Origin of the sequence: Mycobacterium sp. Root135 (assembly GCF_001426545.1) — a bacterium.
GTDB lineage: Bacteria > Actinomycetota > Actinomycetes > Mycobacteriales > Mycobacteriaceae > Mycobacterium.
The window spans coordinates 687,892-800,328 of the sequence record NZ_LMEZ01000005.1; the positions used below are offsets into that span (position 1 = coordinate 687,892).

120 protein-coding genes (2 of these 120 cut by a window edge) are annotated in these 112,437 nt (G+C 67.7%); 53 read left to right on the forward strand and 67 right to left on the reverse strand.

Going from position 1 to position 112,437, the window contains the following annotated elements:
- Nucleotides 1-782, reverse strand: the 5' portion of a protein-coding gene (locus tag ASD37_RS14370; protein ID WP_056551860.1) for a cellulase family glycosylhydrolase. The gene continues 295 nt to the left of window position 1, outside the view; the window shows 782 of its 1,077 coding nt (coding positions 1-782); its start codon is at nt 780-782; its stop codon lies off the left edge, out of view.
- 164 nt (nt 783-946) lie between these two features.
- On the opposite strand from ASD37_RS14370, the gene ASD37_RS14375 reads away from it, so the two are divergent.
- Nucleotides 947-2,878, forward strand: coding sequence for a glycosyltransferase family 39 protein (locus ASD37_RS14375; protein WP_082570142.1), 1,932 nt, complete (start codon nt 947-949; stop codon nt 2,876-2,878).
- Here the strand turns inward: ASD37_RS14375 and ASD37_RS14380 are convergent.
- Genes ASD37_RS14380 through ASD37_RS14390 form a run of 3 tightly spaced genes read right to left on the reverse strand, consistent with a single transcriptional unit; the run spans nt 2,849 to nt 4,915 of the window.
- The gene (locus ASD37_RS14380; protein ID WP_056553326.1) at nt 2,849-3,589 is read right to left on the reverse strand and encodes an ABC transporter permease; all 741 of its coding nucleotides are present in this window, start codon (nt 3,587-3,589) and stop codon (nt 2,849-2,851) included. The two genes, ASD37_RS14375 and ASD37_RS14380, sit on opposite strands and share 30 nt — an antisense overlap.
- Nucleotides 3,590-3,641: 52 nt before the next feature.
- On the reverse strand, nt 3,642-4,466 hold the full coding sequence (locus ASD37_RS14385; RefSeq protein WP_056551863.1) for an ATP-binding cassette domain-containing protein: 825 nt from the start codon (nt 4,464-4,466) through the stop codon (nt 3,642-3,644).
- The gene (locus tag ASD37_RS14390; protein ID WP_056551868.1) at nt 4,463-4,915 is read right to left on the reverse strand and encodes a MarR family winged helix-turn-helix transcriptional regulator; all 453 of its coding nucleotides are present in this window, start codon (nt 4,913-4,915) and stop codon (nt 4,463-4,465) included. The genes ASD37_RS14385 and ASD37_RS14390 overlap by 4 nt, the downstream gene beginning before the upstream one ends.
- 78 nt (nt 4,916-4,993) lie before the next feature.
- Between ASD37_RS14390 and ASD37_RS14395 the strand changes: the two genes are divergently transcribed.
- Entirely contained in the window at nt 4,994-5,353 is a 360-nt protein-coding gene (locus ASD37_RS14395; RefSeq protein ID WP_056551871.1) for a hypothetical protein, read from the forward strand.
- A 69-nt stretch (nt 5,354-5,422) separates the two neighbouring features.
- On the opposite strand, the gene glgX is transcribed toward ASD37_RS14395, so the two are convergent.
- Together glgX and ASD37_RS14405 are read right to left on the reverse strand one after the other, a co-directional pair.
- Nucleotides 5,423-7,561 (reverse strand): glycogen debranching protein GlgX, encoded by a 2,139-nt coding sequence (gene glgX / locus ASD37_RS14400; protein WP_056553329.1) that lies wholly within the window; start codon nt 7,559-7,561, stop codon nt 5,423-5,425.
- 302 nt (nt 7,562-7,863) lie between these two features.
- A complete protein-coding gene (locus tag ASD37_RS14405) occupies nt 7,864-8,430 on the reverse strand; it encodes an RNA polymerase sigma factor (protein WP_056551874.1) in 567 nt (188 codons plus the stop codon).
- A 400-nt stretch (nt 8,431-8,830) separates the two neighbouring features.
- On the opposite strand from ASD37_RS14405, the gene ASD37_RS31485 reads away from it, so the two are divergent.
- The gene (locus ASD37_RS31485) at nt 8,831-8,974 is read left to right on the forward strand and encodes a hypothetical protein (RefSeq protein WP_156720876.1); all 144 of its coding nucleotides are present in this window, start codon (nt 8,831-8,833) and stop codon (nt 8,972-8,974) included.
- Nucleotides 8,975-9,028: 54 nt separating this feature from the next.
- Here the strand turns inward: ASD37_RS31485 and ASD37_RS14415 are convergent, their stop codons facing one another.
- From ASD37_RS14415 to ASD37_RS14440, 6 genes are all read right to left on the reverse strand, one after another.
- Entirely contained in the window at nt 9,029-9,589 is a 561-nt protein-coding gene (locus ASD37_RS14415) for an isochorismatase family protein (RefSeq protein WP_056551880.1), read from the reverse strand.
- A gap of 9 nt (nt 9,590-9,598) precedes the next feature.
- Entirely contained in the window at nt 9,599-10,885 is a 1,287-nt protein-coding gene (locus ASD37_RS14420; protein ID WP_056551883.1) for a hypothetical protein, read from the reverse strand.
- Nucleotides 10,882-11,316 (reverse strand): hypothetical protein, encoded by a 435-nt coding sequence (locus ASD37_RS14425; RefSeq protein WP_056551887.1) that lies wholly within the window; start codon nt 11,314-11,316, stop codon nt 10,882-10,884. The genes ASD37_RS14420 and ASD37_RS14425 overlap by 4 nt, the downstream gene beginning before the upstream one ends.
- Complete coding sequence (locus ASD37_RS14430; RefSeq protein ID WP_056551890.1) at nt 11,313-11,510, reverse strand: hypothetical protein; 198 nt, start codon at nt 11,508-11,510, stop codon at nt 11,313-11,315. Before ASD37_RS14430 ends, ASD37_RS14425 begins: the two co-directional genes overlap by 4 nt.
- Nucleotides 11,507-13,351, reverse strand: a complete 1,845-nt coding sequence (locus ASD37_RS14435; RefSeq protein ID WP_056551892.1) for a hypothetical protein — start codon at nt 13,349-13,351, stop codon at nt 11,507-11,509. Before ASD37_RS14435 ends, ASD37_RS14430 begins: the two co-directional genes overlap by 4 nt.
- Nucleotides 13,352-13,460: 109 nt before the next feature.
- Nucleotides 13,461-14,858, reverse strand: coding sequence for an acyl-CoA dehydrogenase family protein (locus ASD37_RS14440; protein WP_056553332.1), 1,398 nt, complete (start codon nt 14,856-14,858; stop codon nt 13,461-13,463).
- An 84-nt stretch (nt 14,859-14,942) separates the two neighbouring features.
- On the opposite strand from ASD37_RS14440, the gene ASD37_RS14445 reads away from it, so the two are divergent.
- The 7 genes from ASD37_RS14445 to ASD37_RS14475 all read left to right on the forward strand — a co-directional run bounded on the left by ASD37_RS14445 (nt 14,943) and on the right by ASD37_RS14475 (nt 19,618).
- Nucleotides 14,943-15,470: a hypothetical protein gene (locus tag ASD37_RS14445; RefSeq protein WP_056551894.1), complete on the forward strand. Its 528-nt coding sequence runs from the start codon at nt 14,943-14,945 to the stop codon at nt 15,468-15,470.
- Nucleotides 15,467-15,649 (forward strand): hypothetical protein, encoded by a 183-nt coding sequence (locus ASD37_RS14450; protein ID WP_056551898.1) that lies wholly within the window; start codon nt 15,467-15,469, stop codon nt 15,647-15,649. The genes ASD37_RS14445 and ASD37_RS14450 overlap by 4 nt, the downstream gene beginning before the upstream one ends.
- Before the next feature lie 34 nt (nt 15,650-15,683).
- The gene (locus tag ASD37_RS14455) at nt 15,684-16,001 is read left to right on the forward strand and encodes a hypothetical protein (RefSeq protein WP_056551901.1); all 318 of its coding nucleotides are present in this window, start codon (nt 15,684-15,686) and stop codon (nt 15,999-16,001) included.
- Nucleotides 16,002-16,010: 9 nt separating this feature from the next.
- The gene (locus ASD37_RS14460; RefSeq protein WP_056551904.1) at nt 16,011-16,466 is read left to right on the forward strand and encodes a PPOX class F420-dependent oxidoreductase; all 456 of its coding nucleotides are present in this window, start codon (nt 16,011-16,013) and stop codon (nt 16,464-16,466) included.
- Between the two features lie 114 nt (nt 16,467-16,580).
- A complete protein-coding gene (locus ASD37_RS14465; protein WP_056551907.1) occupies nt 16,581-17,816 on the forward strand; it encodes a glycosyltransferase family 4 protein in 1,236 nt (411 codons plus the stop codon).
- A complete protein-coding gene (locus ASD37_RS14470) occupies nt 17,810-18,544 on the forward strand; it encodes a class I SAM-dependent methyltransferase (protein WP_056551910.1) in 735 nt (244 codons plus the stop codon). The genes ASD37_RS14465 and ASD37_RS14470 overlap by 7 nt, the downstream gene beginning before the upstream one ends.
- Nucleotides 18,545-18,547: 3 nt before the next feature.
- Nucleotides 18,548-19,618, forward strand: coding sequence for a hypothetical protein (locus ASD37_RS14475; protein ID WP_056551913.1), 1,071 nt, complete (start codon nt 18,548-18,550; stop codon nt 19,616-19,618).
- A gap of 10 nt (nt 19,619-19,628) precedes the next feature.
- Here ASD37_RS14475 and ASD37_RS14480 read toward each other — a convergent pair whose 3' ends face one another.
- Entirely contained in the window at nt 19,629-20,705 is a 1,077-nt protein-coding gene (locus ASD37_RS14480; RefSeq protein ID WP_056553334.1) for a GGDEF domain-containing protein, read from the reverse strand.
- 186 nt (nt 20,706-20,891) lie between these two features.
- Between ASD37_RS14480 and ASD37_RS14485 the strand changes: the two genes are divergently transcribed.
- Entirely contained in the window at nt 20,892-21,659 is a 768-nt protein-coding gene (locus tag ASD37_RS14485) for a DUF2127 domain-containing protein (RefSeq protein ID WP_056553337.1), read from the forward strand.
- A gap of 95 nt (nt 21,660-21,754) precedes the next feature.
- On the opposite strand, the gene ASD37_RS14490 is transcribed toward ASD37_RS14485, so the two are convergent.
- Entirely contained in the window at nt 21,755-22,429 is a 675-nt protein-coding gene (locus ASD37_RS14490; RefSeq protein WP_056551916.1) for a class I SAM-dependent methyltransferase, read from the reverse strand.
- 53 nt (nt 22,430-22,482) lie between these two features.
- On the opposite strand from ASD37_RS14490, the gene ASD37_RS14495 reads away from it, so the two are divergent.
- Nucleotides 22,483-23,052, forward strand: a complete 570-nt coding sequence (locus ASD37_RS14495) for a TetR/AcrR family transcriptional regulator (protein WP_056551919.1) — start codon at nt 22,483-22,485, stop codon at nt 23,050-23,052.
- Here ASD37_RS14495 and ASD37_RS14500 read toward each other — a convergent pair.
- Nucleotides 23,039-23,653 carry a TetR/AcrR family transcriptional regulator gene (locus tag ASD37_RS14500; RefSeq protein ID WP_056553341.1) on the reverse strand — a complete coding sequence of 205 codons (615 nt, stop codon included), beginning with the start codon at nt 23,651-23,653 and terminating at the stop codon, nt 23,039-23,041. The genes ASD37_RS14495 and ASD37_RS14500 overlap by 14 nt on opposite strands.
- 111 nt (nt 23,654-23,764) lie before the next feature.
- On the opposite strand from ASD37_RS14500, the gene ASD37_RS14505 reads away from it, so the two are divergent.
- Nucleotides 23,765-25,117: a cytochrome P450 gene (locus ASD37_RS14505; protein ID WP_056551922.1), complete on the forward strand. Its 1,353-nt coding sequence runs from the start codon at nt 23,765-23,767 to the stop codon at nt 25,115-25,117.
- An 82-nt stretch (nt 25,118-25,199) separates the two neighbouring features.
- On the opposite strand, the gene msrA is transcribed toward ASD37_RS14505, so the two are convergent.
- From msrA to ASD37_RS14520, 3 genes are read right to left on the reverse strand one after another with little or no spacing between them, the layout of a single operon-like run.
- Nucleotides 25,200-25,712 carry a peptide-methionine (S)-S-oxide reductase MsrA gene (gene msrA / locus ASD37_RS14510; protein ID WP_056551925.1) on the reverse strand — a complete coding sequence of 171 codons (513 nt, stop codon included), beginning with the start codon at nt 25,710-25,712 and terminating at the stop codon, nt 25,200-25,202.
- A complete protein-coding gene (gene msrB, locus ASD37_RS14515; protein ID WP_056551927.1) occupies nt 25,709-26,179 on the reverse strand; it encodes a peptide-methionine (R)-S-oxide reductase MsrB in 471 nt (156 codons plus the stop codon). The genes msrA and msrB overlap by 4 nt, the downstream gene beginning before the upstream one ends.
- Nucleotides 26,180-26,224: 45 nt before the next feature.
- Entirely contained in the window at nt 26,225-27,133 is a 909-nt protein-coding gene (locus ASD37_RS14520) for an alpha/beta fold hydrolase (RefSeq protein WP_370072925.1), read from the reverse strand.
- Between the two features lie 57 nt (nt 27,134-27,190).
- Here ASD37_RS14520 and ASD37_RS14525 point away from each other — a divergent pair, with 57 nt between their 5' ends.
- Together ASD37_RS14525 and ASD37_RS14530 are read left to right on the forward strand one after the other, a co-directional pair.
- A complete protein-coding gene (locus tag ASD37_RS14525) occupies nt 27,191-27,697 on the forward strand; it encodes a nuclear transport factor 2 family protein (RefSeq protein ID WP_056551934.1) in 507 nt (168 codons plus the stop codon).
- Complete coding sequence (locus ASD37_RS14530; protein WP_056551937.1) at nt 27,694-28,713, forward strand: NAD-dependent epimerase/dehydratase family protein; 1,020 nt, start codon at nt 27,694-27,696, stop codon at nt 28,711-28,713. Before ASD37_RS14525 ends, ASD37_RS14530 begins: the two co-directional genes overlap by 4 nt.
- 9 nt (nt 28,714-28,722) lie before the next feature.
- Here the strand turns inward: ASD37_RS14530 and ASD37_RS14535 are convergent, their stop codons facing one another.
- The 4 genes from ASD37_RS14535 to ASD37_RS14550 form a co-directional block, all read right to left on the reverse strand.
- The gene (locus ASD37_RS14535; protein ID WP_056551941.1) at nt 28,723-29,067 is read right to left on the reverse strand and encodes a hypothetical protein; all 345 of its coding nucleotides are present in this window, start codon (nt 29,065-29,067) and stop codon (nt 28,723-28,725) included.
- A 2-nt stretch (nt 29,068-29,069) separates the two neighbouring features.
- Entirely contained in the window at nt 29,070-29,771 is a 702-nt protein-coding gene (gene scnC / locus ASD37_RS14540; protein ID WP_056551944.1) for a thiocyanate hydrolase subunit gamma, read from the reverse strand.
- Between the two features lie 10 nt (nt 29,772-29,781).
- Entirely contained in the window at nt 29,782-30,621 is an 840-nt protein-coding gene (locus tag ASD37_RS14545; protein ID WP_056551947.1) for an SH3-like domain-containing protein, read from the reverse strand.
- 116 nt (nt 30,622-30,737) lie between these two features.
- On the reverse strand, nt 30,738-32,114 hold the full coding sequence (locus ASD37_RS14550) for a DoxX family protein (RefSeq protein ID WP_235568308.1): 1,377 nt from the start codon (nt 32,112-32,114) through the stop codon (nt 30,738-30,740).
- Between the two features lie 103 nt (nt 32,115-32,217).
- On the opposite strand from ASD37_RS14550, the gene ASD37_RS14555 reads away from it, so the two are divergent.
- On the forward strand, nt 32,218-32,916 hold the full coding sequence (locus ASD37_RS14555; RefSeq protein WP_056551950.1) for an SDR family NAD(P)-dependent oxidoreductase: 699 nt from the start codon (nt 32,218-32,220) through the stop codon (nt 32,914-32,916).
- Here ASD37_RS14555 and ASD37_RS14560 read toward each other — a convergent pair whose 3' ends face one another.
- Together ASD37_RS14560 and ASD37_RS14565 are read right to left on the reverse strand one after the other, a co-directional pair.
- On the reverse strand, nt 32,917-33,384 hold the full coding sequence (locus ASD37_RS14560) for a DUF4262 domain-containing protein (RefSeq protein WP_056551952.1): 468 nt from the start codon (nt 33,382-33,384) through the stop codon (nt 32,917-32,919). It abuts the gene before it with no gap.
- A 132-nt stretch (nt 33,385-33,516) separates the two neighbouring features.
- Nucleotides 33,517-36,057: an RNA helicase gene (locus tag ASD37_RS14565; RefSeq protein WP_056551955.1), complete on the reverse strand. Its 2,541-nt coding sequence runs from the start codon at nt 36,055-36,057 to the stop codon at nt 33,517-33,519.
- A 284-nt stretch (nt 36,058-36,341) separates the two neighbouring features.
- Between ASD37_RS14565 and ASD37_RS14570 the strand changes: the two genes are divergently transcribed.
- A complete protein-coding gene (locus ASD37_RS14570; RefSeq protein WP_056553346.1) occupies nt 36,342-37,712 on the forward strand; it encodes an FAD-binding oxidoreductase in 1,371 nt (456 codons plus the stop codon).
- On the opposite strand, the gene ASD37_RS14575 is transcribed toward ASD37_RS14570, so the two are convergent.
- Nucleotides 37,709-38,167, reverse strand: coding sequence for an SRPBCC family protein (locus ASD37_RS14575; RefSeq protein WP_056551959.1), 459 nt, complete (start codon nt 38,165-38,167; stop codon nt 37,709-37,711). The two genes, ASD37_RS14570 and ASD37_RS14575, sit on opposite strands and share 4 nt — an antisense overlap.
- 60 nt (nt 38,168-38,227) lie before the next feature.
- Here ASD37_RS14575 and ASD37_RS14580 point away from each other — a divergent pair, with 60 nt between their 5' ends.
- Together ASD37_RS14580 and ASD37_RS14585 are read left to right on the forward strand one after the other, a co-directional pair.
- Nucleotides 38,228-38,599, forward strand: a complete 372-nt coding sequence (locus tag ASD37_RS14580; RefSeq protein ID WP_056551962.1) for a DUF427 domain-containing protein — start codon at nt 38,228-38,230, stop codon at nt 38,597-38,599.
- A gap of 69 nt (nt 38,600-38,668) precedes the next feature.
- Nucleotides 38,669-39,529 (forward strand): DNA-3-methyladenine glycosylase, encoded by an 861-nt coding sequence (locus ASD37_RS14585; protein ID WP_056553349.1) that lies wholly within the window; start codon nt 38,669-38,671, stop codon nt 39,527-39,529.
- Here ASD37_RS14585 and ASD37_RS14590 read toward each other — a convergent pair.
- Nucleotides 39,526-40,173, reverse strand: coding sequence for a DUF2461 domain-containing protein (locus tag ASD37_RS14590; protein WP_056551965.1), 648 nt, complete (start codon nt 40,171-40,173; stop codon nt 39,526-39,528). The two genes, ASD37_RS14585 and ASD37_RS14590, sit on opposite strands and share 4 nt — an antisense overlap.
- A gap of 101 nt (nt 40,174-40,274) precedes the next feature.
- On the opposite strand from ASD37_RS14590, the gene ASD37_RS14595 reads away from it, so the two are divergent.
- Nucleotides 40,275-40,820 carry a Dps family protein gene (locus tag ASD37_RS14595; RefSeq protein ID WP_056551968.1) on the forward strand — a complete coding sequence of 182 codons (546 nt, stop codon included), beginning with the start codon at nt 40,275-40,277 and terminating at the stop codon, nt 40,818-40,820.
- 72 nt (nt 40,821-40,892) lie between these two features.
- Here ASD37_RS14595 and aqpZ read toward each other — a convergent pair whose 3' ends face one another.
- The gene (gene aqpZ, locus ASD37_RS14600; protein WP_156720877.1) at nt 40,893-41,660 is read right to left on the reverse strand and encodes an aquaporin Z; all 768 of its coding nucleotides are present in this window, start codon (nt 41,658-41,660) and stop codon (nt 40,893-40,895) included.
- Between the two features lie 830 nt (nt 41,661-42,490).
- On the opposite strand from aqpZ, the gene gltB reads away from it, so the two are divergent.
- The 3 genes from gltB to ASD37_RS31980 all read left to right on the forward strand — a co-directional run bounded on the left by gltB (nt 42,491) and on the right by ASD37_RS31980 (nt 49,053).
- A complete protein-coding gene (gene gltB / locus ASD37_RS14605) occupies nt 42,491-47,110 on the forward strand; it encodes a glutamate synthase large subunit (protein WP_056551973.1) in 4,620 nt (1,539 codons plus the stop codon).
- Nucleotides 47,103-48,569: a glutamate synthase subunit beta gene (locus tag ASD37_RS14610; protein WP_056551976.1), complete on the forward strand. Its 1,467-nt coding sequence runs from the start codon at nt 47,103-47,105 to the stop codon at nt 48,567-48,569. The genes gltB and ASD37_RS14610 overlap by 8 nt, the downstream gene beginning before the upstream one ends.
- A 343-nt stretch (nt 48,570-48,912) precedes the next feature.
- Nucleotides 48,913-49,053 carry a hypothetical protein gene (locus tag ASD37_RS31980; protein ID WP_173007931.1) on the forward strand — a complete coding sequence of 47 codons (141 nt, stop codon included), beginning with the start codon at nt 48,913-48,915 and terminating at the stop codon, nt 49,051-49,053.
- A gap of 71 nt (nt 49,054-49,124) precedes the next feature.
- Here the strand turns inward: ASD37_RS31980 and ASD37_RS14615 are convergent, their stop codons facing one another.
- Genes ASD37_RS14615 through ASD37_RS14660 form a run of 10 tightly spaced genes read right to left on the reverse strand, consistent with a single transcriptional unit; the run spans nt 49,125 to nt 59,909 of the window.
- Complete coding sequence (locus ASD37_RS14615; RefSeq protein ID WP_056551979.1) at nt 49,125-50,216, reverse strand: ABC transporter ATP-binding protein; 1,092 nt, start codon at nt 50,214-50,216, stop codon at nt 49,125-49,127.
- A gap of 10 nt (nt 50,217-50,226) precedes the next feature.
- Nucleotides 50,227-51,135, reverse strand: a complete 909-nt coding sequence (locus tag ASD37_RS14620) for a carbohydrate ABC transporter permease (RefSeq protein WP_056551981.1) — start codon at nt 51,133-51,135, stop codon at nt 50,227-50,229.
- Complete coding sequence (locus ASD37_RS14625) at nt 51,135-52,025, reverse strand: carbohydrate ABC transporter permease (RefSeq protein WP_056551984.1); 891 nt, start codon at nt 52,023-52,025, stop codon at nt 51,135-51,137. Before ASD37_RS14625 ends, ASD37_RS14620 begins: the two co-directional genes overlap by 1 nt.
- Nucleotides 52,026-52,038: 13 nt before the next feature.
- A complete protein-coding gene (locus ASD37_RS14630; RefSeq protein ID WP_056553352.1) occupies nt 52,039-53,319 on the reverse strand; it encodes an ABC transporter substrate-binding protein in 1,281 nt (426 codons plus the stop codon).
- A 23-nt stretch (nt 53,320-53,342) separates the two neighbouring features.
- Complete coding sequence (gene melA / locus ASD37_RS14635; protein WP_056551987.1) at nt 53,343-54,653, reverse strand: alpha-galactosidase; 1,311 nt, start codon at nt 54,651-54,653, stop codon at nt 53,343-53,345.
- Complete coding sequence (locus ASD37_RS14640) at nt 54,650-55,609, reverse strand: DMT family transporter (protein WP_056551990.1); 960 nt, start codon at nt 55,607-55,609, stop codon at nt 54,650-54,652. The genes melA and ASD37_RS14640 overlap by 4 nt, the downstream gene beginning before the upstream one ends.
- Nucleotides 55,606-56,601 carry an N-acetylglucosamine kinase gene (locus tag ASD37_RS14645; protein ID WP_056551993.1) on the reverse strand — a complete coding sequence of 332 codons (996 nt, stop codon included), beginning with the start codon at nt 56,599-56,601 and terminating at the stop codon, nt 55,606-55,608. Before ASD37_RS14645 ends, ASD37_RS14640 begins: the two co-directional genes overlap by 4 nt.
- The gene (locus ASD37_RS14650) at nt 56,594-57,730 is read right to left on the reverse strand and encodes an SIS domain-containing protein (protein WP_056551996.1); all 1,137 of its coding nucleotides are present in this window, start codon (nt 57,728-57,730) and stop codon (nt 56,594-56,596) included. The genes ASD37_RS14645 and ASD37_RS14650 overlap by 8 nt, the downstream gene beginning before the upstream one ends.
- The gene (locus ASD37_RS14655; protein ID WP_056553355.1) at nt 57,727-59,037 is read right to left on the reverse strand and encodes a D-tagatose-bisphosphate aldolase, class II, non-catalytic subunit; all 1,311 of its coding nucleotides are present in this window, start codon (nt 59,035-59,037) and stop codon (nt 57,727-57,729) included. The genes ASD37_RS14650 and ASD37_RS14655 overlap by 4 nt, the downstream gene beginning before the upstream one ends.
- Complete coding sequence (locus tag ASD37_RS14660; RefSeq protein ID WP_056551999.1) at nt 59,034-59,909, reverse strand: class II fructose-bisphosphate aldolase; 876 nt, start codon at nt 59,907-59,909, stop codon at nt 59,034-59,036. The genes ASD37_RS14655 and ASD37_RS14660 overlap by 4 nt, the downstream gene beginning before the upstream one ends.
- A gap of 137 nt (nt 59,910-60,046) precedes the next feature.
- Between ASD37_RS14660 and ASD37_RS14665 the strand changes: the two genes are divergently transcribed.
- Entirely contained in the window at nt 60,047-60,835 is a 789-nt protein-coding gene (locus ASD37_RS14665) for a DeoR/GlpR family DNA-binding transcription regulator (RefSeq protein WP_056552002.1), read from the forward strand.
- 3 nt (nt 60,836-60,838) lie between these two features.
- Here ASD37_RS14665 and ASD37_RS14670 read toward each other — a convergent pair whose 3' ends face one another.
- Entirely contained in the window at nt 60,839-61,693 is an 855-nt protein-coding gene (locus tag ASD37_RS14670; RefSeq protein ID WP_056552006.1) for an LLM class F420-dependent oxidoreductase, read from the reverse strand.
- A 70-nt stretch (nt 61,694-61,763) separates the two neighbouring features.
- Here ASD37_RS14670 and ASD37_RS14675 point away from each other — a divergent pair, with 70 nt between their 5' ends.
- Together ASD37_RS14675 and ASD37_RS14680 are read left to right on the forward strand one after the other, a co-directional pair.
- Nucleotides 61,764-62,348 (forward strand): TIGR03086 family metal-binding protein, encoded by a 585-nt coding sequence (locus ASD37_RS14675; RefSeq protein WP_056553358.1) that lies wholly within the window; start codon nt 61,764-61,766, stop codon nt 62,346-62,348.
- Nucleotides 62,349-62,358: 10 nt separating this feature from the next.
- Nucleotides 62,359-63,066, forward strand: coding sequence for a hypothetical protein (locus ASD37_RS14680; protein ID WP_056552009.1), 708 nt, complete (start codon nt 62,359-62,361; stop codon nt 63,064-63,066).
- A 93-nt stretch (nt 63,067-63,159) separates the two neighbouring features.
- On the opposite strand, the gene ASD37_RS14685 is transcribed toward ASD37_RS14680, so the two are convergent.
- The 4 genes from ASD37_RS14685 to ASD37_RS14700 all read right to left on the reverse strand — a co-directional run bounded on the left by ASD37_RS14685 (nt 63,160) and on the right by ASD37_RS14700 (nt 66,328).
- Entirely contained in the window at nt 63,160-64,182 is a 1,023-nt protein-coding gene (locus ASD37_RS14685; RefSeq protein WP_156720879.1) for a hypothetical protein, read from the reverse strand.
- A 492-nt stretch (nt 64,183-64,674) separates the two neighbouring features.
- Nucleotides 64,675-65,121, reverse strand: a complete 447-nt coding sequence (locus ASD37_RS14690; RefSeq protein WP_156720880.1) for a YbaB/EbfC family DNA-binding protein — start codon at nt 65,119-65,121, stop codon at nt 64,675-64,677.
- Between the two features lie 27 nt (nt 65,122-65,148).
- Entirely contained in the window at nt 65,149-65,460 is a 312-nt protein-coding gene (locus tag ASD37_RS14695; RefSeq protein ID WP_056552020.1) for an ESX-1 secretion-associated protein, read from the reverse strand.
- A gap of 37 nt (nt 65,461-65,497) precedes the next feature.
- A complete protein-coding gene (locus tag ASD37_RS14700) occupies nt 65,498-66,328 on the reverse strand; it encodes an EspA/EspE family type VII secretion system effector (RefSeq protein WP_056552024.1) in 831 nt (276 codons plus the stop codon).
- Nucleotides 66,329-66,446: 118 nt separating this feature from the next.
- Between ASD37_RS14700 and ASD37_RS14705 the strand changes: the two genes are divergently transcribed.
- Complete coding sequence (locus tag ASD37_RS14705) at nt 66,447-67,454, forward strand: PHP domain-containing protein (protein ID WP_056552027.1); 1,008 nt, start codon at nt 66,447-66,449, stop codon at nt 67,452-67,454.
- Here ASD37_RS14705 and dinB read toward each other — a convergent pair.
- Both dinB and ASD37_RS14715 read right to left on the reverse strand, forming a co-directional pair.
- A complete protein-coding gene (dinB, locus tag ASD37_RS14710) occupies nt 67,451-68,710 on the reverse strand; it encodes a DNA polymerase IV (RefSeq protein WP_056552029.1) in 1,260 nt (419 codons plus the stop codon). The two genes, ASD37_RS14705 and dinB, sit on opposite strands and share 4 nt — an antisense overlap.
- Before the next feature lie 26 nt (nt 68,711-68,736).
- The gene (locus ASD37_RS14715) at nt 68,737-69,378 is read right to left on the reverse strand and encodes a TetR/AcrR family transcriptional regulator (RefSeq protein WP_056552034.1); all 642 of its coding nucleotides are present in this window, start codon (nt 69,376-69,378) and stop codon (nt 68,737-68,739) included.
- 76 nt (nt 69,379-69,454) lie between these two features.
- Between ASD37_RS14715 and ASD37_RS14720 the strand changes: the two genes are divergently transcribed.
- Nucleotides 69,455-70,924, forward strand: coding sequence for an NAD(P)/FAD-dependent oxidoreductase (locus ASD37_RS14720; RefSeq protein ID WP_056552037.1), 1,470 nt, complete (start codon nt 69,455-69,457; stop codon nt 70,922-70,924).
- A 93-nt stretch (nt 70,925-71,017) separates the two neighbouring features.
- Here ASD37_RS14720 and rraA read toward each other — a convergent pair whose 3' ends face one another.
- From rraA to ASD37_RS14755, 7 genes are all read right to left on the reverse strand, one after another.
- Entirely contained in the window at nt 71,018-71,503 is a 486-nt protein-coding gene (gene rraA / locus ASD37_RS14725) for a ribonuclease E activity regulator RraA (protein ID WP_056552039.1), read from the reverse strand.
- Nucleotides 71,504-71,517: 14 nt separating this feature from the next.
- Entirely contained in the window at nt 71,518-72,012 is a 495-nt protein-coding gene (locus ASD37_RS14730; RefSeq protein WP_056552042.1) for a hypothetical protein, read from the reverse strand.
- Nucleotides 72,013-72,081: 69 nt separating this feature from the next.
- On the reverse strand, nt 72,082-73,005 hold the full coding sequence (locus tag ASD37_RS14735) for a CopD family protein (RefSeq protein ID WP_056552045.1): 924 nt from the start codon (nt 73,003-73,005) through the stop codon (nt 72,082-72,084).
- Nucleotides 73,002-73,508 carry a copper resistance CopC family protein gene (locus tag ASD37_RS14740; protein WP_056553361.1) on the reverse strand — a complete coding sequence of 169 codons (507 nt, stop codon included), beginning with the start codon at nt 73,506-73,508 and terminating at the stop codon, nt 73,002-73,004. Before ASD37_RS14740 ends, ASD37_RS14735 begins: the two co-directional genes overlap by 4 nt.
- Nucleotides 73,508-74,200 (reverse strand): YcnI family protein, encoded by a 693-nt coding sequence (locus ASD37_RS14745; protein ID WP_056552048.1) that lies wholly within the window; start codon nt 74,198-74,200, stop codon nt 73,508-73,510. The genes ASD37_RS14740 and ASD37_RS14745 overlap by 1 nt, the downstream gene beginning before the upstream one ends.
- Nucleotides 74,201-74,246: 46 nt before the next feature.
- Entirely contained in the window at nt 74,247-74,723 is a 477-nt protein-coding gene (locus ASD37_RS14750) for a hypothetical protein (RefSeq protein WP_235568310.1), read from the reverse strand.
- A 68-nt stretch (nt 74,724-74,791) separates the two neighbouring features.
- Nucleotides 74,792-75,448: a DUF6474 family protein gene (locus ASD37_RS14755; RefSeq protein WP_056552053.1), complete on the reverse strand. Its 657-nt coding sequence runs from the start codon at nt 75,446-75,448 to the stop codon at nt 74,792-74,794.
- A gap of 241 nt (nt 75,449-75,689) precedes the next feature.
- On the opposite strand from ASD37_RS14755, the gene ASD37_RS31985 reads away from it, so the two are divergent.
- The 3 genes from ASD37_RS31985 (at nt 75,690) to ASD37_RS14770 (ending at nt 78,391) form a co-directional block, all read left to right on the forward strand.
- Nucleotides 75,690-76,715 (forward strand): hypothetical protein, encoded by a 1,026-nt coding sequence (locus ASD37_RS31985; RefSeq protein WP_200959900.1) that lies wholly within the window; start codon nt 75,690-75,692, stop codon nt 76,713-76,715.
- A 63-nt stretch (nt 76,716-76,778) separates the two neighbouring features.
- On the forward strand, nt 76,779-77,270 hold the full coding sequence (locus ASD37_RS14765) for a hypothetical protein (protein ID WP_056552059.1): 492 nt from the start codon (nt 76,779-76,781) through the stop codon (nt 77,268-77,270).
- Nucleotides 77,267-78,391, forward strand: coding sequence for a hypothetical protein (locus tag ASD37_RS14770; RefSeq protein ID WP_056552062.1), 1,125 nt, complete (start codon nt 77,267-77,269; stop codon nt 78,389-78,391). Before ASD37_RS14765 ends, ASD37_RS14770 begins: the two co-directional genes overlap by 4 nt.
- Here ASD37_RS14770 and ASD37_RS14775 read toward each other — a convergent pair.
- The 3 genes from ASD37_RS14775 to ASD37_RS14785 form a co-directional block, all read right to left on the reverse strand.
- The gene (locus ASD37_RS14775; RefSeq protein WP_056552065.1) at nt 78,388-78,786 is read right to left on the reverse strand and encodes a helix-turn-helix transcriptional regulator; all 399 of its coding nucleotides are present in this window, start codon (nt 78,784-78,786) and stop codon (nt 78,388-78,390) included. The two genes, ASD37_RS14770 and ASD37_RS14775, sit on opposite strands and share 4 nt — an antisense overlap.
- A gap of 514 nt (nt 78,787-79,300) precedes the next feature.
- Nucleotides 79,301-79,837: a hypothetical protein gene (locus ASD37_RS14780; RefSeq protein ID WP_056552071.1), complete on the reverse strand. Its 537-nt coding sequence runs from the start codon at nt 79,835-79,837 to the stop codon at nt 79,301-79,303.
- 129 nt (nt 79,838-79,966) lie between these two features.
- Nucleotides 79,967-80,311, reverse strand: a complete 345-nt coding sequence (locus ASD37_RS14785; protein ID WP_056552074.1) for a S26 family signal peptidase — start codon at nt 80,309-80,311, stop codon at nt 79,967-79,969.
- A gap of 22 nt (nt 80,312-80,333) precedes the next feature.
- Between ASD37_RS14785 and sodN the strand changes: the two genes are divergently transcribed.
- Nucleotides 80,334-80,756: a superoxide dismutase, Ni gene (gene sodN, locus ASD37_RS14790; RefSeq protein WP_056552077.1), complete on the forward strand. Its 423-nt coding sequence runs from the start codon at nt 80,334-80,336 to the stop codon at nt 80,754-80,756.
- A gap of 71 nt (nt 80,757-80,827) precedes the next feature.
- On the opposite strand, the gene ASD37_RS31990 is transcribed toward sodN, so the two are convergent.
- Entirely contained in the window at nt 80,828-80,983 is a 156-nt protein-coding gene (locus ASD37_RS31990) for a hypothetical protein (protein ID WP_185934890.1), read from the reverse strand.
- Nucleotides 80,984-81,356: 373 nt separating this feature from the next.
- Between ASD37_RS31990 and ASD37_RS14795 the strand changes: the two genes are divergently transcribed.
- The 3 genes from ASD37_RS14795 to ASD37_RS14805 are packed head-to-tail and all read left to right on the forward strand — an operon-like array spanning nt 81,357 to nt 83,621.
- Entirely contained in the window at nt 81,357-81,698 is a 342-nt protein-coding gene (locus tag ASD37_RS14795; RefSeq protein ID WP_056552080.1) for a rhodanese-like domain-containing protein, read from the forward strand.
- Nucleotides 81,699-81,717: 19 nt separating this feature from the next.
- Nucleotides 81,718-82,794 carry a DUF4328 domain-containing protein gene (locus ASD37_RS14800; RefSeq protein ID WP_056552083.1) on the forward strand — a complete coding sequence of 359 codons (1,077 nt, stop codon included), beginning with the start codon at nt 81,718-81,720 and terminating at the stop codon, nt 82,792-82,794.
- A complete protein-coding gene (locus ASD37_RS14805) occupies nt 82,791-83,621 on the forward strand; it encodes a glycerophosphodiester phosphodiesterase (RefSeq protein ID WP_056552087.1) in 831 nt (276 codons plus the stop codon). The genes ASD37_RS14800 and ASD37_RS14805 overlap by 4 nt, the downstream gene beginning before the upstream one ends.
- On the opposite strand, the gene ASD37_RS14810 is transcribed toward ASD37_RS14805, so the two are convergent.
- The 4 genes from ASD37_RS14810 to ASD37_RS14830 all read right to left on the reverse strand — a co-directional run bounded on the left by ASD37_RS14810 (nt 83,618) and on the right by ASD37_RS14830 (nt 87,212).
- Nucleotides 83,618-84,163 carry a ferritin gene (locus ASD37_RS14810; RefSeq protein ID WP_056552090.1) on the reverse strand — a complete coding sequence of 182 codons (546 nt, stop codon included), beginning with the start codon at nt 84,161-84,163 and terminating at the stop codon, nt 83,618-83,620. The two genes, ASD37_RS14805 and ASD37_RS14810, sit on opposite strands and share 4 nt — an antisense overlap.
- Nucleotides 84,164-84,300: 137 nt before the next feature.
- Nucleotides 84,301-85,563, reverse strand: coding sequence for an LCP family protein (locus tag ASD37_RS14815; RefSeq protein ID WP_200959901.1), 1,263 nt, complete (start codon nt 85,561-85,563; stop codon nt 84,301-84,303).
- Nucleotides 85,564-85,596: 33 nt separating this feature from the next.
- Nucleotides 85,597-86,376, reverse strand: a complete 780-nt coding sequence (locus ASD37_RS14825; protein ID WP_056552099.1) for a CPBP family intramembrane glutamic endopeptidase — start codon at nt 86,374-86,376, stop codon at nt 85,597-85,599.
- A gap of 20 nt (nt 86,377-86,396) precedes the next feature.
- Complete coding sequence (locus tag ASD37_RS14830) at nt 86,397-87,212, reverse strand: DUF2470 domain-containing protein (RefSeq protein WP_056552102.1); 816 nt, start codon at nt 87,210-87,212, stop codon at nt 86,397-86,399.
- Nucleotides 87,213-87,337: 125 nt separating this feature from the next.
- Between ASD37_RS14830 and pheA the strand changes: the two genes are divergently transcribed.
- Nucleotides 87,338-88,258: a prephenate dehydratase gene (pheA, locus tag ASD37_RS14835; RefSeq protein WP_056552105.1), complete on the forward strand. Its 921-nt coding sequence runs from the start codon at nt 87,338-87,340 to the stop codon at nt 88,256-88,258.
- Nucleotides 88,255-88,935, forward strand: coding sequence for a histidine phosphatase family protein (locus ASD37_RS14840; RefSeq protein ID WP_056552108.1), 681 nt, complete (start codon nt 88,255-88,257; stop codon nt 88,933-88,935). Before pheA ends, ASD37_RS14840 begins: the two co-directional genes overlap by 4 nt.
- Before the next feature lie 6 nt (nt 88,936-88,941).
- Here ASD37_RS14840 and ASD37_RS14845 read toward each other — a convergent pair whose 3' ends face one another.
- The 3 genes from ASD37_RS14845 to ASD37_RS14855 form a co-directional block, all read right to left on the reverse strand.
- A complete protein-coding gene (locus tag ASD37_RS14845; protein ID WP_056552111.1) occupies nt 88,942-89,133 on the reverse strand; it encodes a hypothetical protein in 192 nt (63 codons plus the stop codon).
- Between the two features lie 113 nt (nt 89,134-89,246).
- The gene (locus ASD37_RS14850) at nt 89,247-89,597 is read right to left on the reverse strand and encodes a metallopeptidase family protein (RefSeq protein WP_056552114.1); all 351 of its coding nucleotides are present in this window, start codon (nt 89,595-89,597) and stop codon (nt 89,247-89,249) included.
- Nucleotides 89,598-89,601: 4 nt separating this feature from the next.
- Nucleotides 89,602-91,074: a septum formation family protein gene (locus ASD37_RS14855; RefSeq protein ID WP_056552115.1), complete on the reverse strand. Its 1,473-nt coding sequence runs from the start codon at nt 91,072-91,074 to the stop codon at nt 89,602-89,604.
- A gap of 103 nt (nt 91,075-91,177) precedes the next feature.
- On the opposite strand from ASD37_RS14855, the gene serS reads away from it, so the two are divergent.
- Genes serS through ASD37_RS14875 form a run of 4 tightly spaced genes read left to right on the forward strand, consistent with a single transcriptional unit; the run spans nt 91,178 to nt 95,098 of the window.
- The gene (gene serS, locus ASD37_RS14860) at nt 91,178-92,431 is read left to right on the forward strand and encodes a serine--tRNA ligase (RefSeq protein WP_056552118.1); all 1,254 of its coding nucleotides are present in this window, start codon (nt 91,178-91,180) and stop codon (nt 92,429-92,431) included.
- On the forward strand, nt 92,428-93,261 hold the full coding sequence (locus tag ASD37_RS14865) for a DUF5718 family protein (protein WP_200959902.1): 834 nt from the start codon (nt 92,428-92,430) through the stop codon (nt 93,259-93,261). The genes serS and ASD37_RS14865 overlap by 4 nt, the downstream gene beginning before the upstream one ends.
- An 8-nt stretch (nt 93,262-93,269) precedes the next feature.
- Nucleotides 93,270-94,262 (forward strand): MOSC domain-containing protein, encoded by a 993-nt coding sequence (locus ASD37_RS14870; RefSeq protein ID WP_056552121.1) that lies wholly within the window; start codon nt 93,270-93,272, stop codon nt 94,260-94,262.
- Nucleotides 94,259-95,098, forward strand: a complete 840-nt coding sequence (locus tag ASD37_RS14875; RefSeq protein ID WP_156720882.1) for an SDR family oxidoreductase — start codon at nt 94,259-94,261, stop codon at nt 95,096-95,098. The genes ASD37_RS14870 and ASD37_RS14875 overlap by 4 nt, the downstream gene beginning before the upstream one ends.
- Here the strand turns inward: ASD37_RS14875 and ASD37_RS14880 are convergent.
- Genes ASD37_RS14880 through ASD37_RS14890 form a run of 3 tightly spaced genes read right to left on the reverse strand, consistent with a single transcriptional unit; the run spans nt 95,095 to nt 97,689 of the window.
- Nucleotides 95,095-95,427: a hypothetical protein gene (locus tag ASD37_RS14880; RefSeq protein WP_370072946.1), complete on the reverse strand. Its 333-nt coding sequence runs from the start codon at nt 95,425-95,427 to the stop codon at nt 95,095-95,097. The two genes, ASD37_RS14875 and ASD37_RS14880, sit on opposite strands and share 4 nt — an antisense overlap.
- Nucleotides 95,424-96,968: a Rieske 2Fe-2S domain-containing protein gene (locus ASD37_RS14885; protein ID WP_056552127.1), complete on the reverse strand. Its 1,545-nt coding sequence runs from the start codon at nt 96,966-96,968 to the stop codon at nt 95,424-95,426. Before ASD37_RS14885 ends, ASD37_RS14880 begins: the two co-directional genes overlap by 4 nt.
- A gap of 37 nt (nt 96,969-97,005) precedes the next feature.
- The gene (locus ASD37_RS14890) at nt 97,006-97,689 is read right to left on the reverse strand and encodes a phosphotransferase (protein WP_056553371.1); all 684 of its coding nucleotides are present in this window, start codon (nt 97,687-97,689) and stop codon (nt 97,006-97,008) included.
- 67 nt (nt 97,690-97,756) lie between these two features.
- Between ASD37_RS14890 and ASD37_RS14895 the strand changes: the two genes are divergently transcribed.
- From ASD37_RS14895 to ASD37_RS14905, 3 genes are read left to right on the forward strand one after another with little or no spacing between them, the layout of a single operon-like run.
- A complete protein-coding gene (locus tag ASD37_RS14895) occupies nt 97,757-98,524 on the forward strand; it encodes a 1-acyl-sn-glycerol-3-phosphate acyltransferase (RefSeq protein WP_056552130.1) in 768 nt (255 codons plus the stop codon).
- 4 nt (nt 98,525-98,528) lie between these two features.
- Entirely contained in the window at nt 98,529-99,275 is a 747-nt protein-coding gene (locus tag ASD37_RS14900) for a 1-acyl-sn-glycerol-3-phosphate acyltransferase (RefSeq protein WP_056552133.1), read from the forward strand.
- A complete protein-coding gene (locus ASD37_RS14905; protein ID WP_056552136.1) occupies nt 99,275-100,087 on the forward strand; it encodes a Cof-type HAD-IIB family hydrolase in 813 nt (270 codons plus the stop codon). Before ASD37_RS14900 ends, ASD37_RS14905 begins: the two co-directional genes overlap by 1 nt.
- A gap of 3 nt (nt 100,088-100,090) precedes the next feature.
- Here ASD37_RS14905 and ASD37_RS14910 read toward each other — a convergent pair whose 3' ends face one another.
- Both ASD37_RS14910 and ASD37_RS14915 read right to left on the reverse strand, forming a co-directional pair.
- Entirely contained in the window at nt 100,091-101,701 is a 1,611-nt protein-coding gene (locus ASD37_RS14910) for an N-acetylmuramoyl-L-alanine amidase (protein WP_156720883.1), read from the reverse strand.
- Between the two features lie 137 nt (nt 101,702-101,838).
- A complete protein-coding gene (locus tag ASD37_RS14915) occupies nt 101,839-102,714 on the reverse strand; it encodes a hypothetical protein (RefSeq protein WP_056552139.1) in 876 nt (291 codons plus the stop codon).
- A 181-nt stretch (nt 102,715-102,895) separates the two neighbouring features.
- On the opposite strand from ASD37_RS14915, the gene glf reads away from it, so the two are divergent.
- From glf to ASD37_RS14960, 9 genes are all read left to right on the forward strand, one after another.
- Entirely contained in the window at nt 102,896-104,134 is a 1,239-nt protein-coding gene (gene glf, locus ASD37_RS14920) for a UDP-galactopyranose mutase (protein ID WP_056552143.1), read from the forward strand.
- A 2-nt stretch (nt 104,135-104,136) separates the two neighbouring features.
- Nucleotides 104,137-106,089 carry a glycosyltransferase gene (locus ASD37_RS14925; RefSeq protein ID WP_056552146.1) on the forward strand — a complete coding sequence of 651 codons (1,953 nt, stop codon included), beginning with the start codon at nt 104,137-104,139 and terminating at the stop codon, nt 106,087-106,089.
- On the forward strand, nt 106,086-106,616 hold the full coding sequence (locus tag ASD37_RS14930) for a phosphatase PAP2 family protein (protein ID WP_056552149.1): 531 nt from the start codon (nt 106,086-106,088) through the stop codon (nt 106,614-106,616). Before ASD37_RS14925 ends, ASD37_RS14930 begins: the two co-directional genes overlap by 4 nt.
- Nucleotides 106,613-107,527 carry a decaprenyl-phosphate phosphoribosyltransferase gene (locus ASD37_RS14935; RefSeq protein ID WP_056552151.1) on the forward strand — a complete coding sequence of 305 codons (915 nt, stop codon included), beginning with the start codon at nt 106,613-106,615 and terminating at the stop codon, nt 107,525-107,527. The genes ASD37_RS14930 and ASD37_RS14935 overlap by 4 nt, the downstream gene beginning before the upstream one ends.
- 10 nt (nt 107,528-107,537) lie before the next feature.
- Nucleotides 107,538-109,529: a flagellar motor control protein ZomB gene (gene zomB, locus ASD37_RS14940; protein WP_082570146.1), complete on the forward strand. Its 1,992-nt coding sequence runs from the start codon at nt 107,538-107,540 to the stop codon at nt 109,527-109,529.
- A gap of 229 nt (nt 109,530-109,758) precedes the next feature.
- The gene (locus tag ASD37_RS14945) at nt 109,759-110,754 is read left to right on the forward strand and encodes an esterase family protein (protein WP_056552154.1); all 996 of its coding nucleotides are present in this window, start codon (nt 109,759-109,761) and stop codon (nt 110,752-110,754) included.
- Between the two features lie 130 nt (nt 110,755-110,884).
- On the forward strand, nt 110,885-111,775 hold the full coding sequence (locus ASD37_RS14950) for an alpha/beta hydrolase-fold protein (RefSeq protein WP_056553379.1): 891 nt from the start codon (nt 110,885-110,887) through the stop codon (nt 111,773-111,775).
- 139 nt (nt 111,776-111,914) lie between these two features.
- Nucleotides 111,915-112,307, forward strand: coding sequence for a hypothetical protein (locus tag ASD37_RS14955; RefSeq protein ID WP_056553381.1), 393 nt, complete (start codon nt 111,915-111,917; stop codon nt 112,305-112,307).
- 16 nt (nt 112,308-112,323) lie between these two features.
- Nucleotides 112,324-112,437, forward strand: partial view of a cutinase family protein gene (locus ASD37_RS14960; RefSeq protein ID WP_056552157.1) — the 5' end (the start) only. It continues 900 nt past the right edge of the window; only the first 114 of its 1,014 coding nucleotides appear in the window; its start codon is at nt 112,324-112,326; its stop codon lies beyond the right edge, outside the window.

Sequence of the window (112,437 nt, forward strand, 5' to 3'; positions counted from 1 at the left end):
GGCGAGTTCGGCAGGTTGCCTCCAGCGGAGAACATCGTCGTGTACTGGTACGGGTGATAGGACAGCGCGTCGAAGGAGCCCTTCGCACCTGCGGCGTACATCTGCTCGACGAACGTCACGGGGTCCATCGTCAGCGCGAAGAACGCCACCACGGCGCCGACGACGCCGCCGACGACGAGCGCCGACGGGTCGGCGCCCTTGATCTTGGGGTAGGCCGCCTTGAGGAGTCCGGCGTACACGGCGGGCTCTGGTCCCTGCGGGCCGGACGTCCACGACATCACGGCGTTGGGCTCGTTCCAGATCTCATAGGCCGCCACCCGGCCGCGGAAGTGGCTGGCCGTCGCCGCGGCGAAGTCGCCGTACGCGCCCGCCGAGGCCGGCGGGCTGGAGACGGCGGGCAGTCCCGGTGCGACGGCCCACCCGGGCGACGACACCAGCGTGCCGAGCACCGACATTCCGCGCGCGTTGGCGGCGTTGACGATCAGGTCGGTCTGGCCGAAGTCGAACTGACCGGGGTTGGGCTCCATGCCCGCCCACGGCATCATCACGCGGACGTTGCGGATGCCGGTGGCCGTCATCAGGTCGAAGGTGCGGTTCACGTCGTCGGGTGACATGCCGTAGATGTCGGAGTCGGAGATACCTACGGTGCTGGCCGAGGTGTTGATCGACGCCGTCTCGACGAACGGGATGGTGCGTGCCGTGGGTTGCCACCCGAATGCGGCGGTCGCCGACACGGCGGTGACGGTCGCCACCGCGGCGATCGTCTTGAAGATGTTGCGCACGCTATCCCCCATCTTGGGCCGAGCTTCGGCACCTCGAACCTAACAAAGAGCTGTGTACTAGGGGTTTCGTCGTCAACCCGGTGGAGCGTTACCGCGAAGGGTCCGCAGCGGTCTCACCGCTCCTTCACAGGTTGGCCGAATGTCGGGATGCCTCACTGTCAGGTGTGACGTACACGCTGAGGCCCCTGCCGGTCCTCGCCCCCGAGCGCGCGCCGCGACGGGCGCGGATCGTCACCGGGGACCGGGTTCGCCTCGGGCTCCTCCTCGTCGGCACGGCGGTCCTCTACCTGTGGAACGTCACGATCAACGGCATGGCCAACCAGTACTACGCGGCGGCCGCCCAGGCGGGTTCGCGCGACTGGGAGGCCTTGCTGTTCGGTTCGCTCGACGCCAACAACTTCATCACCGTCGACAAGCCGCCTCTGTCGCAGTGGGTGATGGGGCTTTCGGGGCAGCTGTTCGGTTTCGGCAGCGCCAGCATGCTCGTCCCGGAGGCGCTGATGGCGGTCGGCGCCGTCGCCCTGCTGTACGGCGCGGTCCGTCGGATCAGCGGACCGGGGGCCGGCTTGCTCGCAGGCGCGACGTTGGCGGTGACGCCGGTCGCGGTGCTCATGTTCCGCTTCAACGATCCCGACGCCGCGATGGTGCTTCTGATGACGGCGGCGGCCTACTGCACCGTGCGGTCGCTGGAGCGCGGGTCGGGAAGGTGGTTGGCGGGCGCCGGGGTGGCATTGGGATTCGCGTTCCTCGCCAAGATGCTCGAGGGTGCCTTGGTGATGCCGGCGCTGGCCAGCGCCTATCTGGTCGCCGCTCCGATCCGGTTGCGCGCCAGACTGTTACACCTGCTGGGTGCGGCCGCGGCGTTCGTGCTGTCGGCCGGCTGGTTCGTGGTGTTGACGATGGTGTGGCCCGCGAGCTCGCGACCGTACATCGCCGGGTCGACGGACAACGACTTCATGAACCTGGTGCTCGGATACAACGGGGTGGCAAGGGTTTTGGGGCACGGTCACTCGGTTGGCAGTGTGATCGCCGGCCGCGAGATCGGAACGGCGACCATCGGCGGTGTCGGCGGCCACCCGCAGGGGTTGAGGCGGCTGGTGTCCGGCGAGTTTGGCTTCGAGATCGGGTGGCTGGTACCGGCCGCGCTCCTGGCGACGGTGTTGACCGTCGCCCTGCGGGGCAGGGCTCCGAGGACGGATCCGGTGCGCGCCGGTGCGGTGCTGTTCGGTGGATGGTTCCTGGTCGACGGTGTGGTGCTGAGCTTCATGCACGGCACCATCCACGCCTACTACAGCCTGTCGATCGCACCCCCGGTCGCGGCGATCTTCGCCATCGGGGTGTCCCAGGCCTGGTTGCGTCGCGAAAGCCTGTGGAGCCGAATCGCTCTCGCCGTCACCCTGCTGACCGCCGGGCTGTGGGGGTGGTGGCTGCTCGGCGGCAGCGCGGTGTCGTCGCCGGTGCTGCGGTGGGGCGTCTTCGCCGTGACGACGCTGGCGTCGACGGCGCTGCTCTGGTCGTGGGCCCGAGGTCGGGGCGGGCGACGGTTCGTCGCGCCCGCCCTTCTGACCGCCGCGTTGGTCGGAGCCCTTGGCGGGCCAGCCGCCTTCTCGGTCGCGACCGTCGCCACGCCGCATCAGGGCATCGGGCCGTCGGTTGGCCCGCCTGGCAGGGGATACCTTGGCGGCCGCACGCTGAGCAACCCTCGCCTCGACGCGCTTCTCGAGGCGACCGACACGCCGTGGTCGGCGGCCGTCGACCGGTCGACGGCCGCTGCCGGCCTCGAATTGGCAACTGGCACCGCGGTTATGGCGATCGGAGGGTTCTCCGGCACCGACCCCACTCCGACGCTGCAGCAGTTTCAAGACGACGTCGCCAAGCACCGGGTGGCGTACTACCTCGCGACGGGGAGTCCTGCGCGCACCAACGACGCCGTCCGCGGCGACAAGAAGGGCGAGTTTGGGCCGTCGGTCCATTCCGACATTCAGCGTTGGGTCCGCAGCCAGTTTCCGGCCGTGACGGTCGGCGGTGTCACGGCCTACGACCTGCTGGCGCCGGGGCGGGCGGGGCTATCTGACGAGGCGCCGCAACAGCGATGACGCGGTGAAGACGCCGAGCGCGGCGGCCACCAGCAGGACGCCGACGTCGAGCAGGGTGTTGCCCGGCGTGCCGAGCAGCAGTGCCCGCAGCGCGTTGACCTCGTAGCTCAGTGGGTTCACCGCGGAGAGCCAGCGCAGCCACTGCGGCATCACCTCCACGGGGTAGAGCGCGTTCGACGCGAAGAACAACGGCATCGTGATGGCCTGTCCGATGCCCATCAGCCGGTCCCGGTTGCGCACCAGGCCAGCCAGCGTCATCGACAGACACGCGAAGAACGCGGACCCGAGCACCACCACGGCCATGGCCCCGAGGATGCGAATGGGGTTGGCGGTCAGGTGGATTCCCATCAGGTAGGCGATCACCATGACACCGACGACCTGTGCGACCGACCGCACGCCCGCCGCGAACGCCTTGCCCGTGATGAGCGCCGACGCGGGCGCCGGGGTGACCATCAGCTTGGCGAGGATGCCTGCGTCACGGTCCCACACGATCTGGATGCCGTAGAAGATCGAGATGAACAGCGCCGACTGCGCGATGATGCCTGGCGCGAGGAAGGCCAGGTACGGCACGTTCCCGGTGTCGATGACGTGCAGTCGGGAGAACGTCTGCCCGAAGATCAACAGCCACAGCGCGGGCTGCACCATGCGGGTGACCAGTTCGCTGCGGTCGTGGCTGAGCTTCTGCAACTCGACGAGCGCGAACGCGCCCATGCGGCGCAACAGTCCGCACGTGCGCCGGATGCCGCGCGGCGCCCGGATCAGTTCAACTGGCACGGCGCGCAGCCCTTCTGCTGGAACGGATTTCACCGAGGTGGCGGCGCGCAGTACCTGCGGTCAAGTCAGACCCCGCGTAATGGCGGAACACGTCTTCGAGCGTCGCGTCGGGGGAGGCGTCGGAGCTCAGCGCGGACTTCAGGTCGTGCGGTGAGCCGACGGCCTGCAGCACGCCGTGGTGCATGAGCGCGACGCGGTCGCACAGCGCGTCGGCCTCCTCCATGTAGTGGGTGGTCAGCAGCACGGTCATGCCGTACTCGGCCTGCATGTCGGCCACCTGTGACCAGACTCCGTCGCGGGCAATGGGATCCAGGCCAACCGTCGGCTCGTCGAGAATCAGCAGCGACGGCCGGTTCACCAGCGCCTGGGCGAGCTCCAGTCGGCGCACCATGCCGCCGGAGTACGTGCCTGCGAGATTCTCGGCCACGTCCAGCAGCTGCATGGCCGACAGTGCCTCGTCGACCCGCGCCCTGCGCTGCTTGCGGGGAACGTCGTAGAGCCGGGCGAACAGGTCGACGTTCTGCCTGCCCGTCAAGGCGGACTCGATCGAGAGTTGTTGTGGCACATAGCCGAGGTTGTGACGGATGTCCATGGTGTCGCGCCGGGCGTCGAGCCCGAAGATGCGCACCTCGCCGTGCTGGACGGGCGTGAGCGTGGTGAGCACCCGGACCACCGAGGTCTTGCCAGCGCCATTGGGGCCGAGCAGGCCGAGCGTCTCGCCGGCCTGAACCTCGAGGGTCACGTCGTCGACCGCGGTGAAGTCGCCGTAGCGGTGAGTCAGGTTGCGGCATTCGATCGCCGGTGTGGTGGTCATACTTCCTCCTCGTGCAGCAGACGGGTGACCTCGGCCAGCACCGTCAGGCCGTCGTGCAGGCGCTCGCGTTGGTCGGGCTCCAAGCGGGACAGCACGGCGCCGAGCGCGGCCCTGCGGACGGCTCGGGATTCGTCGGCGACGCGCTGGGCTGACTCGGTGAGCCGAAGCCGGCCGACGCGCCTGTCGTCGGGGTCGGCGGTGCGCATCAACAGCCCGTCGGCGCAGAGTCGCGACACCAGGGTGGACGCGGTGTTGGGGGCCAAGCCAAGTTCGGCGGCGGCGTGGCGCACCGCGATGTCGGGTTGGCGACCGACCAGCCTCAGCAGCTCGGCCTGCGATTCGGGAAGCCCGGAGCCGATGCGCGGACCCCCGCCCGATCGGCGAACCTGCCTGCGGAAGCGCCCCGCAGTCGCGAGGAGCTCGGCCGCGAGGTCGGTGCTGGTGTGCATCCCGCCACGATACCTCTGTCGCAGAGGTAACGATCGGGACGGGGTTTATCCGGGGCTCGCCTCGGGCACCATGGCGGCATGTCCACATCCGATTTCGACGACTTCCCGCTGTCGCAGTCCGAAGCACTCGACTCCGACGAGATCCGCAACGACGACGGTGACGAGGTCGCCGATCCGCCCGAGCGGTGGATCGAGGCCAAGGACGACGAAACGCTCGACGAGCGGTTGTCCGAGGAAGTGCCCGACGTGACGGCCGAAGCGGACGAGGACGCCGCCGACGACGAGACCGAGGCCCATGACTCCGACGCCGGCGGCGGGCTCGAGGTGGTGGCCGACGACGAACTCGACCGGCTCGACACCCAGCGTCACGGCAGCGAGCAGGGTCAAACCGACGGCACGCCCGAGGACGGCTCGTCGTTCTTCGACATCGTCGAATAAGAATCGAACAACGCACGATCGCCGGATGGGCCCACCCGAGGTGAGCCCATCCGCGACCGTCCAGCGCGTCTAGTCGGGGTCGCCCGAGCTTTCCTCGGCGGCCTGCAGCACCATCACCGAGCGGGCCTCCACCGACAGGGCGGCGCCTGCCGGCACCGGCCGTGACCCCTCCATGACCGCACCCTCGACGGTGTAGATCACGGGCTGCCATGCCGCGCCGAATTCCTTTGGCGGAAGCGTGAAGTCGATGGGCTCGTGGTGCGCGTTGAAGCACATCACGAACGAGTCGTCGGTCACCCGCTGGCCGCGCGGGTCCAGGTCGGGAATGCCCTGACCGTTGAGGTACACGGTGATGGACTTGCCGAAGCCGGAATCCCAGTCCTCGTCACTCATCTCCGAGCCGTCGGGCGCGAACCACGAGATGTCCGGCAGCCGCTCGGAACCCCGAACGCGGACCGGGCGCCCGTCGAAGAACCGCCGCCTGCGGAAGATCGGATGCGCCGCGCGCAACGCGGCGACCGACTGGGTGAACTCGATCAAACTCCGATCGGCCGCGCTCCAGTCGATCCACGTGATCTCGTTGTCCTGGCAGTAGCCGTTGTTGTTGCCGCCCTGCGTGCGGCCCAACTCGTCGCCGTGACAGATCATCGGAACACCCTGGGACAGGATGTTGGTGGTGATGAAGTTGCGCACCTGCTGAGCACGCAACGTCAGGATCTCCGGGTCGTCCGTCTCGCCCTCTACGCCGCAGTTCCAGGAACTGTTGTTGCTCTCGCCGTCGTTGTTGCCCTCGCCGTTGGCCTCGTTGTGCTTCTCGTTGTAGGACACCAGGTCCCGCAGCGTGAAACCGTCGTGGGCGGTGACGAAGTTGATCGACGCGACCGGCCGACGGGCGGTGTGCTCGTAGAGGTCGGCCGAACCGGTCAGCCGCGACGCGAACTCGCCGAGGCTGGCGTCTTCACCACGCCAGAAGTCGCGGACGGTGTCGCGGTACTTGCCGTTCCACTCGGTCCACTGCGGAGGGAAGTTGCCTACCTGGTAGCCGCCGGGGCCGACGTCCCACGGCTCGGCGATCAGCTTCACCTGGCTGACGGTCGGGTCCTGCTGCACCAGTTCGAAGAACGTCGAGAGCTTGTCGACGTCGTAGAACTCGCGGGCCAGCGTGGACGCCAGGTCGAACCGGAAGCCGTCGACGTGCATCTCGGTCACCCAGTACCGCAGGGAGTCCATGATGAGTTGCAGGGCGTGCGGGTGGCCGGCGTTGAGGCTGTTGCCCGTGCCGGTGTAGTCCATGTAATAGCGCTTGTCGTCGTCGACGAGCCGGTAGTACGCCGCGTTGTCGATGCCGCGCATCGACAGGGTGGGCCCCATGTGGTTGCCCTCGGCGGTGTGGTTGTAGACCACGTCGAGGATGACCTCGATGTTGGCCTCGTGCAGAGCCCGCACCATGGCCTTGAACTCCTGGACCTGACCGCCGGGCGTGGCGCTGGCGCCGTACTTGGAGTCCGGCGCGAAGAAGCCGATGGTGTTGTAACCCCAGTAGTTGGACAGCCCCTTGTCGATCAGGGTGGAGTCGTTGGCGAAGTGATGCACCGGCATCAGCTCGATCGCCGTGATCCCGAGGTCCTTGAGGTGCTCGATGATCGCGGGGTGGGCGATCGCGGCGTACGTGCCGCGGCTGCGCTCCGGGATGTCGGGGTGCGTCTCGGTCAGGCCCTTGACGTGCGCCTCGTAGATGATCGAGTCGGCGTATTCGTGCTGCGGCGGACGGTCGGTGCCCCAGTCGAAGAACGGGTTGATGACGACGGACTTGGGCATGCTGGCCGCCGAGTCGTCGTCGTTGCGGCTGTCGGGATCACCGAAGTTGTAGCTGAACAGCGACTGGTCCCACTGGAAGGAGCCGTCGATGGCCTTCGCGTACGGGTCGAGCAGCAGCTTGTTCGGGTTGCAGCGTGGCCCGGATGCCGGGTCGTACGCACCGTGCACGCGGTAGCCGTAGCGCTGACCCGGTTCGACGTCGGGCACGAAGCCGTGCCAGATGTAGCCGTCGACCTCGGGGAGCTTGAGTCGGGTCTCGACGCCGTCGGCGTCGAAGAGGCAGAGCTCGACGTACTCGGCGGCCTCGCTGAAGACCGCGAAGTTGCTACCGGAACCGTCGTAGGTGGCGCCCAGGGGATAGGCCTTGCCTGGCCACATCTCCCACTGCATCTGGTCCTTGGAGGGGGCGTCGGGCTGGGACGCCGGAATGACGGCGGGCGTCGCGGTGTCCTTCGAACTGGTGGCTGACGAACTGGGTGGGGCCAAAATGCACACTCCGTGTAGGTGAAGGTCGAACAAGGCGACGATACGGTGCGATCGGCCGCGGGAGCATGGCGGGCGAAACGCGCGAACGTGAGGTATGCCGGTTGGCCACCGGGTGTGAACTGCCCAATTACCGGGCTGTGCAAACCGCCGTCAATTTCTGTGTGTCGCCGCTCACCCCGTGATGGGGCCTGGGGATCCGCCCGATGTCACCGCCACGGCTCCATCCGGATCCGCAGTGCGGCCGTCGCGCGGCAGTGATGGCCGCGGGCCGCGTCGGGGCTCGTTCCCAGGGCCTCGCCGATCTCGGCGAAGGTCCTCGACTCCACCTCGCGCAGCACCCATGACGCGTGTTGGCGGGCGGGGAGCTCCGTGAGGGCCGTCTGGAGCTCGGCCAAGAACGTCACATTGGAGACGACGGTGAAGGGATCGCAGCCACCGTCGAGGCTGGGCATGGTCAGCAGTATCTCGTCGCTCGCCTGTGCTCGGCTGGCGCGGTAGGTGTCGGTGATCTTGTTCGTGCAGATCGCGTACAGCCAGTTGCCGAGAGACGCGTCGCCGCGGTAGCAGCTCAGTTGTCGCCAGGCGCCCACGAAGGTCGCCTGCACCACGTCTGCCACGTCGAATTCGTTCGCCAGCTTCCGGCGCGTGTAGCGGTACAGCCGCGGGCCGTGGCCACGGACGATGGCTTCGAAGGCCTCCCGATCGTCGAGATCGGCGAAGGTCTGCAACTTTCTTCCTCCGGTGGTCTTGAGTTGCTGATCGGTACCGTTCATCGCCAGACGCTCCTGAATCTCCGATGGCTTGCCGGGAGGTTCCAGGCTGAAGATGAGTAGATACTATTCGCTCATAGCTGTGAAAAGCCTGCTAATCACCAGTACAAAGCGTTAATTAGAGCTGGCTGTGGGTTAGCGAAGGCTAGGGCTGGCTACGGACTGGCGCCATGTGACTGGCCTCACCGCGGTTCGACATTCGGATCTTGGGTCGTTCGCCGACTTAACGGATGGCGGCACCGCGCCCGCGGTATTCGCTTGATTGGGCACCCGACGGTGGCCACGACTCGGGAGGAGGCGCAGCCACGACCACCGACACCATTGCATCGACGACGAGTTCGCTGGCGCATCGACGACGCCCGGCGAACCGCACACCATTCACGTCAACACGAAGGACGATCACATGAGCACTCAACGGAGAAGCATCGCCAGCCGCCTCTACGCCGGACTTGGCCGGGTCACCTGGGGTTTCCTGCGCCGCAAGGTCAACGAACGTTTCAACCGCCGGGCCGGCGGACGCGAGGCGGGACGATCCACGTCGCGCTGATGCCACCCCGCTAACGACTCCAAATCCATTGCGGGAGAGGAGAACTTGGATCGGCTAGGCGATCGTGACCCCGGAGGCCCGCAGGGAGTCGAGTGCTTCGGCAGTGGTCGTGGGCGACACTCCCGCCGTCAGGCCCGTCAGGACCCGGGTGCTGAACCCGGCTGCCGCCGCGTCGGCTGCGGTCGCCTTCACACAGTGGTCGGTGGCGATTCCCGCCACGTCCACCGAGTCGACGTCCCGCGCGCGCAGCCAGTCGGCCAGGGTGGTGCCGGCCTCGTCGGCGCCCTCGAAGCCGCTGTAGGCCGCCGAGTACTCACCCTTGGTGAACACCGCCTCGACGGCGGTCGGGTCGAACGCGGGATGGAAGTCGACGCCCTCGGTGCCGACGACGCAGTGGGGCGGCCAGGAGTCCCGGTAGTCGGGTTGGTCGGAGAAGTGCGGACCCGGGTCGACGTGGTAGTCCTTCGTCGCGACGACGTGGGCATAGGTGACTCGGCGGGCGGGGTCGGCCAATAGTTCGGTCAGTCCGCGGGCGACGGCGGTGCCCCCCTCGACGGCCAGTGAGCCGCCCTCGCAGAAGTCCTTCTGTACGTCCACGACGATCAGTGCGCGCATGCCGTCAGATTATCCGCCGAACAGCAGGTACAGCCCGGTGAAGGTATAGCCGACCATGACCAGCATCATCGCGAGCTGCCCGGTCACCTGGTGGCGCTTGGGCAGCAGGCGCAGCGCGCGGTCGTGGGCGGCGATCACCCCGGCTACGTGCCCGCCGACCACGAAGCCGACCTTCAGCGTCGCGAGTACCGACGGGTGCGAGGACAGCAGGTAGTACGGCTGGACGTCGGGCAGCCCGACCAGTCGCAGCACCGTCTGCTGGCCGCGCTCGACGAGGTAGGTCAGATAGTGGGCGAACACGTAGCCGATCACGATGGGGATCAGCGAGTGCGCCATCAGCCCCGGAAGTTCGCGACGGCGCTGCGCGTCGACCCCGCCGGTCGCGCGCGCGGCGAACCAGAAGGTCGTCGCCACCACGCCGGCGAACAGCAGCAGCCCCGCGGTGCGGATGAGGACCGCGATCGCCGGCGTGCTGCCCGACGCGTCGTCGACGAGGTTGCGCCACTGCGGCATCGCCGAGAAGCTGTCGAACGCCGTCGACCCCAGCAGGATCGCGAGCACCGCGACCGTTCCCGGCCGCACCGGCATCGACGGCAGGTGGTCGAAGGGGTTGCCGATCGCGATGCGCCCGTCGTCGTTGCGTCGCAATGGCGACAGCCGCGACGCCACCACGCCGTACACCTCGAAGGGGTCGGCGCGCGCGTTCCACCTGGTGCCGAACGCCAATGCGCCTACAAACGTCACGGCGAGGTAGACCAGCAGCCACATCTTCACTGCCGCAAGCGATCCGGGGTCCGCACTGGCGAGCTCGAGCCACACGAACGCGAACAGTCCGACGGCGGCCGGCCGGTAACCCCACGAGTCCGGGTAGCTCAGCGGTGGGGCACGACGGGATGGCGGCAGCAGTCGGTAGACGGTGCGCACCGGCGACAGCAGGCGCCACACCGGGCCGATCGCCAGCGACAGCGCCACCAGTCCGACCCACAGCAGCACGTAGAAGACGCCGGGCAGCGCGTTGTCGCCGTCCTGCGGGCCGAACACCGCCGCGACCGTCACCCAGGTGGCCAGCACCAGTCCCGCGACGGCGACCGTCCAGCGCGTCGCGGGGGCGTCGCAGACCGTCGTCACCCAGTGCGGCAGCGGGCGGCCGGGCTTGGTCGCGTCGAAGCGCGGCTTCTTCCAGGCCAGGACGACGACGGCGAAGGTGAACGTCAGCGCCCACGCCGCGCCGATCAGCGCATAGGTGTACGGGATCGGCAGATCGTTCGAGCCACCCAGGCCGTGCGCGAGGATCACTGCACGGCGATGGAGGCGATCGTGCGGTTCAGTTCGTGCAGCTCGACGTCGACCTTGCCCGGCACGGTGACGGTGAACTGGAAGGACTGACCGGGCTTCGGCTCGACGGCGAACGTGTGCTCCGGGTTGGAGTGCACGTGCAGCTGGTCGGCGGCGTCACTGTCGACCCGAAGCACGATGGGGTCGCCCACCTTGGCCTGCAGTTGCTCGTTGGTGGGCGTGACCTTTCCGCCCTTGATGGTGACGTCCACGACGAGCTGCTCGGGGGGAGCCTGCTGGTCGGACAGCTGCGGGATGGACGTCGAGCTGGCTGAGCCGCCGGTGGCTGCCGAACTGCTAGACGTCGCACCGGAATCGGTGGATCCGCCGCATCCGGCGAGAAGGAGCGCGGTGGCGGTGGTCAGGGCGGCGAGTGTCGTCTGCGTGGTCACGGTGTCCCATCTTGGTCGGCGGCGGCTGAAGGTCCGCTGCGCGTCGCGTCCTCGTCTTCCTCGGCCTCCAGCCTGCGGTCTCGTCGCGCCACCCAGATGACGACGGCCACCACCAGGATGGCCGGTGCGAACGCCGGGATCGCCAGCAGCGCCGAGTGGTCGGCGAGGATTTGGACGTCGGGTGCCTGGCTCATACCCGCGCGGTTGGCTCGGACTCGGTCTTGCTCTCGGTCGGCTCGTTCTTGTTGAGTCTGCCTGCGCCCCAGGTGAGTCCGGCGATCATCATCAGGGTGCCCGCGAGGACGATCAGGCAGCCGATCAGCCACAGCGACTGCGGGATGTCGGTGCTGCGCTCGCGCTGCAGGATGGTGATCTCGGAGACGAACGGCCGCGTCATCTGGGCGTCGGCGGGCACCTCGGGCGCTCCGATGCCGGGATCGCCGTGCAGGTAGATGGGCACCGCGGTCATCACGCGACCGTCGTGCACGCGCAGCAGCGTCTTCCACTGGCCCGAGACGGGCATCGGCTCGGTCGAGCGGTAGTGCCCGGGGCCGACCTTCTCGAGGTGGTCGACGAAGATTCCACGCTGGTTGGCCAGTCCGCCCTGCCAGCCCAGCACCGACACCCAGTTGGGGTCCTCGCTGACCAGGTCTGGCGGGTTGATTCGGATGTCGGCGGTGGCCATGCGCTGGTCGCCGATGCTCGGCGCCTCGGTCATGGTGAAGGAGGCGGTCGCGTTCTGCGGGACGTCGTAACGCAGGCCGTTCGCGGTCGCGCCCGCGATGGCGATCACGGCGAGCGTGACGACGCCGATGCCGATCGCGCGGCTTGGCAGCTTCTGGTTGGTCAGCACCATGCCGACCATCGCGCCACACACGCCGACCAGCGCGGCCACCGGCACGGCCATGGCGAGCGCCTCGGGCCAGATGCTGGTCGGCCAGGAGTACCGGTAGACGGCGTCGATCCAAAACGACTCCAGCCACAGGCCAATGGTCGCGACGCCGATGCCGGCGACGAGACCGAACAGCATGGGCTTCTTGATCAGGGGAGTGAGCGCGATCAATTCGACGACGACGGCGGCGCCCAGGTAGAGGGCGAACCAGTTGATCGGGGCGCCGAGGACGGGCCCGACGATGAGCGCGACCAGTCCGCGCAGTGCGATCGCCAAGATCGCCGCGACGATGGCAGCCCCGCGGCCGAGCATGATCCTGGCGGACACCAGGGCGAAGGCGCCGGCGGCGGCGATGAGCATCGGCTCGAACACCTGCCGGAACTGCATGACGCCGAAGTCGAACTCGATCTGGTAGACCGACAGGCCGATGACGATGCCGCCGAAGGCCAGGTACTGGATGAACTTGATGCCGGGGCCGTCCTTGGGCTTGTCCTCTCCGACGGCGCGGCGGCCCTCGTGCTCGAGGAATAGCGCGGTCAGCGTGGAGAAGCCGGCGCCGCCGATGAGCATGAGGTGGGTTGGCCCCCACAGCGTGACGTCTTGGCCGAAGATGCGGTGCCAGACGTCGTCGAGCGGGAAGCCGATCAGGGCGTAGAGACCGCAGCCGGCCATCAGGATGCCGCCCACGGGGGCGTACCAGTGCCGGGTGATGCGAACGGCGGACGGTCCGGGCTTCTCATACGGCAGCACGCAGGCCAGGCAGCCGGCGACGAAGAGGATGAACAGTCCGAACAGGATGAAGTAGTGCGCGGGGTTCGCTAGCGGGCCGGGGTCGCGGCCCTTTCCGATGTGCAGGCTGACGTCCCAGATGAACCCGAAGAGCGCCGTGATGATCGTCGTGATGAACAGCGCGATCGGCAGCGCCACCCAGGACGGCCGGTTGAACTTGCGCCCAGCCCACTCGCCGAGGTCGTGCAGCCAGGTGATCTTGCGCATCCGGTGCTGGTAGCCGATCCAGAGCAGCACGGCTCCGACGATGACGCTGGCCACCGACAGACCGATGACCTCGTTCAGGGCGGCACCGCCGCCCTCCGTTCCCTGCGCGAGATACGCCACGTTCGGTTGCAACGACTGCACTGTCATATCCCCTTGTCGAGTCCTACGGACGACGGAACCCTACCCGTCGGTAATGTTGCCAGACCGGGCGAGGCGATACCAGGGGTACCGCAAACCTCGATCGTCATTTCTTCGGTCACTTCTTGCGTGGAGGCTTGAGGGCCTTCATCGCGAGATTCATCACCGGCGACGGGACGCGGTCCCGGGCCTCCATGGCACGGTTCGCCACCCTGGTCCTGGCGGGCGTGCCACGGCCGAACCAGGCGTTCAGCGGTCCGCCCGTCGGCTCCAGGTCGACGTGCATCGGGGGTCTGCCGTCGGCGGCGCCAAGGGCGTTGGAGATGACCATCCGCTGGATCTCGCTGGTGCCCTCGAAGATCGTGTAGAGCTTCGCGTCGCGGTACCACTTCTCCACCGGATGGTCCTTGATGTAGCCGTAGCCGCCCATCGTCTGGATCGCGCGCTCGGTGGTCTTGACCGCGAGTTCGGTCGCGGCGAGTTTGGCCATCGATCCCTCGCCTCGCTCGAACGGCACGCCCGTCGCCGCCATCCAGGAGGCCCGCCAGGTCAGCAACCGTGCCGCGTCGAGCTGGGTGGCCAGGTCGGCCAGCGGGAAGGCGATGCCCTGGTTGTCGATGATCGGAGCACCGAACGCCTGCCGGTCCTTGGCGTAACGGGTGGCGTATTCCAGTGCGGCCCTGCTGATTCCGAGTGCCTGAGCGGCGACCATCGGCCGGGTCTGCTCAAGTGCCCCGAGCGTCGCGGACCCGGAGTGCTTGCCGCCTTCGACGGCCTCACGGGCCTTGGCCAGCTTGTGTTCGAGCTTCTCGTGGCCGCCAAGCAGGTTGGCGGCGGGCACGCGGACGCCGGAGAACTTCAGCTCCGCGGTGTGCGACGCGCGGCACCCAAGCTTGTCGAGCTTGCGCACCATCTCCAGACCCGGTGTGCCGCCGGGCACGATGAACAGCGCCTGGCCCTTGTGGCCGAGGTCGGGGTCGACGTTGGCGTTGACGACGTGCACGTCGGCGATGCCGCCGTTGCCGATCCACATCTTGTGGCCGTCGATGATCCAGTCGGCATCCTTCCCTGGGGCGGCTCGCCGAGCCGTGGTGCGGAGGTTCCGGACGTCACTGCCGCCCTCGGGTTCGGAGATGGCCAGCGCGGCGAGCTTCAGGTCGCCGGCGGTGCCGAAGCACTGCGGCGCCCACTCGAGCATCTGCTCCGGCGAGGCGGCCTGCCCGATCGCCGACAGCGCGAGCGCGGGCATCACGACGGCGAGGCCGATGCCCGCACAACCCCAGAAGATCTCCTCCATGAACATCGGCAGCGACAGGCCGCTGGGGTCGCCGATGAGGTCGCGGTAGAACAGCGGACTGTAGAAGCCCAGCTGAGCGGCCTCCTCGAGCACCGGCCACGGAAACTCCTGGCGAGCGTCGTAGTCCGCGGCGACCGGCCGGATCACCTGCTCGGCGAACTCGTGGGCGCGCCTGGCGAGGTCATGCTGCGCGATGGTGGGGGTGAGGTCGAAGCTCATGCGGTCCACCTTTCGGTATACATGTGTTCACTGATACCCACTCGGGCGGCGCCGAATCACGTCGGTCGGCCTAACCTCGGAGGAGTGAAGCTCGTCCTCCCGCATCTTCGCCAGCGTGACGGGGTCACCTGCGGACCCACCGTCGCGGTGATGGCGGGCGCGCTTCTCGACCCCGGCTACCGCGCCAACCTCGCGGACCCGCGCTGGTCGGACGCCGAGCAGGGCCGGGTGCACGCGGCGGCGAATCGGGTCTGGCCGCGTGCGCTGGGCACCACGCCGTGGGGCATGGCGAAGGTCGTCAGCGTGCACGGCGCCGCGCATCACGTCCGCTATGGCTGGCGGCTGGCGCGGCCCGGTGACGAGCTCGCCGACGTGGCACGTGCCGTTCGGGCGGGGTGGCCGGTCCCGATGCTGATCGGGAACGTGATCCCGCGCCACTGGGTGCTCCTCGTCGGCCGCGACGGCGCGGCGTTCGATTGCTACGAGCCGTCGTCGGGCGAGGTCCGACGGGTGCCGGCGGCGGAGGTCGCCAGCGCACGGCTCGACGTGCTCGGCTTCCCGCGGGCCTTCGCGTTCGTGCTTCCGCTCGACGCATTTAGCCTTGAAACATGACACCGGCCGTCAAGCGCTATGCGGTCATCACGTTTCTTCTCGCCTGGTTGGCGCTGCCCGCGTACGTGCTCGTGCTCGAGGAACTGCCCGCACCGTGGTTTCAGGTTGCCTGCTGGGCGATCGCCGTGTTCATCGTGATCTGGGTGTGGTTGATGGTGCGGGCGATTCGCAGAGGCTAGTGCCGGCCTCGGCGTTCGAACATATGATCGAACGATGGGCGAACTCCAGTCGATCGGCTATCACGGTCAGCCGGTGCAGCAGGCGTTCCGCCGCGTCGACCCACCGACGCCCGTCCTGGTCGACCTGTCGGCCGTCTTCCCCCGCGAACCGCACCGAACGGGCGGCTACAACCCGGCCGGGTTGCAGATGCATGCGATCGTCGAGGGGCGGCTCAGCTGCTGGGGGCTCTGTGAGCAGGGGTTCTGGTGGGGACTGGTCACCTATGACATCGCCTACGGGCCCGACCGGAAGTCGGTCACGCACTGGATTCCCTCGTGGACGTTGAAGCGCAAGCCCGAGCGCCGTCCGTAGGCTGCAGGGATGGCTCGCAAGCTCGCAACCGCCGACAGGGTGGATCGCAACGCACTGCTCGACTTCGTCCGACCCCGGCATCACATGGTGCTGACGACCTTCCGATCGGACGGTTCGCTGCAGATCTCGCCGGTGTCGGGCGGGGTCGACGAGGAGGGGCGAATCGTCGTCGCCAGCTATCCGCAGCGAGCGAAGTCAGCGAACGTCCGCCGCGATCCACGGGCCAGCGTGACGGTGCTCTCCGACGACTTCAACGGCCCGTACGTGCAGGTTGACGGGGATGCAGAAGTGATCGATCTGCCCGATGCGGTCGAGCCGTTGGTCGAGTACTTCCGCGCGATCGCGGGCGAGCACTCCAACTGGGACGAGTACCGCCAGGCCATGGTCGACCAGGGAAAGTGCCTGATCAGGGTGACGCCGGTGCGGTGGGGGCCGGTGGCAACCGGTGGATTCCCGCCGTCGTGACGGTGGCCGCCGCCGTCGCCGCGAATGGCCGCGTTGCGGCAGCTAGCCAGTCAAACTATAGTCTGGACACATGTCCAGAGCGCAGATTCCGACTCTGGCCGCGGTGAACTAGCCATGCGGATTGCCCTTCTGTCGTATCGAAGCAAGACGCACTGTGGTGGACAGGGCGTCTACGTCCGTCATTTGAGTCGCGGTCTCGTAGAACTTGGCCACGACGTCGAGGTGTTCTCGGGGCAGCCATATCCCGAGGGTCTCGACCCGCGGGTGCGTCTGACCAAGGTCCCGAGCCTGGACCTCTATCGGGAGCCCGACCCGTTCCGCGTCCCGCACATCAGGGAGATCCACGACCGCATCGATGTGCTCGAACTCCTCACGACGTGGACGGCCGGCTTCCCCGAGCCGAAGACTTTCTGCATGCGCGTCGCGCGGATTCTGCGTGAACGGCGCGACGAGTTCGACGTCGTCCACGACAACCAGAGCCTTGGCGACGCACTCCTCAAGGTCGAGAAGTTCGGCCTGCCGTTGGTGGCCACGGTGCACCACCCGATCACCAGGGACCGCGTCGTCGACGTCGCCGCCGCGACGTGGTGGCGCAAGCCGTTGGTCAAGAGGTGGTATGCCTTCGCCGAGATGCAGAAGCAGGTCGCACGCAAGATTCCGGAACTGTTGACCGTGTCGACGTCCTCGGCAGTCGACATCGCCGACGACTTCGACGTCGACCCCGACCAACTGCACGTGGTGCCCCTCGGCGTGAACACCGAGCTGTTCCGGCCCAGCGAGCACCGGGTGCGCAACCGCATCATCGCGATCGCCAGTGCCGACGTCCCGCTCAAGGGCGTCAGTCATCTGCTGCACGCCGTCGCCCGGCTGCGGGTCGAGCGCGACCTCGACGTTCAGCTGGTGTCGAAGCTCGAACCCAACGGGCCCACCGAGAAGCTGATCGCCGAACTCGGCATCTCCGACATCGTGCACAGCTCGAGCGGCCTGACCGACAACGAGCTGGCGGACCTGCTCGCATCGGCCGAGGTGGCCTGCATTCCTTCTCTCTACGAAGGCTTTTCGCTCCCCGCCGTCGAGGCGATGGCCAGCGGCACGCCGATCGTCGCGAGCCGCGCGGGCGCCCTTCCCGAGGTCGTCGGCGAGGACAACGTGTGCGCACGCCTCGTCCGGCCCGGCGACGTCGACGACCTGACCAGAGTGCTCGGCGAATTGCTCGACTCCCCCTTGGAGTTGCGCAGACTTGGCGCCAACGGCCGCATGCGCGCCGTCGACGTCTTCAGTTGGGAATCGGTGGCCGCTCAGACGGTCGCCGTCTATGAACGCGCAATGAAACGAGTGAAGACATGTTGACCGTCGACTTCGACAGGTTGGGCGTTGGTGCGGGCAGCAGCCTCATCGACGTGGGATGTGGAGCGGGTCGGCACTCGTTCGAGGCGTTCCGCAGGGGAGCCGACGTCGTCGCCTTCGACCAGGACGTCGCCGAGCTGAACAACGTCGACGCGATCCTGCAGGCGATGCAGCAGCAGGGTGAGGCGCCCGCCTCGGCGAAGGCCGAGGCCGTCAAGGGTGACGCGCTCGACCTGCCGTACGACGACGGCACCTTCGACTTCGTGATCGCCTCGGAGATCCTCGAGCACGTCCCGCAGGACGAGGCCGCGATCGACGAGTTGGTCCGCGTGCTCAAACCCGGTGGGCGACTTGCCGTTACAGTGCCGCGCTGGCTGCCCGAGAAGGTGTGCTGGGCGCTGTCGGACGAGTACCACGCCAACGAGGGCGGACACATCCGCATCTACCGGGCCGACGAACTCGAGGGCAAGGTCACCGCGAGGGGCATGCGATTCGACCACCGGCACCACGCGCACGCGCTGCATTCGCCGTTCTGGTGGTTGAAGTGCGCCGTCGGCGTCGACAAGCCGGACAATCCACTCGTTACGACCTATCACAAGATGCTGGTGTGGGACATGATGTCTCGGCCGTGGCTGACCCGCAACGCCGAGTCGCTGCTCAACCCGCTGATCGGCAAGAGCGTCGCTCTGTACTTCGAAAAGCCAGCCACGTCACCAAGCTCGGCGGCCTGATCCGTGCGGCGTCACGAGATCCCTGGTGTACCAGGCGTTCTGACGCCGGAACAGTGCCGTCAAACGGGTGAGTCGATCGCCGCGACGCAGGAGTCCTCAGGGGCGCTGCCGTGGTTCACCGGTGGGCACACCGACCCGTGGGACCACGTCGAGAACGCGATGGCGTTGACCGTCGCCGGCCTGTGGGACCAGGCGCGGGCGGCCTTCGACTGGTGCCGCAACGTGCAACGCGCCGACGGTTCGATGCCGATCCAGATGCGCAACGGCGTTCTCGAAGACGGCAACAGCGACAGCAACTTCTGCGCCTACGTCGCCACCGGCGTGTGGCACCACGTGCTGGTCACCGGTGACCGCAGCTTCGCCGAAGCCATGTGGCCGGTCGTGCGCGACGCCGTCGACTTCGTGTTGACGATGCAGCTCGACGGCGGCGAGATCGCTTGGGCCAGAAGTCAATCCGGAATCTTGCCGGAGGCGTTGCTGACCGGATGCGCGAGCATTCACCACAGCATCCGGTGCGCGCTGGCGTTGGCCAACTACGTCGGCGAATCGCAGCCGGAGTGGGAGGTCGCCGTCGGCAGCCTCGGCCACGCGATCGTCGAGCACCCCGAGTCGTTCAACCTCAAGGACGACCACGCGATGGAGTGGTACTACCCGGTGCTGGGCGGGGCCTTGCGCGGCGACGCCGCCAGGGCGCGCATCGACGAGCGGTGGGACCGGTTCGTCGTGCAGGGTCTCGGCATTCGCTGCGTCGACCACCGGCCGTGGGTGACGGGCGCCGAGACCTGTGAGCTGGTGATGGCACTGGACGCCATCGGCGATTCGGCACGGGCGCACGAGCAGTTCGCCGCCATGCACCACCTCCGCGAGGAGGACGGCTCGTACTGGACCGGTCTGGTGTTCTCCGACGGCAAGCGCTGGCCCGTCGAGCGCACCACGTGGACGGGCGCCGCCGTGATCCTCGCGGCCGACGCGCTGTCGTCGACGACGGCGGGCAGCGGCATCTTCCGCGGCGTCGACCTCCCGCGCGGTCTTGAGGGCGAGTTCGATTGCGCCTGCGCGACATCCGGCCGCTGACCATCGGAGTTCATCGGATGTAACCGTGGTGGTGGAACCTGTTCCCGCCGCTGCGCTTGGCGCGGTACATCGCCTTGTCGGCGATCCCGACGAGATAGTGCACCATCGACTCGTGTTGACGGGCGGGCACCCCGTCGAGCCGTGCGCACGCCGTGCCGACGCTGGCGGTGACGGGCACCGGAAGTTGGGCGATGGCGTCGCAGATCCGTTGGGCCAGCGGCGTCGCGTCACCGGTGGGGGAGGTGTCGGCGACGACGAACTCCTCTCCGCCGGTGCGCGCGATGATCGCCGTCTCGCAGGTGCTTGCCCGCAAGGCGTTGGCCACGTCGACCAGAACCCGGTCGCCTGCGAGATGGCCGTGACGGTCGTTGATCGACTTGAAGTCGTCGAGGTCGACGACCGCGACCAAGAGGAACATGTCCGTCGCGGGCGTGGCCAGCAGCAGGCTCGTGGTCTCCAGTTGGAACGACCGCCGGTTGCACAGGTTGGTCAACGGGTCGAGCTCGGCCCGCACCAGGTCGTTGGTCAGCGCCCGGATGAGGACCTGAATGGCAAGCGGCAGTGCGATGTTCACCTGTAGCACCAGGAAGAGGTCCACCGCCGCGAGAGCGACGTGTCCGTCCGAGGCCATCTGGACCGCCGCGGTGGTGGCGACGACCGCGGCGACGGCGAAGTTGTAGACGACGTACTTCGAGGTGAGGAAGAACGCGATGTAGGCGCCGCTGGTCGCGAAGGCGATGCAGCCGACGAGCGTGGACACCGGTTCGGGGTAGGCCAGGCATGCGAGGGCGATCGAGGTGTTGGTCACCAACGCGAATGCGACCGATTGCGCGGGACTCGGCCATCGGACCGACCACAGGATCACCCCGGAGACACCGCCGGCGAAGGCAAGCCACGTCATCGCCACCGGAAGGGGGTCACGGGGACCGCCTGCCCCCAGCAGGAGGGCCACCAGACACAGCGAGAGCGACGCCGAGATGGCGGCCATCATGAGGCGGGTTGCCCGGCTGATGCCGCGGGAGTGGATGTAACCGCTCAACCAGTCGTAATGGCTGGGTTGCCGCCACCAGCGCGCGAATGCGCCCACGTCCACCCTCCCGCCCCAATGAGCAAATTATGCATGGCCGTCGAATTGGCGGATTGCGGTATGGCTCAGCTGCTCAACGTACAACCGCGCGCCGGGGTTCCGCCGCCGTGTTTGCCAGGCGCCGTGGGTAGTGTCGTCGCCGGGGCAACCTCGGACTTCGCCCTCACCGTCGGCAAGGAGCCCGCCATGGACGTAGCTCGTGACCACGACCGCTGGGCGTTGTTCACGTGTGCGCGGCGCGGGCACGTCACCTACGCGCCCGACGACGACGCCCTCGCCGAACGACTCAGCGGCACGACGGGTCTCGGCGAGGTGTGGCGTTGCCTGCGCTGCGGGGACTTCGTGTCGGGGCCACCCCATGGGCGCGGGCCCACCGAGGATGCGCCGCTCGTCATCCGGGGTAAGGCGCTGCGGCAGGCGCTCATCCTGCGCGCGCTCGCGGTGGAGCGCTGGATCCGCGCGGTGCTGATCGCGTTCGCCGCGTGGGCGGTGTGGACGTTCCACGGTGCCAGGGGATCCATTCAGGCCGCACTCGACCGGGATCTGCCGCTGCTGCGGGCCTCAGGGATCAAGGTCGACCAGATGACGGCGATCCACGAGTTGGAGCGGGCGCTGGCGGCCCGACCGTCCACTCTGGTGCTGATCAGTTTGGCGTTGGTCGCCTACGCGATCCTGGAACTCGTCGAGGGCGTCGGGCTGTGGCTGCTCACCAGGTGGGGCGAGTACTTCGCCGTCATCGCGACGTCGGTCTTCCTGCCGTTGGAGATCTACGACCTGGTGTCCAAGGGCATTACGACGACGCGGGTGGCCGCCTTCGCGATCAACGTCGCCGCCGTGATCTACCTGCTGATGTCCAAACGGCTGTTCGGCCTTCGCGGCGGCCGCAGGGCGTACGACGAGGAACGGCGCGGCGAGCAGCTTCTCGACGTCGAGCGGGCCGCCGCTCGCGCATAGGACTGTGCGAGCGGGCCGCCGCTCGCGCATAGGACTGTTCGAGCGGGCCGCCGCTCGCGCATAGGACTGTGCGAGCGGGCCGCCGCGCGGTCGGCTTAGTCGAGCGCCTCGCCCGGCGTGCCGGAGACGCGTTCCAGCACTCGCATGGAACCGATCGCGGACACCTCGCGGAACGCGCCGGTGTCCAGTGCCCTGCGGTACACCCGGTACGGGGCCTGGCCGCCGGCGTTCGGGTCGGGGAACACGTCGTGGATCACCAGGGTGCCGCCGACGGCGACCCACCGTGCCCAGCCGTCGAAGTCCTGCTGGGCCGCGGCGTCGGTGTGTCCGCCGTCGATGAACAAGAGCTGCAACGGGGTTCGCCACGACCGTGCGACGAGGAACGACTTGCCGACGACGGCGACGACGTGGTCGTCCAACCCGGCGGCGTCGAGCGTGTGGCGCAGCGTCGGAAGGGTGTCGAAGAGTCCCGTCACCTCGTCGACCATGCTGGTGTCGTGGTACTCCCAGCCCGGCTGGTGCTCCTCGGAGCCGTGGTGATGATCGATCGTGTAGAGCACGCCGCCGGTCTGCTGGGCCGCGGCGCCGAGCATGACGGTCGACTTTCCGCAGTAGGTGCCGATCTCGACGCCGACGCCGTCGCCAAGGTAGGTGACCGCCGCGTCGTACAGCGCGCGGCCTTCGTCGGCGGGCATGAAGCCGATGACCTGCGCGGCGAGTTCGAACAGGTGCGCGGCGGCGGCCGGAAGGGCAGTCTCGGTGGTGCTCATGACGGCCAACTTACCGTTGCTGGTCAGAACGAGTTGTAGTAGCGTCCAGACACGTGTCCGATGCGGCCTTGGAGTCGACTCGGCGTCGTCTGACCGCAAAGCAGGCCGATACGGTTGACCGTCTCGAGCGCGCCGCGGTCGACCTCCTCAACCGCGACGGATTCAGCGGACTCACCGTACGGCGCGTGGCTGCCGAGGCCGGTGTCGGCGCGGCCACGGCGTACACCTACTTCTCCTCCAAGGAACACCTCGTCGCCGAGGTGTTCTGGCGCAGGCTTGCCGGCGCCGCACCAGCCCCACACGAGTCCGACGACCGCGCCACACGTGTCGTCGACGTGCTGCAGCACATCGCGCTGCTGGTCGCCGACGAGCCGGAGTTCGCGGGGGCGGTGACGAGCGCGCTGCTCGGCAAGGATCCGGACGTCGAGGTGCTCCGTCAGCGGATCGGGCTCGACATCAGGGAGCGGTTGACGGCGGCGCTGGGCCCGCAGGTCGACGAGGACCTCATCGACTCGTTGGAGATGCTGTATTCGGGCGCGCTGGTGCGCGTCGGGATGGGATACGCGTCTTACGACGGGATCGCGCAGCGCCTCGAGAAGTCGGCGCGCCTCATCCTGGGGTGAGGGACAGTCCGAGGATGGCCCGCGCCGCGGTGGCGGCCGGTTCGACGATCTCTTGGACGTCTCGGCCGTCTTCGACGAGGAGTGCCGTCAGTTCCCTGAGGCCGCCGAGCAGGATCAGCGCGAGGGATCGGGAGATGGGCGCCAAGCCGGCGCGGACGAATCCGGGGCTGCCGCTGATGGCGACCAGCATGTCCGTGAGGTGTTGCATCGCAAGACGATTCAGCGGTCGGGCGAGGTCGCCGAGTGCGGGTGCCTCCCGGATCCAGCTCAGGGTGATGGCGGGGCGCGATTCGATGTGCGCGACGTAGGCGCCGACGGCGGCGGCGACCTGCTCGTCGGGAGTTGCCTCGCCGTCGACCGCCGCGGTGATCCGGGCGATCAGGTCGTCGTTGTTGGCGGCCAACAGTTCGACGAAGCACTCCTCCTTGCTGGCGAACTCGTCGTAGAAGGTCCGCTTGGAGGTCTTGGCGCCTCGGACGACGTCGGCCACGGTCGTCGCGCGGTAGCCGCGTTCGGCGATCGAGTCGGCAAGACCGTCGAGAAGACGTCGGCGAAACGCGGTCGCACCAGGCGACGTCACGTCGTCCGCCGTGGTTGCCACTGAACTCACCTCGACGTTCACCTCCGACCCTTGCGCATGTTCGGTACTAGGCGGTACCGTACTACACCAACGCCGGTACGATGCGGTACCACAACGAGTTTGGAGTCGTCCGTGAGTGAAGCGACCATCGAGGCGACGCCAGCCGTCGAGGTAGCGCCGGAGATCAACCTGCCGCCAAGCCCGCGGCTGCCGAAGTTCGTCCAAGCGCTCGGCTTCATCGCGTCGCGGCGCCGGATGGTCGACGCGATGACGAGCCGGCACGGCGACGTGTTCACCCTGCGGGTCCCGGTGTTCGGAAACATGGTGACCGTCGCCGATCCGCAGATCGCCAAGCAACTGTTCGCCGCCAACACCGACGACGTCGGCAACATCCAACCCAACCTCAGCCGCATCCTCGGTTCGGGTTCGGTTTTCGCCCTCGACGGCACCGAGCACAAGCGCCGCCGCAAGCTGCTGACCCCGCCGTTTCACGGCAAGAGCATCAAGAACTACGAGGTCATCTTCGAAGAGGAAACTCTGCGTGAGGCGGCGTCCTGGCCCGACGGCCGGCAATTCGAATCCCTCGAACCGATGATGCGAATCACGCTGAACGCCATCCTGCGCGCCGTCTTCGGCGCCGACGGTGAGCAACTCGACGAGCTGCGGCGCATCATCCCGCCGTGGGTGACGCTGGGTTCCCGGCTCGCCGTGCTGCCCGCCCCGTCGCGCACCTACGGGCGGCTCACCCCGTGGGGCAGGCTCGCCGCCTACCGCCGTCAGTACGACGCCGTCGTCGAGCGCCTGATCGACACCGTCAAGGCCGACCCCCACTTCGACGACCGCGACGACGTCCTGACCCTGCTCCTGCGCAGCACCTACGAAGACGGATCGGCGATGTCGAGGCGAGACATCGGCGACGAGTTGTTGACGTTGTTGGCCGCCGGCCACGAGACCACCGCGTCGACCCTGGCGTGGGTGCTGGAGCGGGTGAGCAGACACCCGCAGGTACTCGACGGGCTGGTCGCCGAGGCGCGTACCGACGGCAACGAGTACCGCCAGGCCACGATCCTCGAGACGCAGCGGGCGCGCACCATCATCGACTTCGCCGGGCGCCACGTGTACTCGCCGACGTTCCAGCTCGGCGAGTGGGTGATTCCGCGGGGCTACTCGATATTCGTCGCGATCCAGCACATCCACGACCGCACACAGGATTTCGCGTCCCCCGAGCGGTTCGACCCGCAGCGGTTCATGGGCAAGCGACCATCGACGTTTGCATTCCTGCCCTACGGCGGCGGCACCCGCCGGTGCGTTGGCGCTGCGTTCGCCAACGTCGAGATGGACGTGGTCCTACGAACGGTGTTGCGCCACTTCGAAATCGAGACGACGACCGCGCCCGACGAGAAGACCCACTCGCGCGGCGTCGCCTACACGCCAAAGGCGGGTGGCCGCGTCGTCATGCGACGACGGACCACCCCCCTCGGGTAACCGCTACCCCGCGAGCAGTCGCAAAAGGCCCTGAATCGCGAGGATTCAGGGCCCTTTGTGTCTGGTCGTCGGGGGAAACGCCCTACTGCGAGGCGGTTTCGCGCCTCGGCAGCTTCCAGCCCGCCCGCGGGAAGTGGCACGTGTATCCGTTGGGGAACTTCTCCAGGTAGTCCTGGTGCTCCGGCTCGGCCTGCCAGAATTCAACCTCGGGGGTGACCTCGGTGACGACCTTGCCCGGCCACAAACCGGAGGCCTCCACGTCGGCGATGGTGTCCAGCGCCACGGCCTTCTGCTCGTCGTCGGCGTAGAAGATCGCCGACCGGTAGCTGCTGCCGACGTCGTTGCCCTGGCGGTCCTTCGTCGTCGGATCGTGGATCTGGAAGAAGAACTCCAGCAGCGCGCGGTAGTCCGTCTGGCTCGGGTCATACTCGATCTCGATGGCCTCGGCGTGCCCGGGATGCTTGCGATAGGTGGGGTGGTCGTTCTGTCCGCCGGTGTAGCCGACGCGCGTCTCCACCACGCCGGGCTGCTTGCGGATCAGATCCTGCATGCCCCAAAAGCAGCCGCCTGCGAGGATCGCCTTCTTGGTCGTCATGCCTGTGCCTCCTTGATGAAGAGTGACTTGTAGTCGCCGTAGCCCTCGGCCTCGAGGTCGTCGAGATGGATGAACTTCAGCGAAGCGGAGTTGATGCAGTAGCGCAACCCTCCGGCCTCGCGCGGGCCGTCCTTGAACAGGTGCCCGAGGTGGCTGTCGCCATGAGCGGACCGAACCTCGGTGCGCAGCATCAGGTGGCTGAGGTCGCGCTTCTCGAGCACGTTGGCAGCGTCGATCGGCTTGGTGAAGCTGGGCCAGCCCGATCCGCTCTCGAACTTGTCGGTCGAGGCGAACAGCGGCTCGCCCGACACCACGTCCACGTAGATCCCGGGTTCGTGGTTGTCCCAGTACTCGCCGGTGAACGGTCGCTCGGTGCCGTTCTTCTGGGTCACCTGGTACTGCTCGGGCGACAGGGCGTTCACCGCCGCGGGGTTCTTGTCGTAGGTCTTGGGATTCGAAGCCGTCACTGGTCCTCCTTGGGTTGCACTCGTACAACCTCACGCGACGTTCGGTTAGTTCCCGGCGCGGACCTCGTCGACGATCGTCACGATCTCGTCAGCAATGGCTTGCGGTTGGTACAACATCTGGTTGTGCCCCGTGCCAGCGACGATGACGTTGTTGGTGGCGAGGGCGGACGCCAGCATGTCGTTTGCCTGGTGAATCTGGGCCTGCGTGTAGTTGTCCGGCTTGAGTGCGGACGGGGCCGCGAACCTGTCCGCGCTCAACACGATCGCGGGCACCCGCGGCAGCGGCGGCGCGGCGGCGATGCTCGCGAAGGCGTCGTCGGGCAGCACGGTCTCCTCGCCGGGGGCGCCGATCTGCGCGTCGCTGTTGAATGCCGCGTTCTGATCAGGCCTGCCGACGATCGGCAGGAATTCGGACGTCGGTTCGGAGAACACCAGCCCGCCGACCAGTTCCGGATGCTCTCTGGCGAGAAGGTCGAGGATCAGCGCGCCGTAGGAATGGGCGACGAAGACCATCGGTGTCGGCAGCCCGGCCGCGCCGATCAGGCTCACCACGTCGCCGACGTCGGATTGCACGGTGTGCGGCTGCGATACCGGGGTCGACTTCTCGTCACCGTCGGGCCGGGTGTCGGGGCGGTCGTAGACGCAGATCCGCGTCGTCCGTGCCACCAGGGGTTGGGTCGATTTCGGGGTCAGGTCGATGCGGGCCTCTTCGATGAGGTCGTACGGCGACGAGCGAATCGGGTCGTCGTCGGGCACGGCGGCATTCCACGCCTCGGCGTAGCCGCCCTTGCCGGGAATGACGAACACCGTCGGCGAACCCTCCCCCTGACAGTCCATGAAGAGGCTGCGGCCGCCACCGACGTCGAGGAGGCCCGCGTGGTCGTCGGCGGATGCGACGGGCGCGCTCAACAGCATCGCTGCCGCGCCGGCTGCCACCGCTCGGAGGACCTTCACCATTCGGACGATACGGCCGCTCGACAAAGTCAGGTAGAACGTGTTCTAGTTCTGGATGTGACGGGCACCACTTACAGCCGCGCCGAGCTCGCCGAGGCGTTCGCCGGATTCGAGGCAACGGTCGCCGCGGCCGCCGAGACCAGGAACTGGGATCCGTGGGTTGACCAGTACACCGACGACGTCGCCTACGTCGAACACGCCGCGGGCACTATGCACGGCCGGGAGCAGGTGCGGCCGTGGATCTGGAACACCATGGAGAACTTCCCCGGCAGCTACATGACGTCGTTCCCGTCGTTGTGGACGGTGATCGACGAAGGGACGAGCCGCGTGCTGTGCGAGCTCGACAACCCGATGCGCGATCCCGGCGACGGCACGATCATCAGCGCGACCAACATCTCGATCGTCACCTACGCCGGTGACGGGAAGTGGTGTCGGCAGGAAGACGTCTACAACCCGCTGCGCTTCGTGGCCGCCACCGTGAAGTGGTGCCGCAAGGCCGAGGAGCTGGGCACGCTGCCCGACGAGGCGGCGGCGTGGATGAAGACGTACGGGCGGCGGGCGTGACCGCGCTCGTCATCGGGGGCAACGGATATCTCGGGTCCCACGTCACCCGCCGGTTGGTCGAGGACGGCCAGGAGGTCCGCGTCATGGTGCGAGCCGGGGCAAACACGATCGGCATCGACGACCTCGACGTGACGCGCTTCGTCGGCGACATCTGGGACGACGACATTCTGCACGAGGCCATGGTCGGCTGCGATGTCGTCTACTACTGCGTCGTCGACACCCGCGGCTGGCTGAAGGACCCCGCCCCGCTGTTCCGCACCAACGTCGAGGGCACCAGGAACGTGCTCGAGGTGGCCTGCCGACCCGACGTCGCCGCGAGCCTCAAGCGCTTCGTCTTCACCAGCAGCTACGCGACGGTGGGCCGTAAGCGCGGCCGCGTTGCGACCGAGGACGACGTGATCTCCGACCGCGGGTTGACGCCGTATGTGCGCTCGCGCGTCCAGGCCGAGAACCTCGTCATGGAATACGCCCGCGACCGCGGCCTGCCGGCGATCGCCATGTGCGTGTCGACGACCTACGGGGCCGGTGACTGGGGGCGTACTCCACACGGCGCGATCATCGCGGGCGCCGCGTTTCGCAAGCTGCCCTTCGTGATGAGCGGCGTCGAGCTGGAGGTCGTCGGAATCGACGACGCCGCAAAGGCTTTGGTCTTGGCCGCGGAGAAGGGACGCGTTGGGCAGCGCTACTTGATCTCGGAGAAGATGATCAGCAACGCCGAGGTGGTGCGCATCGCCGCCGAGGCCGCCGGCGTGCCCGCACCCACCCGGTCGATTCCGCTGGCGTTGGCCTGGGTGATGGCAGTGCTCGGCAGCGCGAAGGCGCGTCTCACGGGCACCGACGAGAAATTGTCGATCGACTCGCTGCGTCTGATGCGGGCCGAGGCGCCCGTGGACTGCACCAAGGCCAAGCGTGAACTCGGTTGGCAGCCAAGGCCGGTTGAGGAGTCGATCCGGGAGGCCGCCCGCTTCTGGGTCGGTTTGCGAGAGGCCAAACGGCGGAGCAAGCAAACGGGTTGACCGCCGCGGTTACGCCTCCAGGCGTCGACGCACGTCCGAAAGTCTCTGTCGCAGTTCGTCTTCGGCGATGACACCGCGGGCCAGCAGCGAATGGGCGAGGGCCACCAGTTGGTTCTCCGGATACGGCAGGTCGGAGTACACCGTCGCCGACAGCGCGTCCTCCTCGTCGCGGCGTTCCTTGAAACTCGGCACCGGTGTGTCACACGCCGCGTGGTCCAGCGCGTCGCACAGGCCGTCGAGGCTGGTCTTCCACGGTGGCACGGGATTCTCGACGCCGTACTTGGCCGCCATCCTCGGCCACACCTGATCGGGGTCGACCATGGTCCGCAGTACCTTGCCGTCGACGTCGGTCATCGTCACTCCCCGACCGGGTGCATCGCGGCGCGGGTGGCGGTCACCACGTTGGTGGTCACCCCGGCCTTCGGCAGGGCGACGCCGATCAGACAGTCGCGGGTGATGATCTCGACCAGCTGATCCTCGGTCCAGTCGTCGGTGCCCGCCGGGCGCACGGGCATCACCATGAAGCGGTGCTTCTGGTTGGAGTCCTGCACCCGCACCTCGACGTCGTCGCCGAGGTAGAGGCCGAACTCGGCCAGCACCTGCCGCGGCCAACGCACCAGTCGCCGACGGTAATTGGGCGTGCGGTACCACTCCGGTGAGTTGCCGAGGATCGGTCGCGGGTAGCACGAACACAGGGCGCACACGATCACGTGGTGCAGCGTCGGGGTGTCGGCCAGGATCTGAAAGGCGGTGAAGTCGCTTGGCGTGCCGAAGCCCGTCGGCTCCAGCCAGTCGACGCCGACCTCCTTGCTCGCCGTCATCGGCTCGGTGAGGGCGAGCCGTTCGAAGTCGGGGTCGAGCCAGGCTCGGGCGACCAGCCGTGCCGCCGGTGTCGGCCCGATCTGCTCGGCGAACTCGGTGAAGAGCCGGTGTTCGGCAGCGGTGAAGATGCCCTTCTCGATGCAGAGCTCGCGCAGTGCGATCTCCAGCACCTCGAAGTCGGTGATCTCGTCGACCATCGGCTTCACCGTGCGGTCGTGGTCGTGGTCGTGGGTCATGTCGGTCCGTTCAGTCGGCGGCGCGCAGCCAGCGTTCGGGAATTTCGGTGCGCAGGGTGTCGGCGGCCGGCCCGTTGAAGTCGTCCCAGAGCTCGGCCATCGTGAACTGGACGACGTAGAACCACTCCGGCTTGGCGTCGGGGATGTCCCACGTTTCGTCCTCGGCGGCGGGGCTCTCGTAGGCCACGGCGGCGATTTCGCCGGTGGCGCCACGGACGTATTCCGGTGTGCGCGTGTAGAACAGCACGGGTAGCTCCCGCACCAGAACTCGGTCGCCCACCGCGAACATCGGGGTTCCCGCCTTGCCGGCGTACACCTGCGGATCGCCTTTGCCCTTCGCGTGCACGACATGGCTGTTGCGCTTGACCCCGGCTCCGTCGCCCTCGAACTTCGGCTGCGCCTGCAGGGCCTTGCCCGCCAGCCCGCCCGCGTACCGCTGCTGGACCTCGGCCATCCGTTCGCTGAGCTCGGTGAGGCCGACGAGATGCTTCTCGACGAGTACGCGCGCCACCGACAGCAGCCACCGGCCGTAGTAGGGGAAGCCCAGATACACCGCCCGTTGCACGTCGACGTTGCCGATGCGTCGCCGTTCTTCGGACAGCCAAATGCCGCGCCAGGCAAGCACTTCGCACATGACGTAGGTCATGTGCTCCCAGTACTCGTAGTCCTTGTTCTCGTACTTCATGGGGGCGTCTGGCTCGCCGCCGACGTCGTGGACCGGCTTCATGTAGGCGACGAACCGGCCGTGGTCCAGCAGGTCGGGGGTGGGTGCGTCGGGCAGTTCTGGATAGGACGACTTGAGCCGCGCGACGAGGTCGAGTTGAGTGGCCCGCTCGGCCGCAGTGCTCATGGCAGTTCCCCCGCCGTTCGACGTGCCGGTGCCGTTGCCACCAGCCCCACTGATCGGAGGCTAGCACCGGCGCGTTTGCCGACAGACCGATTTGGCGGCATCGGTCATGACTTTGCCTACCGGTTGTTGGGCCGCTCCTGCACCCAGTTGAAGCCGCGTTCGACGAGCGGGAACGACGCGGGATCCAGGCGGGTGAACCAGGCGTGGATCTCGTGTCCGGAGAAGTCCGCGCCGTCGATCACGATGCGCTCGGTGCTGCCCTCGTCGGGCCACCAGTAGGTAAGTCGGATCTTCGTCGGGGTCTCTTCGTACGAGCCCAGCTCGACGCGGTTGGTCAGGTCCACGAAGTGCTTGGCCGGGTCAATGGTCCCTCCGAACACCTCGAACGAGTCGTCCATGTGCTGAACGGTCACCATCACCGGATCCGACATCAGGAAGGGCCGGTCGAATACCACTCGGCGCCAACGGAGTTCGTCGGTCAGCAGCGGGTCGCGTCGGTAGCCTTCTGCCGAGAAGCCGTCCACCTGCCAGATGCCGTACAGGTTGGGGGTGGGCCGGGAGAACTGCTGCCAGCCCTGCCCTCCGAAGGCCGCCAGCAGCGCCACGCCGACGACCACCTGGACGGCCACCGCCGCGCGAGTGGCCCGGGGACTGTCGAACAGCGGCGCGGACGCGGTCGCCGGTACGACGCGGTCGGTGAACATCGCCACGAAGAGGCGTCGGGCATACGGCGCCAACAGGAACAGGCTCAGCAGCAGCAATTGCGACGACACCGACTTGAGCCGGATGTCGTAGGTCATGTTCAGGATGAACACCTGCGTGAGGTCGAAAGCGCACACCAGCGCCCCGGCGGCTGCGGTGCGGGGCACGAGCAGTAGCAGTCCGCCGAGGACTTCTGCCGCGCCGAGCAGGATCTGATACGGCTGCGAGATGCCAACCTGCGCCCACAGCACACCGGTCGGGCTGAAGTTTCCGAACGGTTCGACCAGGCGATTCAGCACGAACGGCATCTGCGTCGGAATCAGCTTGGCCATCCCGAAATAGAACATCGCGGCCGCGAGCACCAACCGCAGGATCGCCCACACCCATGGCTGCAACCGGTCGTGGCGTTGCCGCTTGTCGAACACCGACCACACTGCCGTCATCGCCAACGACAGCAGCGCGATGCAGTAGAGCGCCGACCACTGGAACGCACTGTCGCTGCCGACCTGGGTGCTCTCCACGCGTAGTCCCAGCAGGTTCCCTCCGACCCACTCGATCGGCGGACGAACCAGGTGGATGAGCCCGCGCAGCGTCGACCACGGTCCGTCCACGCCGACACCGGTGAGGAGAACGGGGATGAGCCCGATCGTGATGACGAGGCCAAAGGATCCGAAGTAGCAGGTGCCGAGCCGGAAGCCGATCAGCGTCGCGACGCTCCACCGCGGGGGTGGCTGCGCAACCACGCCGGGGGCCTCGGGCCTACCTCGGGCGCGCGTGTCGGTCACGGTCATCCCCCCATGGTCGGCTCTGACCGGTCAACGCTCAAGACATTCGGCAAACTCGCGGACGTCGCCGTGGCGGTCGGGCCGCACCGGCACGAGGCAGCATGGAGCCATGACCATCACGTTCATCACCGGCGCGAACAAGGGCCTTGGCTACGAGACCGCTCGTCGACTCGTCGAGCAGGGCCACATCGTGCTGCTTGGAGCCCGCGATCCGGAGCTGGGCCGCGCCGCCGCCGACGCGCTCGGCGCTCGGTTCGTCCAGGTCGACGTCACCGACGACGCGTCGGTGGCCGCGGCGGTCAAGGACGTCGAGGAGCACGAGGGATCGGTCGACGTGCTGATCAACAACGCGGGCGTCGCCGGCGCGTACGCCGACGCGGCCGATCTGACGGCTGAGGACTTTCACGCGGTGTTCGACGTCAACGTGCTTGGGGTGGTCCGGACGACCACCGCGTTCCTGCCGTTGCTGCGACGTTCGTCGGACCCGGTGATCGTCAACGTCGGCAGCGGAATGGGATCGCTGGAGCTCACCCATGACCCGTCGCGTCCCGAGTCGACGATGGTGGCTCCCGCATACACGTCCTCCAAGGCGGCGCTGACCATGCTGACGACGCAGTATGCCAAGGCGTTCACCGACATTCGGGTCAACGTCGCCGACCCCGGCTACACCGCGACCGACATCAACGCGAACTCGGGGCCGCAGACCGTCACCGAGGGCACCGACGCCATCCTCGCGCTCGCCACGGAGGGGCCCGGTCACGGCTCGGGGCGGTTCGTCGACCGCCACGGCGAGACCTCCTGGGGTTAGTCACGCGTTGGTGGTCCTCGCGCCGAGCACCGGTTGACGTCGGTGACCGCCGTCGAAGCCGGGCGCCCATGGCCACCGGCCTCGCCCGTCGGCCCACACCAGCTGGATCGCGCGGACGTCGTAGCCCTCGAGTGCGATGGCCAGCCCCATGTGGGCGTCAGGATGCTCGACGTCGACCACTTCGAGGCGGGTGTTCGCAGGCAGCACCAGCTGATCGCCCGGAGCCGGTCGAAGGCCGGCGATCATCCGCTTGGCGAACGTGTTGAGCAGCCAGCCGGCTTGTTTGGTCGGCAGGCCGGTGACGAGGAGTTCCGGCAGGCCGCGCTCGTGCAGCCCGACCGTGTAGGAGAACGGTGTGCGGTCGCTTTCGACGTGTTGCACGGCCCAGCCGTGCGCCACGATCGTCTGGCGAAGCAGCGCGAGGTAGTCGTCGAGTGTCTTGTCGGGGTGGTCGCATTGCCAGCACATGGCGTGTCTGCCCTTCTGTCGGTTCTTGCCGCGAGCGTGTCTCGCGGCACCGACAGTCGGCGTGCCAAAAACCGTGGGGGCGGTGGTTCATCCACAGTCGTGAATTGATCCACAGGCGACTTGCGGCCGGCGCTAGCCCATCCGCCCCGCGTCGACCACCCGGATCACCGCCGCGCCCTCTTCGTCGGACGCCTCAAGGTCCACCTCGACGTCGAAGCCCCAATCGCGATCTCCCGCAGGGTCGTCCAAGATCTGCCGGACGTCCCATCGGCCGGGTTGGCGGTCGACGATCAACAGCGCGGGACCGCGGGCGTCCGCGCCGGTACCCACCGAGTCGTGTTCGTCGAAGTACTCCGCGCCGACCTCCGCCCAGCGTTCGGTGGTCCATCCGGCGTCCCCGTCGAGCTGACCCAGGTCGTACCAGCGGCGGCGCGAGAAGAGCTCGACCCGGCGGAACAGCGCGTTGCGGACCATCGCTGTGAAGGCCCGCTCGTTGCCGGTCAGCGGACGCGGACGGGCGGGCACCGCAACCGGGGCGTCCAGCGGTTGATCGGGGCTGGTGAGTTGCTCCCACTCGTCGAGCAGGCTCGAATCCACCTGGCGGACAAGCTCACCCAGCCACTCGACGACGTCGGTGACCTCCTCGGTGCGGGCCGAGGCGGGCACGCCCGAGCGCAGCGCCTTGAACGCGTCGGAGAGGTAGCGCAGGACGGCGCCCTCGGAGCGGGTCAGCGCGTAGATGCTGACGAACTCCCGGAACGTGAAGGCCCGCTCCCACATCTCGCGGACGATCGACTTCGGCGACAGCTGGCCGTCGGCGGCCCACGGATTGCTTTGCAAGTACACGTCGTAGACATGTCCGAGCACGTCGGCCAGCGGTTTGGGATAGGTGATGTCGTCGAGCAGCGCGATGCGCTCGTCGTACTCGATGCCCTCGGCCTTCATCGCGGCGACGGCCTCGCCCCTGGCCTTCTTCAGCTGTGCTGACAGAATCTGCCGTGGATCCTCCAGCGTCGCCTCGATCACCGAAACGACGTCCAGCGCATAGGTTTCCGACGCCGGGTCGAGCACGTCGATCGCGGCGAGGGCGAACGTCGACAGGGGCTGGTTGAGGGCGAAGTCGGGCGGAAGGTCGACGGTCAGGCGATACCGCCTGCCGTCCGGCTCCGGCTCGGGCAGCCGTTCCAAGACTCCGGCCTGCAGCAGCGACCGGGCGATGCCGACCGCCTCCCGGATGTGCTTGAGCTGCCGCTTGCGGGGCTCGTGGTTGTCGGTGAGCAGCCGCCGCATCGCGACGAACGGGTCGCCGGGCCGGTCGACGACGTCGAGGATCATCGCCGTCGACACCCGCATGTTGCTCGTCAGCGGTTCGGGGGTGGCCTCGATCAGGCGAGTCATGGTCTTCTCGCTCCACGGCACCATGCCCTCGGGAACCTTGCGGCGCACTAACTTCCGGCGCTTCTTCGGGTCGTCGGCGACCTTGGCGAACTGTTTGAGGTTCTCGACCTCGTGCTCGGGTGCCTCGACGACGACGGTGCCCGCGGTGTCGTATCCGGCCCGTCCGGCGCGCCCCGCGATCTGGTGGAATTCGCGCGCGTTGAGCATCCGCGTGCGGGTGCCGTCGTACTTCGACAGGGCCGAGAACACCACCGTGCGGATCGGCACGTTGATGCCGACGCCGAGGGTGTCGGTGCCGCAGATGACCTTGAGAAGCCCGGCCTGGGCCAGCTGTTCGACCAGCCGACGGTACTTGGGCAGCATGCCGGCGTGGTGGACGCCGATGCCGTGCCGGACCAGGCGCGACAACGTCGTGCCGAACGCCGACGAAAAGCGAAACGCGCCAATGAGATCGGCGATGGCCGCCTTCTCCTCCTTGGTGCTGACGTTGACGCTCATCAGGGCCTGCGCCCGCTCCAGCGCGGAGGCCTGGGTGAAGTGCACGACGTAGACCGGTGCCTGCTTGGTGTCGAGCAGGTCTTGGATGGTCTCGTGCATCGGGGTGGTCGCGTAGTAGTAATGCAGGGGCACGGGCCGCTCGGCGTTGGCGACCAGCGCCGTCGTCCGGCCGGTCCGACGGGTGAGGTCCTCCCGCAGGAACGTGACGTCGCCCAGGGTGGCCGACATCAGCAGGAACTGTGCCCGCGGCAGCTCCAGCAGCGGCACCTGCCAGGCCCAGCCGCGGTCGGGGTCGCCGTAGAAGTGGAACTCGTCCATGACGACCAACCCGATGTCGGCGTCGGCGCCCTCGCGCAGCGCGGTGTTGGCCAACACCTCGGCGGTGCACGCGATGATCGGCGCCCCGGCGTTGACCGAGGCGTCCCCGGTCAGCATGCCGACGTTGGCCGCGCCGAACACGTCGCACAGCGCGAAGAACTTCTCGCTGACCAGCGCCTTGATCGGGGCGGTGTAGTAGCTGCGCGTCCCCGCCGCGAGGGCTGCATACAGCGCGCCGGTCGCGACCAGCGACTTGCCCGACCCCGTCGGGGTGGCCAGGACGACGTTGGCGCCGCTGACCAACTCGATCAGCGCCTCCTCCTGAGCCGGGTACAGCACGGTGCCGCTCGCCTCGGCCCACGCGGCGAACGAGGCGAACAGTTCGTCGGGGTCGGTGCCGTTGGCGCGTAGCGCGGACAGGTCGCTCGGGTCGGGCAGGAGGGCGGCAGCGGTGGTCATCGTGGGTCCAGCCTGCCTGACCAGGGCCGCATTGGAGTAATTCCGCCGCGGACTGGGCATTCGACGTTTTGATCTACCCAACGAAGGGTTCGGCGATGTCCAGGCACCACGAATACACCGGTGAGACCTGCGTCTGCGGACGTCCCATGTACTACCGGATCGTCCAACTCGGTGCCAGACCAGAGTCTCGGCGCGGCCCATCGTGCTGGTACGACGACTGTGCCGAGCAGGGCCGGTGGCAAGAGCGGCAGGCGTAGGACGACTCGCCCTGGCACACTTCCGTGGTGCCTCCCGTCAACGGTCATGTCTCGCACTGGTTCGACAAGATCCCTTCTCCACGCACGGCGCTGCCGGGGGACCGGGACGCCGACGTCTGCATCGTCGGCGCCGGTTTCACCGGGCTGTGGACCGCCTACTACCTCAAACGCGCGGACCCGTCCCTGCGCGTCACCATCCTCGAGGCGCGGTTCGCAGGCTTCGGCGCCTCCGGGCGCAACGGTGGCTGGTTGTCCGGGATGGCGCCAGGAGACCGGGACGCGTTGGCCCGCGAGCGTGGCCGCGACGCCGTGGTGGCCTGGCAGCGGGCGCTGCTCGAGGCGATAGACGAGGTCATCGAGGTCGCCGAACGCGAGGGCGTCGACGCGGGCATCGTCAAGGGCGGCACCCTGCAGATCGCCCGCAACGCCGCCCAGGCTCAGCGGCTCGCCGAACGGCGCGCCGAGGAAAGCAGCTGGGGGTTCACCGACTTCACCGAGTTGACGACGGCCGAGGCGGCGCAACGGGTTCGGTTCTCTCGCGTGGTCGCGGCCCATCACACGCCGCACTGTGCCCGCATCCAGCCGGCGGCGCTGGCCCGTGGCTTGGCCGACGTCGTGGAACGCCGCGGCGTCGACGTCTACGAGATGTCTCCCGTGACCGAGATCGCCGCGGGTCGCGCCACTACCCCGGCGGGTACCGTCCGGGCGCCCGTCGTGTTGCGCGCCACCGAGGGCTTTACCGCGGGGCTGCCAGGAATGAAACGTCGGTGGCTGCCGATGAACAGCTCGTTGATCGCCACCGACCCGATTGGTCCGGACGTGTGGGAGTCGATCGGTTGGGACGGCCGCGAGACGGTCGGCGACATGGCGCACGGGTTCTTCTACGCCCAGCGCACGGCCGACGACCGCATCGCCATCGGCGGCCGCAGCGTGCCCTACCGCTACGGGTCGCGGACCGACGTCGACGGCCGCGTGCCGCAGCGCACGATCCGCGAGCTGACGGCGATGCTGCACGACGTCCTGCCGCAGGTGCGCAACGTGCCGATCGCCCACGGCTGGTGCGGTGTGCTGGCGGTCCCGAGGGACTGGTCGGCGGGCGTCGAATTCGACCGGGCGACGGGACTCGGCTGGGCGGGCGGGTACGTCGGGCATGGCGTGACGGCGACCAACCTGGCCGGGCGGACGCTGGCCGAGCTGGTGCTTGGTGAGAAGACCCCGCGGACCGAGATGGCGTGGGTGGGGCACCGGTCGAAGAACTGGGAGCCCGAGCCGCTGCGCTGGCTCGGCGTGCGCAGCCTCTACCTGGCCTACAAGGCCGCCGACCGGCACGAGTTCGGTGGTCGCGCCACGACGTCGCCGATCGCGTCGGTCGCCGACCGGATCAGCCGCAAGCCCTAAGTTTCCGCTAGGGCCTTCAACCGCTGCAGCGTCAGCTCGATGTTCTTCGCGTTGACCGACGTGCGGTCGGAGACACCCGTGGCGATGCGCGCGGGCTTGAGGAACCAGCCCGGTCGCCGGTCCCAGGTCTGCTCGGTGACCCGGCAGCCGCCGTCGACCGGTTCGATGTCGTAGCGCCAGTGCGACACGGGGACGACGAAGCTCTTGACGTCGAAGGCGAACACCCTGCCCGGCTCGGCGTGGGTGACGGTGCACGTGGTGGTCCACGACTTGCCGCCGTTGGCGTTGCGTCCCTTGAACACCGCACCGGGCGCGGCGCCGTCACCTCGGTGCCACTGCATCACGTTGGCTTCCTCGGCGAGCGTTGCCATCGTGGGGAGGTCGGTGACGAGGGCGTACACGTCGGCGCAGCTGGCCGCGATGGTCACCGACGCCTGCGCCGAGGGTTCAGTCATGGCGCGATGGTAGCGAGCGGATCCGGAAACAATGCCCGGTCGGAGAACGTTGGGTAGGGGATGAGCGAACGAACAGTCCTCCAGCCCACCGAAGCGCATCCCATCACCGTCACCCCGACCGGCAAGCACGTCGTCGTCCGCGTCAACGGCGAGGTGGTCGCCGAGACCGACGCCGCGCTGACCCTTCAGGAGTCGACGTACCCCGCCGTGCAGTACGTACCCCTGGTCGACGTGGTGCCGTCGGCGTTGACGCGCAGCGACACCACCACCTACTGCCCGTACAAGGGTGAGGCGAACTACTACCACCTCAGCGTCGCCGGACAGACCGTCGACGACGCGATCTGGACCTACGAGCAGCCGTACGACGCGGTGGACGCCATCGCAGGTCACGTGGCGTTCTACGGCACCAAGGCCGACGTCTCGGTCGGTTAGCCTTTGGCGGTGTCGAATCAGGCCGGCGTCACCTGCAGCGTCACCGTCGACGGGCCCGCCAGCCCGTCGATGACGCTGTCCCCGCAGCGTCGCGGTCCCGGTGACCCGTGCTACCAACTGGTCGACGGCGCGATCTGGAAGACCAGCCTGCTGCCCAGCGGGCCGGTGACGGCGCGCATCGCCACGTCGGCGCGCACGACCGTCGAGTGCGAGGCGTGGGGTGACGGCGCCGCCGAGTTCCTCGAGCGGTTGCCTGCCCTGCTGGGCGTGCACGACGACGCGACCGGTTTCGCGCCCGCGGAGCCGACCATCGCCGCCGCCTACCGCCGCGTCCCGCACCTCCGCCTTGGCCGCACCGGTCGGGTGCTGGAGGCCCTCGTCCCTGCGGTGCTCGAACAGCGCGTCGCGGGCAAGGACGCCTTCCGGGCCTGGCGGCTGCTGGTGACCAAGTACGGCGCGCCCGCGCCCGGTCCCGCCCCGGAACGCATGCGCGTCCCACCGCCTGCCGAGGTGTGGCGGCGCATCCCGTCGTGGGAATTCCACCTCGCCAACGTCGACCCGGGGCGCGCGCGGACGCTGGTCGGGTGCGCGCAGCGGGCGGACGCCTTGGAGCGGCTGTCGGCTCGTCCGCCGGAGGACGCCAGGACCGCCCTGATGACGCTGCCCGGCGTGGGGATCTGGACCGCCGCCGAGGTCGCCCAACGCGCCTGGGGCGACGCCGACGCGCTGTCCGTCGGCGACTACCACCTCTCCAACGTCGTGGGGTCCACGCTGCTGGGCCACCGGATCGACGACGACGAGATGCTCGAACTCCTGGAACCGCTTCGGCCACATCGCTTTCGGGCGACCCGCCTGTTGGAGGTCAGCGGGTTGGCGCGCAACCCGCGCTTCGGCGCACGAATGGCGATCCCCAACCTGCGCGCGCTCTAGTCACCCAGTCGGGCGGCCACCCATTCGACCAGCGGTCGGGCCGCCCGCCAGTCCGCACGCACCGCGTCGACGAACTCCGGCGTGTGGATGATCGGCTCGAAGCCGTACTCCTTGGTGACCGTGAGGGAGCGGTGCCGCAGGAGGTCGATGCGAGGGTGGTCGGCGTCGAACCCGCGCGGCGAGGTCTTCAGGCGGTCGCCGCCGACCGTGAAGCCGGCGCGGGTCAGCTTCGCCAGGATCTTGCCGAGCTGATCGCCGGTGAGGTCGTTGACGATGGACGCGCGAATCCTGGCCAGATCCGTCGAGCTTGCGTCGTAGAACCCCGCCCCGGTGCGAACCCCGCGAGCGGCGATCTCGACGTACCAGCCGCACGCCGGGCCAGCCCCGACGTACGCGCCCTGGTGAGTCTTGTACGGCGTCTTGTCCTTGGCGAACCTGACGTCGCGGAACGGGCGGAAGACCTTTGCAGTCCCGAACTCCGGTTCCAAGGCGGTCACCAAAGCTGTGGTCGGCGCCTTCACGGACGTCAGGTACACGTCCTTGTGCGCCTCCCAGAACGACTTGGTGTTGTCGATCTCCAGATCGTCGTAGAAGTCGAGGGCGGCCTCTGGAAAACCAGTGAACCCGCGCACCGACTCAGTCATGTGGCGAGCGTAGCGATCTGATCACGTGCCGCCGCAGGGGTGTAGCCCTCGCCAGAGGCGGGTAGGTGTCCTGGTAAGTAAGAGAAAGGGAGATACAACGCATGGCAGGATTCACGATTCCAGGAATGTCGGACAAGGATGCCAGCGAGGTCGCCAACCTGCTGCAGAAGCAACTCAGCACCTACAACGACCTGCACCTGACCCTCAAGCACGTGCACTGGAACGTCGTCGGCCCGAACTTCATCGGCGTCCACGAAATGATCGACCCGCAGGTCGAACTGGTTCGCGGGTACGCCGACGAGGCCGCCGAGCGCATCGCCACCCTTGGTGAGTCGCCGAAGGGCACCCCCGGCGCGATCCTCAAGGACCGCACCTGGGACGACTACTCGGTAGGGCGCGACACCGTGCTGGCGCACCTAGCGGCACTTGACCTGGTCTACACCGGAGTCAACGAGGACACCCGCAAGGCCATCCACACCCTCGAAGACCTCGATCCGGTGTCTCAGGACATGCTCATCGGCCACGCCGCCGAACTCGAGAAGTTCCAGTGGTTCGTCCGCGCGCATCTGGAGAGCGCCGGCGGCGACTTGGTCAACCAAGGCGCGACCTCGGAAAAGGGTGCCGCCGCAAAGGCAAAGAAGAAGTGATCTTCGGTTAAGCAAATAGCCGCGAGCGGGCCCGCATCCCCATGGGGATGCGGGCCCGAGTCACGCGTGGGCTCAGTTCACCTCCTCCAGTGCGTCGTCGCGGACCGGTCGATCAGCGAGTTCCTCGTTGCGGCCGAACAGCAGCGGGTATGCGGCCCCGGCGATCGCCGCGCCGACCAGAGGCGCCAGCCAGAACAGCCACAGTTGCGCCGGGGCTCCGTCACCGTTGAAGAACGCCACCGCCGTCGACCGGGCCGGGTTGACCGACGTGTTCGAGATCGGGATCGAGATGAGGTGGATCAAGGTGAGCGTCAACCCAATTGCCAAGCCCGCGAATCCCTTTGGTGCGCGATCGTCGGTCGATCCGAGGATGACGAGAAGGAAGACGGCCGTCAACACGACCTCGGCGATCAACACCGCCACCATCGAGTAGCCGCCGGGGGAGTGGTCGCCAAACCCGTTGGCGGCCATGTTTCCCTCGGCCGTCCAGCCGGCCTTGCCCGAGGCGATGACGTAGATGACGCCACCCGCCACGGCGCCGCCGACCACCTGGGTGATCCAGTAGGCGGGTAACGCCTTCCATTCGACACGCTTGGCGATGGCGGCTCCGAGCGTCACGGCTGGGTTGAAGTGGCCTCCGGAGATGGTGCCGAACGCGTAGACGCCGGTCAGGACGGTCAATCCGAACGCCAGTGAGACGCCGAGGAATCCGATGCCAAGAGCCGTGCCGTCCGAGGGAAACTTCGCGGCGAACACGGCACTGCCGCACCCGCCGAGGACGAGCCAGAACGTTCCGATGAACTCGGCTGCGAGTCGATGCCACATCGTGGGTGCGTTCACGGGAGTGCCTCCTCGGCAGAGCGTCGTTGCGCTGCCAGCCATCCGAGGGTCGCACGGGGCCAAACACTTTCGGTACGCCTGATGCCGAATCTTGTCCCGATGGTGACCGGACCAGTCAGTGCAACCCGTGCCGACGTCGGGCGAACCGAGCCTTGATGTGTCCGCTGGCGTTGGACAGGTCGATTACGGGCAGTTTTTCGGCTGGCGACGGCCCGGGTGCGCGGTATTCGTTGTGGCGGCGTCGGCGCTCGGCACGGCCGACATCCCACCGCGTCGGCCTGCCGACTCTCAAAGGTGTTGACAGACAGGTCAACAGGGCCGTCCGGCGCTGCCGTGGCCGACGATTCGTGACGCAATGGTCGGTCGGCGGGAAGGCGGCGGGGCGCCTCGACACCAGCACGGCGCCGTCGACGGGTTCCGCAGCGCCCGAAAATTGCTTGCGAGCAAATTTCTGCGGACGCATTCTCCCATTTAGGGCCTGCCAAAAATCCACATAGCAAACCAAAATGGTAGGGCGGCAAATTGCTGTTGTCAGCCGCCGTCCCGGCCCCGTCAGACCTCGGCTACGTCACCGTCGCACCGCAACAACGGATTTCGTCGTTACCCGCCCACATTCGCCGCCGAAACCCCACGTCACGCCGAAGTCCCACCTTAGGCTGTACTAAGTTGGCATGTCAGGCGGGGTTTGTCATATCGTTTCCCCATTCGTGGCGAGTGGGAAGTCCCGTCGTTCAGTGCTGCACGTAGCTCGACCCATCGCCCGCCGGCAACAGCCGTGCATGACGGCTGTCAGCATCAGGCTTCCGTAAAGGTGTGAAGGGCAGGTGGGAATGGCGCCCAGCGACCATGGCTCGAGGCAGGGAGGCCGCAAGCAAGGCCTCTACAACCCGGCCTACGAGCACGATTCCTGCGGCGTGGCGATGGTGGCCGACATGCACGGCCGTCGCAGCCGCGACATCGTCGACAAGGCCATCACGGCACTGCTGAACATGGAGCACCGTGGCGCCCAGGGCGCCGAGCCGAACACCGGCGACGGCGCAGGCATCCTGCTGCAGGTCCCCGACGCGTTCCTCCGTGCGGTGGTCGACTTCGAACTTCCCGCCGAAGGCAGCTACGCCACCGGCATCGCATTCCTGCCGCAGTCGTCCCGCGACGCCGCGGCGGCGTGCGAATCGGTGGAGAAGATCATCGAGGCCGAGGGTCTGATCTTCCTCGGCTGGCGTGACGTGCCAACCGACGATTCCTCCCTCGGTGCGCTCGCCCGCGACGCGATGCCGACGTTCCGTCAGGTGTTCATCGGCGGGGCCTCGGGGATGGACCTCGAGCGGCGCGCCTACGTGGTGCGCAAGCGTGCCGAACACGAGCTGGGCACCAAGGGTCCCGGCCAGGACGGCCCCGGTCGCGAAACCGTGTACTTCCCAAGCCTTTCGGGCCAGACGTTCGCCTACAAGGGCATGCTGACGACCCCTCAGCTCAAGGCGTTCTACCTGGATCTGCAGGACGAGCGGATGACCAGCGCGCTGGGCATCGTGCACTCCCGCTTCTCGACCAACACGTTCCCGTCATGGCCCCTGGCGCACCCGTTCCGGCGGGTCGCCCACAACGGCGAGATCAACACCGTCACCGGCAACGAGAACTGGATGCGGGCGCGTGAGGCGCTCATCAAGACCGACGTCTTCGGCTCCCACTCCGACGTCGACAAGATCTTCCCCGTCTGCACCCCCGGTGCGTCGGACACTGCACGCTTCGACGAGGTCCTCGAGCTGCTACACCTTGGCGGCCGCAGCCTGCCCCACGCCATGCTGATGATGATCCCCGAGGCGTGGGAGCGGCACGAAAGCATGGATCCCGCGCGTCGCGCGTTCTACGAGTACCACTCCTCGCTCATGGAGCCCTGGGACGGCCCGGCGTCGGTGTGCTTCACCGACGGCACCGTGATCGGTGCGGTCCTCGACCGCAACGGTCTGCGGCCGTCGCGCATCTGGGTCACCGAGGACGGCCTCGTCGTCCTGGCGTCCGAGGCAGGCGTCCTGAACCTCGACCCGTCGACCGTGGTGCAGAAGATGCGCCTCCAGCCCGGCCGGATGTTCCTGGTCGACACCGCCCAGGGCCGCATCGTCTCCGACGAAGAGGTCAAGGCCGAGCTGGCCGCCGAGCAGCCGTATCAGGAGTGGCTCGACGCCGGTCTGTTCCGCGTCGCGGACCTGCCGCCGGGTGACTACGTGCGGATGCCGCACCACCGCGTCGTGCTGCGGCAGCAGGCCTTCGGATTCACCTACGAGGAGCTCAACCTCCTGGTGGCGCCGATGGCGCGCAGCGGCGCCGAGGCGCTCGGCTCCATGGGTACCGACACCCCGGTCGCCGTGCTCTCGGCTCGGCCCCGGATGCTCTACGACTACTTCCAGCAGCTGTTCGCGCAGGTGACGAACCCGCCGCTGGACGCCATCCGCGAAGAGGTGGTGACCAGCCTGCAGGGCACCGTCGGCCCCGAGGGCGACCTGCTCAACCCGAACGCCGACTCCTGTCGTCAGATCGTGCTGTCCAACCCGATCCTGCGCAACGCCGAACTGTCCAAGCTGATCTGCGTCGACCCCGATCACGAGATCCGCGGCCACAAGCACGGCCTGCGCGCCGCCGTCATCCGCTGCCTCTATCCGGTCGCCCGTGGTGGGCAGGGCCTGAAGGAAGCGCTCGACGACGTCCGGGCCAAGGTCTCCGCGGCCATCCGCGAGGGCGCCCGCATCATCGTGCTGTCGGACCGCGAATCGAACGAGTCGCTGGCACCGATCCCGTCGCTGCTGAGCGTCTCCGCGGTCCACCACCACCTGGTGCGCGACCGGACCCGCACGCAGGTCGGCCTCGTCGTGGAGACGGGTGACGCCCGCGAGGTGCACCACATGGCCGCGCTCTGTGGTTTCGGTGCCGCCGCAATCAACCCGTACATGGCGTTCGAGTCCATCGAAGACATGGTCGACCGCGGCATCATCACCGGCATCACCAGCGACCAGGCCAAGGCCAACTACACCAAGGCCGCGGGCAAGGGCGTGCTGAAGGTGATGTCCAAGATGGGCATCTCCACCCTGGCGTCCTACACCGGTGCCCAGCTGTTCCAGGCCATCGGCATCAGCCAGCAGGTGCTCGACGACTACTTCACCGGACTGCACTGCCCGGTCGGCGGAATCGACCTCGAAGACATCGCCGCCGACGTCGCGTCGCGGCACGCCCTGGCCTACCTGGATCGCCCCGACGAGCGCGCCCACCGCGAGCTCGAGGTCGGCGGCGAATACCAGTGGCGCCGTGAGGGGGAGTACCACCTCTTCAACCCCGACACGGTGTTCAAGCTGCAGCACGCGACCCGCACCGGCCAGTACTCGATCTTCAAGGAGTACACCAAGCTGGTCGACGACCAGAGTGAGCGCTTCGCCTCGCTGCGTGGGCTGCTGAAGTTCCGTACCGGCGACGCCGCCGTCCGGCCACCCGTCTCGATCGACGAGGTCGAGCCCGTCTCGGAGATCGTCAAGCGATTCTCCACCGGCGCAATGAGTTACGGCTCGATCTCCGCCGAGGCGCACGAAACCCTGGCCATCGCGATGAACCGTCTCGGCGGCCGTTCCAACTCCGGTGAGGGCGGCGAATCCGTCGACCGCTTCGACCACGACGCGAACGGCGACTGGCGCCGCAGCGCCATCAAGCAGGTGGCGTCCGGCCGGTTCGGCGTGACGAGCCACTACCTGACCAACTGCACCGACATCCAGATCAAGATGGCGCAAGGTGCGAAACCCGGTGAGGGCGGCCAGCTTCCGGGGCACAAGGTGTACCCGTGGGTGGCCGAGGTGCGGCACTCGACGCCTGGCGTCGGGCTGATCTCGCCGCCGCCGCACCACGACATCTACTCCATCGAGGATCTGGCGCAGCTGATCCACGACCTGAAGAACGCCAACCCCGGTGCCCGGGTACACGTGAAGCTGGTGTCCGAGAACGGTGTTGGCACCGTCGCGGCAGGCGTCTCCAAGGCGCACGCCGACGTGGTGCTGATCTCGGGTCACGACGGTGGCACCGGCGCCACCCCGCTCACCTCACAGAAGCACGCGGGTGCCCCGTGGGAGCTGGGCTTGGCCGAGACACAGCAGACCTTGCTGCTCAACGGACTTCGCGACCGCATCGTCGTGCAGGTCGACGGTCAGCTCAAGACGGGCCGCGACGTCGTCGTCGCCGCGCTGCTCGGTGGCGAGGAGTTCGGCTTCGCGACCGCCCCGCTGGTGGTGGCCGGGTGCATCATGATGCGGGTGTGTCACCTCGACACGTGCCCGGTCGGAGTCGCCACCCAGAACCCGCTGCTGCGCGAGCGGTTCAACGGCAAGCCCGAGTTCGTCGAGAACTTCTTCCGGTTCATCGCCGAGGAAGTGCGAGAGCTCATGGCGCAGTTGGGCTTCCGCACCGTCAACGAGATGGTCGGACAGGTCGGCGCGCTGGACACCAAGCAGGCCGCCGCGCACTGGAAGGCCCACAAGCTGGACCTGTCTCCCGTGCTGGTCGAACCGGACTCGGCGTTCATGAATCAGGACCTGTACTGCAGCTCGCGGCAGGACCACGGGCTGGACAAGGCGCTCGACCAGCAGCTGATCGCGCAGAGCCGCGAGGCGCTCGACACCGGATCTGCGGTCAAGTTCAGGACCAGCATCGCCAACGTCAACCGCACGGTCGGCACCATGCTCGGCCACGAGCTGACGAAGGTCCATGGCGGACAGGGTCTTCCGGACGGCACGATCGACATCACCTTCGACGGGTCGGCGGGCAACAGCTTCGGTGCGTTCCTGCCCAAGGGCATCACGCTGCGCGTCTACGGTGACGCCAACGACTACGTCGGCAAGGGGCTGTCCGGTGGGCGCATCGCGGTGCGGCCGTCGGAGTCCGCGCCTGCAGACTTCGCCGCCGAGGACAACATCATCGCCGGCAACGTGGTGCTGTTCGGTGCCACCAGCGGCCAGGCCTTCCTGCGCGGGCAGGTCGGCGAGCGCTTCGCAGTGCGGAACTCGGGCGCCCACGCGGTGGTCGAGGGTGTGGGTGACCACGGCTGCGAGTACATGACCGGCGGCAAGGTGGCAATCCTCGGACCCACCGGCCGCAACTTCGCCGCGGGAATGTCCGGTGGCATCGCCTACGTGTACGACCAGCACGGCACGCTGTCCGACAACCTCAACGGCGAGATGGTGGAGCTCGAGCGGCTGGACGACCACGACGTCGAGTGGCTGCACGAGATCCTCCAAGCGCACGTCGACGCCACCGATTCGGCCGTCGGCCAACGGGTCCTCTCCGATTGGGAGTCTCAACTGAAGCACTTCGTGAAGGTCATGCCACGCGACTACCGGTCGGTCCTGACCGCCATCGCCGAAGCCGAACGCAACGGTGAAGACGTCAACACCGCGATCATGGCGGCGGCTCGTGGCTGACCCGCGCGGCTTCCTCAAGCACACCCATCGCGAGACGCCTCAGCGTCGGCCGGTCGACCTGCGGCTGCGGGACTGGAACGAGGTCTACGAGGACTTCTCCCACGAGGTGCTGCAGGACCAGGCCGCCCGGTGCATGGACTGCGGTATCCCGTTCTGTCACAACGGATGTCCACTAGGCAACTTGATTCCCGAGTGGAACGACCTGATCTTCAAGGACAGGTGGCACGACGCCATCGAGCGGCTGCACGCCACCAACAACTTCCCTGAGTTCACCGGGCGGCTGTGCCCGGCGCCGTGCGAGGCGTCGTGCGTGCTTGGCATCAACCAGGACCCGGTGACCATCAAGCAGGTCGAGGTCGAGATCATCGACAACGCCTTCGACGAGGGCTGGGTGCTTCCCCTTCCGCCGCACCGGCTGACCAACAAGAAGGTCGCGGTCGTCGGCTCGGGTCCCGCGGGTTTGGCTGCGGCACAGCAGCTGACGCGGGCGGGTCATCAGGTCACGGTGTTCGAGCGCGCCGACCGCATCGGTGGTCTGCTGCGCTACGGCATCCCCGAGTTCAAGATGGAGAAGCGCCACATCGACCGTCGTCTCGAGCAGATGACGGCCGAGGGCACGACGTTCCGCACCGGGGTCAACGTCGGCGTCGACCTCACCGCCGCGCAACTGCGGCTGAACTACGACGCCGTGGTGCTGACCGGTGGCGCGACCGACTGGCGCGACCTGCCGATCCCCGGCCGCGAACTCGGCGGCATCCATCAGGCGATGGAGTACCTGCCCTGGGCCAACCGGGTGCAGAACGGTGACCCCGTGGTCGGCGAGGACGGCGAGCCGCCGATCACCGCGAAGGACAAGAAGGTCGTCATCATCGGCGGCGGCGACACCGGTGCCGACTGCCTCGGTACGTCGCACCGGCAGGGTGCGGCCAGCGTGCACCAGTTCGAGATCATGCCTCGGCCGCCCGAGGAGCGCGCGGACTCGACGCCGTGGCCGACCTACCCCCTTATGTACCGGGTCGCCTCGGCACACGAAGAGGGCGGCGAGCGGGTTTTCTCGGTCAACACCGAGGAGTTCATCGGCGTCGACGGCCACGTGACCGCACTCAAGGTGCACGAGGTCGAGATGCGCGACGGCCGGTTCGCCAAGGTCGAGGGCAGCGACTTCGAGCTCGAGGCGGACCTGGTTCTGCTCGCGATGGGCTTCGTCGGTCCCGAGAAGCAGGGTCTGCTGACCGATCTGCGGGTCGAGCTGACCGACCGCGGCAACGTGAAGCGCGACGACGACTTCCAGACCTCGGTGCCCGGCGTATTCGTCGCCGGGGACATGGGTCGCGGGCAGTCGCTCATCGTGTGGGCGATTGCCGAGGGTCGGGCTGCCGCCGCGGGTGTCGACCGCCACCTCATGGGTCGGACGGCACTCCCGGCGCCGATCAAGCCGACGGCCGCCCCCCAGCGCTAGGGAACTGCTTGCCGAGTTCTGCACACGGGTCGTGATCATGGCGCGACCGCGACCAAGGCGCAGATTTCGGCGGGACTGGAGACGGGGCTCGGTGCGCACGTTTGCACCTCGCTCGCCGAGTTCTGCGCACGGGTCGTGCATGGCGCCAACGCGACCAACGCGCAAATTTCGCGGTGGGGGGCATACGCGACGCCTCAGTAACCACATGAGTCACACCAGAAACATCCGATCTTTCGTCGGCGCGCCCTCTGGTGTTAGCCAGATCACAGGTGTCTAATGATTCTCGGGGTTCGTGCACTAGTGTGAGCCCACGGTGAAGCAAGACGACCGCAGGAGTAACACCGTGTACATCAATCCAATCGCTCGCTCGCGAATGGGCCGTATGGCCTGGTCACTGTTCCGCCACCCCGTCCGCAGCCGCGACTTCCCGGCCAAGCACGAGCGTCTCGTGACCGCCGCCGAACTCGTCCGGTACGGCGTCTAATACAACCTCATCGCGCCGGAGTCGTGGCACGAAAGTTTGCTTAGCCGATATATCTACCGGGCCGTCAGTATCTACAGCGTGATGCGCTCGCGACTGCGATGTGCGTCGCCGGTCACCGCGTCGAAGAAGTAGGTCCGCTCCGGCGGCAACGCCAACCCGACGTGCGTCCCCGGATCCAGCTGAGTGCCCGCTGGCGCATGCACGATCACCCGGGTCTCGTCGTCGATGATCGCGGTAACCAGCGCGTGGCTGCCGAGTGGCTCGACGAAGTCGACGCGTGCGGGCACCATGCCGTCGGCCACGGTCGTGCGCACCTCCAAGTGCTCGGGCCGCGCGCCGACCGTGACCGGACCGTTCGGCGTCGCGACGCCGGTGATCGCCGCGCCGCCGACGTGCAGCGTGCCGTCCTGGACGAGGCCGGGCAGCAGGTTCATCGGCGGACTGCCCATGAACGCCGCGACGAACGTGTTGGCCGGCCGGTTGTAGATGTCGTCGGTGGTGCCGATCTGCTGCACCTCGCCGCCGGACATGACGCAGAGCCGATCGCCGAGCGTCATCGCCTCGACCTGGTCGTGGGTGACGTAGATGGACGTGACGGGAAGCTCCCTGTGCAGCCGCTTGAGATCGCCGCGCACCTGGTTGCGCAGCTTGGCGTCCAGGTTCGACAGCGGCTCGTCGAGCAGGAACGCCTGCGGCTTGCGCACCAGTGCGCGCCCCATTGCCACGCGCTGACGCTGCCCACCCGACAGCTGACCGGGCTTGCGGTCGAGGAGTTCGTCGATCTCCAGCAGGGCGGCCGTCTCGCGGACCCGGCGTTCGACCTCTTCGCGCGGCGTCCGGCGCTGCCGCAAGCCGTACGCCAGGTTCCGGTACACCGTCATGTGCGGATACAGCGCGTAGTTCTGGAACACCATCGCGATGTCGCGCTCACCGGGCGCCAACCCGTTGACCACCGAGCCGCCGATCCTGATCTCACCCGAGGTGGGCTTGTCCAGCCCCGCCAGTAGCCGCAGCGCGGTGCTCTTGCCACACCCCGACGGCCCGACCAAGATCAGGAACTCGCCGTCGCCGACCGTGAGGTTCAGCCCCTTGAGGGCCACGGTGTCACCCGATCGGCCGCCCGCGTACTTCCGCACGACGTCTCGAAACTCGACTTCTGCCAACGTAATCCCCTCAACCCTTGATTCCGGTACTGGCGACCGACTGGACGAAGTACCTCTGCGCGCCGACGAACACCAGCAGCATCGGCAGCAGGCTCATCACGTTCGCGGCCATCAGCAACGGCCACTTGACCCGATGGGCGCCCTGAAAGTAACTCAGCCCCAACGGGATCGTCATCTGATCCTGGGAGGTGATGACGATCAGCGGCCACAGGAAGTCGTTCCACGACGTCAAGACCGTCAATGCGGCGAGGGTCGACATCGCAGGCAGCGACAACGGCAGCACGATCTTGAACAGGACGCCGAGACGAGACGTTCCGTCGACCCGAGCGGCTTCCTCGAGTTCCACCGGAACGGTCTGAAAGAACTGACGCAGGAAGAAGATGCCGAACGCGGTCGCCAGGTTGGGCAGCATCAACGCCCCGATGTGATTGATCCCGAGGCCTTCCCACACGTTGTCGCCGAACCACTTCACGATGAGGAAGACCGGGATCATCGTGACCTGGAACGGCACCATCAGCGTCGCCATCAGCGTGACGAACAGCGCTCCGCGGCCGAGGAATCGGATGCGGGCGAATGCGTAGCCGGCCAGGCTGCAGACCACCAGGTTGCTGATCAGCACCACCACCGTGACCATCGCGCTGTTCAGGAAGAAATGGCCGAACGGTGCCGCCGCCCATGCCTCAGTGTAGTTCTCGAACCGCGGCCGCTCTGGCAGCAGCACCGGCGGGAAGCGGTTGGTTTCGTTCTCGGTCTCCAGCGACGTGACCAGCATCCACAACAGCGGCAGGATCAACACGAAGGTCATCGGGATGAGCACCAGATGCCACGGACTGAACGGCAGCCTGAACTTGCGCTCGCGTCGGGGCGACGACGATTCAGGCGCAACGGTTTTCGTCGGGGGCAGCTCTGTCGTCGTCATCAGTTCTGCACGTGCTTCCGTGCGAGCCGGAACTGGACGGCCGTGATGATCAGGATGACGACGAACAGGGCGTACGCCATCGCCGCGGCGTATCCCGCGTCGAAGTGCACGAAGGCCCTATCCCACAGGTAGTAGACGATGACCGTGGTCGCCCGCAGGGGGCCACCCCGGGTGGTGGCGTAGACCTCGTCGAAGAGTTGCAGCGCGTTGATCGTCAGCCACACCAGGAGGAACAGGTTCGCCGGACCGAGCAGCGGCACCGTGATGGTGCGGAAGCGGGTGAACGCGCTCGCCCCGTCGATCATCGCCGCTTCGTGCAACTCGGCCGGAACACCCTGCAGTGCAGCGAGATACACGATCACCGAGAAGCCCGTCCACCCCCAGATCGTCATGGCGACGATGACGTACAGCGCTTGCGACGGTGACGCCAAAAAGGGTTGCGACGAGATCCCGACGGCGTTGAGTCCGGCGTTGACCAGCCCGTAGTCACGGTCGGTCAGCCACAGGAAGATGATGCCCTGCGAGATCGTCGAGACCGCCATGGTGATGTACGCGGCCGTTCGGTACACCGAGATGAAGCGCACCGACCGGTTCATCGCCGCGGCGACGAAGAGGCCGACGAGCATCGTGCCGGGAACGAACAGGGCGGTGTAGACGATCGTGTGCTTGATCGCCTCGACGAAGACGGGATCCTCGGCCAGCTTTCGGTAGTTGGCGAGGCCGACCCACGGCGTCTGAGGCCGCAACAGGTCGGACTGCTGGAACGACAGTTGCAGCGACATCAGCACCGGCAGCAGCCCGAAGATGCCGATCAGCACCGCCGCGGGGCCGGTCAGCGCCCATCCCGCGGCGGTGTCCGTACGGCTCAGTCGTCCCAGCAGTGACGGCATGCCTTCTCCCGTCCTACTTCTCGGCCAGGGCCGCGTCGGCGGCCGTGGCGGCGGAGTTCAGCGCGTCCGCGGGTTGCTCCTTGCCGAGCATCACCGACACGATCGCCTGTCCCAGCGCCTCGGAGACGTCGGGGTACTGCTCGACCGTAGGCCTGACCTTCTTCACGTTGTCGAGGTTCTCGACGAATGCGGCCGTCCCCGGCACGTTTTCGTTGAGCTTGGTGAGCACCGACTGGTCCTGGCCGACCGACGTGCGGATGGGCAAGTCACCGGTACCCAACGAGAACGCCTTCACCTGCTCGGGCGCGGTCAGCCACTTCACGAAGTCGACGGCGGCCTTCTTCTTCGCGTCGCCGTTTTCGAACGTGACCCAATTGTCCGGGCCCGCGATCGTCTGATGGCCACCGCTCGACCCGGCGAACGTCGGCATCACCTGTACGCCGTAGGAGATGTCCGACAGCTGGCTCAGATCCCATGGGCCAGTGATCAGCATCGCGACCTTGCCGCTGTTCATCAGCTTCGGCCCGTTCTCGTTGGTGGTGTCGAGGTACACCGACTTGTCGTTGACCGCCATCTGCTGCAGCACGGTAAGCGCCTTGACGCCCTCCGGGGAGTTGAACGTCGCCTTGGTGTTGTCGGAGTCGAGGATGTCGCCGCCGGCCTCCCACAGCATCGGAAGGTAGTGCCACACCGTGTCTTCACTGCCGTCGGCGGGAATCAGCCAGCCGTACTGCCCCTTCGTCGGGTCGGTCAGCTTGGCGGCGGCGGCCCGGAAGTCGTCCCACGTCCAATCCTTCGTCGGAGGTGCGACACCGGCGTCGGCGAACAGCTTCTCGTTGTAGACGATCGCGAGATTGTCCACCAGGGCGGGCACGCCGACGACCTTGTCGCCGACCGTTGCCGCTTCCCGCTCGGCCGGGTAGAAATCGTCCCACTTCCAGTCGGGGTTCTTCACCTCTTCGGCCATGTCCACGACCTGGGGGATCTGGGCGATGTTCGGCGACCACGAGCCGAACATGTAGGCGACGTCGGGCGGGCTACCCCCGCGCACTGCGGTGAGCACCTTCTGCAGCACCAGGTCGTTGCTGGAGTACAACTCGCTGACCTTCACGTCGGGATGGTCCTTGTTGTACTGGGCGACAAGGCCCTTGAACACCTCACCCTCGGTGTCCTGGTAGCCGTGCCAGACCGCGATCTCGGTCGGCCCCGACGGCGACGAGCCGCCGCCACCGCACGCCGTGAGAACGAAGGCGAGGATGGCGACCAATGCGATGTAGAGCCGTGATCGGGTCATGTGCGGCACTCCTTGTTGGGTTCTCATGGCACGAGCGTGGTTCGGAGCGATTCGGGAAGCAGGTCACCGTGCGCGACGGTCAGGTCGTCGCACAGCTCCCAGATCTGGTCGACGGTCAGCGTCGCCGCGGTGTTCGGGTCGACCATGGCCGCCGCCCGCACCAACCGGGGATCCCCGTCGACTGCGGCCCGAACCGCGAGTTCGACTGGGCCGAGGAAGTTTCGGTTGAGCGCGGCGCACTGCGGAGGCAGGTCGCCCACCTTCGTGGGGTGGGCGCCGAGCGCGTCCAGCAGGGTGGGTACCTCGACGGCCAACCCGTTGGGGAGGTTGGTGATCAGGCCGTCGTTCACTACGTTGGCGGAGATGACGCGCGGCGTTCCGGTCTCGAAGGAGTGGATCACCTGGGGTGCGTACTCCGTCGACTCGGTGTCGATGTCGAGCGTCGAGGTCCCGGCGAGTTCGGAACGCACCCTGGCGTATTCGGCAAGGTTGGCCTCACTGATGCGGACGTAGGCGCCGACGTCGAGGCGAAGCCTGTCGACCTCCTCGGGGTGGCGCAGATACCACGGGACGTACTCGCTGGAGTGTTCACTGGTCTCGGTGGGGTAGTAGCCGAGCCTGCGGTACATGTCGACCCGCACCCGCCTGCGCAGCTCCGGATCGGTGGCGATGCGTTGGTCCAGAAGCGGATACAGGCTCTCGCCGTTGCGCTCCCAGTTCAGCACCCACGCCTGGTGGTTGACGCCGGCAGACCAGTACGACACCTCGTCGAACGGCACGTCGACGATCTCGCACAGCCCCACCATCGTCCAGTAGACCGAGTGACACAGCCCCAACACCTTCAGCTTCGGCGCGACGTGACGCAGGTACGTCACATTCATGGCCATCGGGTTGGTGTAATTGAGCAGCCACGCGTCGGGGCACACCTCCAGCATGTCCTTGGCGATGCCCGCCAGCACGGGGAAGGTCCGCAGGCCGCGGAAGATGCCGCCGATGCCGATGGTGTCGCCGATGGTCTGATGCAGGTTGTACTTCTCCGGGATGTCGAAGTCCCGCACCGTCGCATCGTGCATGCCGACCTGGATGACGTTGATGACGTAGTCGGCCCCGGCGAGGGCCCTCCTACGGTCCGCGGTGGCCACCACCTCGGGATGCGCGCCCGCCGCGCTGGCGGTGGCGTTGGCGATCGCCTCGGCGGTCTTCAGGCGCTCGGGGTCGATGTCGTGGAGCACCACGCGGACCGAACCGAGTTCGGGGAACGAGAAGACGTCGCCGAGCAGTTCGCGGGTGAATTCGACGCTGCCTGCGCCGATGATGACGATGGTGGGCTTCATCCCTGATTCCTCGTGTCTGCGCGAAGGGAGGCGGGGTCCACGACGGCCGGCGTCGGTGCCTCACCGCGCCGCTCGTCGGCGTAGACCATCAGCGTCGAACCCGCCAGCGCCAGAACGATTCCGATCGCGCCGTACGGGGTGGGCAACGTCTGATACGCGACCAGCGAGATGATCACGGTCAGCGCTGGGGCGAGAGCATTCGTGGTCGGAGCGACGATGGAGGCCTTGCCACGGGCGAGAGCCATCAAGAGGAAGAGTGCCCCGATGGCGTTGAGCACCTGGGTGGCCGCGGTCAATGCGGGTGCCTGCCAGGGGAAGTCGGTGGGGATCCCGCCGAGGGAGAACAGGGCGACGGGGATCAGGAGCAGACCGCTGATGGTCATCCACCCGAACGTGGTGGCCTCGTTGACGCCGATCGTCGCGGTCTTGCGCATGAAGTACGCCTGCACGCCCCACGCGACACAGATCACGATCGCCAGCAGCAGCCACGGGCCCGACGATCCCTCGGATTCACCGCCGGTGATGGTGAACAGCACGATGGCCGCGAGCGCCATCACGAGACCGACGACGGCGAGCGGCGCAATGCGCTCGCGCAGAAGCACCATCGCCATCACGACGGTGATGGCCGGCGAAATCGAGATGATCGGGAAGATCAGGTAGGCGGGGCCCATGGTCAGCGCCTGGAAGAGCGCAAGTTGGCCGCCCGCACCGGTGAGCCCGATCAGCAGTCCGTAGATCGTGGCGGCCGGGCGTCGGTCCCACTGCTGGCCGCGCAGGATGACGGCGGCGGGGATGATCATCGTCAACGCCCAGATCGCGTAGATCATCTCGTCGGGATAGCCGTACTTCGTCGCCGGTAGTGCGGAGAACGCCCCCCAGACGCCCCAGAACAGGACGAGGAGCGTGGCGTAGAAGATCCAGCTGCGGGTGTGCCCGGTGGCGGGGGTTGTGGTCATGGCGTTCTCACTTCTTCGAAGGTCGTTGCGTTGACGGCTAATTGGCGCACCGCATCGCTGCTCAGCGGCTGACCCGAGTGTTTGGCGGCATACAGTGCGGCGCCAAGTGCGGGATCGAGTAGCGGACGTCGCAGGTCGTAGTTGGCGGGCTGGCCCGCCATCGCGTTGACGAACAGCTCACGGAAGTCGTCGTCGGAGAACATCCCGCCGGAGTACGACACCGGCACGGTCTCCTCGTCGGTGAAGCCGACCAGGGTGCGGGTGGTGTCGACCAGCGTGACGAGTTCGTCGACGGCGTCGACGAGGATCTTCGCCGCCACCGGGTCCCGCTCACGGGCGGCCTGGCAGACCGTGGTGGCGAGCGCGGCGATGGACGTCCGGTTGCCGCTCCACGTGTCGATGACGAGGCTCACGACGTCGAGGTCGCCGGCGAGTTGCAGCCGCTCCGTGAGGAGGGCGTAGAGCGACCCACGGCTCAACCGGCCGTCACTCATCCGACTGAATGCGTTGAGACCCTGGGTGGCAACCCAATACGCCGATCCCTCGTCGCCGAACAGCTCGCCCCAGCCGCCGACGCGGTGTCCCAGACCATGGCGTTCGCCGTAGGTCATGGAGCCCGTACCGCTGATGACGTTGATGCCGTCCTCACCGGCCAACGAGCCCGCCCAGCCGCAGACCATGTCGTTGTCGCAGCTGTACCGGTCGTGACCGAGGACGTGGCTGGGAACCGCGTCGAGCTTCTCGACGTCGGCGCTGGCCTCGCCGTAACCAGGGAGACCGAAGAAGGCCGCCGTGATGTCCGACGCCACGATGCCCGCCTGCGTGCAGACGTCCGTGACACCTTGTGTCAGTGAACTTTCCACGACGTCGAAGTTGGAGTTGAAGTAGTAGGACGGTGGTGCGATGGCACGTGCCAGGATCCGACCGTCGGAGTCGATCAGGGCGAACGCGGTCTTGGAGCCTCCGCCGTCGACGCCGAGATACCTAGGCATGGGAGGCACCGCCCGTCATCGGATGGATGGTGACACCCTTCACGACGCGGCTGACCTCACCCGACGGGAACGGGTTGTCGGGAGTCTTGCGATACTCCAGCGAGGTGAACAGCGCGACGTACTGCGCGAACACCAGGTAGGGCAGCGCCACCAACGCGTCATCCAACCCGACCAGGCCGGGAAGTACAACGGCTGGACCGTATTTCGCCGGAATCGGCTCGGTGCTGAGCACGGTGACGGCGTCCTGCCCGAGCTGGCCTCGGATCTCGGCGATGATGTCGAGATCGTAGAGCCGGGTGTGGGGGTCGGTTGAGACGTAGACCACGACGAGCGTGTCGGCGTCCAGGACGGACTTGGGTCCGTGGCGAAAACCCAGGGGTGAATCGAAGTAGGTCACCACCTCGCCCGCGGTCAACTCCAGCAGTTTGAGGGCGGACTCTTGGGAGAGGCCTTCCAACGGTCCGCTGCCCAGGTAGACGAAGCGCTGCTTCTTGGTCTGGGCCAGCGTGCGGATGTCGGATTGAAGGTCCACCACGTGCTGGGCGGCGGTGGCAAGCGCGTCCGCGTCGCCGGGGGAGGCGGGACCGAGTAACAGCAAGCAGGACAACAGCATCGAGGTCAGGCTCGACGTCATCGCAAAGCCGACGTCGTTGGTGCGCTCCGGCATGAACACGACCAGTGAGTTGGCCCGGCCCGCGTGAGCCTGCCCCAGTTTGCCGTCCCGGTCGCAGGTGAGGATCAGATGCCAGACCTCGTCGACCAGTTCGTCGGCCAGCGCCGTGGTCGCCAGGCTCTCGGGGCTGTTTCCCGAGCGGCCGAAGGAGACCATCAGCGTGGGGGTTTCGCGTTCCAGGAAGTTCAGCGGCCCGGCGACGATGTCGGTCGTCGGAATGGCCTCGACGCGGCGCTTCAGGTGCCGACGAAGCGCGGGCGCGGCGATCTCACCGGCGAACGCCGAGCTGCCCGCCCCGGTCAAGATGATCCGCAGGTCCGGCCGGGCGACGAGCTCGGCGAGGAACGCCGTGGCGTCGTCGTCGGTGCGCCCGGCGACTTCGCGCCACGCGTCGGGCTGCTGCCCGATCTCGAGAATGGTTGCGCCGCCGTCTTCTTGGGCGGGAATCGTGGTCATTGGGCTGCTCCAGTGGTCAGGCACGCACGTGCGTACGGTCGAATGGCGTCGCGGATCCGGTCGATTACCAGAGCCTGCGGGACGGGCTCGAGCTGGCCTGCTCGAATGCGGTCGTACTGGCCGGGCAGGAACTGGCTGATCAAGGGCAAGGGCACGCCCGTGCGGTCCAGGTTCTCCAGGAGGGTGAGCCTGGCAGCGTCCACCTCCGGGTCGGCCCAGTAGTAGCGCAGCCGGTCGCTGTAGCTGTATCGGCGGGCGGTTCTCTGCGCGCGGGGCTCGCCTTCGTAGTAGCCCTCCCAGTACTTCGGCTCGGCGAGCATCCGGCGCTCGACGACCTCGACCAGGTTCGACCGTGAGGTGCGCGGCACCAACTCCGCCTCGATCATCGCCAGCGCGAACAATGCCTCCCGCATCGCAAACGTCAGGCCGGGCCCCACCTTGAGGATCGCCCAGTGGTCCTCGACGAGCTCCCGAAGCTGTTCGGGGCGTTGGTAATCGGTGGAGTGCGCCTCGAAGACGAGGTTGGCCTCGGTGTCGAGCACGGTGCGCAGTTCCACGGTCGCATCGCGGCGGTAGTCGAACACGTTGACGTGGTCGAATTCGACGCCGGGTTGAACCACCAACGCGACGACACGGGGCCAGACGTCGCCGAGTTCGAGCTCGGCGAAGGCCGACCGGTGCGCGTCGATGGTCCGGCGAGCGCGGTCGGCGGGTGTCGGGGTGAGGTGGTCGAGCGTTTCGTGGGCACCGCCGGGAACGGGCACCTCGGTGCCGATGACGTACACCGGGCCCGGTGATTCGAGGCGGTGCGCGGTGTCTTCGGCGACCCGCATCAGGCGTGCCGACCGAGCGGCGACGACCTCGTCGGGCAACACGTCGGGATCGTCCGCACACGACATGCTGCAATCCAGGTGGATCTTGGTGTACCCCGCCTCGACGTAGGCGGCGATCAGGACGTCGGCCTTCTCCATTGCGGCGGAGGATGATTCGTTCTGCCAGCGGTTGGGGCCGAGGTGGTCACCACCCAGAACGACGCGGTCCCTCGCGAAACCCGTGTCGTCGGCGATGCGCAGCACCAGATCGCGGAACTCGGCCGGCCGGAGCCCGGTGTACCCGCCGTACTGGTCGACCTGGTTCGACGTGGCCTCGATCAGCACGTAGCTGCCGTCGGCGGCGGCCTGCACCATGGCGGCCTCCACCACGGTGGGGTGAGCCGAGCAGACGGAGTACACGCCGACAGGGTGACCGGCCTTGTGACTGGCGACCGTCTGGGCCAACCAGTCGACGCGTCGCAGTGTGTCGGTCATCGGGCACCACCGCTCGGCACGGGACGCGGCGCGACGCCGCGGCACAGCTCGGAAACGGTGTCGGCGATCGCGGTGCGTGCGGCGGCCAGGGCTCGGCGCGGATCGCTCGCCGTGGGATTCGCCGCGAATGACTCGCGCAGCGCCCCGGTGTAGGCGACGTTGAGTGCGGTTCCGACGTTGACCTTGCGGATGCCCGCCTCGGTGGCCAGGCGGAGTTGGTGGTCGGACACCCCGGATGAACCGTGCAACACCAGCGGTGCTTCTACCGCTGCCGCAAGGCGGCGGATCAGCTCGACGTCGAGTTCGGCGTCGCGCGTGGTCATCGCATGTGAGCTGCCGACCGCAACGGCAAGTCCGTCGACCCCGGTCGCCGCGGCGAAGGACGCCGCCTCCGCGGGATCGGTGCGGACGCCGAAGTCGTGCGCTCCGCCCTTGCCGCCGACCTCGCCCAGTTCGGCCTCGATCCATAGGCCGGCGCGGTGACCGAGTTCGACGAAGCCGTGAGTTCGTTCGACGTTCTCGTCGTAGGACAGGTGCGCTGCGTCGACCATGATCGAGCTGACGCCGAGGCCGGCGGCGGCATCGATGGCCTCGGTGATCAGGGCGACGTCCTGGAAGTGGTCGAGGTGGATCGCCAACTGGGCCGGGGACTGCACGGCGATTCGGGCGCACGCCGAGACCAGGGGGGCCAGGCGGCCGCCGTGGAACCGGACGGTGTTCTCGCTGACCTGCAACAACGCCGCGACGCCGGCGCGCTCCGCCCCTTCGGCGATGCCCTCGGCATGCTCGAGGGTGACGACGTTGAACGCCAGGACGGCGGTCCCGCCGGCGACGGCGGACGCGACGAGGTCGGCGGTGGCGGCCAGGCTCACTGGCTCACTCGTTGAGTGGGGTGTGACGTGCGGAACATCTATCGATCATGGGAAGCTCGCTCAAAGCGCGCAATGCAAACGGGCAAAACGATCAGGAAAACTGATTGTGGCCCCCCTGGCTCGAGGAGTGTTCAGCGATGTCGATCAAGCGCACGGACCGGATGCGCGAGGTGCTGTCTCTGCTGCGAGACCGCGGCGAGGTCGGGTCGCAGGTGCTGTGCAGCGAGCTTAAGGTGTCGGTGGCCACGCTGCGCCGCGACCTCAACGAGCTCGAGGAGCAGGGGTTGCTCGTCCGCACCCACGGCGGTGCGCGGGCGCTGGACCCCAGCGGCAGCGAGATTCCGGTGCGGCTGCGCGACCATCGGATGGTCGCCATCAAGCGACGCATCGCCCACCGCGCGGCCGCGCTGATACCGGCGGGCCCGCAGGCCGTCGCGCTGACCGGCGGCGTCACGACGGGCGAGGTAGCCCGATCGCTCAAGGGCCGCCCCAACATGACGATCGTGACGAACTCTCTGACGATCGCGGCCGACTGCGCCGTCGACGCGCACATGAAGGTGATCGCCACCGGCGGATTGGTGCGCGCGAATACCCTTGAGGCCGTTGGCCCGATGTCAGAACACGCGTTTCAGGTGATCACCGTCGGCACCGCCGTTCTCGGTGCCGACGGCATGTCCGCCGAGATCGGCGCCACCACCTACGACGAAGCAGAGGCACGCACCGCGATCGCGATGGCCGCAAACGCGCAACGCGTCGTCGTCGCCGTCGACGGATCCAAGATCGGGAAGGTGACCCTCGCGAAGATGGTGCCGCTGAGCGAGATTCACCATCTGGTCACCGATTCGACGGCGAATCCCCAACAGCTGGAACGCATTGCGGCCGCTGGCGTGCACGTCCACGTCGTGGCCGTCGACGACGACGCGTAAGACTCAGGGCGTGTTCAGCAGCCCCGAATCGCGGATTGCCTCGGCCAGGGGCTCCAGGACGGCCGGGTCATAGGGCGGCGGCAGGTAGATGATCGCGAGATCGAGACCCTCGGCGCCGAGGGCGACACAATCCTCAACCACCGCTTGGTAATTGCGATCTTCGCCAAGGCGGACGTGCGCCGAGAGGGTGATCTCCTTCGGGTCGCGGCCGATGTCCTTGCAGCGGGCGGCGAGTACGTCGCGCTTCTGGGCGAATTCCGCGGGCGTTCCGCCGACGAAGTTCCAGTGGTCGGCGTACTTGGCGGTGAGCGGGAGGGTCCGCTTCTCGCCGCTGCCGCCGATGCAGATCGGGGGATGCGGCTGCTGGGGACCCTTCGGCTCGTTGCGGGCGTCCTTGAGCTGGTAGTACTTGCCGTCGAACGTCGTCGACTCGTTGCTTAGCAGGCTGGTGAGCACTTCACAGGCCTCTTCGAAGCGGTCGAAGCGCTCCTTGAGGGTGCCGAGCTCGATGCCGTAGGCACCGGATTCCTCCTCGTTCCAGCCGGCGCCGATGCCGAGCTCGAGGCGCCCGTTGGAGATGACGTCGAGCGCGGAGGCCATGTTGGCCAGCACGGCGGGGTGGCGGTAGTGGATGCCGGTGACCAGCACGCCGACCCGAAGCCGCTTGGTGGCCTGCGCCAGCGCCGTCAGGGTGATCCAGCCCTCGAGACAGGGGCCGGAGGAGTCCGAGAAGATCGGGTAGAAGTGGTCGAACGTCCAGCCGGACTCGAAGACGTCGATGTCGTCGGCGGTCTGCCAGATGGGCAGCATTTCCGACCAGGTGGTGTTTTGGGGGGATGTCTTGAAGGCGAATCGCACTCAACCAACCCTAGACCCGCATCCTGGATGGCGTCGATGAGTTTCTGGGGCGGCCCGGGTCGATATGGACATGATCGACATGACCCCCTTGGTTTCGAAGGCGTGCGCGCGGACCACCGACGTCCTGGCCGGAGTGACGGACGACCAGCTCGACGCGCGCACGCCGTGCGAGAAGTTGACGGTGCGCGAGTTGGTGGCGCACGTGGGCGGGCTCGGCGTGGCGTTTGCCGCGGCGGCGCGCAAGGACTTCGGAGAGCTGACCGACAGTCCACCCGGCGACGGCGGCTTCCAGCTGGACGCCGACTGGCGTTCGCAGTATCCGTTGAACCTGGCCGCGCTCGCCAACGCGTGGCGCGATCCCGCCGCGTGGGACGGCATGACCCGCGTCGGCGGCGTCGAGCTGCCCGGCGAGGTGTGCGGCATGGTCGGGCTGACCGAGGTCGTGGTGCACGGCTGGGACGTGGCCGTGTCGACGGGCCAGGTCTACGAGGTCGACGACGACGTGGCCGAGGCGGTGCACGCGCATCTGGCGAGCTTCACCGCGGCCGGCCCGGTGGAGGGACTCTTCGACGCCGCCGTCGAGATCGGTCCGGACGCAACGGTATTGGAGCGAGCGGTCGCCCTGAGTGGTCGGGATCCTCGGGTGCGGGCCTAGTCTTGGGTGCGTGACGGTCCCCGAGCCGAGTTGGCGTCGCGGCAGGCGCGACGGCTACCCGTTGGGCGGTTCGACGTTGGTGCTGAAGTCGACCCCGTCGCGGGTGGACATGGATCTTGCGTGCACGATCGAGGACGGGCATGGTCGCGAAGTCGGCAGCGTGCAAGTAGTCCCGTCGAAGACCAGCGGATGGCAGCAGTTGGCTCAACTTCTCGGCAGCGGCTCGGCGGCATCGTGGGAGTTCGTCATCCTGAGGCCGGACAGAACCCCGCTCCTATACGTGCGTCGACCCCGGGTGAAGGGGTGGGCGGACCGCCATGAGCGTTTCGAGGTGCGAGACGCCTGGGGTCGCGACGTGGGTCGGCTTCTACAGAACAACGGCTACCTGGCGGGCTTGCGGACGTTCGCTCTGCAGAGCGGCGGTAAGGACTTGGGCCGCACGACGTTCGACGACTGGCAACGCGTCGACGGCGCCCTCGGCGAGAATGCCCGGCGGACCGTCTCGATTCTCGACGTGAACGACCGTGTCGTCGCAGGGATCACCGAGCGGCGGACGACCATGCAGTTCATCGGCAACGACTTCTACGACTACACCCTGGAATTCGAGTATCCGCCCTACGAACCGGTCGGAAGCCTTTGCCTCGTCGTGGCGTTGGCGGAGTTCTTCCATCGCCGGTCCGAGCAGGGCGGAATGCTGAGGGGCATTCCCGGGGTGTAACCCTGTCCGGGGTCGCATTCCCGCCGGAGAGCGGCGGCATGATGCCCCCGCGAACTTGATATCACCGGCGATATTAGCCCGCACGGTGCATGGCTAGCTCGGCGCGATGAGCGACGTCAGTTCCGTTCCGTCGTCGGATAATTGGACGAGGGTGTCGCCGACCCGCCATACGTGAGCAAGTGAGTCGACCGCGGCTGGGAGCGTCCACAGCGTCTCGCAGGTATTGCGGTCGCGGGCCTTGGCCACTAGGCCAGCCTTCCGGTTGGTCACTTCGAACACGAACACGGTGCCGTCAGTTCCGAGGAAATTGCCCATGTTGAAATCGCACGCGGCACCCTTGGCTCCAGTGTTCACGTCGTACTGCCGCCACATCGGAAAGGCATCACTCTTGTTCTCGTTGAGCAGGATTGAATCGCCCACGACGACATTAGTTCCCGAAGGCATGTCGAGCAACAACCCACCGTCGGGTGAGAACACGGCCGACTGGTCGCCCTCGTAGCGTGCCACGATTGGAAGCGTCCCCGACCGATCCGTGGTGGGTCTTCCCTCGATTCCTCCGTCGAGGTGCTTTCCAGTCTCGTCGAAGAACTGGACGCCCGCGAGCTTGCCGTCGACCTCAGCGACGGCGGCGAAGCCGCCCGGGTAGAGCACGGTGTTCTGGAGTTTGGTGCCGTCTTGCTCCCCGGGCTTCAACACACGTCCGTCGCGGACGTTAAAAACCGTCGTGTTCCAGTCCGACTTGTCTGTCGAGTCTTGGGTGGCAAGAGTGGTGTCGATGTCGCCCGCTCCCACGACGGTTCCATCACCGGGCACGAACCACGTGGTCTCGGCGCGGTGACCGATGCCGTAGACACCTTGGCGAGCTGCGCTGGCGACGGCGTAATTTGCGATTTGCTTAACGACGAGGGGCCCGGGAAGGGCGCGCAGATCGGTCGGTCCGTTGTAGAGGACCGCGCCAGACTGGGCATCGACTACCCATGCCGTGGCGGCTAATTCATAGCTCAGACACAACACTTCGGTCGGTCCGTTGATGAAGCACCTCGGGAAATTGACGTCGGTGAGAAGCGGTACGGCGGGGAAGGCTGCCTGACCGCTCTTGACGTCGATTCCGGTCAACCACCACTGGGGGGTTGGTGCGCTGCCACTGCGGGCGAGGAAGAAGGCCTTGTCGCCGACTCTGCCGATCAATGGCCGAGGACCGAAGGTGTCGTTGCTCTCTGCAATTCGACTGGGTTCGGCTCCGTCGCCTGTCTCGGGCAGTCCGAGATCGGTGGCGGAGGTACGCCATCCTGGGACGGGCTGTTCTCGCATCGCCGAGCTGAGAGTGTCCCCCGTGTGGTGCCAAGTGCCGCGCGTAGCGAGCCGTCCGTCGTGTTTCCACCAGACGAAGACGCACACGGCCACTGCAATGACGACGACCAGCGCAATTAGCACGAACCATGTTCGGCGGCGCTTACGCTGACTGGGCTGCTCACTCCGTGGCGTGCTCATGCCGGAAGGCCGCGCAAGACATTTACGCCCCTGGGCGTGGCACCGGATGAATCGCGCAGATCGCGTTCAGCGACAGCCGAATTGACGAGCTTCGAGGCATCTGGGCGCGGGACGGCCTTAATCGGAGTCACGCGCGTACCGGGTCGCGAAGATTTCAGCGGCGCGCGCTTCCGCGGTGTTGGGAGATGGCAACCCGACGGTGTATTCGAGGTAGCCGCTGGTGCTGACGCGATCGTGACCCATCGAGCGCAGGAGTTCGACGGCGACTGCATGTTGAGCTGCTTGCGACTTATCCGATGCCAGACCTGCAATGACGACGATCTCCTCGGCCAGTTCGGTTTCCGTCATGTCCGTCGCACGCGCCGTCAGGTCAACTCGCTGAATCCGTCCGCCAAGGTCCGCGGTCGCCGCGACGCTGCCTTGAGGATTGGCCGCGGTGAACACCACCGTGGGGTTCGGATCGTCGTTCTCCATGTCTGCCAGGTCAGAAGGTGCAGTCGAACGATCGTCGATTTGGCTGTAGTTCAACTCGTCGTCGTCATCCCATGAGCCCTCAGCGATCACGAGCACCTCCAGTGCGGTTGTGGCGCGTCACATCTGGCAGGCATCGATGTCGCGACCCGCGAGCCAGTCCGCATTCTTGTAGTTCGCCGACGCCTCCGCCAACCGCACCGAGAGGTCATGTGACATCTTCCATAGCTTCTCAGCGGCGGCGTCTCGTGCTGTTTCCACATCTGAAACGGCCATGTTGCTCAACGCACACACGACCCCGTGGGTGGCCAGAACATTTGCCCCCAGATCGTTGACGGTTTCGCCGGCGACCTTGAGCTCCCCGGCGGCGGTTCCGTGCTTGGCCGAAATCTCGTCGATGAACTCAGTCAGCACCGACAAGTTGTCCGTCATCGCTCTTCTCCATTCACTTTACTTCGCCGGTCGGAATCTACTTGGGCTGTAAGACGGGCGGTTCCGGATTGAACGGTGGCTCATAGGGGGCGTTGGCCTGTGTGCGCGTCGGCAACGTTCCATTCGTGCGCTCATCGCCGAAGGGTTCTCCACAGGGGAGTACGACGGGATTCCCTTGGTCGTCCGTCTGCTCGCCAAATAATTGCTGCGCTGACGCGCCCTGGTAGCGACTGGCGACCGCCCTAATCTTGTCCGCTTTGTCATAGGACTCGGCGACCAGTGCAGCCATGCTCACCTGGGCCATGCTGAGTTGCGTCGACGCAACGCCCGCGTCGGCGATTGCCTTCGGGATCGCACCGCCGGGGATGCTGTTCATCCAGGAGGTTGCGGTGTCGTAATCTGCGAGGAAGTCGATGAGACCCTGCAGGCCGTCGCGGGTTTCCTTGACCTTTTGGCCGAGAGCCTGCAGTAGGGGCCGCATCTCCTTGTCGCCCTCGGCGACTTCATAGGTCTGGTGCAGGTGGTTGGAAGCCTTGGCCTGATATGCAGTGGCGGCCGTGCCGTCCCACTGAGCGGGGTCATCGATCTCTGTCTTTTCCAGCAACTCGCCAGCGTCCCTGTACTTCGTCTCCGATGTAACGAACGCTTCGCCAGTCTCAGGTTCTCCCGAGCCGGTAGTGACCTTCATTCCGTAGATGGCGAGCTGAGCAGCCATGATGATGGGTGACTCAGCCAAATTGGCTACCGCTCCAATGGCTTCGCTATTGGGGAGCTGGCGGTCCAGCGGACCGGGCGGATCGTTCCATTTGCCGCCTATGACGTCGCCATACTTGCGCAGCAGGTCGATCGCTTCCCCGAGCAAGCTCACGTGTTCTCTCCCCTTTTCCCGAATACAGCCTATCGCCCGGAGGCCGAGGCCCAGCGCGGCATTTTTGAGCGACGTTGAAGGGTGTCTAGACGTTCCCGTTCGAGGGCACACTGGACTCGTGGACCCAGTCGCAGCGCTGCGCCAAATCGCGTACTACAAGGACCGTGCCCGGGAGGACTCCCGCCGGGTGATGGCCTACCGCAAGGCCGCCGACGTCGTCGAGGGCCTCGACGACGCCCAGCGCGACAAGCACGGCAAGGCCAACAGCTGGCAGTCGCTGCCCGGCGTCGGACCCAAGACCGCGGCGGTCATCGCGCAGGCGTGGGCCGGCCGCGAACCCGACGCCCTCATCGAATTGCGTTCCAACGCAGAGGACCTCGGCGGCGGCGAGATTCGTGCGGCGCTCAGGGGCGACCTGCACCTGCACTCCAACTGGTCGGACGGCTCGGCCCCGATCTCGGAGATGATGGCCGCCGCGAAGGCGCTCGGACACGAGTACTGCGCCCTGACTGACCACTCGCCACGGCTGACGGTCGCCAACGGCCTGTCCGCCGACCGGCTCCGCGAGCAGCTCGACGTCATCGACAAACTGCGAGAGACGTTCGCGCCCATGCGAATTCTCACCGGCATCGAGGTCGACATCCTCGACGACGGCACCCTCGACCAGGACGACGACCTGCTCGAGCGGCTCGACGTCGTCGTGGCGAGCGTGCACTCGAAGCTGAAGATGGACTCCGCGGCGATGACCCGCCGGATGGTGCGTGCGGTGTCGGGTGGACAGGCCGACGTCCTCGGCCACTGCACCGGCCGACTGGTCGAGGGCGGCCGGGGCACCAGGGCTGAATCCGCGTTCGACGCCGAAAAGGTCTTCACCGCCTGCCGCGACCACGGCACGGCCGTCGAGATCAACTCGCGGCCCGAGCGCCGGGACCCACCCACCCGGTTGCTGACCATGGCGCTGGAGATCGGCTGCGACTTCTCGATCGACACCGACGCCCATGCGCCAGGCCAATTGGACTTCCTCGGCTACGGCGCCCAACGGGCCCTGGACAACGGCGTCCCCGTCGACCGGATCGTCAACACCTGGCCGCTGGAGAAGCTCCTGGCCTGGACCACGGCGAATTAGTCCGGCAGCATGGGCATTTCGAGCCCAGGATCCCGGCCGACGAGCACACCACGCGTCACCGACGCGTTGCCGAACCGCCGGCGCACCTCGTCCATCGCCGAGTCGACGGCCAACAGGTGCTCCGGTGTGCCCGTTCGTGTCCTCCGCCCGTCGCCGGAAGACTCGAACGGCAGTTCCAGCTCGAGCTGCTGGGCACCGTCGCGGTCGATGTTGGACACGGCAAAGCCGACGAGCGTCAGCCCGCGTTCGGCGATCAGCGGACTCGCGGTCCGCACCAAACCCCTTGCCGCGGAGAGGATCGCGTCGGTCGACGCAGTGGCTTGCGGCAGGGTGTGTGACCGGGTGACCCTACTGAAGTCGTTGAACCGCAGGCGCAGCACCACGGTGCGTCCAGTGCGGTCGGACTTGCGCATCCGTCGCGTGATGCGATCCACCAGGTTCACCACCACGGCGTCGATCTCGCTGTGCGACATCGAATTCCCCGATCGGCCCAGTGCGCGCTGGGCACCCACTGAGCGGCGCCGCACACCGGTGACGACCCGGCGGCGATCGACGTTGTGCGACAACGCGAACAACTGATGGCCCATCCCGCCGCCGACGATCGACCCGAGCATCGACTCGCTCAACTCGGCCACGTCGGCAACGGTGTGGATGCCGTGGGCGTGCAGCTTGTCGGCGGTCTTGGCGCCCACTCCCCACAAGCGTCGCACGGGCAGCGGATGCAGGAATTCCAGCTCGCGGTCGGGTGGCACCAGCAGCAGCCCGTCGGGCTTGCCCTCCTGACTGGCCACCTTGGCGAGGAACTTGGTGCGGGCGATGCCGACCGTGATCGGCAGGCCGACCTGGTCGCGCACCTGTTCCCGCAGCCGAGCCCCGATCTGCACCGGGGTGCCCGACACCCGCAGCAACCCGCTGACGTCGAGAAACGCCTCGTCGACCGACAGTGGCTCGACCAGGGGAGTGGTGTCGTGGAAGACCTCGAACACCGCGGCACTGGCGTCGGTGTAGGCCGCCATCCTGGGTGGCACCACGATGGCGTGCGGGCACAGCTGCTTGGCCTGGCGCCCGCCCATCGCGGTCTTCACGCCGTAGGCCTTGGCCTCGTAGCTGGCCGCCAGCACCACGCCGCCTCCGACGATCACCGGCTTGCCGCGAAGGGACGGGTCGTCGCGCTGTTCGACGGATGCGTAGAAGGAGTCGAGATCGGCGTGCAGGATGTTCGCCTCGCCTACCCCCTGCGCACCGGACACGAACACATGTTCGCATCGCCGTCCGACGAAAGCTACTGGCTGTCCCCATAGATGCTGGTCAGCCAGATGTGCGCGAGGGTCTCGACGACGCGGTTCTGGGCGACCGAGCCCGGCTCGGCGACCAACGTCGCCGTCATGGTCCGCTCGTTCATCAGGTTGAGCGAGGTGGCGAGGTCGTGTGCGTCGATGGTGGTCGGCGCTGCGCCACGCGCCCGCTCGGCCTCGATCAGCGCGGCGGTCTGGTCGATCCACTTCTGCATGAACGCCGACCAGACGGCGCGGAAGTCCGGGCTCGTGGCCAGCGCCTCGGTGCCTGCCCGTGCCACGACGCTGTGCGAGCCGAACGCGGTGAAGAAGGTGCGGATGCCCTCGCGGAAGGCCCGGCGCGGGTCGGCAGGCAGATGCTGTGTCGCGCCGTCGAACCCCGTGTCTGCCTGTCGGATGAGCGGGTCGATCAGCGCCAGCAACACCGCGTCCTTGGACGGGAAGTAGAAGTAGAACGTCGGCCGTGACAGCCCGGCGCCCTTGGCCAGGTCGTCGACGGAGATGTCGGCGAACTTCTTGTCCTCGAGCAGCCGCTCGGCCGTTGCGAGGATGGCTGCCTCACGCTCGTCGCCCGACGGTCGCGTCGAGCGACGTCCCCGCCCGGATCGGGCCGTGCTGGCAGTGGTCATGGCCTGAACCTTACTGCATGTCGAATTATTCGACAGGGTGTTGACCGATTCGACACCCTGTTGATAACGTGTCGCCATGATTGAACACCTCGACGTCCTGATCGTCGGCGCCGGCATCTCCGGCATCAGCGCCGCCTGGCATCTGCAGGACCGCTCGCCGTCGAAGACCTACGCGATCCTCGAACGCCGCGAGAACATGGGCGGCACTTGGGATCTGTTCAAGTACCCCGGCATCCGCTCGGACTCCGACATGTTTACCCTCGGCTTCCGGTTCAAGCCGTGGACGTCGGCCAAGGCCATTGCCGACGGCCCGTCGATTTTGTCCTACATCAAGGACGCCGCCGCCGAGAACGGCATCGACAAGAACATCCGCTACAGCCACCGGGTGGTTGCCGCCGACTGGTCCGACGCCGACAACCGCTGGACGGTCACCGTCGACACCGGCGACGACGAGATCACCATGACGTGCTCGTTCTTCTTCGCCACCACCGGCTACTACAACTACGACGAGGGCTACTCGCCGGAGTTCCCCGGGTCCGCCGACTTCGCAGGCACCATCGTGCACCCGCAGCACTGGCCAGAGGATCTCGACTACGCGGGCAAGAAGATCGTCGTCATCGGCAGCGGCGCGACCGCGATCACCCTGATCCCCGCGCTGGTCAACAGCGGCGCCGGGCACGTCACCATGCTGCAGCGCTCACCGTCCTACGTCGGTTCGTTGCCCGACGTGGACCCGGTCGCGGTCGCCGCCAACAAGTACCTTCCCGAAAACGTGGCCCACGTGGTCAACCGGTGGAAGGCGATCATCTTCAGCACCGCCCAGTATCAGCTGGCACGCAAGTTCCCGAACTACATGCGCAAGACGCTGATGACGATGGCCAAGCGCCGGCTGCCCGAGGGCTACGACGTCGAGAAGCACTTCGGCCCCAGCTACAACCCGTGGGACCAGCGGCTCTGCCTAGCCCCCAACGGCGACCTGTTCAAGACCATTCGCAAGGGCAACGCCGACGTCGTCACCGACACGATCGACACCTTCGTCCCCGAGGGAATCAAGCTCGCCTCCGGCGAGGTGGTGGACGCCGACATCATCGTCACCGCAACGGGTTTGAACATGCAGCTGCTCGGCGGTCTGGCACCCACCCTGAACGGCCAGCCGATCGACCTGACGTCTCTGATGACCTACAAGGGTCTGATGTTCTCGGGCATCCCGAACTTTGCCATCACCTTCGGGTACACGAACGCGTCGTGGACGTTGAAGGCCGACCTGGTCTCGGAATTCGTCTGCCGCGTTCTGAACTACATGGACGACAACGGTTTCGACCGAGTCGTGCCAGAACACCCCGGCGCAGCCGTCGGTGAATTGCCCTTCATGGACTTCGCGCCCGGCTACTTCCTGCGGGCGATCGACCAGCTCCCGAAGTCGGGCTCACGGGCACCGTGGCGGCTCAAGCAGAACTACCTGCTCGACCTGCGGCTGATCCGTCAGGGCAAGGTCGACGACGAGGCCCTGCACTTCACCAAACACCGTGCGGCCGTGGGCGTTTAACACTCCCGCGAAAAGACGTAAAGGGCCCTGACGCACCGCGTTTCAGGGCCCTTTACGTCTGCTCGGCGAGGTCTAGGCCGGCACGACCAATGCCTATTTGTCGTCTGCGACGACGACGATCCCGTCGTCGTCGCAGTACGCGATCTCCCCCGGGGTGAACGTCACGCCGCCGAAGGTCACCGCCACGTCGCGCTGGCCGGCTCCGGTCTTGGTGCCCTTGCGCGGGTTTGTGCCCAACGCCTTGACGCCGAGGTTCATCGTGCGCAGCGCGGCGGCGTCGCGCACCGCGCCGTGGACGATCACACCCGCCCAACCATTCTCGACGGCCAGACCGGCGATGACGTCTCCGACCAACGCGGTGTGCAGGGACCCGTCGCCGTCGACCACCAAGACACCACCGTGCCCGGGCTCGGACAGGATGGACTTCAGCAGTGCGTTGTCCTGAAAGCACCGGACGGTGGTGACGGGGCCGGCGAACATCGTGGTGCCGCCGAGGTTCTGCAATTGCAGATCGCAGCTGCGGACGTCGGGGTAGATCTCGTCGACGAGGTCGGCGGTGGCGCGAGGTTCGATGGTCACGGCTCGATGCTAGGTCAGTCGTCGTCGGAGCTGCGACGCGCCAGCAACACGACCAGCAGGGCCAGTGCGCCCGCCGCCACGGCGACCACCAGTGGCAGACGAGACGATTCCGGACCGGGCAGCGGGATGGGCGTCGGAGCGCTGGCGACCGTCGACTTCGCTTGAGCCGCAACTTCCTTCGCCGGCGAGATCGGTGCGCGATCGCCGTTGCCCTCCGCCGGAGGGTTCGGCGCCGGTGCTGGTGGCGGGGTGGGCGCCGCCACGACGGGCGGTGCGAGCGGCGGAGGAGGAGTGACCGCGGCAGGTGGCGGCACTGCCTTCTTCGCGGGCGCCTTCTTGGCAGGCACGGCCTTCTTGACGGGAGCCTTCTTCGCCGGGGCCTTCTTGGCTGCCTTGGCTGGCGGCGTCTTCGCCGGCGGCGTGGCGGGTGCCTTCGGGGCCTGGTCGGCGACAGCGTCCGGCGATCGATCGTCGGGCGTCTGGCCCTGTCGATCTTGCTCGTCGGCCATAGTGGCTGCTCCTTTGCAGTGCGATGGGTAGTCGGCAGCGGTGACCATCATGCCAGTTGGCGGATTTGGCTAACCCGTGACCGCCAACGCGGCTGCCAAGGTCAAGGCGATCGCCATCACCGCCAACTCGACCCTCGACCTGCTCCGCGACACGGCGACCGTGGCGCGGTGAGAGCGTGCGGCCGGCAGCCAGCCAGCCCGATTCCGCGCCGCCAGCACGACCAGGACGACGGTCACCGCCACCTTCGCAGCCAGCACGCGCCCGTAGTCGGTGCCGTACAGGTCGGTCGGCGAGTTCAGCGTGACGGCCGCGCCGACCACCCCGAACACCAGCAGAACCACCACGCACCACGACGCCATCTGGGAGAACCGCGGCAAGACTCTGGCCCACTGCCCGCGGTGGGTCACCACCAGCACCAGACCGGCGAGCACGCCACACCATGCCGCCGCCGCCAGTGCGTGGACCGCCACCGCGATCCCACCCAAGGGGCTCTCGGACAGGTGGCCGACCAGGCTCCGTCCGGCGACCCCGATGGCGGCCGCGCCGACGGCGAGCACGCCCGGCGCCGACGAGGGCCGGGTTCCCGTCGGCGAGGACAGCGCGACGACGCACACCACCAGGGCCGCGGTCAGGCACACCAACCCCGCCCGGCCGACTGCGGTGTCCGTGGCGAACGCGACCGTGGTGCGCACGCCGACCCGGGCAGCCGACCACCCCGCCGCGTCGGCAGCACCGACGACGAGCCGGACCAATTCGGCGACCGTCCACACCGCCGAGACCATGACGAGGGGGCGTGCGGCGCGCGCCGCCAACTCGTCGCGGTAGCGCTCGACGTCGAGGGCGGGCACGACCACCAGACCGAGGCTGACCACTGCCGCCACGTCGCAGAGCGCACGCACCAGGCTCGAGGCAGGCGAACCAAGCCCCAACGCCAACGCGGCGGCACCCGCGACGCCCGTGGCGCCCAGTGCCACCGCTCGAGCCTGGCTCACGCGCGCCGCCGCACCGCCACCCAGACGCCGCCGCCCACGATCACCGCGGCCAGCGCCACGAAGGGCCACACGGGCATCCCGTCCGACTCGTCGGAGGACGCCCCGACCTTGGGCCCGGGGGAACCGGTTCCGGCCACCGTCAGCGTGAACGACCACGAGCCGCTGACGACGTGGCCGTCGGCCGAGGTGACGCGGTAGTTCACGGTGTAGGCGCCCGTCGGCCCCAGCGGCAGTAGGGCGACGCTGGCGACGGGACCCGCGACGTCCACCGGCCCCGTCGACCAGAGATTGCCGTCCGGTCCGACGACGGTCATGGCGGCGAAGTCGGTCTGCAACCGCTCGTTGAACGTCGCGCTGACGCGCGCGGGCCCGCTGCCGACGGAGCTGTCGGGTGCGGGATCGGCAGCCACGCGAACGGCGTGCGCCGACGCGACGCCTGCGCCCGCGAGCGCGCCCATGGCGAGCGCCGCACCGATCAACGCCGCGGCCGTCAACCGCCTGATCACGTCCGGCGGCGTCCGGTGAGCGCCACCACGACTCCGACGGCGGCCAGCACCAGGGCGCCGCCTGCCAACCAGCGCGCGGTGTCGTCGGGGCGCGCCGACGCCGGTTCGGCGGCCGGCTCTGCGGCGGCCGTGGCCATCGGGGACGCGGGCTGTTCGTCGTGGCCCACGGCAGGCGCGCCGGTCAGCTTCAGTTCGGGCGCGGGGTGCTCGGGCTCGCCACCGCCAGGCAGAGGCGGCTGGTCCCACCGCACGACGGTGCCGTCCGAGTAGGTCTGGGTGGCCGGCAGCGTCACCGTCGGTTGGTCGGGCAGGGTCACCGAGACGTTGAACAGTGCGAACTGGTCCGACGAGATGCCGACCGACGGGGCGGCCGTCCAGGTGACCGACCGAACGGTGCCTGCGGCGGCGTCGCGGTCCAGGCGGGCGGTCCACCCGGGCATCACCTCCGTGCGCGCGGACGCGACGTTGGGTAGCGCGACGCTGAACTCCGTTGTCAGAGCGCCTGTTTCGGACTCGCCGGGGACGCGGAAGGTCAGCACGGACGTACTGCCGGGAGCCGCGCCGTCGGCGTCGACGTGAACGTGTGCCGAGGCGGTTCCCGCACCCGTCAGCAGTGCGATGGACATGGCCGCGCCGGTGGCGGCAGTCGTGATGAGGGCGCGCGAGGACGCCCGGTGAACGAATCTCATGATGGGTTGCCTTCGTGGGTCGAAAGGGTCGAATGGTCGTTTCGGGTTAGCGGGCGAAACCGACCGGTGGACCACGATGCGACAACGACGCAGACAGAAAGCGCAAGGACTGCAAGGGCTGATCGGCACTGACGAACGCGGTCGACGACGTTGCGGCGACGGGGTGACGGTCAACCCGGGCAGCCACGACGAGCACGCGCGACACCGCGGCGGCAAGACGTCCGCCCGCAGCGATCAGCACCGCGCCGACCACGACCGCCGCCAGGTGAGCGGCGAACATCAAAAGTGGCGGCATCCCCTCGGCCGACGGGTGCGAGTGCCCGCCGACGCCGAGCAACGCATGCCCCAGCAGTTGTCCGACCGCGAGGACGGCAAGGAGAAGGCGGACGTCGGCGGTGTCCCGGACGGTCGCCACCAGCGATCCGAGGGTTATCGACAGCAGAGCCAGCAGGGCCGCGGTGGGACTCGGCGGCAGGCCACCGCCCGCGGTCCCGTGCGCGGCAACCGCCAGCGTCGCCGTCAAGGCCCCCGCCGCCGCCCCTGGGACGAGGCGCGCCGCCGGAGGCGTACGTCGGCGGGGCTGGGTACCGATCAGACCACTCCGAGGCGGGCCATCAGGTCCGCGTCGACTCCGTCCAATTGGTCACTGATCGCAGCGTGTGCGGCCTTGCGACGAGGGGTCGGCATGTTCTCCGCCGCGGTCACGGCCGCCGAGAGGTCCCGCAGCCGATCCGTCACGGCCGCCACGAACTGCTTGGTCTCGGCGTCCTTCGGCTTCTTCGCCGCCACCTGGGACAGCGTGTGTTCGGCGCCCGCGATGCGAGCCGAGAGCGCTCCACCGGCTCCGGAGAACTGGCCGATCTGGCTCAGCGAGACACCCAGTCGGTCCGCTCGCCGCTCGTCGACGAAACCACGCGCGGCGACGGAGGCGCGATAGACGATCGGCACCACGACAGGGGCCAGCATCCGGGAGATGGTCAACACCCGGCGAATGCGGGACGCCGACAGCAGCCGTCCCTCGTGGACCGCCTTGAGCTGGGTCTCGGCCACCCGAAGGGCGTTTCGGTCACTGGCCCGCTGTGCCTTGAGACTCGCCTTCATCGCCTTCACCTGACGTCTTCCGTCGGCCTTGATGCGCCGCGCTTCGTTCTTCGCGGAGAGTCGTGCCTCGAGCTTCGCCTTGGCCTTGATCGCCTTGGCTTCGGCACGCCGAGTAGCCCGGCTCTTGCGCCGTCTGAACAGGCCCATCCCGGCTGCCTCCCGGTCATTTCGTCGTGATCTGGCGCTCGTGGCTGCGCTGGTGTCGCCAACACTATCGCCGCTCGCGTCGACGTCCCGTTCCGGCCCCGATCTCCAGACGTGGGTCTCAGAGCGCCAGCAAACGAGAAAGCGTACTCGTGCAAGAATTGCCACTGATCGGCGACACCGATCGGGGGTGCTGCAGGGGCGTCCCTGCGGAATCGTCAGAGGTCGCGAGGGGTGTTGTCACGTGGCTACGCGAGTGCGCATCGCCGCGGCGGCCTGTCTGATGGTGTCGGGGTTGTTCGTCAGTGGCGCCGGTGCCGCGCTGGCCCTTGCCGACCCCGATCCAGCTCAGAGCGACGACGGCGGAAGCACGCCGACCGACCCGACTGACGCGGGCACCCCGGCTGTTTCCACCAAACCCACCGGGCCCTCCGCGGCCGCCACCGCCACGGCCACCCCGAAGGCAAATCCGCCGAAGCCGACGTCCCAGGTCGGCGACGGCCGAAGCGGCATGCCGCTGGGCGGCACCGGAACCACCCGCACCCCGACGGCTCCCAGCAAAGAGGCCACCCCCACCGGCACGGCGGCGCCGCAAACGGAAACCCAGACCGCGCCTACACCCGACGATCAGACGCGCGCGGCGGACGCCGACGAGCCCGAAGAACACCCGGGATGGAAGTGGTGGCCGTGGTGCTGGCCAACCCCGCCGGGACCCGGCCTTCCACCAGGCAGCGGCAGCAGTACCGGCAACGGAGGTGGCGGCATCCGCAGCGGACTGCCGCCGACCGGCGCCGGCATCCCGCGATCGCCGGCGCTACCGATCGTCCCCGTCGATCCCACCGCCGACGTCATCGGCGGATTGGCAACCACCGCAGCACAATTGCCCCTCGCACCGCTCGCGCTACCCGCCGTCGTTGCCCCGCTCGGCGTCGGAGTCGGAGTCGGCGGGCCGGGAGGACCCGGCGTCGCACCGCGACCCGGGCCAGCGCAGCCCCGAGCGGGTGCGACGGCGAGTCCGGCTCCGCCACCCCGAGCCCAGGAACAGAACCCGCCCGCCTTCAGCGCGAGCAACGGCACGATGCCCGCGAGCTACCGAGCCGGCTACGGCGAATACCTGCGCACCGCGAGCATCGGGGACATGGCGGCAGTGGCAGTACCCGGCGTCACGGGCATCCTCGGTCTCACCATCGCGGGAGGCCTGCTTGGGTTCCGGCAGGCCCGCGCCGGCCAGGCCCTGCGCGCCAATGGCACTGCCAGGTTCACGAGTTGATCGAATTCGCCGTGCCTCGGCACGTAAGGACGGGAATAGTGGACTCATCGAGAGGGGGATCCGATGCCAGCCAGTCGTCGCGTCACGCGCGCCGTCAGTGAGGTTCTCGATCTAGCACCCCGGCGGGGCGAGGTGTCGCTCGCACGCCTCGTCGATTCGGTGGCGGAAAGCCGCGGCCGACCCATCGAGCTGAAGATGGCGGACCTGCCGTCGGGCGTGTGCGGCCAGTGGCGGCAGTACGCCGATCGAGACGTCTTCCTGATCCAGCAGGGCCTGCCCGCCGGAGACCGGACCCTTGCGCACGAGCTGGGCCACCTCGTCCTCGGCCACGAAGGCATCTCCGTGGTCGAAGCGGCCAGGGACCATACCGAATTCGCCAGCTCCGACCTCATCGGCTACATGCTCAACCAACGGACCGGGTGCATGGGTCCCAGCGGCGAAGACCTCGAGCAGGAGGCCGAGGACTTCGCCGCGCTGCTCATCTATCGGTTGGGTCGACTGCCGTCGGACCGCGCCTCGATCGTGCAGGTGCGCCTCGGAGAGGCGTTTGGTTGATCATCTGGGTGATCGCCGGTCTCCTCGGATTGGCAACCGGCCTGCGCATCGGCTGGGCACTCGTCAACAAGCAGTCCCTGGTCAGCGCGGCGATGATCCTCGCCCTCGGCAGCCTCGGACTGGTGGCCGCACTCAACTGGGAGCCTCTGACGCTCCTCATCGACACCCTGGTCCGCTGGCCCAACGTGTCCACGGTGCTCAGCCAGGTCGCGTTGATCGCCTGCGCCGCCGGCAGCTGCGTGATGATCACGTCGGCCGCCTCTGAGCGCAAACCCGCGACGATTCGCCGCATCGCGGTCATCCAGTACGGCATTGCGACCCTCATCGCGGCGCTGACGATGGTGGCGTTCTTCACCTCGCCGCAGCAGCCCGAGATGGCGCCGCAGGAATTCTTGCGGCGCAACCTGGGGCCCGGTGCGATGACGGCGTCGTGGCTGTTGCCGCTGCTCTACGTCATGCTCGCGTTGACCCTGGTGGTCTGGGCCGGGGTACGTCACTCGAACCGAACCCGCCGCGGCCGCGCCCTCTTCGTGTTCACCGTCGGCGTCGTGCTCATGGTCCTGGCGAGTGCGTTCTTCCTGCTGCGCGCCGTTGGCACCACCGACTTCATCGGCGTCGGTGCCGCCGCCACCCTGCTGGGCTGCGCCATGCTCGTCGTGGCCAGCGGATCGCTGCTGCCCAGCGTCGAGGACTGGTTCGGCGCGCGTCACGAACTGCGGATCATCCAGCCCCTGCTCGACGAGCTGAGTCGACGGCACCCCAACGTCGGCATCGGGGTCCGACCACGCGGGCCGCTGCTGTTCCGGGTCGCCGAGCAGATGTCGATGATCTCCGACGCGCTGTACCTCGAGGCCACCCGTGCGCTCGGAGGTGAGGACGCCGCCGCGTCGACTGACGCCGAGCACCCGGATTCGCCCGACGTCGAGCCGGAAGAACAGGCGCTGCGCATCGCAGAGTGGATCAACGCCGGTCGGGAAAACCCCGGGGACGCGGCGAATGCCACCTTCCCCGGACCACATTGGCTACGCCAGCCGCCGTCGTATTCGGATCGCGAATGGATCCTCGCGATTGCCGATCAGTACCGGACGCTCGAGAACAAGGTGAGCGTCGCGTCGAGCTAGTCGTCGAGGTGCTCTTGGCGACGGAGTTCGTCCACCTTCTGGACGATGTCCTGCTGCGCCTCGGGGGAGAGTCCGACGGTGCGGGCCGCGATGCGGCGGATGCCCTCGTCGCGCATGCTCGCCAGCCAGGTGAGTTCCTTGTCGAGCTTCTCGTAGTACTCGTCGTCGGTGAAGTAGGCCGGCTTGATGCGGAAGAAGTTGGCCAGGGCCGCCATCGTCGCAACCGAGGGGTTCGTGCGATTGCCCGAACGCAACTGGGAGAGGTAAGGCGCGGACATCGTGACGCCTTCAGACTTCAGGGCGGCAATGACTTCAGCCGACGTATGGGGGCCACGTCCCGGGGGGTAGACGGTGTCGAATAGGCGGTTCAGCCTGGCGGAAAAAGTCATGCTCATCGATCTGTCCTCCACTTAGCGTTACGAGCGGGCGTCCCTTGAGGCGTATTTGCTGATCATCGTAGCGAGAGTTGCGCCGACAACCAAGTGCAAACCACCCTAGAGTCCGTTGCACCCCACGTTACTACCCGTACCTGTGTGCTCTAGCAGCGGTTATCTCCTGCCTGGACTGCGCCGAATCCAAGCGCCGCTAAGCCAAAAATAACGCTGGAGTTGTTTTGCCCTGTCTCTCGGCGTGCTCGCTGCCAAATAGCGGGAGCCCGTATCGGCCTTGAGAAATCGGTTCAGCGCTCGGCTTCGACGACATCGGTAATTTGCTCATGAATTCGACCGCGGATTACGGACGCAGCTACCGACGCCGCCTTCGCCCACGTCAGTCCCCGACGTAGGCGAGCTTCCTTCGCGGCAGCGGTCGTCGCGGTGACAGTAGCCAATGGCCGGTTCCGTCGAGACGGTCGACGAATCGAGTACGCGACGGCCCCGAAGGCCGCCGGCGGGAGCGCTGGGAACCCGGTTAGGCCGCCGCAAGCAGCATGGCGAGGACGGCGGTGTCCGGATGCGTGATCGGGTCGACGCCCACCCTGCTGACCATCGAGGTGATGGTGCCGTCGGACTCGGCCTCCACCCACGCCGCCCGGTGATCGAGACCGAGGTGCGGCAGGCCGGGGAGTAGGACGCATCCTGACGCCGCACCCGCGCATTCCGGAAGCGACGGCATCGTCTCCGACGGTGGGTGCAACATCAACAATGCGGGCGGCTGGCGGCGGGCGAAGTAACCCGGCGGGATCGCCCCGTCGCCGACCACGGTGCCCTCGGCGATGACCAGTCCGACGGTGCCCGGCGCCGGCTCGTCGGGTAGCTCCTCACGCACACCGAAGATCGTCGTGGTGGAGAGCAGACCGGGCAGCGAGGCCACCCGGACCGCGACGATCAACAGCTGTGCCCATTCCTTCGTCGAGTCCGGCCAGCGGCCCGAGACCACGAAACCCTTGAGTGCTCCACCGGAGTGGAAGGGTGCGACTTCGATGGCTCCATGAGATCCGGTATCCATCACTGCCTCCGATCGGTGCGCGTGATTGCCGCCCGACACGGCTGTGGGTCAGTCCCGAAAGCTTGCGGCAGGTAGCAGCTAGCACGCAATAGGACACGAGTGCCAGTAATGCAACCGAAACCCTCGAGGTCAGCGCGGCTGCCGTCCGGCGAACCGCCACACCACGCGGTAGGACCCCTCTGCCCTCACCGGACCGAAGTCGTGCGAGTCGGAGGCGTACCGCGCTCTCGGGTTGTCCGAGCGCGCCTCAAAAATCGCGCCATGGGACGACGGCTGGACGTCGCCGACCCTCTTGACGAGCCACCTGGTCGACTTCGACGGATCGCGGAAGACCCGGATCTGGTCCCGTTTGGGCTCGCGGCCGTCACGAAATCCGACCAACCACCCGCCAGGGCTCAGGGTCGGGCGCATCGACTCACCGTCGACTCGAAAGATTCGAAGGGGCCAGCCTCGCGGAGCTTGATTGCCGCTCATCCCCAAAGGGTAAGTTCAATACATGCTTCCTCGACTCTTACCCAACGCAACTCCCGCCCACGCCCACTGCGACCTGTACTGCGGTGTCTACGATCCGGCTCAGGCCAAGATCGAGGCGTTGTCCTGCCTCAAGACGCTGAAGAAGTTCCACGACTCCGACGACGACCACTTCAGGACGCGCGCCATCATCATCAAGGAGCAGCGTGCCGAAGAGGTCAAGCACCACCTGATGGTGTTGTGGGCCGACTTCTTCACCAAGGACCACTTCGAGCAGTTCCCGAACCTGCACCAGCTGTTCTGGGACGGCGTGCACGGCGCGGGCGACGTGAAGAAGTCGACCGACATCGCCGTCGCCGAGAAGCTGCTCAAGACGATCGACGAGATCTCCGACATCTTCTGGCAGACCGAGAAGTCCAAGGACATGGGCGTGTACCCACCCGCCTGATCACACCCGTCAACCAAGAAAGGCCGGCTTCGCGCTTAGCGCGGAGCCGGCCTTCTTCGTGGCCGGGACGGTCAGGTCAAGACGATGAGCGCGAGCACACCGAGCAGGGCGAGGGCGATCAGTCCCGCGCGCAGGCACGCCATCAAATGGCTGTGGGTGTAGACGTGTGCGGACGTGTGCCATTCCGACGGCGGGACGGCCCCCGGCCCCAGTGGATGCGATGCCATCAAAAGCTCCTGACCTGCGCGATCAACGTTAATTCTCCAGTGAGATCTGTCACAACGTTGCTTGTGATCGCGATCATAGCGCCTGTGGATCGGCGAGAAAAATTGGCCGCCGCGGTTTTCGTGCGGCGGGAAGGGTGGTTAGCTCGGCGTCGTTTTTCGCTCGGCGCTGTGGGCCCTGTTGATCGCCGGTGGTCGAGGTCTCGAGTTATCCACAGTCAATTTCCGGTCGCCGACGGATTTGCCGGGTCAGGGGCTTTTCCATGGCTCGGTCCCTGTGCATGAACCTGTGGAAACTGTGGATAGGCCTCTGATTGCTGTTCTCGCCATGCCAGCATTGGTGGGGTGAGATTCACGACGAACCAAGGAGTGCGCAGTGAGTGACGACCAGGTCGGAGAGGCCGAAATCACCGACGTTCCCGTCACCTTCGACGAATCGGTGGTTCTGCTCGACGTCCGCGAGGACGACGAGTGGCAGCGCGGCCACGCAGAGGGCGCCCAGCACATCCCGATGGGGGACGTGCCGGCCCGGATCGCCGAGATCGACACCGACGCCACGCTCTATGTGGTGTGTCATGCGGGCGGCCGGTCGCTCCGCGTGGCGCAGTACCTCGCCCGCAACGGCTACGAGCCCCTCAACGTGGCTGGGGGCATGCTGGCGTGGGCCGGAGCCGGGCGCGCCGTCGTCACCGACGACGGCTCTGCGGGCACCGTCTGAGGAACCGTAGGCTGGTCGCGTGATCCAGGTTTGTTCACGGTGCGGCACGCGCTGGAATGTGCGCGACCGCCAGCGTGTCTGGTGCCCTCGCTGCCAGGGCTCGCTGCTCGCACCGTCGGCGGAGTCCGAACCGCAGTGGTCGACGCGAACCTCCGCGGACTCGAAGCCGGGAGCCAACGGATCGGGTCAGCGCCTCCCCGCCGGCTACCGCTGGATCGCGGTGCGTCCTGGCGCCGCCCCACCGGCCCGCCGTCAGCCCCGGCCGCTTGGGCCGACGCCCAGGTACTCGGTGATCCCGCGCTGGGGGCTGCAGGACCGGTTCGAGCTGGCCGCACCCGAGCCCGCGGTCGAACCGCCCAAGACGGCGACGCGCATGGTCCAGACCACGCTTCTGCTGACGATGCTGGCACTGGTCTTCGCCATCGTGGTCCACATCGCCAACTACGCACTGCTGCTCTACAACCGCTCGAGGCTGCTCAACCCGATCGTGGCGGGCATCGCGACGTGGGCGGGTGTCGCAGCCAGCGTGCTGGTGTTCTTCACGCTGATCGCCACCGCGGTGGTGCTGACCAACTGGCTGATCGTTCGGCGGGCCAACACCTACGCGCGTTCGAACGTGGAGGATCCGCGTCCGGCGTGGCAGCTGTGGGTGTGCTGCCTGCTGCCGTTGGTCAACCTCTTCTGGGCCCCGGTGTTCGTCATCGAGTTGGCCAGGGCGGAGGGACGGTTGTCATGGCTGCGCACCCCCATCGTGGTGTGGTGGTGCGGGTGGTGGGTCAGCTTCCTGGTGTCCGCGTTCGCGTTCGCGACCAGCTTCACCACCGACGCGCAGGGCATCGCCAACAACACGATGGTCGTGACGATCGCGTTCCTGGCGGCGCTCGCAGCGCTCCTGCTGACCGTGCGCATGTACCAGGGGTTCGAGCATCGGCCCGTCGACCACGGGCCGACGACGCGGTGGGTCGTCGTCGACGACGCCAAGACCCAGGAGAAGGACGTCGAGGTCCCCGAGGACGCCGAACCTCAGGACCGCGACTCGGAATCCGCTGAGTCGGACCGGAAGGAACCGGCGGCGTCAGGCATCATCAGCGCATGACTTCGGCCGACGGGGCAGTGGGCGGGCACCCCTTCGTGGTGGCGCACCGGGGCGCGTCGGCCGAACGCCCCGAGCACACCATCGCCGCCTACGAGCTCGCCCTTGAGGAGGGCGCCGACGGGGTGGAGTGCGACGTGCGGCTCACGCGCGACGGTCATCTGGTGTGCGTCCACGACCGACGTGTCGACCGCACGTCGACCGGTACCGGCCTGGTAAGCGACATGACGCTCGCCGAGTTGCGTGAATTCGACTACGGCGCTTGGCATTCCAGCGCGCAGGCGGGCGGCGGCCAAGGCGAAACCGGACTGCTCACCCTCGACGACCTGATCTCGCTGGTCCTCGACTGGAAGCGTCCCGTCAAGATCTTCGTGGAGACGAAGCATCCCGTGCGCTACGGCGCATTGGTGGAGAGCAAGGTCTTGGCGCTGCTGCACCGGTACGGCATCGCGTCACCAGCGTCGGCCGATCTGTCCCGAGCCGTCGTGATCTCATTCTCCGCGGCCGCGGTGTGGCGGATCCGCCGGGCTGCGCCAATGCTCCCGACGGTGCTGTTGGGTGACACGTCCCGGTACCTGGGCGGCAGCGCGGCGACGACGGTCGGTGCGACCGCGGTGGGACCGTCGATCGCCACGCTGCGCGAGCATCCAGAACTCGTCGACCGCGCCGCCGCCCATGGCAGGGCGTTGTACTGCTGGACCGTCGACCACTACGAGGACGTGCGGTACTGCCGTGACGTCGGAGTGGCCTGGGTGGCGACGAATCACCCCGGCCGCACCAAGGATTGGTTGCAGAACGGGTTGACCGACGCCCAGTCGGACGGCTCTTAGAGCTTGCCGCCTGCGGCCTTGGGTGCGGTCGCGTCGGCTTCTTCCGCGCCGATCTCGCGAGCGATGAAGTCCTCGAGGTGGAACAGGTCGGCGCCCGCGCGCTCACTGACCCGGACCAGCGTGGTCATCAGGGCGACTTCCTCGACCTGCTCCTTGAGGAACCACTGCATGAACTGCTCGCCGAGGTAGTCGCCCTCGTCGCGCGCGACGGCGGCCAGGCGGCTGATGTGCTCGGTGACGGTCCGCTCCTGCTCGAGCGCGAGGCGCAGCGCCTCGGTCGGCGTGGTGAACGAGTTGCGGACGGAATCGGTGCCGGGGATCTCCACCTCGACGTCGCGATCGATGAGGTACTGGACGAGCATCATGGCGTGGTTGCGCTCGTCGAGGGCCTGGGCGTAGAAGTGCTTGGCGAGCTGCGGCAGATCGGCAGAGTCGAAGTGAACGGCAATCGCGGTGTATTGCTGCGACGCGGTGAACTCGATGCGGATCTGCTCCTGCAGCAGGTGGTGGAACTTGGTGTCGTGGGTGGTTGCTTCGCTCATGCGGAGGACGATAGTGCAGGTCAGCACCCCTTGTCATCAAAGGTCTGACTAATTAAGGCGAGGTTGCCCTAATTGACGGACTTCGAAAGTGACTGGTGACGCGAGTTTGCTGCCGGAGCGAGTAAGCCCAGGGTTGGCTAACCGTCGCCCTCGTCGAGAACGTCCTGGGGCACCGCGCTGTCGGTCGCCATCGCGTGGAAGAGACGTGTCGCCGCATCGTCGTCCCACACCACCACCGAGCCAGAATCGCTTCCGGTGAACTCGCCGATCGGCACGGTCGTGGTGGTGACGGGCCCGTGAAGGGCCCACGCCAACCGGGCGAGATCCCACACGTGTGCGCCGGAGTCCACGGTCACCGCGCCCGAGGCCGCGTGCGCCATCGGGTGCCAGCGCAGCGGGTTGAGCAGAACGGCGGGGCTGGCGGCACGCTGCATCAGCGCGGACATGAACTCCCGCTGGTGAGTCATCCTGTCGAGGTCGGCGCGCGGCGTGGCTCGGGAGCGGACGTATCCGAGCGCAGTTCGGCCGTCCAACTCCTGACATCCGGCGGGCAAGTCGATGCCCGCGAGCGGGTCGCTGATGGGCTCGGGCGGACACATCGAGACGTCGCCGACGGCGTCGACCATGGCGGCGAAACCGTCGAAGCCGATCTCGGCGTAGCGGTCGAGCCGAAGTCCCGTCGCCTGCTCGACCGTCTGCGCCAGAAGCGGCGCGCCACCAAGTGCGAACGCCGCGTTGACCTTGTCCTCGCCGTATCCGGGGACGGGAAGGTAGGAGTCGCGGGGGATCGAGACCATGGTGGTCGGGGCACTCGATCCGAGGCCCGGCACGTGGACCAGCAGGATCGTGTCGGTGCGGCCGTTGCCGAGGTCCCCTCCGGTGGCGAGCTCGGACTGCTGCTCGTCGGTCAGGCCTTGGCGGCTGTCCGATCCGACCAACAGCCACGTGGTGCCGCTACCGGCCGGCGGGCGGTCGGGCAGCGCGGTCAGCGCTGGCACGCGATGCAGCGAGGTGTCGATCCAGACGGCGGTGCCAATCGCCGACGCGACGACAAGGAGGAGAACGGTCATGAAGATCCGTCCCCAGTGGCGCTTGCGCTTGGGCTTCGGTGCGCGGGCCTTCGGCGCGGGGGCGGGTGGCGATGGTGGTGGCCGGCGGGGCGGGGGAGGCCGTCGGGCCGGCGGGGGCGCGGGGCGGTACTTCGGTGGTAGTGGTGGTGCGGGTGGTGGAGGAGGAGGGAGGCGAGGTGCTGGGGCGCGCGGCGGAGCGATCGGTTGGGTGGCGTCGGGAGGGCGCCTCGGCGGAGCGGGCGGTGGCCGGTAGTTCGGGTCGCGCCGGATGACCTGCGACGCCTCCACCGGTGGCCGGGGCCGCCGCGGATCGGGCCGGTTGTCGCTCACGGGTCTGAATGTACGGGCAGGGGACGCCCGTGGTCAGGACGTGATCCCCAGCCAGCTCAGGTGCCCGGCGAGCAGGGCGTAGCCCACGAAGGCGACGGCGTCGATGAGACCGTGCGCCACGATCAGGGGCCACAGCCGTCCCGTCCGCTGCCACACGTACCCGAAGACGAGACCCATCACGATGTTTCCGATGCCCGCGCCGAAGCCTTGGTAGAGGTGGTAGGCGCCGCGCAGCAGGCTGGAGGCCACCAGGACGGCGACCGGGGAGTAGCCGAGCTGACGCAGCCGCGTCATGAGGAACGCGACGACGATCACTTCTTCGGCCCAGCCGTTGGCGAACGCCACCGCGAGCAGAACCGGGATGCGCCACCAGGTGTCGCCAAGTTCCGATGGGACGACGGCGACCCCGATGCCCAACGCGCGGCCCGCGACGTAGAGACCGAGACCGGGCACGCCGATCAGCGCCGCGAGGCCAAGGCCGCCCAGCAGGTCGGGGCGCCAGCGGAAGCGCCCCAGGCCGATGCGACTGGGGCCAAACCCACTGCGCCACAACAGGTAGAGCCCAAGCAGGCCCCACGCGATCAGCTGGAAGACCGACGCCAGGTTCAGGGCGAAGTTGATCAGGTCGATCGGCGAGAGTTTGCGGTTGAGCGCCACCTTCTGCCCGGAGAGACCGAGCAGGACGGCCTCGGTCAGGCTGACGAAGGCCGTGTAGGCGGAGAGTCCGAACGTGACGGCGAGGACGACGGCGATCTCGAGGCGGATCGCCCGTTTGCGAGGGTCGGGCAGCAGCTCGTCCGTCGCGCCCGTCACCGGAGCTACGGTAGCTGCCGTCAGATGCGGCGGGCGCGCAGCCCGTTCAGGAACGGACAACCCATCAGGATCCGGATGGCCTGGCTGAGACCGGTGACGTCGTCGACCGGCTTGGCGAACGGCAACCGCACGTCGTGGTCGCCGTCTTCGGCCTCGACGCGGAGCTGGACGCCGTAGCGGTCGAGCCCCAGCGGTCGGACGTGGCCGCGTCGCAGCGGTGTCGGGAGCCGGTTGGCCAGACGGTCGACCACTTCCCGATGAGCGGACTCGAGGTGCTGGAGCCAGCCCGATTCCATGGCGCAGAAGGGGTCTGGCTGGGCGTCGAGCAGGGCACTGACGCCGACGGACTCGGCTCCCGTCGAGTCGGCCACAACGACCGAGTCGATCTCGAGCCGCACCAGGGTGTAGGGGGTGTCGCCGCCCTCGGCCTGCTCGGTGCCGGTGTTCACTTGCAGCAGCGCAGGATTCGGGTTCTGCTGGGCGATCATGTCGAGGAGTCCCGACAGACCGGACGGCGGGACGTGGAACAGGCGGCCGCTGATCCAGACGAGCGAGCGCACCGGCTCGCGCAGTGGGAGCGGCGCGTAGTCGGTCATCTCGAGGACCGCCTGAATGCCCGAGGCGCCCGAGGTGACGATCATCCCGGCCAGCGGACCCCCGGAGGGCACCATGATCGCGAACGACCCGTCGTCGAGGAGGTGGTGCATCGGGGTGGGGGTGGGGTCGGCGCCCTCCGCGGCCAGCATCGCGCCGCCGCCACGGGCGCACGCGCTGCGAATCCGTTCGGCCGTCGTGGGTGCCACCAGGGCCGTTCCTGCCGTTGCGTCGCCGATCATCGCGTCTGCCTTCCGTCGGATGAGGTAACCCTAACTTAGGCTAGCCTCACCGAATGGTGCAAGTGTTTCCGAAATGGTCGCCGCGGGTCGGTGGGCGACGGGCTCGGTGCCGATAGGGTTGACCCGTGCCACGCGTCGCCTACCTGGGTCCCCAGGGGACCTTCACCGAGGCGGCATTGCTGCAGATGGTCGGCGCCGGTGCCCTCCCCGACTCGTCGCCGCTGGTGCCGGTGACGTGCGACAGCGCCGACGGCGCGCTGGCCGCCGTTCGCAGCGGAGCCGCCGACTACGCCTGCGCACCGATCGAGAGTTCGATCGAGGGCTCGGTGGTGCCGACGATGGACAGCCTCGCCGCGGGCACGCCGCTCCAAATCTTCGCCGAGCACACGCTCGACGTGGCCTTCAGCATTGCCGTCCGCCCCGGCACCGCCGCCTCCGCCGTTCGGACCGTCGCCGCCTTCCCCGTGGCCGAGGCGCAGGTCAAGCGGTGGCTGGCCGCACACCTCCCCACCGCTCACACGGTGCTCACCACGTCCAACGCCGCCGCGGCGCACGACGTCGCCGAGGGCAGGGCCGACGCAGGGGTCAGCACCGCGCTCGCCGCCCAGCGGCTTGGACTGGCCACGCTGGCCGACGGGGTGGTCGACGAACCGAACGCCAGGACCAGATTCGTCCTCGTCGGCCCGCCGGGACCGCCGCCGGCGCGCACCGGCGCGGACCGCACGTCGGTCGTCTTGCGGCTCGACAACGTGCCAGGTGCGCTGGTCGCCGCGATGACCGAACTCGCGATGCGCGACATCGACCTGGTTCGCATCGAATCGCGGCCAACTCGAGTCGAATTGGGGACGTACTTCTTCTTCCTGGACTTCGTCGGGCACGTCGACGACGATCCGGTGGCCGAGGCACTTAGAGCGCTTCACAGACGTTGTGCAGACGTGAGATACCTGGGTTCATGGTCGACAGGCACCGCCGTCGGTGCGACACCGCCGGTCACCGACGAGGCGACCGGCTGGTTGGCCGCACTTCGAGAGGGGCGCGTCCGATGACCGGTCGACTGATACTGGTTCGCCACGGCCAGTCACACGCCAACGTCGCCCGGCAGCTCGACACCCGGCCGCCCGGCGCACCGCTCACCGACCTTGGCCACGAACAGGCACGAGCATTCGGCCGCTCCCTCGAACATCCCGTCGGCCTGTTGGCGCACTCCACCGCCCTGCGTGCGGTCCAGACGGCCGCCGAGATCGGTACGCACCTGGGCCTGGACGCCGTCGAATTGGACGGCATCCACGAGGTGCAGGCCGGCGACCTCGAAGACCGCAGCGACGAGGACGCGCACGAGGAGTTCAACGCCATCTACCGGCTATGGCAGAACGGCGATCTCGAAGTCCCCATGCCCGGCGGCGAGAGCGCCCAGCAGGTGCTCGACCGCTACCTGCCGGTGGTGACCCAGCTGCGCCTACGCTTCCTCGACGATCACGCGTGGGTGGGTGACGTCGTCGTGGTGAGCCACGGCGCCGCGATCCGGTTGGTCGGTACCGCGCTCTCCGGCGTCGACCCCGGCTTCGCCATCGAACATCACCTCGCCAACACCGAGTGCGTGGTCTTGAGCCCGATCACCGACGGCCGCTGGAGTTGCCTGCAGTGGGGGCCGTTCACGCCACCGTTCGAACCGGTCGAGCACCCGGTCGAGGACGCGGCGCACAGCGCCGATCCGATGGGCTGACCCAGGTCACGATGCCGCGGAGGCGACGACGACCACCGCGCAGGTGCAGCCGACCGCTTCGCAGTCGATGCTGAAGGAGTGCAGACCGTCGGGGGTGGCACAGTCCTCTGTGCACTCGACGTGGAACGAGGCGTGGTGCACGAGCGTGCCGTGGCAGTGGTCGAGGTCCTCCCGGCACTCGCGACAAACATCCGACATGTCTCCAGTTGTAGCACCGCCCACCGACGAACCTTGGCTGCCGCGCCTGAAACCCCCCCGTCGCTCCGCTCGCCCCGGAACCCCCCCGTCGCTCCGCTCGCCCCGGAAGTGGTTCAGGCCCAACCGAGTTCGTGCAACCGGTCGTCGTCGATGCCGAAGTGGTGGGCGATCTCGTGGATCACCGTCACGGTCACCTCGTGAACCACGTCGCCCTCGCTGTCGCAGATGTCGAGCAACGCGTGGCGGAAGATCGTGATGGTGTCGGGCAGCGAGCCGAAGTACGTGGAGTCGCGTTCGGTCAGCGCGACGCCCTCGTAGAGCCCAAGCAGATCGGGCTCCTCGGGATGGCGGTCCTCGACGAGCACGACGACGTTGTCGATCGCCTTCGCAAGGGTGGGCGGGATCTCGTCGAGCGCGTCGGACACCAGCTCGTCGAACCTGTCCGAGCTCATCCGAACGGGCACGGTGCTACTGCCCCGGCGGCGGACCCGGCGCTACCGGAATCACGGGTGCCGGCTCGCCGACGACCGGGGCAGGTGCCGGGGCGGGGGCGGCGGGATCCCCGGCAGGCGGGAGAAGTGGCGGCCCGTCCTGCGGCGGCAGACCGCCGTCGCCCTGAGGTCCCGGCGGGGGCGGCGGACCGTTGAGGAACGTGTTGCCCTGCGGCGGGAGCGGCGCGCCCGACGTCGGGGACTGGGTGCTCTGGGTCTGCGTGCTCTGAGTCTGAGTCTGGGTGGGAGTGGCCTGCTGCCCGGGCAGGTGGTTGTTGCCCTGGCTGCTGGAGCTACTCGAGCTGCTCTGGTCGCTGAGGTCGATCTGCGACGACACCTGAGACGACGTGTCCACCGGGGGGAGCGGAATTGGCGCCATGTCCAACCGTTCCTCGGGAATGTCGGGCACCGCGACCGGCGGCTGACCGTTGATCAGCAACGGCCCCTTGGCGCTGTTGAGCAGCGTCGACCAGCCACCGTTGCCCAGGGTGGCGCCGATGCTGCACGACACCTGCTTGCTCCCGGCGGACCAGCTCGGCAGCGAGATCGTGCTGTAGATCAGGGTGAGAGTGGTCTTGCGCAGCGCCACGGGTGCGAGGTACGCGTCCGTCATCCGCGTGCACGCGTCCTTCACGAACTGGTCCTGGTCGCCGTCCGGCGGCACGGGGCCGGGGAACTTCTCGGCGAGGTTGACCGCCCCCGTCACCTCCATGGCGTGTGGCTTGGCGCAGTCGGTGGGGATGTCGGTGGGCTGATTGGTCGCCGGATCGATACCGAGACACGTCCCGGCCGGCCACACCTTCGACTGGTCGACGTCGGCGACCTTGCCCGCGAACGCCAGCTGGTGGTTGTCGGGTCCGGCCAGCTGCAAGCCGCACAGCATGCGGCGTTCGTCGGCCTGCCGCCACGCCTTGTCGCCCGACCAGACCAGGCTCACGCTGAACCGGCCGTTGGGGTCGTACTTCGCCCCGAGGTACTGCCGGGCCGCGGCCTGACACTGCTCCTGGCTGATCTGCCTGATGCGCGCCTCCGACGGCGGCGCGGCGTCGGGGCCGTACTCGGTGCCGGGGAACGTCCTCATGTCGATGCGGTCGGCGACTTCGAAGCGGTGCTCGTCCTTGCAGTCGACGATCTGTGCGGCGTCCGGAACCTGCTCTGGCCAGTTCAGGCACGTGCCGCGGACCGCGAGGTCGAACGTGGCGTTTCCGCGCGAACCGCCGCCCAGGGCGGTCTTGCCTGCGTTGAGTCCGACGGGGAGCCCGCCCTGTCCGCCGCCGGGGATCGCGGTGATGACGCCGGCGATGAGGAGCGCGCCCAACGCCGTCAGCAGCAGCGCCCGTCGCGTCGACTCGGCCTGAAGGCTCCGCCACCACGCCGGGCGGCGCGACGGCGGGGCGGCCTCGTCTGCGCTCAGTTCGGCGTCATGGGGTGCATCCAACATCTGGTCCATTGTGACAGGCGAGCCGCGTCGTGTGACAAGAGATGCAGTTGTAGCGTTATGAGGCTGTGCCCCGGGGTTGGGGTGGCATCCCGCCAAACGTAGGGTTTCATACGTGATCGACCTGAAGCTGCTACGTGAAGATCCCGACCGGGTTCGCACGTCGCAACGGGCGCGGGGTGAGGATCCCGCCCTCGTAGACGTGCTGCTCGACGCCGACGCGACGAGGCGCTCCTCGATCTCCGCCGCCGACGGCCTCAGGGCTGAGCAGAAGGCGGCCAGCAAGTCAGTCGGAGCGGCATCCGCCGACGAGCGACCCGCGTTGCTGGCGCGTGCCAAGCAGCTCGGCGAAGCGGTCAAGGCCGCCGAAGTGGAGCAGGCCGCGGCCGAAGCGGCCTTCACCGCGGCGCACATGGCGATCCCGAACGTCATCCTCGACGGTGTCCCGGCGGGCGGCGAAAGCGACTTCGTGGTGCTCGACACCGTCGGCGAACCGCCTGCGATCGAGGATCCGAAGGACCACCTGGAGCTCGGCGAAGCACTGGGCCTGCTGGACATGGAGCGCGGCGCCAAGGTGTCCGGTTCGCGCTTCTACTTCCTGACCGGATACGGCGCGCTGCTTCAGCTCGGAGTCATGCAGCTCGCGGTGAAGCTGGCCACCGAGAACGACCACACCCTCGTCATCCCGCCCGTCCTGGTACGACCCGAGGTGATGTCCGGCACGGGATTCCTCGGCGCGCACGCCGACGAGATCTACCACCTCGAGGCCGACGACATGTACCTCGTCGGCACGTCGGAGGTCCCGCTGGCCGGCTACCACTCCGACGAGATCCTCGACCTCTCCGAAGGGCCGCGACGCTACGCGGGATGGTCGTCGTGCTTCCGCCGCGAGGCGGGTAGCTACGGCAAGGACACCCGCGGCATCATTCGCGTTCACCAGTTCGACAAGGTGGAGGCCTTCGTCTACTGCAAGCCGGAGGACGCCGAAGCCGAGCACCAGCGCCTGCTGGACCTCGAGCGCCGAATGCTGGCCTTGATCGAGGTGCCCTACCGGGTGATCGACACGGCCGCAGGCGATCTGGGCTCATCGGCGGCCCGCAAGTTCGACTGCGAGGCCTGGGTGCCGACGCAGAAGACCTACCGCGAACTGACGTCGACGTCGAACTGCACCACGTTCCAGGCCCGACGCCTCTCCACCCGCTATCGCGACGAGAACGGCAAGCCGCAGATCGCGGCGACGCTCAACGGAACGCTGGGGACGACCCGCTGGCTCGTCGCCATCTTGGAGAATCACCAGCAGCCGGACGGCAGCGTCCGCGTCCCGGATGCGTTGGTGCCCTACGTCGGAAAGTCGGTACTCACGCCATGAGCCAGGGTGTCCCGGAACTCAAGACGATCGACCTCGACCTCGAGGAACTGCGGTCCTGGTTCGGGTTCGGGGTGGCTGGCAACTTCGCCGGGCACCTCGAGCAGGCCGGCGAGGCCGCGGACTTCGTGAACGTCTCGAGCGAAGGGGCGGCACCCAAGGGCATCTTCCCTTGGTACGCACCGGGTTACGACGGCTTCCTCGGTGACTTTCCGCTGTCCAACGACAGCATTCTGTTGCCCGAGAGTGACACGCCGCTGAACCTGCAGATCGAACCCGAGGTCGGGTTGGCCTGCCACGTGGCGTGGCAGGGCGACACCGTGGTGTCGCTGCAGCCGTTCGCCCTCGGCGCGTTCAACGACTGCTCGATCCGTCGGCCAGGCGCACTGAAGATCAGCCACAAGAAGAACTGGGGCCCGGCGTCCAAGGGGGTGGCCGCCCGGTTCTTCGACGTGGGCGACCTGACGCCCGACGGGCCGACGTCCACGCTGCGGCTGGTGTGCGACCTGCTCACCGCCGACGGCGAGGAGCACGGCTACGGCGTCGACAGCCCACTGCTGGGCTACTCGTACTACGGCGAGGTGCTCCTCGACTGGGTCACCGAGCGTCTGGCCAACCAAAAGGGCTCGCCCGAGACGCCTCTGGAAGACGTCGGACAGCTGATGGTGGCGGCCGGACATCCGGCGAACGTGCTGATCGGCATCGGTGCGACCCGGTACACCGAGCTCGGCGAGTCGACCTTCCTGCAGCCTGGCGACGAGGCGATCGTTCGGGTGTACGACACCGCGTCCGATGTGTATTCCGAACTGCGGCAGGTGGTTTCATCTCGTTAGGAGGTCCGATGGCGGACGTCGTGGTATCCCAGCTGTGGCGGTTCCCGGTGAAGTCCATGGGCGGACACCGGGTCGACGCGGTCCGCGTCGACCGGCGAGGTGTGCACGCCGACCGGCTGTGGGCGGTCCGCGACCTCGAGAACGGCGTCACGGCGTCGGCGCGACGAGTGCCCAAGCTGTTGGGCTGCTCGGCCGCCTACATGTCCGAACCCGGGGCCGACGCCGGACCGGGCAACGTGCCGGAGGTGACCGTCACGTTTCCGGACGGCACCGAGTGCTCGAGTTCCGACGACGCGGTGCACGCGCTGCTGTCCGAGCTGATCGGCCGTGAGGTGCGACTGGTCGCGCTGCCGCCGGTCGACGACACCAGCCAGCACCGGATGACGATGGCCGACTCGCTGGCGAACTTCCGCGAAGCGCAGGTGCGCAAGGACTTCGGGCTCGACGATGCCGAGGCGCTGCCGGACACCTCGGTGTTCAGCACCAAGGACATCATCACGCTGGCCCGGTTTTCCACGCCGCCGGGTACTTTCGTCGACCTGGCGCCCGTGCATCTGATGAGCTCGACGAGCCTGGCGTCGTTGTCGGCGACCGCCGAGGCCTACGACGTGCGGCGGTTCCGGCCCAACGTCCTGGTCGACGTCGGTCAGTCGGATGCAGAGTTCCCCGAAACGGCCTGGGCGGGCGGGGACGTCGAGATCGGTTCGGCCACCCTTCGCGTCACGATCCCGACCATCCGCTGCGTGGTGCCCACCAGGCCGCAGGCGGGGCTGGACCTCGATCGTGGGGTCACCCGCCAACTGGCGGACCGGACGAACCGCTTCCTCGGCGTCTACGCCGACGTGACGCGCGCTGGGCTGCTGCACGTTGGCGACGTGGTGTCGGTGCGGCCTGCCGCCCCGCCGACGGCACGGCACCGGGTGTGGTCGACCGTGGAGAAGGCGGCCACCCGCCAGGTCCAGCGCCTGCTCGAGGCAACCGTGCTGCGGGAGAAGCATTGAGCCGGGTGGCGGTGATCACCGGCGGTGCCGGCGGGATGGGTCTGGCCACGGCCAAGATCGTCGGTCGCGAGCACGCGGTCGTCCTGTGTGACATCCGCCAGGATCGACTCGACAGCGCAGTTGGCGCGCTCGAGGGACTGGGCGTCACGGTGACGGCGGTGAACTGCGACGTCACCGACCGTGCGGCGGTCACCGAAATGTTGCAGACCGCAACGACTCTCGGGCCAATTGTCTCGGTGATCCACACTGCCGGGGTGAGTCCCAGCATGGGCGACGCCGAGTACGTGACGAGGACCAACGCGCTCGGCACGCTCCGCGTCAACGAGGCCTTTCACGCTGCCGCGCCCGCGGGGTCGGCGATCGTAAACGTGGCCTCGATGGCGGCGCATCTGGTTCCCGAGGAGCTCATCCCCACCGCGGCGTTCCCGCTTGCCCTGGACGACGAGGACGCCTTCATGGCGGGCGTGCGCTCGGCGTGCGACGCCATGCCCGAGCCGTCGCGGTCCGCTTTCGCCTATGCGGTGAGCAAGAGTTTCGTCAAGTGGTACAGCGCATCTCAGGCCGAGCGGTTCAACGGACGGGGCCAGCGCATCGTGTCGGTCTCGCCCGGTTCGGTGGACACGGAGATGGGCAAGCTCGAGGAGCGCAACGGTGCGGGCGCGATCGTCGCCGACTTCGCGGTGCCACGCTGGGGCAACGCCGAGGAGATGGCCGAACTGTTCGCGTTCTGCGCCAGTGACAGGGCCGGCTACCTCACCGGAACCGACATCCTCGTCGACGGCGGCGTGGTGGCCTCGATGAGGGAGCGGGCCAGGGTGGCCGCCCGGCAGGCTTAACGCTCCAAAAGTTGGTCGAGGACCGCGGTGAACTCGTTGGCGCGCAACGGGGTAAAGGCCGGGCTGGGACGCGTGCCGGGAATGTCGAGGGTCACCAGCGTCGACTTGACTGGCCGCCAGACGTCAAGCGGCAGCCAGCGACGCAGGTCCGAGCTACCCCAGATGCGAAAGCGGTTGAGCACCAAGCCCAGTGGCTCGGTGCGGTACCCGCGGACCGTCCGCAGCGGGATCACCTTCGAGGTCCCCGACGGAAAGTGATATCGCCGCAGGGTGATGGCGTGCCGATCCAGCAAGACGAGGCCGTCGTCATAGCTCGGATTCTGGCTCACGCCTTGGCGCTCCTGAGCTCGTGTCCCTTCGACGTCAGGCATTTGCCGTTGGTCAGGTTCCACGACCAGCCGTGCAGGTTGCACGTCAACGTCGTGCCGTCGACCACGCCGAACTTCGACAGATCCGCCTTCAGGTGTGGGCAGCGGCGCTGAATCTCCCAGCCGTCCAACGTGATCGACGCGGAATCGTCGTGCGCCTCGGCGAACCACCCGTCCGCGTACGCGATGCGCTCGTCGGTCAGGCACTTGAAGAACGTGTACAGGTACTCGTTGTAGCCACCGACCCGCCACGCCTTGAACCGGGTGGACAGGAAGATGGTGTTGACCCAGTCCGGCTCGTCGTCGCGCAGCACCGTCCGGACCAGCTCGGGGGCGATCTCGAAGCCGTAGCGGAACTTCTCGTCGGCAATCGGTTCGCGCACAGTCCGTTTCGGGAAGTCGAGCACCACCGACTCCTGGCCCATCCGGAGCTCGACCGGGTAGCCGATGCCGTCGCAGATCTGGTCGCTCTGCAGCATGATCGGCTCGAACTTGGCCCGGAGCGGCTCCAGCAGCGGGTCGCCGTCGGCCGGGGCCCAGCTGGCCTTGGCGGCGGCCAGTACCGGCGCCATCCGCTGCGCGTACGCCTCGATGTAGTCGGCCTTGCCGGTCGTGAAGATCGTCTCCGGCTCGTCGACCGGATGAATCAGCGAATTCAGTTCGGAGCCAGTGAAGTCCGCGGTGGTGCCGGGAATCATCAGCAACCCGCGGTCGTGGCCGTGGGTACGCATCTGGTCGAGGAACACCACCTGGTCGGGGAAGATGTTGGCCGGGTCGCCGTGATCGTCGTTGAGGTCGCGCAGTTCCGCGTCCAGGAAGCACGGTGGGCCTGCGGACGGAACCACCCAGGTGGCGCCGACCTGGGCGATGTACTGCCGGCAGCGGTCCATCTGACGCTGCCGCTTCTGGATGCCGAAGGCCTCCTTGGCCCGCGCCGGCATGTCGTAGACCATCGGGTACCAGATCGCGCCCGAGTACTGCAGCATGTGCACGTCGACGTGCCCGAACTCGGACTCGAGGACCTCAAGGTCGACGGGCCTGGCGTCGTTCATGTTGAACGCGACGGTCTCTCCGTCGGAGACCACCAGTCCCGAGTCGCCGATGGGGCCGTCGGCCGGCGCGCGCAGGGCGATGATCATGACGTCGAGGTCGCCCTTGGGGCCGCTTACCCGATGTTTGGTCGAGTCGGTGGTCTCGAAGAACCGATGAAAGCCGAGAGCCTCCAGCGCGCGACGCAGGTCCGGCACGGGATAGTCCGGCAGCAGCACCACGGCGTCCTTGTTGACGTGCGCGGCCAGGTGCTCCGGATCGAAGTGGTCCTTGTGCAGGTGGCTGACGTAGAGGTAGTCGCAGTCCCCGAGACGGTCCCAGTCCAACTGGCTGTTGTCCGGAAACGGAACCCACGACGCGAAGTAGGCCGGGTTGACCCAGGGATCGCAGAGGATGCTTCCGGCGGCGGTATCGATCCGGAAGCCGGCGTGTCCGACACTTGTGACCTGCACGTATTGCCTTCCCTGCGGGGTATTCGTCGCCTCGATCCTACCGGGGCGGGCCAGCCTGCTCCTGCCAGCGGGCGCGGTAGTAGGCGATCCGCTCGTCGTCGGGTTCTATTTCGTACTCGTCGAAGAACTCCGCCTCGAACCCCGGTCCGTAGTTCCATTCCAAGGACATCGTCGCCACCGCAAGATCCGCCCACCGGTCCGCGACCCCGAGGTCGCCGAGGTCGACGTTCCCGCTGCACTGGGCGTCCTCGGCGACGACGGTATTGGGCGCGCAGGGATCGCCGTGGCAGACCACCAGCAGGTCGGCGGTTGGCGCGTCGGCGGGGATCCAGGACGGTGCGCCGAACGGGCACTGATCCACTGGCGCCGCCGCGTGGAGGAGGCGAAGCCCCTGCGCGATCGCCCTGGTGACCGTGCGCGGACGCTTGGTCCAGTAGGGGTCGACGGCCGAACGTCCCGGCAGTGCCGCGGTGTGCAGCCAGCCCGGTCCCGACGACAGGATCGTGGGCACGGAGTGGTACTCGATGGCCCACGTCATCCGCTCCGCCTCGGCGACCAGGAGTGCGGCGTGCTGTTCCGGGTAGACCTTGACGAACTCCTCGCCGGCCAGCGAGAACGTGACGCCGCCGAGGTCGTTGAGCCACACCGCGGTCACCTCGCGATCACCTGCCAAGTCGGCGACGTGCTTCGGAACGGGAAGGGTTTCGGCGGGACGGGTCACGGTGCACACCCTTCCACGTGGGACCTTCCACCCTGCGATGAACACGACGGCACTAGGCTGATGAGTCGTGGAACCGGTATACGGAACTGTCATCACCCTCGCGCGCTGCGTGTGGCGGCTGCAGGGGCTGAAGTTCACCGTCACCGGTGTGGAGAACCTGCCCGCCACCGGCGGCGCCGTCATCGCGATCAACCACACGAGTTACTTCGACTTCACCTTCGCCGGGCTTCCCGCCTTCAAACAGGGACTCGGCCGCAAGGTGCGCTTCATGGCCAAGCGAGAAGTGTTCGACTCCAAGGTGAGCGGGCCTATCATGCGGAGCCTGCGCCACATCCCGGTGGACCGCGACAGCGGGGCGGCGTCGTTCGCCGAGGCCTGTCAGCGGCTCAAGGAGGGCGAGCTCGTCGGCGTCTATCCGGAGGCGACGATCAGCAGAAGCTTCGAGATCAAGGAATTCAAGTCGGGCGCCGCACGCATGGCGATCGCCGCCGACGTGCCGATCATCCCGCACATCGTCTGGGGCGCCCAACGCGTCTGGACCAAGGGGCACCCCAAGAACATGCGGCGGCCCAAGGTGCCCATCTCGATCACCGTTGGTGAACCAATCATGCCGACGTTGCCCGCCGCCGAACTGACGGCGCTGCTGCACTCACGCATGCAGCATCTCCTCGAACAGGCACAGACCTCCTACGGCCATCACCCGGCCGGCGAGTTCTGGGTTCCGCACCGGATGGGCGGCGGCGCCCCGACTCTCGCCGAGGCCAATCAAATGGACGCCGACGAGGCTGCCGAAAAGGCGGCCAGGCGCGCGCAACGAAACGAGTCCACGGAATAGCACCATGGAGCCGGTCTTCCGCGCCTTGGAGATCACGGCAAGGACCGCCGTGCGAGTCACCGGTGCGCGCATCACCTACCGGGGCTTGCGGAACATCCCGGCCGACGGTGGCGCGGTGATCGCGATCAACCACACCGGCTACCTCGACTGGCTGCCCGCAGCGCTCGGCGTCATGCGCCGCCGCCGTCGGCTGCGCTTCATGATCAAGTCGGAGATGCAGCGAGTGACGTTGGTCGACTTCCTGATCCGGCACACCAAGACCATCCCGGTGGATCGGCGAGCGGGTGCGGGGGCGTACGCGGTGGCGGTGGCGCGGCTGCGGGAGGGCGAACTCGTCGGCGTCTACCCGGAGGCGACCATCAGCCGCAGCTTCGAGCTCAAGGACTTCAAGACCGGCGCGGCGCGGATGGCGTTGGAGGCGCAGGTGCCGATCGTCCCGCTGATCGTCTGGGGTGCGCATCGTGTCTGGACCAAGGACCATCCACGTCACCTGGGCCGCAACGGGATTCCGATCACGGTGGCAGCTGGCCCGCCGCTGGCGCCTGCCGGGTCCGCGGAAGAATTGATGCGCCACCTGCGCGCGGAGATGGGCGAACTGCTCGACGAAGTGCAGCGGTCCTACGATCATCCCGAGGGCGCCTACTGGGTGCCTCGTCGCCTCGGTGGAGGCGCCCCGACCATGGAAGAGGCGATAGTGCGCGAAGAAGCCGAGCTTGCCGAACGCGCCCGCAGGGAGTTGGGGGACCACTAGTGCTGCCACTTCTCATCGCCACGGACGTCGACGGCACCCTGCTCGACCACGACGAGCTCGTCACGCCGCGCACCAAGTCCGCCGTCATGGCCGCGGTCGACGCGGGCACCCAGTTCGTGCTCGCCACCGGCCGCCCGCCGCGCTGGATTCCCCCCGTCGTAGAGGCGTTGGGCTTTGCGCCCATGGCGGTCTGCGCCAACGGGGCCGTCCTGTACGACTCCGCGACCGACCGCATCCTGTGGTCCAGGACGCTGTCGGTCGAGCTGCTCACGGAGCTCGCCGAGGTGGCCACCCGCGTCATCCCGGGGGCCGGCCTCGCGGTGGAGCGCGTCGGCCGCAGCGCCCACGACGCCGCGACGCCGCAGTTCTTGAGCTCACCGGGGTACGAGCACGCGTGGCTCAACCCCGACAACACCGAGGTGTCGCTGGCCGACGTCCTGGGCGCACCGGCGGTCAAGCTGCTGATCCGCAAGTCGGGGGCCCAAAGCGCGGACATGGCGGCGGCCTTGGCCCCGCACGTCGGACTGCAGGGCGATCTGACGTATTCGACCAACAACGGTCTGATCGAGGTGGTGCCGCTGGGCATCAGCAAGGCGACCGGCGTCGCGGAGGTCGCCACACCGCTGGGCATCATGGCCGAGGACGTCGTGACGTTCGGGGACATGCCCAACGACATTCCGATGTTGCGCTGGGCGGGGCTCGGCGTCGCCATGGGCAACGCCCATCCCGAGGTCAAGGCGGCGGCCGACGAGGTCACCGCACCCAACACCGACGACGGGCTGGCGCGCGTCCTCGAGCGGTGGTGGCTGTAGGGCTCAGGCCTTGTTGCCGATGGGGGTGAAGCGCTCCAGTTGGACGGGCGCCTCACCCTGGTCGAGGGGGATGTTCAACTCGACGCCGTCGATGACGCGGATGACGGTGCCGTTCTCGCGGTCGAAGTTCAAGGTGCCGTGCTGGAAGTTCTGCACGATCCACTGGGGTTCCTGGATTTCGCCGCTGGTCGGCAGTCCCAGTGCCCCGCGTTCGAAGCCCAGCTTGCCCCACGCCTCGTAGATGGAGCCGGTGACGGGTTCGGCGCCGCTGTCGGGCGACCAGTACAGCGCACCCCTGTCGAAGGTCACGTAGCGCGACGCGCCGTCGCCTGGCGTTTCCGGTGTCTGCGGGGCGCCGAGCGGGCTGGCTTCGCCGCCCATTGCCGCCCACTTTCCGAAGATCGCCCCGCCGCGCAGGGTGTCGGCGAGGTCGCGTGGCCCGATGGGGGTGTTGAAGTGGGCGGCGGTGTCCCGCAGCAGCGGCATGGCCGCGTAGGCGGCGTTCCCAGGGCAGTCGGTGTTGCCGACGTCGCGGTGGGTGAAGATCGTGGGCAGGGTGACGGCGGTGCCCCGTGGGAACTTGGTGAACGATCCGCCTGCCGAGGTGAGGACGACGCTTCCCAGCGGGTCGACGTGGTCGAGGCCGAGGCGCCAACCGAGAAGTCGGCCGGTGGTGCGCAGCTGGATGGGTGTCGGCGGGACCAGGTCGAAGTTCCCGAGCATCGCCACGCCCCAGGTGTCGGTGTTGAAGCCGCCGGTGTGGGCGCCCTCGACGGGGCGGTCCATTCCGCCTGCCCGGCCCTCGAACACCTGGCCGTACTTGTCGACCATGGCGTTGTAGGCGATGTCGCACCAGCCGAGCGTGCGGGTGTGATATTCGAAGATGGAGCGGACGATGCCGGCTGAATCCTCGGGGGTGTAGTCGTTGCTGCCTGCGGTGTGGTGGACGATGCCCGCGCGAACTCCGCTGTCGTACACCGTGTTTCCGCAGACTTCCGACTCGTTGGCTCCCCACTGGGCGCGGCCGATGACGGCGGGTGGCACTCCGGGCGGCGTCGCTGCCTCCGGCGGCAGCGACGAGATGTCCACGGGTGCCTGCGGCGGACTGATCAACACGGCCTTGAGGTCTTGGCTGAGTGGCCGTTCGACGTTGACGGGGACGTATCCGAGGCCCGGTCCCCGTGGTGCCGGAACGACGGCCGGTGGGGGAGGCGTGGCGCGGTTGACGGCGATCTGGACGTCGGTGGTGTGGCCGACGAAGACCGGTTCGGTGCCGCGCACCAGTCCGCCGTCGGGGCCGACGCCCTCGAGGGTCTCGGCTTCGTACCAGGGTCCCCAGGAGCCGTCGGCCTTCTTGGCGCGCACGCGGGCCGACGTTCCGGTGAGGTCGTCGGCGGTGAGCGCGACCATGGCGAACGGGGTGTCCTGGTGCAGTTCGCGGACGGTTTCGCCGCCGCCGACGCCGTCCAGGGGACGTTCGACGATCAGGGGTGTGGTGGCCAGTGGCGCCTTGGCGGGTTCACCGGGCAGTCCGAACATGGCCAGCGGCATCATGACTGCGGTCGCTGCAACGGCAGAGAACAGCAGCGACGGCAATTGGCGACGACACGGCACGGACCGATGTTACGTATGTGTCAGGTGTTACCAGTGTTTCGACACGGCGTGCTCGTGGGTACATCTCGCGCGCAACGACACCGCAGAGCTCCCCGGGAGGTCCCGGTGGCTTCTGCGGTGCCGTTTCGTCGAAGGAACTAGGCGGCGGGAAGTGCCGCCGGTGCTGCCGCCGCGGCGGGGATGGCCGCCGCCGCGCTCTTCTGGATGGCTCCGGTGATCATGGGCATCACCATGCCCTTGAGCAGGTCGATCGCCTGTCCGGCGCCAAGGGAGTCCGCGGCGCTGTTGATGTCACCGAGCAACCCTCCGCCTCCACTGCTGGCCGCGGGAACGCCGAGGCCGAGCGACGGATCGCCACCGAGGATCGGGTAGGTGCCCGAGGTCGGATCGAGGCCGGCGATCGGAACTTCGCCTGCGCCGGGGACGCCGAGGCCAAGGCCGGTGTTGGCCACTGGCGTGGTCAACCCTGGCGTGGTCAGCGCGGGATTCGTCAGACCGGCATCGGTCAACCCCGGCGTCGTGAGTCCCGGGGTGGTGAGACCGGGGGTGGTCAGACCGGGGGTCGTCAGACCCGGGGTGGTGAGACCGGGGGTCGTCAGGCCGGGAGTCGTGAGCCCAGGCGTGGTGAGGCCGGGTGCCGTGAGGCCGGGCGCGGTCAGGCCGGGCGCGGTCAGGCCGGGTGCCGTGAGACCAGGTGCGGTGAGACCAGGCGCCGTCAGGCCGGGCGCGGTGAGCCCTGGGCTGGTCAGCGTCGCCGCCGAAGGTGCGCCGCCGCCCATGATGCCGCTCGGCAGGTTGACGCCGAACTGGGAGAGTCCCTGGGACAAGGCCCCGAGCAGCTCGTTGGGCAGGTCGGTGACGAGCGCTGCCTGGACGAACTCGCGGTGCTGTGGCGCTGCGGCGTTTGTGGTGGACATGTCGGACAATGCGACAACTGCAACTGGACTTGCAACGGCCAGGGCGGCGACTGCGCTCATGGCTGTCGAGAGCTTGCGTCGACGACGGTTAGGCACGGAAGTCTCCTCATAAATGGACTGCGAACGTTCTTATGGAACGCGTTCGATGGTACGGCTGTGACTGGTGTGTCTAGAGTGACGATGCGCAATCGTGAGCGAATTGCGACCTACCGTGGCTACGCGACCGGCCGAGCACGCATTCGGGTCACGACGCATACGTCGGATACCCTTGCTGCCGATGACAGCTCCTACCTCCCGGGTCGCTGCGCCCCAGCCCACCGGCAGCTTTGACCTCATAATCGTCGGCTCCGGCTTCTTCGGTCTGACGATCGCCGAACGCGTGGCCACCCAACTCGACAAGCGCGTTCTCGTGCTCGACCGACGGCCACACATCGGCGGCAACGCCTACTCGGAGCCCGAGCCGCAGACCGGCATCGAGATCCACAAGTACGGCGCCCACCTCTTCCACACCTCCAACCAGCGGGTGTGGGACTACGTGCGGCAGTTCACCGAATTCACGGGCTACCAGCACCGCGTCTACGCCATGCACGCCGGCCAGTCCTACCAATTCCCGATGGGACTCGGCCTGGTGTCGCAGTTCTTCGGCAAGTACTTCACCCCTGACGAGGCCCGCGCGCTGATCGCCGAACAGGCCGCAGAATTCGACAGCAAGACCGCGCAGAACTTCGAGCAGAAGGCGATCAGCCTGATCGGGCGCCCGCTCTACGAGGCGTTCGTGAAGCACTACACGGCCAAGCAGTGGGAAACCGATCCGACGAACCTGCCGGCAAGCAACATCACCCGGCTGCCGGTGCGGTACACGTTCGACAACCGCTACTTCAACGACACGTACGAGGGCTTACCGGTCGACGGCTACACCGCGTGGCTGGAGAACATGGCCGCCGACGACCGGATCGACGTCCGGCTGGACACCGACTGGTTCGACGTCCGCGACGAGCTCCGCGCGGCCAACCCCGACGCCCCCGTCGTCTACACCGGTCCGCTCGACCGTTACTTCGACTACTCGGCCGGTCGCCTCGGTTGGCGCACGCTCGACTTCGAGACCGACGTCCTCGACACCGGTGACTTTCAGGGCACGCCCGTCATGAACTACAACGACGCCGACGTGCCGTATACCCGGATCCACGAGTTCCGGCACTTCCACCCCGAGCGGGCCTACCCGACCGACAAGACCGTGATCATGCGTGAATACGGCCGGTTCGCCAAGGACGACGACGAGCCCTACTACCCGATCAACACCCCCGAGGACCGGGCGATGGTCACGGCCTACCGAGAGCTGGCCCGCGCCGAGACCGCGTCGGGCAAGGTGCTGTTCGGCGGACGGCTCGGCACCTACCAGTACCTCGACATGCACATGGCAATCGCCAGCGCGCTGAACATGTACGACAACACGCTGGCGCCGCACCTGCGCGACGGCGGTGCGTTGTCGACCGCAGATGATCAAGAAAGCAGCTGAGCATGAATGACACCCCGTCGGGCGCGCTCGACACCGGACAGTCCAAGGCGGTCAGCCTGCTGTCCCGCATCATCTTGCCCCGCCCCGGTGAACCGCTGGACGTGCGCAAGCTCTACATCGAAGAGTCGAGCACCAACGCGCGTCGCGCGCACGCCCGCACGCGCACCACGCTCGAGATCGGCACGGAGTCCGAAGTGTCGTTCGCGACCTACTTCAACGCCTTCCCCGCCAGCTATTGGCGACGGTGGTCGATCCTCGAATCGGTGGTGCTGCGCGTCGAACTGACCGGCAGCGCCCGGGTCGACGTCTACCGCTCCAAGGCCACCGGAGCTCGAATCACGGTGGGCGGCAGCGCCGTTTCGAGCGTCGACGCCGACACCAGTGCTGTCGCCGAGTTCGAGATCGGACTGGACGCCTTCGAAGACGGTGGCTGGATCTGGTTCGACATCACCACCGACAGCAACGTGACTGTGCACAGCGCAGGGTGGTACGCGCCGCAACCCGCGCCAAGCCGGGCCAACGTCGCCATCGGCATCCCCACCTTCAACCGCCCGTCGGACTGCGTCAGCGCACTGGCGACCCTGACGTCGGATCCTCTGGTCGACGAGGTCATCTCGGCCGTCATCGTCACCGACCAGGGCACCAACAAGGCCGTCGACCATCCCGGTTTCGCCGAAGCGGCTGCGGCCCTTGGCGACCGGCTGCGGATTCACGACCAGCCCAACCTCGGCGGTTCCGGCGGATACAGCCGGGTGATGTACGAGGCGCTGAAGAACACCGACTGTGAACAGATCCTGTTCATGGACGACGACATCCGCATCGAGCCCGACTCGATCCTGCGGGCGCTCGCGTTCAACCGCTTCTCGAAGGTCCCGACGCTCGTCGGCGGTCAGATGCTCAACCTGCAGGAGCCGTCGCACCTGCACGTCATGGGCGAGATGGTCGGCCAGGCGGACTTCATGTGGACCAACGCCGTGAACACGGAGTACGACCACAACTTCGCGAAGTACCCGCTTGCCGCGGAAGAGGAGTACCGCAGCAAGCTCCTGCACCGCCGCATCGACGTCGACTTCAACGGCTGGTGGATGTGCATGATCCCGCGGTCGGTCGCGGAGGAACTCGGCCAGCCGCTGCCCCTGTTCATCAAGTGGGACGACTGCGAATACGGCCTGCGCGCAGGCGAACACGGCTACCCCACGGTGACGTTGCCTGGCGCGGCCATCTGGCACATGGCGTGGAGTGACAAGGACGACGCCATCGACTGGCAGGCGTACTTCCACCTGCGCAACCGGTTGGTGGTGGCGGCCATGCACTGGGACGGCAGCATCGGCGGCCTCGTCGCCAGCCACCTTAGGGCCACTATCAAACACCTTCTGTGCCTTGAGTATTCGACGGTCGCGATTCAGAACAAGGCGATGGACGACTTCCTGGCCGGCCCCGACCACATCTTCTCCATCCTGGAGTCGGCACTGCCCGCGGTGCGCAAGATGCGCACCGAGTTCCCCGACGCCGTGGTGCTGCCGAGCGCCACCTCGCTGCCGACGCCGTCGGACAAGCGGTGGCGCAAGAAGGTTCAGATTCCCGTCAGCCCGGTCGCGATCGCGGTGCGGCTGACGCGCGGCGTGCTCCACCAGCTCAAGGCCCACGACCCGCAGCACCACGTCCGGCCCCAGATCAACGTCGCCACGCAGGACGCGCGCTGGTTCTCGCTGTCGCGCGTCGACGGCGTCACCGTCACCACCGCCGACGGCAGCGGCGTCGTGTACCGCCAGCGCGACCGGGCGAAGATGTTCGACCTGCTCCGCGAATCCCTGAAGCGGCAAGGACTCTTGCTCCGCAAGTTCAACAGGATGCGCAAGGTGTACCGCGGCGCGCTGCCCGAGCTGACCAGCACGCAGAAGTGGGAGACGGTGTTGTTGCCCGCTGCGAAGGCTCCCGCGGAAGTGTCCCGGTGACCGACACCCTGCGGGGCGAGGATGCGGCGCTGGTCGCCGTGCAGTCGACCCTCGCCGGACGCCCCGGCGTCCTCCCGGGAGCCCGCGCCCTTTCGCATTTCGGCGAGCACAGTGCGGGCTGGATCGGGGTGGCCGTCCTCGGGGCGCTGCTGCAGCCGAAGCGTCGGCAAGCCTGGCTGACGGCCGGGGTCGGCGCGTTCCTCGCCCACGCCGCCGCGGTCGTCATCAAGAGGGTGGTCAAGCGGGAGCGTCCGCACCACCCGTCGATCGCCGTCAACGTCTCGACGCCGAGTCGCCTGAGTTTCCCGTCGGCCCACGCCACGTCGACCACCGCCGCGGCGATCTTGTTGGCCAGGGCCTCGGGGGTTCGGCTGCCCTTGCTGGTGGTGCCGCCGATGGCGGTGTCCCGCTTGGTACTTGGCGTGCACTATCCGACTGACGTGCTCACTGGAGTGGCAGTCGGCGCGGTCGTCGCCAAGGCGGTCGGCGCGGTTGCAGACCGGAAGGAAACAGGTGAGCGCGCATGAGTGAGGAAGCTCCCCCGGTGGCAGGCCCGCCAAAGAGCCTCGCCGCCGGGCTGGTCAAGGCTGTTCGGCCACGCCAATGGGTGAAGAACCTGCTGGTGCTCGCGGCTCCGGTGGCAGCGCTGGGTCGCGACGTCCGATTCGGCTTCGACGACGGCGTTCACGTCCTGATTGCGTTCGTGGCGTTCAGCCTCGCGGCGTCGTGCGTCTACCTGGTCAACGATGCCCGCGACGTCGAGGCCGACCGCGCGCACCCCACCAAGCGCAACCGCCCCATCGCCGCAGGCGTGGTACCCGTCCCACTGGCGTACGGCTTGGCGGTGGCGCTGGGCCTCGTCTCCATGGCGCTGTCCTGGTACGTCTCGCCGAACCTGGCATTGGTGATGGGCATCTACATCGCCGTGCAGATGGCCTACTGCTTCGGTCTCAAGCACCAGGCCGTGCTCGACATCTGCATCGTGTCGTCGGGCTTCCTCATCCGCGCCATCGCCGGCGGCGTCGCGGCCAACATCCCTCTGTCGCAGTGGTTCCTGCTCGTCATGGCGTTCGGTTCGCTGTTCATGGCGGCGGGCAAGCGCTACGCCGAACTGCAGCTCGCCGAGCGCACCGGCGCCAAGATCCGCAAGTCGCTGGAGCGGTACACCAGCACCTACCTCCGTTTCGTCTGGACGCTGTCGGCGACCGCGGTCGTGCTCTGCTACGGCCTGTGGGCCTTCGAGCGTGACCGCATGGCGGGCGGTTCCCTGTACGCCGTGTCGATGGTCCCGTTCACCATCGCGATCCTGCGCTATGCCGTCGACGTCGACGGCGGCCTCGCCGGCGAGCCGGAGGACATCGCGCTGAGCGACCGGGTGCTTCAGCTGCTTGCCGTGGCATGGATCGGAAGCGTCTGTGCAGCGGCCTACTTCAGCTAAAGGGCCAGACTTGGCGGTCTGGCTGGCGCGCTGGCCGGCCTTCCGCTTCACCCCCACGGTCCGGATCAGCCTCTGGTTCAGCGTCGTGGTGGTCGGGGCCCTGTTCGCGTGGGGCGCCTGGCAGCGTAGGTGGATCGCCGACGACGGCCTGATCGTCCTGCGCACCGTGCGGAACCTGTTGGCGGGCAACGGCCCCGTCTTCAACCAAGGCGAGCGGGTCGAGGCCAACACGTCCACGGTGTGGACCTACCTCGTCACCTTCGCCGCCTGGATCGGCGGCCCACTTCAGCTCGAGTACGTGGTCCTGACTCTGACGTTGGTGCTCAGCGTCGCGGGCATCGTGTTCGTGATGCTCGGCACCGGGCGGCTGTACGCCCCCGGCCTGCGCGGCCGACAGGCCCTTCTCCTGCCCGCCGGGGCAATCGTGTACATCGCGATCCCGCCGGCGCGCGACTTCGCCACCTCCGGGCTCGAAAACGGTTTGGTACTGGCCTATCTGGGACTGCTCTGGTGGCTGATGGTCTGTTGGTCCCAGGCGCCAAGGATCAATCGACCCACCCCAAACGAGCCCGGCGGCAACGCGACCGGTCGGGTCTTCGAGGCGGCGTTGGCGTTCCTCGCGGGACTCAGCGTGCTGATCAGGCCAGAGCTCGCGTTGATCGGCGGCGTCGCCCTGGTGATGATGCTCGTCGCGGCAACGGGTTGGCGTCGGCGGACGCTCGTCGTCGTCGCCGGCGGCCTGCTGCCCGTGCTGTACCAGGTGTTCCGGATGGGTTACTACGGGCTGCTGGTGCCTGGCACCGCCGTCGCGAAGGACGCGTCGGGGTCCAAGTGGTCCCAAGGCTTCGTCTACCTCACCAACTTCAACCATCCGTATCTGCTGTGGATCCCGCTGGTACTGCTTGGCGGCCTTGGCCTGCTGCTGCTCGGGGTCCGAAGCCTGCTGTGGCGCAAGCGCGGACCGGCCAGCCGCACGCGCGGCCGGTGGACGAGCGTGGTCCAAAGTCCCACTGCGGTAGTCGTCTTCATGGCAGGCAGCGGTCTGATCCAAGCGGTCTACTGGGTCCGCCAGGGCGGCGACTTCATGCACGGCCGGGTGTTGCTGACCCCGCTGTTCTGCCTTCTCGCGCCGGTGTCGGTGATCCCCATCGTGCTTCCGTCCGGCATGCGCGCGGTCCAAGGACCCGGCTATCTGCTTGCCGGCGCGTCGTCGGTGTTCTGGTTGGCGATCGTCGGATGGTCGCTGTGGGCGGCGAACTCGCCGGGTCTCGGCAGCGACGCGACCCGGGTGACGTATTCCGGCATCGTCGACGAACGTCGCTTCTACGCCCAGGCGACGGGCCACGCCCACCCGCTGACCGGCGCCGACTACCTCGACTATCCGCGAATGCGCGCCGTCGTGGCTGCCATCGACAACACCCCCGACGGTGCGCTCCTCCTGCCGTCGGGCAACTACGACCAGTGGGACGTGGTGCCCGCGATCCCGCCACCCCTCCCGCCCCCGCCGGTTGGCTCCGCGCCGGTCTTCGTCAGCCAGCGCAGCGGACCCCACACCGTCTTCTTCACCAACCTGGGCATGCTCGGCATGAACGTCGGACTGGACGTCCGGGTGATCGACCAGATCGGGCTGGCCAACCCGTTGGCCGCCCACACCGCACGCATCGACGACGGTCGCATCGGGCACGACAAGAACCTGTTCCCCGATTGGGCGGTCGCCGAGGGGCCGTTCCTTCCGATGCGGCCCTACATTCCGCCCTACCTCGACGAGGATTGGATCGCGCAGGCGAAGGTCGCGCTCACGTGCCCCGAGACCGACGCGATGCTGACGTCGGTGCGGGGTCCGCTGGGGCTCAAGCGGTTCGCCTCGAACGTCGTCAACGCGTGGACGTTCACCAAGTACCGGATCGACCGCGTCCCCCGCTACGAACTGGCCCGATGCGGACTCGAACCGCCGCCACCGAAGGTGCCGCCGTACACCGGGATGCCCGCCACGGGGCCCTGACCCACCCCGGCGTGTAACGGCGCGTCCAGCCACGGCGATACACAGACCGATGTGGATCAGACCGGGACTTCGCCGCGTATTGCCGGTGCTCTCCAGGCCCGGAAATGGTTGAGAGGGTGACCAGGCAAGACATGTGCGAGAGAGAGTTTTCGCTCTCGTGTGTGGTTGACTACAGCGGCACGCAGCGGGTCTGTCGTGCGGCATTCAAACGAAAAGGATTTATACAAGCATGAGTTTCGTAGGGAAGATGGCGCGCCGCGCTGCGGTTGCGGCCCTCGCGGTGGCGACACTGCCCGGACTCGTAGGCGTCGTCGGCGGCTCTGCTACGGCAGGAGCGTTCTCGAGGCCGGGTCTGCCGGTCGAGTACCTGATGGTTCCGTCGGCGAGCATGGGCCGCGACATCAAGGTTCAGTTCCAGAGCGGCGGCGCGAACTCTCCGTCGATTTACCTGCTCGACGGTCTCCGCGCGCAGGACGACTTCAACGGCTGGGACATCAACACCCAGGCCTTCGAGTGGTACGAGGGCTCCGGCCTGTCGGTCGTGATGCCCGTCGGTGGCCAGTCCAGCTTCTACACCAACTGGTACAAGCCGGCCTGCGGCAAGAAGTCCGGCACCTGCCTCACGTACAACTGGGAGACCTTCCTGACTTCCGAGCTGCCCGGGTTCCTGGCGGCCAACAACGGCGTCGACGCGACCCGTACCGCGGCGGTCGGCCTGTCGATGGCTGGTTCGGCGTCGCTGACGCTGGCCATCCACCACCCGCAGCAGTTCCAGTACGCCGGTGCACTCTCGGGCTTCCTGAACCCGTCCGAGGGCTGGTGGCCGGGTCTGATCAACACCGCGATGGGTGACGCCGGCGGCTACAAGGCCGACGACATGTGGGGACCGGCTGAGACCGACCCGGCGTGGAAGTACAACGACCCGATGGTCCCGGCGAACATGGCGACGCTCGTTGCCAACGGCACTCGCGTGTGGATCTACTGCGGTAACGGCACCCCCGGCGGCCTCGGCGGCAACAACCTGCCTGCCAAGTTCCTCGAGGGCCTGACCCTGCGCACCAACAAGCAGTTCCAGACCGACTACCTGGCTGCCGGCGGACGCAACGCCGTGTTCAACTTCCCGGAGAGCGGCACGCACGACTGGCCGTACTGGGGCCAGCAGCTGCAGGCCATGAAGCCGGACATCCAGCGCGTCCTCAGCGCAGTTCCGGCGCCCGCCTCCTAGGCGCTAGCAAAAGCAGATCGACTGGCGGCGGCGATCCCTTCGGGGGTCGCCGCCGCTACTCGTTTACGGCGCGCCCCGTCGCCGTGATGTGGTTCACTACAACGCGAATCAACAGATTGGTGACATGGGTATGAGGCTGCTCTCGACGCTGTTCAAGACGATGTGTGCGCTGACGCTGGCCGTCGGGCTGTGGCTGGCAAGCCCCCACACCGCCAAGGCCGCGGGCGTCGAGTACCTGATGGTCCCGTCGGCGGCGATGGGCCGCGACATCCCGGTCGCCTTTCAGGCCGGTGGTCCGCACGCCGTGTTCCTGTTGGACGCCTTCAACGCCGCCCCGGACACCAGTAACTGGGTGACGGCGGGCAACGCGATGAGCACCCTTGCGGGTACGGGCATCTCCGTTGCCGCGCCCGCAGGCGGTGCCTGGAGCATGTACACGAACTGGGAAGCCGACGGCAGCAAGCAGTGGGACACCTTCCTTTCCCAGGAGCTGCCGGACTGGCTGGCCGCAAACAAGGGTCTGGCCCCGAGCGGGCACGGCGTCGTCGGTGCGGCCCAGGGCGGTTACGCCGCCATGGCGCTCGCCGCGTTCCACCCGGACCGGTTCCGGTACGCGGGCTCGCTCTCGGGCTTCCTGACGCCGTCCCAGACCGCCTACAACGGCGCCATCACCGCCGGTCTCGCCAGCTTCGGCGGGGTCAACACCCAGGCCATGTGGGGTGCCGCTCAGCTCGGTCGCTGGAAGTGGCACGATCCCGACGTTCACGTGAACCTGTTGAACGCCAACAACACTCGGCTGTGGGTGTACAGCCCCGGCACGACCGACTGCAGTGACCCGGCGGCCATGATCGGCGTCTGCGACCAGACTGCAGGCAGCAACCGCACGTTCTACCAGCACTACCGGGCCGTCGGCGGGCACAACGGACACTTCGACTTCCCGACCTCCGGCCAGCACGACTGGGGCAGCTGGGCACCGCAGCTCGCCGCACTGTCGGGCGACCTGTCGGCCGCCATCCGCTAGGTACACCGCCGACGACAGCTGGCAAACGTTTCCCTGGCCCGCTCATTCGAGCCGGTACCTTGGAGGCGTGCATCTAGGCGGACCTCGAACGGCAAGCGCGGCAATGGCCTGCGCGGCGCTCGTGGTCAGTGGTTGCGGCATGGGTGACGACGTCATGGCAACCATGGGAATGCAGCCGGCGGAAACGACCGCCAGCGACAGCAGCGCGCAACCGTTCGCCGCGCCGCCGGCCGTCGAGCCGGGGGAGGACCCCGAGTTGGTGGTCACCCCGACGCAGCAAGAGTTCCTCGACGCCGTGTCCGAAGCCGGCCTGAACCCGTCGAGTGAGCTGTCCGCGCTCAACATCGGCTCCTGCGTGTGCCAGGCGAAGGCGGCCAGGCAGAGCGACCAAGAGGTCTGGGACTTCATCCTGCCGATGGTGCGTGGCGACGTGAGGGATTCCTACGGCGAGCCGGTGGCCCCACCGGCCGGTCAGGTCAACTCCGAGACGTCCGACTACATTCGCATCGCCACCGAAACCCTCTGTCAGTAGGAGACCTCCCCACTTCATGGCTACCAATCGCCAACGCAAGCGTCACCGGCTCCTCGCCCTCGTAGCGGCGGCGTCGGTGGCGGTGCTGGTCGGTCTCGTCGTCGTCGGGCTCTGGATCCTGATGCGGGCG

Coding starts and splice junctions, on each gene's coding strand:
- ASD37_RS14380 (WP_056553326.1), bottom strand. CDS start 3,589: ATGGGCGCGTTCGCGCTCGTCGAGTTGCAGAAGCTCAGCCACGACCGC.
- ASD37_RS14385 (WP_056551863.1), bottom strand. CDS start 4,466: ATGACCACCACACCGGCGATCGAATGCCGCAACCTGACTCACCGCTAC.
- ASD37_RS14390 (WP_056551868.1), bottom strand. CDS start 4,915: ATGCACACCAGCACCGACCTCGCGGCCGAGCTCCTCGCGACTGCGGGG.
- ASD37_RS14395 (WP_056551871.1), top strand. CDS start 4,994: ATGTCCACATCCGATTTCGACGACTTCCCGCTGTCGCAGTCCGAAGCA.
- glgX (WP_056553329.1), bottom strand. CDS start 7,561: ATGCAGTGGGAGATGTGGCCAGGCAAGGCCTATCCCCTGGGCGCCACC.
- ASD37_RS14405 (WP_056551874.1), bottom strand. CDS start 8,430: ATGAACGGTACCGATCAGCAACTCAAGACCACCGGAGGAAGAAAGTTG.
- ASD37_RS31485 (WP_156720876.1), top strand. CDS start 8,831: ATGAGCACTCAACGGAGAAGCATCGCCAGCCGCCTCTACGCCGGACTT.
- ASD37_RS14415 (WP_056551880.1), bottom strand. CDS start 9,589: ATGCGCGCACTGATCGTCGTGGACGTACAGAAGGACTTCTGCGAGGGC.
- ASD37_RS14430 (WP_056551890.1), bottom strand. CDS start 11,510: ATGAGCCAGGCACCCGACGTCCAAATCCTCGCCGACCACTCGGCGCTG.
- ASD37_RS14435 (WP_056551892.1), bottom strand. CDS start 13,351: ATGACAGTGCAGTCGTTGCAACCGAACGTGGCGTATCTCGCGCAGGGA.
- ASD37_RS14440 (WP_056553332.1), bottom strand. CDS start 14,858: ATGAGCTTCGACCTCACCCCCACCATCGCGCAGCATGACCTCGCCAGG.
- ASD37_RS14450 (WP_056551898.1), top strand. CDS start 15,467: ATGACACCGGCCGTCAAGCGCTATGCGGTCATCACGTTTCTTCTCGCC.
- ASD37_RS14455 (WP_056551901.1), top strand. CDS start 15,684: ATGGGCGAACTCCAGTCGATCGGCTATCACGGTCAGCCGGTGCAGCAG.
- ASD37_RS14460 (WP_056551904.1), top strand. CDS start 16,011: ATGGCTCGCAAGCTCGCAACCGCCGACAGGGTGGATCGCAACGCACTG.
- ASD37_RS14465 (WP_056551907.1), top strand. CDS start 16,581: ATGCGGATTGCCCTTCTGTCGTATCGAAGCAAGACGCACTGTGGTGGA.
- ASD37_RS14470 (WP_056551910.1), top strand. CDS start 17,810: ATGTTGACCGTCGACTTCGACAGGTTGGGCGTTGGTGCGGGCAGCAGC.
- ASD37_RS14485 (WP_056553337.1), top strand. CDS start 20,892: ATGGACGTAGCTCGTGACCACGACCGCTGGGCGTTGTTCACGTGTGCG.
- ASD37_RS14490 (WP_056551916.1), bottom strand. CDS start 22,429: ATGAGCACCACCGAGACTGCCCTTCCGGCCGCCGCCGCGCACCTGTTC.
- msrA (WP_056551925.1), bottom strand. CDS start 25,712: ATGACGACCAAGAAGGCGATCCTCGCAGGCGGCTGCTTTTGGGGCATG.
- ASD37_RS14535 (WP_056551941.1), bottom strand. CDS start 29,067: ATGACCGACGTCGACGGCAAGGTACTGCGGACCATGGTCGACCCCGAT.
- scnC (WP_056551944.1), bottom strand. CDS start 29,771: ATGACCCACGACCACGACCACGACCGCACGGTGAAGCCGATGGTCGAC.
- ASD37_RS14545 (WP_056551947.1), bottom strand. CDS start 30,621: ATGAGCACTGCGGCCGAGCGGGCCACTCAACTCGACCTCGTCGCGCGG.
- ASD37_RS14550 (WP_235568308.1), bottom strand. CDS start 32,114: ATGACCGTGACCGACACGCGCGCCCGAGGTAGGCCCGAGGCCCCCGGC.
- ASD37_RS14555 (WP_056551950.1), top strand. CDS start 32,218: ATGACCATCACGTTCATCACCGGCGCGAACAAGGGCCTTGGCTACGAG.
- ASD37_RS14560 (WP_056551952.1), bottom strand. CDS start 33,384: ATGTGCTGGCAATGCGACCACCCCGACAAGACACTCGACGACTACCTC.
- ASD37_RS14565 (WP_056551955.1), bottom strand. CDS start 36,057: ATGACCACCGCTGCCGCCCTCCTGCCCGACCCGAGCGACCTGTCCGCG.
- ASD37_RS14575 (WP_056551959.1), bottom strand. CDS start 38,167: ATGACTGAACCCTCGGCGCAGGCGTCGGTGACCATCGCGGCCAGCTGC.
- ASD37_RS14580 (WP_056551962.1), top strand. CDS start 38,228: ATGAGCGAACGAACAGTCCTCCAGCCCACCGAAGCGCATCCCATCACC.
- ASD37_RS14585 (WP_056553349.1), top strand. CDS start 38,669: ATGACGCTGTCCCCGCAGCGTCGCGGTCCCGGTGACCCGTGCTACCAA.
- ASD37_RS14590 (WP_056551965.1), bottom strand. CDS start 40,173: ATGACTGAGTCGGTGCGCGGGTTCACTGGTTTTCCAGAGGCCGCCCTC.
- ASD37_RS14595 (WP_056551968.1), top strand. CDS start 40,275: ATGGCAGGATTCACGATTCCAGGAATGTCGGACAAGGATGCCAGCGAG.
- gltB (WP_056551973.1), top strand. CDS start 42,491: ATGGCGCCCAGCGACCATGGCTCGAGGCAGGGAGGCCGCAAGCAAGGC.
- ASD37_RS14620 (WP_056551981.1), bottom strand. CDS start 51,135: ATGACGACGACAGAGCTGCCCCCGACGAAAACCGTTGCGCCTGAATCG.
- ASD37_RS14625 (WP_056551984.1), bottom strand. CDS start 52,025: ATGCCGTCACTGCTGGGACGACTGAGCCGTACGGACACCGCCGCGGGA.
- ASD37_RS14630 (WP_056553352.1), bottom strand. CDS start 53,319: ATGACCCGATCACGGCTCTACATCGCATTGGTCGCCATCCTCGCCTTC.
- melA (WP_056551987.1), bottom strand. CDS start 54,653: ATGAAGCCCACCATCGTCATCATCGGCGCAGGCAGCGTCGAATTCACC.
- ASD37_RS14640 (WP_056551990.1), bottom strand. CDS start 55,609: ATGACCACAACCCCCGCCACCGGGCACACCCGCAGCTGGATCTTCTAC.
- ASD37_RS14645 (WP_056551993.1), bottom strand. CDS start 56,601: ATGCCTAGGTATCTCGGCGTCGACGGCGGAGGCTCCAAGACCGCGTTC.
- ASD37_RS14650 (WP_056551996.1), bottom strand. CDS start 57,730: ATGACCACGATTCCCGCCCAAGAAGACGGCGGCGCAACCATTCTCGAG.
- ASD37_RS14655 (WP_056553355.1), bottom strand. CDS start 59,037: ATGACCGACACACTGCGACGCGTCGACTGGTTGGCCCAGACGGTCGCC.
- ASD37_RS14665 (WP_056552002.1), top strand. CDS start 60,047: ATGTCGATCAAGCGCACGGACCGGATGCGCGAGGTGCTGTCTCTGCTG.
- ASD37_RS14675 (WP_056553358.1), top strand. CDS start 61,764: ATGATCGACATGACCCCCTTGGTTTCGAAGGCGTGCGCGCGGACCACC.
- ASD37_RS14695 (WP_056552020.1), bottom strand. CDS start 65,460: ATGACGGACAACTTGTCGGTGCTGACTGAGTTCATCGACGAGATTTCG.
- ASD37_RS14715 (WP_056552034.1), bottom strand. CDS start 69,378: ATGACCACTGCCAGCACGGCCCGATCCGGGCGGGGACGTCGCTCGACG.
- ASD37_RS14720 (WP_056552037.1), top strand. CDS start 69,455: ATGATTGAACACCTCGACGTCCTGATCGTCGGCGCCGGCATCTCCGGC.
- ASD37_RS14730 (WP_056552042.1), bottom strand. CDS start 72,012: ATGGCCGACGAGCAAGATCGACAGGGCCAGACGCCCGACGATCGATCG.
- ASD37_RS14745 (WP_056552048.1), bottom strand. CDS start 74,200: ATGAGATTCGTTCACCGGGCGTCCTCGCGCGCCCTCATCACGACTGCC.
- ASD37_RS14755 (WP_056552053.1), bottom strand. CDS start 75,448: ATGGGCCTGTTCAGACGGCGCAAGAGCCGGGCTACTCGGCGTGCCGAA.
- ASD37_RS14765 (WP_056552059.1), top strand. CDS start 76,779: ATGCCAGCCAGTCGTCGCGTCACGCGCGCCGTCAGTGAGGTTCTCGAT.
- ASD37_RS14775 (WP_056552065.1), bottom strand. CDS start 78,786: ATGAGCATGACTTTTTCCGCCAGGCTGAACCGCCTATTCGACACCGTC.
- ASD37_RS14780 (WP_056552071.1), bottom strand. CDS start 79,837: ATGGATACCGGATCTCATGGAGCCATCGAAGTCGCACCCTTCCACTCC.
- ASD37_RS14785 (WP_056552074.1), bottom strand. CDS start 80,311: ATGAGCGGCAATCAAGCTCCGCGAGGCTGGCCCCTTCGAATCTTTCGA.
- sodN (WP_056552077.1), top strand. CDS start 80,334: ATGCTTCCTCGACTCTTACCCAACGCAACTCCCGCCCACGCCCACTGC.
- ASD37_RS31990 (WP_185934890.1), bottom strand. CDS start 80,983: ATGGCATCGCATCCACTGGGGCCGGGGGCCGTCCCGCCGTCGGAATGG.
- ASD37_RS14805 (WP_056552087.1), top strand. CDS start 82,791: ATGACTTCGGCCGACGGGGCAGTGGGCGGGCACCCCTTCGTGGTGGCG.
- ASD37_RS14810 (WP_056552090.1), bottom strand. CDS start 84,163: ATGAGCGAAGCAACCACCCACGACACCAAGTTCCACCACCTGCTGCAG.
- ASD37_RS14830 (WP_056552102.1), bottom strand. CDS start 87,212: ATGATCGGCGACGCAACGGCAGGAACGGCCCTGGTGGCACCCACGACG.
- ASD37_RS14840 (WP_056552108.1), top strand. CDS start 88,255: ATGACCGGTCGACTGATACTGGTTCGCCACGGCCAGTCACACGCCAAC.
- ASD37_RS14845 (WP_056552111.1), bottom strand. CDS start 89,133: ATGTCGGATGTTTGTCGCGAGTGCCGGGAGGACCTCGACCACTGCCAC.
- ASD37_RS14855 (WP_056552115.1), bottom strand. CDS start 91,074: ATGGACCAGATGTTGGATGCACCCCATGACGCCGAACTGAGCGCAGAC.
- ASD37_RS14865 (WP_200959902.1), top strand. CDS start 92,428: ATGAGCCAGGGTGTCCCGGAACTCAAGACGATCGACCTCGACCTCGAG.
- ASD37_RS14870 (WP_056552121.1), top strand. CDS start 93,270: ATGGCGGACGTCGTGGTATCCCAGCTGTGGCGGTTCCCGGTGAAGTCC.
- ASD37_RS14900 (WP_056552133.1), top strand. CDS start 98,529: ATGGAGCCGGTCTTCCGCGCCTTGGAGATCACGGCAAGGACCGCCGTG.
- glf (WP_056552143.1), top strand. CDS start 102,896: ATGACAGCTCCTACCTCCCGGGTCGCTGCGCCCCAGCCCACCGGCAGC.
- ASD37_RS14925 (WP_056552146.1), top strand. CDS start 104,137: ATGAATGACACCCCGTCGGGCGCGCTCGACACCGGACAGTCCAAGGCG.
- ASD37_RS14935 (WP_056552151.1), top strand. CDS start 106,613: ATGAGTGAGGAAGCTCCCCCGGTGGCAGGCCCGCCAAAGAGCCTCGCC.
- ASD37_RS14945 (WP_056552154.1), top strand. CDS start 109,759: ATGAGTTTCGTAGGGAAGATGGCGCGCCGCGCTGCGGTTGCGGCCCTC.
- ASD37_RS14950 (WP_056553379.1), top strand. CDS start 110,885: ATGAGGCTGCTCTCGACGCTGTTCAAGACGATGTGTGCGCTGACGCTG.
- ASD37_RS14955 (WP_056553381.1), top strand. CDS start 111,915: ATGGGTGACGACGTCATGGCAACCATGGGAATGCAGCCGGCGGAAACG.